Genomic DNA, 115,343 nt, shown 5'->3' with positions numbered 1-115,343 from the left:
GAAAGGATAAAAGCCTGGAATGATGAGAATGTAGAAAATATTCCAATTTATGAACCCGGATTATCGGCAGTGGTTGAAGAAGCTCGTGGTAGAAATTTATTTTTTTCTACCGATGTAGATGCAGGGATTGATGAAGCTGATATGATATTTATTTCGGTTAACACTCCCACTAAAACCTATGGTATAGGAAAAGGTATGGCTGCCGACCTTAAATTTATAGAACTTTGCGCGAGACAAATCGCGAGGGTGTCTAAAGATGATAAAATTGTAGTAGAGAAATCTACTTTACCGGTTCGTACCGCGGAAGCATTAAAGAATATTCTGGATAATACAGGAAATGGAGTTAATTATCAAATTCTTTCAAATCCTGAATTTTTAGCTGAAGGAACTGCGGTTGATGACCTTATGAATCCGGACAGGGTGCTTATAGGTGGAGACATTGATACTCCTGAAGGCAAGGAAGCCGTAGAAGCTTTAGTTGATGTTTATGCGCATTGGGTACCTCGCGAACGATTATTAACTACCAACGTGTGGTCATCAGAACTTTCAAAATTAACAGCCAACGCCTTTTTAGCTCAACGGGTTTCCAGTATCAATGCGATGAGTGAATTATGCGAAAAAACAGGGGCAGATGTGAATGAGGTTTCGAAAGCTGTGGGTATGGATTCCAGGATTGGGTCAAAATTCCTCAAATCTTCAGTAGGTTTTGGGGGTTCTTGTTTTCAGAAAGATATTTTAAACCTGGTCTATATTTCCAAATCTTTCGGCTTACACGAAGTCGCCGATTACTGGGAACAGGTAATACTAATGAATGATCATCAAAAAAGAAGGTTTGCTGCGAAAATAGTACAAACCCTTTTTAATACAGTTTCAGGAAAGAAAATTGCTTTACTAGGTTGGGCTTTTAAAAAGGATACCAACGATACCCGCGAATCTGCAGCCATATATGTAGCCGATTATTTACTCAACGAACAGGCAGAAATTGTAGTTTACGACCCTAAGGTTAAAACTGAACAAATTTATGCCGATCTTGATTATTTAAATACCCGATCTACAGAAGAAAACCGTGCCAGGGTGCAAATAGTGAACTCACCTTATGAAGCTACAAAAGAGTCTCACGCAGTAGCAGTTTTGACAGAATGGGATGAGTTTAAAGAGTTAGACTGGCAAAAAGTATACGATGAAATGCTTAAGCCTGCTTTTCTTTTTGATGGTAGAAGGTTATTGGAGAGAGCAACAAAAGAAAAGATTGGTTTTGAATTTTATGCAATAGGAAGTTAAAAACATAACTATGAGAATTTTAATAACCGGGGCAGCAGGCTTTATTGGCTTTCATCTATCTGAAAAATTAGTTAAGATAGGGCATACCGTTGTAGGGTTGGATAATATTAATGATTATTATGATCCCCGGTTAAAGTACGATAGGTTAAAGGAACTAGGGATATCAGAGAAGTTTGCTGTAAAATTCAATAAAAGTTGTAAAAGCAGTAAATTTGAAAACTTTGAATTCATAAGATTAAAGCTTGAAGATCGGGAAAATCTTTCTAAACTTTTTGCCCACTATCAGTTTGAAAAAGTGGTAAACCTTGCGGCACAGGCAGGAGTGCGTTATAGTATAGAGAACCCACAAGTATATATTGATAGTAATTTAGTAGGCTTTGCAAATTTATTGGAATGCTGCAGGCGCCACTTCATAAAGCATTTAATCTTTGCCAGTAGTTCCAGTGTTTATGGACAGAATAAAAAGGTGCCATTTTCTACAGAAGATAATGTAGATCATCCTATTAGCCTATATGCTGCAACTAAAAAAAGTAATGAATTAATGGCTCATACCTATAGTCATTTGTACGGATTTCCAACTACAGGTTTGAGATTCTTTACAGTCTATGGTCCTTGGGGAAGACCCGATATGGCGATGTTTCTATTTACAAATGCCATAATGAATGATAAACCTATTAAGGTGTTTAATAATGGTAATCAGGAAAGGGATTTCACTTATATAGACGATATTGTTGCCGGAGTAGTGAAAATCATAGATGCGCAGAATAATGAAGGATATTCCCTATATAACATTGGGAATAGTAAACCGGTAAGCTTACTAGCATTTATTGAAGAAATAGAACAGCAACTAGGGAAATCAGCACAAAAGGAAATGTTGCCTATGCAACCCGGAGATGTTGAAAGAACCTGGGCAGATGTGGAATCTTTAAAAAGGGATTTTGAATATAAACCAAATACCAATATATCGCAGGGGATAGAGAAGTTTGTAAGCTGGTATAAAAGTTATTATACGAAATCATAGTATTTAAATAATTTGAATTAAATGAATAATATACTGGAATTAATTGGAAGAAGTAAGCCTCTTTTTCTAGAGGATATCGCTCAAAATGATGATAAACTTAAATCCATAGTTTCAAATTCGAGGTTCTTAGTTTTAGGGGGAGCTGGTTCCATTGGACAGGCTGTAACTAAAGAAATTTTTAAGAGGAATCCTAAAAAGCTCCATGTAGTGGATCTTAGTGAGAATAATCTTGTCGAGTTAGTAAGAGATATAAGAAGTTCTTTTGGATATATTGATGGAGACTTTAAAACATTTGCATTAGATATTGGTTCTATAGAATATGATGCATTTATAAAAAATAGTGATGGTTATGATTATGTATTGAACCTTTCAGCTCTCAAACATGTAAGAAGTGAAAAAGATCCTTTTACCCTAATGAGAATGATTGAGGTAAATATTTTCAATACCGATAAAACTTTACAACAAGCTATTCAAGGTGGAGCTGGAAAATATTTTTGTGTATCTACAGATAAAGCAGCTAATCCCGTAAATATGATGGGAGCCTCCAAGAGAATTATGGAAATGTTTTTGATGAGAAGAAGTGAAGAAATAGATATTTCTACAGCGAGGTTTGCTAATGTTGCTTTTTCTGATGGATCATTACTTCACGGTTTTAACCAGCGTATACAGAAAAAGCAGCCTATTGTAGCACCAAATGATGTAAAAAGGTATTTTGTCACCCCTCAGGAATCCGGGGAGCTTTGTCTTATGTCCTGTATTTTTGGAGAAAACAGAGATATTTTTTTTCCAAAATTAAGTGAGAAACTGGATCTGATTTCTTTTGCAGATATTGCGGTGAAATATTTAAAACAAATTGGCTATGAACCCTATATATGTAGCTCAGAAGAAGAGGCCAGATCATTGATAGATACCCTGTCTTTAGAAAATAAGTGGCCATGTTTGTTTACTAAAAGTGATACCACCGGAGAAAAGGATTTTGAAGAATTTTTTACGGATAATGAAATTTTGGATCTGAATAGATTCCGAAATCTAGGAATTATTAAGAATGAATTGGAGAACGAAATTGACAAAATTGAATATTTCGAAAAATCGATTAAAGAAAAAAGAACTTCCTTAGACTGGAATAAAAAAGAGGTAGTTGATTTATTCTTTGAAATGATCCCAGGTTTTGGTCATCAGGAGAAAGGTAAATATTTAGATTCAAAAATGTAATATAAAATATTTGAGTGATAGACCTTCTATAGTGTTAATTGGAGGGGGTGGCCATTGCCATTCCGTTCTGGATGTAATTGAGCAGGAGAATCGATTCCATATTTTAGGAATTATTGATGATAACCTCCCTTTGGACCATAAGATTCTAGGTTATAGTGTAATTGGTGCTGATGCTGATATTCCTAAATTCAATGGAGAATCGGTTTATTTTTTAATTACTGTAGGACATATAAAATCATATTCAATAAGATTAAAACTTGCAAAGCTATTGGAGAAACATAAATATAAGTTAGCTTCTGTAATTTCTCCGAGAGCCTATGTTTCATCGCATGCTCGAATAGGGAGGGGGACCGTGGTAATGCATAATGCATTTGTTAATGCAAATGTTGAAATTGGAGATCATTGTATAATTAATACTCATGCAGGGATTGAACATGATGCCGTAATAGGTGATTTTTGTCACATATCTACCGGAGCTATTGTGAATGGAAACTGTATTATTGAGAAAGGATGTTTTTTAGGTAGCAATTCTACGATATCAAATGGAAAAAATATAGTAAGAGATTCTATTATAGGAGCTGGTACTTTTTATAAATAAAACAATTTTAAATGGATTATAACATACCATTATTCGATCTAAATTACGACGAACAGGAAGAAAAAGCTGTAGTTGATGTTCTTCAGTCAAAATGGATTTCCACGGGACCTAGGTCCAGCGAGCTGGAGGATATGTTTTGTGATTACTTCAATGTGGGACACGCGGTAAGTTTGACTAATTGCACTGTTGCTTTACATCTTGCCATGGAAGTTTTAAATATCCAGAAAGGAAATGAGGTAATTTGTCCCTCATTAACTTTTGTGGCAACTGCAAATGCAATTAAATATGTTGGAGCTATACCAGTCTTTGCTGATGTGAAAGGTGAGGATGATTTAACAATAGACCCGGAACAAATAAGAAAACTTATTACCGAAAATACTAAGGCAATAATTGTAATGCATTATGCCGGATTTTCTTGTGAGATGGATGAAATCTTAGCTATTGCCGAGGAACATAATCTTAAGGTTATAGAAGATGCATGTCATGGTCCACTTTCGGAATATAAAGGTAAAAAACTTGGAACTATTGGGGACGTAGGTTGTTTCAGTTTTTTTAGCAACAAAAATTTAAGTACGGGAGAAGGAGGAATGCTTCTAACAAATAATCCGGATTTAGCAGAGAAAGCTAAATTATTGCGTTCACACGGGATGACTACCATGTCTTATAATCGGGCAAAAGGGCATTCTACTTCCTACGATGTAGTGGCTTTAGGTTATAATTACAGAATGGATGATATAAGAGCGAGTCTTGGAATAGTTCAGTTAAAGAAACTTAGGGCAGATCTGGAAAAAAGAAAAAAAGTAAGATTTGCTTACGAACGCGAATTGAAGTCTGTGAAAAATATTACTGTACCTTTTAAAAATCATCCCTATTTTAGTTCAAACTATATATTTCCGGTTATTCTTACTAAAGAGGTTGAAAAAAATAGAGACGAAATCAGGAACTTGCTTCATAAATCAGGAATACAGACTAGTATTCATTATCCTCCTGTTCATTTATTCGATATTTATTATGATGAAAAAGACGAGGGATTAAGCAAAACTGAATCTGTTTATAACAGGTTAATTACCTTACCAATGTATGGTAATTTGTCAGAAGAACAGGTGGAGTATATTTGTAAGAAACTGAAAGAATATGCAGTCTAAAGCAGTTATTTTGATTGGTGGTTTTCACGAGATTATTGAGCAGGTCCAATCTATAGGTCTTGAATTGACGGGTATAATTGATAATAATAAAAAGGGGGAATATTATGGCATCCCGGTTTATGGTGGCGATAGGGAAGCTGAAGCTATCCTTGAACGTTTTCCTGAAAGTAAGTTGATAATCACTCCTGACTCAGGAAGTATCAGAAAAATACTTTTTGAAAAATATTCCTGTTTTAACAATAATTTCTTTACGTTGATTTCAAAGTATTCGATTATTTCCAAGTTTTCTGAAATTGAAGATGGTTGTATCATTAGTCAAAATGTCCACGTATCTTCCGGTGTGAAAATTGGAAGATTCTGCAAACTAAATGTAGGGGCGAATATTATGCATGATTGTAGAATTGGGGATTTCTCTACAATTGCTCCTAATGCTGTTATTTTGGGTAATGTTGAAATCGGATCGAATTGTTATATAGGTGCCAATAGTACCATATTACCAAATGTGAAAATAGGAGATGATGTAACAGTAGGTGCAGGTGCGGTAGTTACTAAAGATGTTATGAACATGAAAATAGTTAAGGGAATACCCGCAAAGTAATATTATATGGAGAATTGGAAAAAGTTAATAATAGCACCTAAGAAGGATATAAGATCTGCTATGCAGCTCATGGATGAAGTTAGATCAAAACTACTTTTTGTTTGCAAGAACGATAAATTCATATCAGTCTTGAGTATTGGTGATATTCAAAGAGCAATACTTGCTAATCATAACTTAAATGAGGAAATCAGTTCAATTTTAAGGGATAATATTATTATAGCCTCAAAAAAGGATAGTGATGAAGAAATAAGAAATCTTATGTTGCAACATCGTATTGAAGCTATGCCGATAATCGATGATGAGAAAAACATTGTAGATGTTATTTTCTGGAATCAGATTTTTCAGGAAAGCGAAACTTTTTCCAATAGTATTATCGATGTACCGGTAATTATCATGGCGGGGGGGAAAGGAACACGACTTAAACCTATAACTAATATTATTCCAAAACCATTAATACCTTTGGGAGAAAAGCCAATCGTGGAATGGATTATTAATTCATTTAATAAAATAGGAGTTGAGGATTTCTATCTAACAGTTAATTATAAGCAGGAAATGATTCGTAGTTATTTTGATAATTTACCGGAAAAAGCATATAATTTAAATTATTTTGAAGAAGATAAACCTCTAGGCACTGCAGGAAGTCTTCATTTACTAAAAAAAGAAATTGACTCGACTTTCTTTGTTACTAATTGCGACATTTTAATAAAAGATGATTATTCTGCCATGCTGAAGTATCATAGAGAAAATGGAAATGAACTTACAGCTATTTGTGCGGTTAAACATTTTGAAGTGCCATATGGAACTATGGAGTTTAAAGAAAATGGTGTTTTAACCCAATTAAAAGAAAAACCAAATTTTAATATGTTCATCAATGCCGGGATGTATATTCTTGAACCGCATTTATTAGAGGAAATTCCGGAAAACGAATTCTTTCACATCACCACGCTTATGGAAAAAATCTTGAACAGAAATGGTAAAGTTGGTGTATTTCCGGTAAGTGAGGGATCCTGGATGGATATAGGTCAATGGGATGAATATAACAAAACCTCTAAGCAGTTAGGTTTTGAAGGAATTAATCTGTAGATATTTTGAATAAAAAAAATGTACTTGTAACTGGTATTGGTCAGGCTAATTATATTTTACAATTATATGGCGAAATTTCACCGAAGTTAGAGAAATTTTCTTTCAATATATTAAATATTAAGCATTTTGGAGATGATGAAATAGTAGATAAAGCTGCTTCTGTTTTTAGTAATACATATGAATCAAAACCTAATTTAAAAAGGTTTCAAACTATACTTCAAGCTTTTTTACCTGTAGTTTTTAATCGTTATTTCTGGAAAGATCTTGGAGTTTATATAGTTGATAAAGGAAACCTAATTTCCAATGGAGGGTTAAGATTGTTTTTAAGACATGTTAATGCCTATTACTATGCTAAATTTATAGAAGACAAAACAAATACTCATGTTATACATTTACATTTTCCAAAACATATTTTCGCGCTTTTCACAAAGTATTTAAAGAAGGATTATGAGATGATATGGACTTATTGGGGGTCTGATATCTTTAGAATTAATTCTTGGAGAGACCATGAAATTCAAAATTCAGGATTACACAATGTGAATGTAGTTACTGCGGCAACTCCTGAAATGGAATTTGCTATACTTACGCGCTTCGGTTTTCAGCACAGTTATAAGATAAAAAGAGCTCGTTTTATACATGATCGCGCTTTTTATGATATTGCAAACACGCTGATAGCTGATCGAAGTTGGGAAATGGAATTTAAAAATTCATTCTCAATTCCTGATAATAAAATTATTATTATGATGGGACATAATGGGCATTTTGAAAATAATCATTATAAATTTATAAAAACAATTAAGTCTCTTCCAAATAATGTTTTAAATGATTTTCATTTGATCTTCCCTTTTTCCTATGGAAATAATAAGGAGGGTTATTTAGAAAAATTACACGACTTATTAAAAGATATGCCATGTTCTTTTCAATTTGTACAAAATTTTTTAGACTGGAAAGACCTTGCAAAGCTTAAAATTGTATCAGATGTGTATGTTCATTGTCCTACGACTGATGGATTAAGTGCCTTTCTAACCGAATTTTTATATACTGGTAATCTGGCTATTGTTGGGGAATGGCTTCCCTATAAAACCTTTAAAAATTTTGGGATTTATTATTCCACTTTCCAGGATTTTGGAGAATTAAAGGATATATTATCAAATTTAAAAGCTCAACTTGAAGATTCGCAGGATTCGCGGATAAAAAACAGGGATATCGTTGCCCGAAATTTTGATATAAGCAAAATAACTAATGAATGGGTGAAAATTTTTAAAGAATTAGAAGAAGACAATTATCATGAAAGTTCAAGCATTTAATGAGTACAAGTAAAACAATTTTTTCTGGTATTTTTTGGACTTCTCTTCAGGCTATTGTTCAAAGATCCTTTCGTTTTATAATAAAATTATTTCTCGCCAGATTACTTTTCCCTGAAGATTTTGGAGTCGTTGGTATGGCAGTAGTATTTACTAGTTTTATACAGGTTTTTAGCGATTTAGGCTTTGGACAAGCCCTCATTCAAAGGAAAACAGAAAAGTTAACTGATAGTTATTTTAATACTGCTTTTTGGACCAATGTAGGTTGGTCTATATTAATATATTTAATCATCGCATTCGTAATTGCTCCATTTTCTAGTTGGTTTTATGGAGAAGAAATTTTAATAAAAATTATACCAGTATTGGGAATAAGTGTGTTGATTAATCCTCTAATTTTAGTTCATCGTGCTCAGCTAACCAAAGAAATGGACTTTAAAAAGCTGGCAGTTATTAATAACACAAGTAGTATTGGTTCTGGGATTTTGGCATTAATGCTAGCATATGGAGGGTTTGGAGTGTGGGCATTAGTTTTTAATTCTATAGCACAATTTATAATTGCAGTCCCACAATATTTTTTTGCCACAGGCTGGAAACCTAAATTTATATGGAAAAAAGAACATTTTAAGGATTTGTTGGGATTTGGTGCTTTTACATCTTTTTCAGCACTAGTGGCCAGATTCGCAAACCAAGGAGATTATCTATTGATAGGTAAGTTTATTGGAAAATTTGAATTAGGACTTTATTCTTTCGCGTTTATTATAACAGACGCGATAAGATCCCAAATTAAAACTGTTATCAATTCTGTTTTATATCCGATCTATTCCAAATATCAGGATGAAAAAACTAAACAATTTAAATTATACACAAAAAGCATATTTTTTAATTCCCTTATAATAGTTCCTCTAATGAGTGTCCTGTTTTTTGATCCTAATTTCTTATTGGTATTCTTCGGAGATAAATGGGAAGGTAGTTTAATTATTATAAAAATAATTGCTGTTTCTTCGGTGATTGAGATCATCACCACGTCATTCCCCAGTTTATTGAGAGCTAATAATTTACCGAGATTGGAATTTAAAATAGAGGTGATTAAAATTATGATCTTTTATTTACCATTAATTTTGATCGGTGTTATATATTATGGTATAATTGGTGCGGCGATTGGAGTTTTAATTTCTAGAATTCTAGGAGCAATTATTAATTTAATAGTAATGGAAAAATGGTTAAAATTATCTTCAGTTATTGTATTGAAAGAATTTTTTAAAGGCTTTCTCCCTTCCTTCCTTTCGATCCTTATTTGTTATTTGATTTTTTCATTCATTAAAATGAACTTTCTATACGAGTCCTTTGTGAAGGTTTTCTTCTTGATTTCTTTAATTGCCGGTTTAACCTTTTTAATCAACCAAAAAGAATTAAAAAGAGTATATATTATTTATAGAAATAGAAATAATAGTTTGTAGGATAAACTGACCAATAATTATGAAAAATTTTGGCTTCTTACCACCAGTATACAATGTATTTATAAATTAAATCTATCATTTAAAGAAAACAACAATTTAAGGTAACTATTTTATGATTTCGATAGTAATAGCAACATATAATTCCGGGAAAACTATTTTAAGGACAATAGAATCTGTACTAAAACAAACGAATGAATGTTGGGAATTAGTTATAATTGATGATGGAAGTATCGATAATACTGAGAAAATCATAAGAGAGATTAAAGATGCTAGAATAAAATATTATTATCAAGCCAACAATGGAGTAAGTTCTGCTCGTAATTTTGGAGTTAATAAAACTTTTGGGGAGTATATTCTTTTTTTAGATGCAGATGATGAATTGATAGACTCAGCAATTGATAGTTTTACAAAAGAACTCCAAAGCAAAAATATTGGTATTTTATCCGGTGCCTATATTGATATTTTTGAAAGAACTAATTATCCGAGAGATAAAGGATATTTTTTTAATAATCATTTAATCAATAATCTCTCTGGAGCCTATATTCTTAAAAAGGAAGTTTTTGAATCGGTTGGTGGGTATGATATTAACCTATCACAATCTGAAAATTGGGAGCTTTTCATTAGGGTGATAAGGGAATGTGAAAAGAGGGATTTAAAAATTGAATCAAAAAAATTTTTAACCTTTAGATATAACAGTGACCACAGTACGGAAAAAAATTTGAAGAGAAATATTAATGCATATAACTCATATTCTTATCTTACTAAGAAGTATGAGAAGGAACCTATGCTTCGATTTTTCTGCGCACAAATTGCAGCCTCTAATGCATATAGAATTGGAAGTAAAAATCATGCCTTAAAGTGGCAATTTGTTGCAATTAAAGTAAAACCTTTTAATGTGAAAGCTTATTTGAGATTTTTTAAATTTCTTATCGGTTATTTAATTTTTTAAATTTTTATGATTTTACAAACTCAAGATTTAATTACCATTATAACTCCAACTTACAACCGTGCACATATTATTTCCAGAGCTATAGAAAGTGTACTTAGCCAAACTTATGAAAACTGGGAATATATAATAGTTGATGATGCTTCCAGTGATAATACTAAAGAAGTCGTAGAATCATTTAAGGATAATAGAATAAAATATATTGCATGCAAAGAAAATGGAGGGAATGCGGTAGCGAGAAATGTTGGCGTGAATGCAGCTAAGGGTAAATATATTGCGTTCTTAGATAGTGATGATGAATATTTACCGGTTTATTTAGAAAAAGCTTTGAGTAAACTAAGTAGTAATGATGAGGCTGATTTTCTCTGGTCTGGTACAAGAACCGTGGCTATAGATAGAAGCTATTCGGAATCTATATGGATACCTAAGTCTAAACGTCAGCCAGATCAATTCCTTTATGAATTACATGTGGGAATTGGGAGGGGTTTCCTAATTAATAGGAAATGTTTTTCCGATTTAAATTTTGATGAGCGATTGAGAACGGCAGTAGATACAGATTTTTTAATCAGGCTCCGGATGAAATTTCAATATACTATATTAGAAGAGATATTACTTTACATACATACTCAACCTGGAAGTGTTAGATCAGACTTTTCAGAAAAGAAAAAATCTTATGCTATTATTATTGATAAACATAAAAAGCTTATAGAAGCGGATAAATACCTCAGATTTAAGTGGTACTATAAATTATTTTGGTTGTCCTTATATGATGGAGATTTCCATCTTGGAAAGAAGGCATATTTAAAAATCAAGTATATCGGTTTAAAACCAAGCTTTTTATGGGCCATTTTTAAGATTTTTCCAAAAAAAACAGCAATCAAATTGCATAAAAAATTATCTAACTAAAACTTGAAAATTTGAATTCTAAACCCGTAGTTTTATTTATAATTGACTCTTTGGAAGTCGGTGGTGCCGAAAAGAGTTTACTCGATATTACCCATAGATTTAGAAGATATACTCCTGTATTTTTAACACTTTATAAAGGGAATTATTTAAAACCCGCATTTTCACAAAAAGATATTAAAGTACATTCCCTTAATCAAGAAAAAAGTATTAATGACAGGATTTTAATTAATCTTATAGAAGAGAAAATTAAAATTATAGATCCCTCAATTATTCATGCTACTCTACTGAAATCTTGTTTAATTTCCAGAAAACTCGATCTAAAAATTAAATCCATTATACTAATTAATAGTTTAGTAAATAATACATATAGTTTACAAAGATATAAAACACTTAATCCTGTGAGAGCTCTGAAACTCTTTAAGACTCAATTACGAGATGCTATTAGTGCTTTTAAAGTTGATTGTTTTTTCTCGAATTCACAAACTATCAAAAATACTACCTCCAAAGCTGTGGGTATCAATAAGAAAAAGATCAAAGTTATATATAGAGGACGGGATGCTGAAAAGTTTAATATTATCGGAAACCAGGTCTTGAGAAGAGATATTTTTAAAGATGCGGATAAAGTGTTTCTGAATGTTGGACGATTAATTCCACAAAAAGGTCAAAAGGATGCTTTATTAGCTTTTGCTGAGTATTTAAATAGAGTGAAAACACGGGATGTATTAGCTATAGCTGGCGCTGGGCCTAATTTAGCATCTCTAACAGTACTTGCATCCAGCCTTGGACTTCAGGATAGAGTAATATTTTTAGGAAGAAGGAATGATATACCAGAATTACTGGCTATTTCAGATTTTTTTGTGTTTCCTTCTTATTATGAAGGTTTGCCAGGATCTTTAATCGAAGCAATATTTTCGAAAACTCCAATAATAACATCTGATATTCCTGAAAACTTAGAATGTGTTAATAAGAGTACCGCTCTAATATATAAAAGCGGAAAAATTAAAGATCTTACTGACAAGTTAATATACGCTCGCAATAATCCTCACCAAATGAACTCAATGATAGAAAAAGGTTATGAATACGCCATGAAAAATTTTAGAATTCAGGAAATTGCTGAAATTTATGAAAATCATTACGATTTACTTTTAGATTGAAAAATGAAAATCCTCCAATTAGTTACTAGAAGGCAATATAGAGGCGCAGAAGTATTCGCTGCTAATCTCAGTTCCGAATTGATAGGATTTGGACATGAAATTATTTTTGCTGGGCTTTATAAGAATGATACTGATATTTTGAGTGTAGAGGGAGCAAAGAATATAGATTTGGTTAATAATAAATCAGGGGTACTTTCTGTAAATCTAATATATTCTATCGTTCAATTGATTAAAAGCGAAAATCCAGATGTAGTACAATGTAATGGTTCAGATACTTTAAAATATATAATAGCAGCTTCATTTTTCACTAAAAATATTCCTATTACCTATAGAAATATCAGCACAATCAGCGAATGGATCGATAGTCCTTTTAAGCTTTCTATTTATAAATTCTTATTTAAAAGAGTAGCCCATGTAACCTCTGTGGGCTCTGAATCTATTGAAGACCTAATAAAAACTTTTAATTATCCTAGAATACAAACTTCGGTAATTAGACGCGGAATTCCTATTAAAACTGTATCCCCACTGAACCCGGATGATACCCTTAGAAAAAAATTTAATTTAAAGGATAATGATAAAATTGTCATGCACGTAGGGAATTTTAGTCCTGAAAAGAATCATGAATTTTTATTAGATATTTTTGGGGTACTCAAGACATCTCATCCTAATATTAAACTTATATTAGTGGGCACCGGAATTACATATAAAAAAGTAATATGTAAAATCCAGGAAATGGACTTGATGAATACCGTTTTTCCTCTTGGTTTTCGTAAAGATATTCCAGAATTGTTATTTCAAGCAAATTGTTTTGCTTTAGTTAGCAAAATTGAAGGTGTTCCCGGCGTAATTCTCGAAGCAGCAAGCCAAAAAGTTCCTAGTGTGGCAACAAATGTTGGAGGTGTCCAGGAGGTTTTAATTAATGGTAAAACCGGTTTTATAATTGACAACTTTGATAAAAAGGACTATTCGGAAAAACTAACACGATTGGTTAATAATCCTCTGTTAAATCAAGAAATGGGAGAAAATGCTTATCGGCTTGTATTACAGGAATTTAATCCTGTAAAAAATGCGAGGAGATTTGAAAATCTTTATTCTCATTTATCCGGTAAAAGCGGTAGGAAGAATAAAAAGCTAAGGATACTTCAAATTATTCAGAAAAAGCAATTCCGGGGCGCAGAGGTTTTTGCCTCACAGTTAAGTACTCACCTACAAAATTCGGGACATGTAGTAAAGGTAGTGAGTATTTATGAAGGAGAAGCCAGGCTTCCCTTTTCAGGAGAAATTGAATCGCTTAAACGGACTAAACTTAGAAGGACTTTTGATCTTTACGGATGGAGAAAACTTTCAGCTATCATCCAATCTTTCCAACCGGACATAGTCCAGGCAAATGCTTCCGATACTCTAAAGTATGCGGTAATGTCTAAACATATATTCAGGTGGAAAGTTCCTTTAATTTACAGAAATGCCAGTACCCCTAGTTTTTATATGAAAACTGTATTGACCAGGAATATAAACGCATTTTTATTAAAAAATGTTGATTTAGTGATATCTGTATCAAAAGCTTCCTTAACAGATCTTAATTCCCTATTTTCTTTCACTAAAAATAAAAGTATAGTAATACCAGTAGGAATAGAAGAAAAACCTAAAATAGATCGAACGATTTCTAATTCCCCTTTCAAAAATAAAGAAATATTTAACCTAATTCATATTGGTTCATTTACTAAAGAGAAAAATCATATTGGCTTATTAAGAATATTTAAAAAAATTTTATGTCAAGACAGGAATGTTCACTTAAATTTAGTCGGTGGTGGCCCAATGCTGCCTAATATTAAAAATACGGTTGATAGAATGGGGATTAAAAACAATATAGATTTTTGGGGAGATATTGAAGATCCTCAAATTTATCTGAGTCATGCAGATGCTTTACTATTACCGAGTAAGATTGAGGGGTTACCCGGGGTTATTTTAGAAGCCATGTATAACCAAACTCCTGTGATCGCCTATAATGTAGGTGGGGTCTCTGAAATAATTGAAAATAATATTACGGGCAAGCTCGTTAGCTTTGGTGATGAGGATAGTTTTTCTAATGCTGTTAGAGAGATTAAGAATAACCCATATCTCACAAATTTGATGGTGAAGAATGCCTTAAAAAAAGTGAGTGAAAATTATAAAAATACTGATATTAAGGAGCTATTTTTAAAAAGTTATAGAGAGATAATATAGTCTATTAGGTTTTAGCGCTCTTCTTTTAGGTTCATTTGAATATGAAATTTCTAAAATTAAAAATTTTATATGGGAATATATAAATTTTATGAATATTCTTTTGGAAGCCGTAATTATAAAAAATTTGTAATTATTGCCGCACCCAGAACAGGGTCTAACTGGTTAGTTAGCCTTTTAAATTCTCATCCAGAGATTACCTGCGAAGGGGAGAAGTATAAAAATATAAAAGGCCAGAGTACCTTGAAGATTTGGAACAAAATCTTCTCCCGAAGAAGTAAAAGAAATAAATATGTTGGTTTCAAATTATTATATAATCAACCCCCGGACCATCAGGATAAAAGTATTTGGGAGATTATAAAAAATGATCAGGATATCTTTATTATTCATTTAAAACGAAATAATTTGCTGGCATCATACGTCTCCTTACAAATAGGTTATAAAACTGGGATTTGGAAAGAGAATGAGGGCACGAAAACTTTGGAAGAGAAAAAGCATACTAAAGTGATTAATATAGATCCAGAAGATTGTGAATCATATTTTTCCTTAGTTACTGATTACTGGAAAGAGGTTTCCGAAAGTTACGAGGAGCATCCATATATTGAAATTTTTTATGAAGATTTGGTTAAAGATAAACAGGGAACGATTAATGAAGTTTTTAATGCTATGCATTTAGATGCTCATAATGTCTCGTCTGATATGGAGAAGCAGAACAAAGAATCTCTGGAAGATTTGATAGAGTATTATGAAGAATTAAAAAGATATTTTAAGGAAACCAAATGGCATTATTTATTTCAAAATTCCCAACCCCAAAAAAGTAATAATTGAAAATGAAAAAAACTAAAATTCTTCATATTATAAAATCTCTGGGTAGGGGCGGTGCCGAAATGCTTTTACCAGAAACCCTTAAGCTTCATGATAAAGAAAAGTTTGAATTCCATTATATTTATTTTCTACCCTGGAAGGATCAAATGGTAGAGACTTTACAATTTGCCGGAGGTAAGGTCACTTGTTTAGAAGCAAAAGATAACATCCGTTTAATGCTTCAGTATAAAAAAATTATTTCATATTGTAAAAAACATGATATTAAGCTTATCCATTGCCATCTTCCCTGGGCTGGTTTTGTAGGAAGATTGGTTTATAAAAAAACAGGTATCCCTGTATTATATACTGAACATAATATGCAGGAAAGATATCATATAGCTACAAAAATTATCAATAAATTCAGTTTTAATTCTCAGAGTATGGCATTCGGCGTCTCTAATGATGTGACTGCTTCTATCCAGAAAAATATTAATCCTACTATTCCTGTCCAAACGCTATTAAACGGCGTAAATACAGATTCATTTAAACCAGGACAGGAATCTTCGGTAAGGAAAGATTTTGGTATTCCGGAAGATGCTGTGGTAATAGGAAATGTAGCGGTATTTCGTTTTCAAAAACGTCTTGTAGAGTGGTTAAGGGTAATTTATGAATTGAGACAGAAAAATGAAAATATCTATGGAATTATCGTTGGAGCGGGCCCATTAGAAGAAGAAATAAAAAAAGAGTGGAAAAGTTTAGGATTGGAAGGAGTGGTATTCTTCCCGGGTTTACAAACAAATGTAAAGCCTTACTTTGAAGCCTTCGATATTTTTATGATGTCTTCTTCCTTTGAGGGTTTACCTATAGCCCTGTTAGAAGCAATGAGTATGGAATGTGCGGTGGTTTCTACCGATGCCGGGGGAATTAAAGAAGTTATTAGAGATATTGAAGATGGATTGATTTGTCCGGTAGATAAATGGGAGGAGCTTTCTTATTTAAGTCAGCGTCTCATAGACCAACCAAAAGAGCTGACTAAATATAAACTTGCGGCCAGAAAAAGAGTGGTTGAAGCCTTTAGCTTAAAAAGAATGGTTGATGAATTGGAAGCTTATTATTCTGAAACAGTAGATGTTTAAGTGGTTTGATTTAGTAGAGTAATCTACCCTGAAAACTAACTTTATATTTGATGATTGAGATTTAAATGATCTTGGGCTTGCTCGAAATCAAGATATATTTTCCAATAATGCTTCTCGGGGCTTGACCCGGGGTATTTTACTTGCTAACAGGTAAGAAAGATTTTTGTTCAAATGCAAGACTTAATAAATCAAAGAAAGAGAGTAGGAGTGGTGATCCTAACCTTTAACCGAATTACACTTTTAAAAATTGCAATTTGCAAAATTTTAAATCAATCTGTTTTAGCAGATGAAATATTGGTAGTAGATAATGCATCCAATGACGGAACTTCAGATTTTTTGAGCAGTAATAAAAACATTACAAATTTACGATTAGAAGAGAATTCAGGACCTGCCGGGGGCTTCTATTATGGGATTAAATATTTTGCAACGAAGAAAAATATTGATTATTTATGGTTAATGGATGATGATTTCTTTCCTGCATACACTTGTCTAGAGACCTTATTAGCGAAAGGTTCAAAACAGACCGTGGTTTACCCTTACGTTAGGGATAAGGACTTTAAAACAAGATTGGATCCGGCCTGGTCTGGCTTGTTAATTCCAATTAACATAGTAAATCAAGTGGGGCTTCCAAAAAAAGAGTTATTTTTTTGGGGTGAGGATACCGAGTATTTAAAACATCGCATTAATGAAGTTCATAAATTTCAATCTAGCTGGATTGCAGCAGCCAAAGGAGTGCATTTTGCTTCTAGAGGAAAAAATTCCCGGGCTCCATGGCGATATTATTATGAATCCCGAAATAATATTTATATCAGATTATATGTAAGAAGAACTTATTTGAATTTAGTTCAAAGAGTATATAAAGCTTTTAAATTTTGGCTTTTACTTTTAGGTGGGATTCTTCTCCAAGAGGATAATAAATTAGAAAAAACAAAGCTTTTTATGCTGGGAACTTTTCATGGAGTTTTTAAAAAACTTGGAAAAACAATAGAACCGGGACCAACTGTTAAATAATCTTGATTTTTAATTTCCGTTATCTACAAATAATCTTAATATATTTTAAAATTCTTGCTAACAGCATAGAATGGCTTAACTTTGCCAGTTCTTTTGCAACTCTGGATATTGAACTGCGTGAGATTACCTTAGAAGTGAGAAGAAGAAAATAAAGAAAATTAAGAATTTGGTGAATATGAAAATAAGGGAAGCTAATCACTCAGATATACCGGAGATTTTAGAAGTTTTAAAAGCCAGTTTGGGAGAAACTTCTTCAAAAAAAAACCAGGATATTTGGAGATTTAAGCATGTTGAAAACCCATTTGGAGAATCACTGGTTTTGTTAGCTGAAGAAAAGGATAATATAATTGGAGTCCGTGCCTTTATGCGATGGCGGTGGCAACAGGGGGAGAATATTTTTTCAGCATTTAGAGCGGTAGATACCGCTACTCACCCTGCACACCAGGGGAAGGGAATTTTCAAAAAGCTTACCTTAAAAGCTTTAGAACTGGGAAAAGAAAGAGGGGATCATTTTGTGTTTAACACACCTAATCAGCAAAGTAAGCCTGGTTATCTTAAGATGGGATGGAAAGAAATTGATAAATTAAATACGCAAATTATTCCTATAATCCCTTTTTTTTGGAATTCAATTTGTGTTCAGCATTATCCTAAACAAACTACAGATCTTAGTTTGAAATTGTTAAGCGTGTGGAATAGTAAGTTAGAAGATTCTTCAAATTTATATACTCCAAAAACAAATGATTATCTTGAATGGCGTTATATAAATAATCCATTACAAGAGTATAGAATAGAAACGACTGAAAATTATTTTATAGCTGCTTATGTAAAACAGCATAAAAAAATTAAAGAATTGCGTATTTCAGAATTAATACTTGTTGATCCCCAATATAAAAAAACCTGTAAATCCTTAATTAAAAAGTGGGCTAAAGAATATGGAGTGCATTTTATTAGTTTAAATTATCCGCTGGGCCCAAGCATTTTTAAATTAAAAGTTTCCGGTAAATTTGGACCGGTTTTAACTTTTAAAAATTTAGAGAGTTCTAGCATTGACCCTAAGGTTTATAGAATAGAGAATTGGGGTTACAGTTTAGGAGATCTTGAATTGTTTTAGATGATAGGAGCATTAGTTTTAATATTATTTTTATTTGCTATAAATCAGGGATTATTTAACTCTTTTTCAAAGAAACATAAATGGTTTTCAAAGAAATTGATGAATTCACTTTTTCTATATCATTTATTTTTCTTTGGAGTTTACTATACCTATGCTGCTTTTAATCCTTCTGATTCCAAAGCCTACTATGGGAGACCTCAAATGAATGATGACTGGTTCTTTTATTTTGGTACGAGTACTACCTTTATTGATTTCATTTCCTGGCCATTTATCAATTTTCTTGGTTTTTCTTATGAGATGATGATGGTACTTTTTGCCTGGCTGGGATATTTGGGATTTGTTTACGCCTATATGTTCTTTAGGGAAAATATACCAATTAAGATTAAGGTTTTTAAAAATTTTGATCTTCTAGTACTAACACTTTTTTTGCCTAATATGCACTTTTGGACGGCGTCGTTAGGTAAGGGTGCTCCAATATTTTTAGGCTTGATGATGTTTGCGTATGCTCTAAAGAATCCAAAGTCCAGGCTTGTAACCCTCATATTAGGATCAGTAATAATCTATTTTATTAGGCCTCACGTATTCCTGTTTGTAGCAGCCGGAACAGTTTTAGGATATATGACGGGAAAAGAGAAAATTTCCTTCGGGAAGAAACTACTTATTTATGTAGGAATGATTGGTGGATTAATTCTGGTTCAGGACCAAATTCTAGGAATGGCGGGCCTGGAAGAATCGGAAAATCTTGTGTCAGACTTTGAAGATTTTTCTGAAGATCGTTCGCAGGGTCTTAGTGAATCGGGTTCTGGAGTAGCCATATCAGATTATCCGTTACCCCTAAAGCTTTTTACATTTTGGTTTAGACCCTTATTTTTTGATGCACCGGGAGTTTTAGGCTTAATTGTCTCGGTTGAGAATCTCCTTTATTTATTGCTTTTTATCAAAATTCTTAAAAAAGATTTTATTTCCTTTTTAAAGAACTCACCTATGTCGGTAAAGATGAGTTTAGTTGTATTCTTTCTTTCTTCTTTTGCCTTAACTTTTGTGATGTCAAACCTCGGGATTATAATGAGACAGAAGTCCATGGTTATGTATTTCCTATTTTTTGTAATTTATTATTATTTAGCACAAAAAAAATATGATAGACTTATTAAGTTGAAAAAAAGAAGAAAAGCTATGTTAAGAAGAAAATTGGAGTTTGACGCTGTTGTAAATACTTAATGAACCATACTAATATCGAGGATATGATCGTCTTCTGTGGTTGTAAAATTATTAATTTGTGATTTGGATTTTTAAATATTAAGAAGTTATGGAAAATGGATCTTTAGTGATTTCTTTAGATTTTGAATTGTTGTGGGGAGTTTTTGATAAGGTGGATTACAATGAAAAAATAGATTATTTTGAAAATACCCGGCAACTAATTCCTTCCCTGCTTCAGCTTTTTGATAAGTATGATGTTCACTCTACCTGGGCTACGGTAGGAATGCTTTTTAATAATAATTGGGACGAATGGAATGCAAATATCCCAGAGTACCTACCTAACTATAATAATGAAAACCTATCTGCATATAGATTTGGAAAATCAATTCAATCAAAGAAGACAGAAAAGCTTTGTTTTGCACCCGATTTAATCAAGAGTATCAAAAACACCAAAGGCCAGGAAATTGGCACCCATACTTACTCACATTATTACTGCCTTGAGCTTGGGCAGGATTCTTTGGCTTTCAAAGCAGATTTAGAGAAAGCTACCAAATTGGCTTCTAATCTGGAAATTGAATTAAAATCGTTGGTATTTCCTAGAAACCAGTATAATTCAGCGTATCTCGAAATTTGCGAAAAATCAGGACTAAATGTTGTTAGAACGAATCCTGACAATTGGTACTGGCAGAATACTCAGAAGGACAGTCTAATTCAAAAAATTTTCAGAACTGGAGATGCTTATTTTGGTCTTCAGGATAAAACTTATAAGTCTTCCGAAATTCACAGGTTTTCTTCCCAGATTACTGGGCAAAAAGCAAGTAGATTGTTGAGGCCATATTCTGGTAAAAAGTTTCTTGACAGCTTAAAATTACAAAGAATTTATAGGGAAATGGAATATGCTGCTCAACATGAAGAACATTATCACTTGTGGTGGCACCCTCATAATTTTGGGGATAGTCCTGCTAAGAATATAAGAGAACTGGAGGGTATACTTGGTTTTTATAAGAAACTAAAAGATAAATATAATATGCAATCTTTAAATATGAACGAATTAAAGCCAAAGGGTTTTTAGGTAAAAGCTTAAAAATTTCAAAAGCTCAGTAATTCTTCTTCGTTCAATATAGTAATTAAGCACCATTTTTGCATAATTATTGGCCCGGGAATTAAAATATGCAGTTAGTTCTTTATTCTTTTTACGCTTATAATATTTTGATAAGTAGCTATAGGTGTTAAATTTGGATTTCAGTTGAAATGGTTTTTCTATCGTGCTCCACATTGCTCGCGAGTGTATTCTGTAGAGACTGGGCTTTATATCTGAAAGATATTTTCCGTCGCCATAATTTCCTAATAAACTTACCCAAAAATTATCTCCATTAAAGGTTTTAGTAAACTCCAGAGGTATGTTTTTTATTAAGTTTCTAAAACACCACGTAGATATAGGAGGCTGAATAAGTGCGCGTTCTAATTCAGCAGATGTAAAATCCCTTTCACTTATTTCTATATCTTTTTTCTTGGGAATATATTGGCCATTTTCATCTATTAATTTCACTTCATGGTAAGTAAAACTGGTTTTAGAATTAGCAAGTAAATAATTAACCTGCTTTTGAAGTTTATATTCATCGGTCCAAACATCATCCCCATCACAATAAGCTATGAATTTCCCTCTACTGGAAAAAAGGTTATATAATGAATTAAAAATTCCTGTGGGCTTAGAAGCAATATTAATATTATTCTCTCTGTGGTGTAAAAATAATCTAATTTTTTCAGGATATTTTTCAGCATAGGCAATGCATATTTCCCTTGTCCCATCTGATGAATCATCATCACCAAGTAGCAGCTCATATTTAAAATGAGTTTTCTGGCAAAGAATAGCATCTAGGCTTTTTTCTATGAAAGAGGCCTGGTTATAAGTTTGGATGCAGATACTCACTAATGGAGATTGCTGGATTTTATTGGGATATTCAGAAACTTCTTTTTTTTCAAAGAGATTCTTAAATTGAGAAAAGTTCATTAAACTATTTATTCGTAATAAACTAAATTTATCAGCAAGTAAAGATAGTATAAAATTATACCTTTGTTTGAACAATTTCACATTAGTATGCTGTTTAAGCAATTTTTCAGAAAACAATTTAGCTACCTACTATTTTTTTATTCTTATCTTAAATGGAGAGTATTTTTAAGTTTTTTTTTAAGTTTTTTGACTGGTGTCTTAGATGGATTAGGGCTTGCCCTTTTTATTCCTCTGTTGCAAATAGTATTTAGTGAAAAGGAAGAAACTGAAATACCTGGAAGCCATTTCTTAGATAAATTATTTTTTGATTGGTTAGGTTTAGAGCCAAAACTCTTAATTGTATTTATAATTATTTTTTTATTATTCAGTTTAAAAGGAATGGTAAAGTTTTTGGATGCATACCTCGGAGTACTATGGCAGCAAAAGATGATGCGAAAAATAAGGTTTAATAGCATCTCTCTTTTTAGTAATTATAGATATCCGTCTTTTGTAAGTCTTGATACAGGGAGGGTGCAAAATACCCTTGGAAGCGATGTTGCCAGGATAAGCGTGGCTTATAAATTTTATTTTAAAACCATCAATTTCTTTGTTTTAGTCCTGGCCTATTTCTTTTTATCGATGGGTGTTGATTGGAAATTTACCCTATTGGTTGTGTTAGGAGGTCTGTTTATAAGTCTTTTTTCCAAATTTCTATATAGGCGCACCAAATATTTTTCTAAAAAACTTGTTTTGGAAACTAGTTACTACCATAAGTTATTAATAGAAAATATAAATCTGTTTAAATATTTAAAAGCCACTGGATTAATTAACTCATATGTGGATAAATTAAAGTTGAGTATTGTAAAAATGGAAAAGGTTCAAAAACGATTAGGGGCGGTAGATGCAGTTCTTATGGGAATAAAAGAACCTTTGATAATACTCGTGATTTTTGGTGCCATTCTCTTATACATTCAATTCTTTAATCAGGAAATTACAAGTGTATTACTAAACTTAATTTTGATTTACAGAGCTTTTTCTTTTTTTATGGCTTCCCAGCAACAGTGGAATTTATTTTTAGGAAATTCAGGTAGTCTTGAGAACTTACAAAGCTTTGATAAAATATTGCAAAAAGATCAGGAAAATTATGGGGGCGATAAAATAATTAAAAAATTGAAGCATGGTTTAACCTTAAAAAATGTTAGTTTTAGTTATAAAATTAACCAGGACCAAACTTTAAAGAATATTTCCATTAATATAGAAAAGAATAGTAGTGTTGCTATAGTAGGATCCAGTGGTTCTGGCAAAACCACATTAATGAATATTTTGACCGGATTATTGATTCCTCTTAAAGGTGATTTCTATGTGGATGATATTAATTTTAAAGAAATTGATCATAGATCTTATAGAAACTTATTAGGGTATATAGTTCAAGATGCTACAATTTTTAATGATACTCTATTTAATAATGTAAGTTTTTGGGAAGAGAAAAATGAATCGAATCTTATTAGGTTTTATAAAGCAGTGAAACAGGCTAATATATATGATTTTATTTCCAGTTTACCTAAAAAAGAAGAAACGCTATTGGGAGTGAATGGGGTAAACATTAGTGGGGGGCAAAAGCAAAGAATATCTATTGCCCGGGAACTTTATAAAAACGCTGAAATCTTATTAATGGATGAAGCCACCTCTTCTCTTGATACACAAACAGAATTTGAAATTCAAAAGAATATTGAGGATTTAAAAGGAAACTATACATTTATTACAATAGCGCATCGCTTAACTACCGTAAAAAAAGCCGATATGATCATTTTGTTAGAAGATGGTGAAATTCAAGCTACAGGAAGCTACGATGAGTTATTAAAATCTTCAAAGTCATTTAGGAAAATGGTTGAATTACAGGAATTATAAAATGACAAAACAATCAACTAATAAGCTAGCAATTCTGGATTGTACCCTGCGGGATGGAGGCTATTATACTAATTGGGATTTTGATGAAAATCTTGTAGATAATTATCTTTCTGCGATGAACGAATTGCCAATAGATATTATTGAAATAGGGTATAAATCACCAGCAAAAGACAACTATGCAGGTGGGCATTTTTACCTGCCAAATTTTGTAATTGAAAGAATAAAAAATCAGACTAAAAAAGATCTTGCAATAATTTTAAATGAAAAGGATGTTCTGGCACATGAAGCTGAAGTTCTTTTAACACCCTGCATAGATAAAATTAAACTAATTCGGCTAGCCGTGGCTCCCCAGAACTTTCTACGCGGCATAGAATTGGCAGAAGAGGTGAAAAAACTTGGTTTTCGGGTCGCCTTTAATTTAATGTATGCCAGTAAATGGGATGCTAACTTTCCAGACCAACAGCAACTTGAATTACTGAATAGAAACTGTAATTATTTTTATGTTGTTGATTCCTATGGAGCACTGTTCCCCCAGGATATAAAAAATATTTTTAAGTATCTAAAATCAGAACTCACTATTCCTCTTGGTTTTCATAGTCATAATAATCTTGAAATGGCACTTGCTAACACATTAGAAGCTATTAATTGTGGGGTGAATATAATTGATACTACTATAGATGGAATGGGTAGGGGAGCCGGTAATTTGAAGACAGAATTGCTCCTAACTGTTTTGTACCAACGAGGTATAATGGAAATAGATTTTGATATTTTAAATAAAACAGTAGATGCCTTTCTTAGAATAAAATCAAAGTACAATTGGGGCACCAACCTGGCATATATGGTTTCCGGCAGTTTCTCGCTTCCTCAGAATAAGGTAATAGAACAGGTTAATAAAAGATATTTTTCATTAAATGATATCGTGCGGGAAGTGATAGAAGATGCTGGTCAATTAAGTAGAAAGTCTTCGATGGAGGTTTTTAATCCAGACACCTCTTGTTCTCAGGTTTTAATAATTGGAGGGGGGAAGTCGGCAGAAGTTCATAAGACCGCTATTCATAATTTTCTTAAAAACAAATCAGAAATTCCTATAATTTTCGCCAGTTCAAAAAATACCAGAATATTCAGGGACTTTAAAAATCCACAGATTCATTTAATTCCTGGAAAAGAACTACAACGGCTCAAAGATTATTTATCACTAAAAGAAATAAAAAATCGTATTCTGATAGGGCCACCATCTTTGGAGTCTTTAGAAGATACAGAAAACCTGAAAATTTTTAATTTATCTTCAGAAGGAAAATATCGTTTTCCTGGCTCAGTAACCGAGTATTGCTTGAAAGTAGCAAAAGCTTTCAAAGCTGAGAGAATTTACCTAATTGGTTATGATGGTTATGGTAATTTCTTTAATAAGGCTCAACAAGAATTATTCGAAGAAAATAAGACAGTCTTTAATCATTATCAGAAAGAAAATTTTCAGATTACTGCGATAACCCCTTCTGATTATGATGTTAAGAAATCTTCTATCTATTCCTTTTTTCAATGAAGTATTCAATTTTTATACCAGTAAGAAGTGGGAGCGAGAGAATTATTAATAAAAATACTCGCGATTTTGCAGGAGATAGAGGTGGATTGTTGAATTTTAAATTAAATCAAATGCTAAATTTATCGCAGGATTTCGAAGTAGTGGTTTCCACCAATGATGAGGAGTGTTATAAAGTTAGTAATAGTTATAAAGAAAAAATCCAAAACTTGAAAATAATCGATAGACCTAATGCATTGGCACGGTCTAATACTCCATTAAAGGAACTCATTAGTTACGCGGGAGGGGTATGCGCTGGAGAGTCAATTTTATGGACCCATGTAACTTCACCATTCTGTGGTGAAAATGAGTATCAAGAAGCGATTAAATTATATGAACAAGGCCGGAAAACAAACTATGATTCGCTAATATCTGGAAGGGATTACAAAGAGTTTCTGTTGGAGAAAGCAACGGGTAAAATTATAAATAATAATACGAAATTGACCTGGCCAAGAACTCAAGATTTGTCTGACTTGTTTGAAATAAACAATGCCATATTCTTAACCACCCGGGAAAATTATAAAAACGGAAATAGAACTGGATCAAAACCAATTTTATACACCCAAAATAAAATGGTTTCCCTGGATATAGATTATGAAGAAGATTTTATGATAGCAGAAGCAATATATGATAGATTTTATAGATAAATCGGTAATATTATGGGACTTCGACGGGGTGATTTTAGACTCGATGCCCACAAGGGGATACGGTTTTAAGAAAGTTCTCGAGGATTATCCAGATAATGAGGTTGAGAAACTTTTGATTTTTCATAAAGAAAATGGCGGATTATCACGTTATGTGAAATTTCGATATTTCTTTGAAGAAGTTAGAGATGAATCATTAAGCGAAGAAGAATTGAGTAGACTTGCAAATAGTTATTCTGAAATAATGAGGGAGAAACTATGTGAAAGCGAAAATTTGATTTCAGAAACTGTAAATTACATTAAGAAAAACCAGTATAGTTTTACCATGCATATTGTTTCTGGGTCAGATGGAAACGAGTTAAGGTATTTATGTGATCAATTAAATATCTCTCAGTATTTTAAAACCATAGAGGGATCTCCAACCCCAAAAATTAAACTGATAGGAAATTTGATTCAAAAATTTAATTATACTCCAAAAGAGCTTTGCTTAATTGGAGATTCTAAAAATGATTTGGAGGCCGCTGAAGCAAATAAAATTGATTTCTTTGGTTATAATAATAGGTCTCTAAAAGGTAAAGGAAAAAATTATATAATTTCATTTTCTTGAAGCTACTAAATTCTTTTTACGCAGTTATTTTAATGTTATTATCCATAAGGGTTTTTAGCATTAAAAAGAATTTTAAGAATAAACGTATTGCCATAGTGGGAGCTGCTGATTCAGTTTTTGATGAAAAAAATGGCGATTTTATTGATTCCTATGATATTGTAATTAGAATAAATAAAGCAGCACTGCTTTGGGATAAAGAAAAGTCAGATTATTTAGGCTCTAAATTCACCTATTTATATCATAGTTTTTATGAAAATAGTTATAGCGGAGGAGGCCCAATAAATTTTGGAGAATTTGAAGATTTGGGGGTGCAAAAAATAATACATCCAAATTCAGATTTTAAAGGTTTAAGAACACATCTTAATTTTTATAAGAGACATTTGAAGCTTAAGAAAACATATGTATTTCCACCTGTATTATATAAGAAAATAACAAAAGATTTGGTAGGCTTTCAACCCACCGTGGGATTTTCGGCTATTTATAGTGTGCTAAATTCAGACTTTAAAGAATTATATTTAACTGGTTTTACCTTTTTTAAAAGTCCTTATGTACCAGGATATCGTGATGAATTTAGAGATAAAAAAGCAAACGAAGAACATATTAAAAAACAAGGGATTCACCATCCTGACAAAGAATTTGAAGTTTTTAAGATGTTGTTACAAAGATCTAAAAATCGTAGAATAATTCTGGATTCTCGATTGCAAAAACTTATAGAATAATTATGCGCATACTTTTTTATACAACATCATATTTTGCAAAACATGGTGGTAGCATTCAATCTATAGAATTGCATAAACATTTAAAGAAGATTACTGCTGTTGAAGCTATTGAGATATTTCCGGAAAAAAATGAGAGAATGGCCGTTGACGGGAATATGAAAATTACTTTTAGAGAGCGTTTAAGATCTTTAGGTATTTTTCAAACTTTGTCATTTTTTCGAAGAAACCGATTTTATTTAAATTCTTTAACCAAAAAAATTGAAGTTTTTAAACCTGATGTGGTGTTAATACGAATTGATTCCAACTTTCTCCAGATAGGTTACTTAAAAAAAAAATTCCCCAATCTTATTATCTGTGCTCAGATTAATGGATCCCCTTTTGATGAAAGTTATAAAAATATTGCTTTTAAAAGATATTTTCTTCAACTTCAACACAAAGCTTATCAAAAAAGTGATCTTAATATTTTTATTTCTGATTATTCAAGAAAAAATATAATGGGACCAGATCATAGCCGAGATAAAAATTTGGTTATCCATAACGGAACGAATGTTGCAAAATTTTATCCCATTTCTAATAGACAAGAATTACGTGCAAAATTAGGTTATCCTGAAGATGCCTTTATTTTTGGATATATAGGTACTCTGGATTACCATAAAAAAATGGAAATTCTAATGAATTCTTTCTATGACTTACAAAAAAAATATCAAAATATATTCCTAATTATAATTGGGGATGGACCTGCATTTCAAAAAATAAGGCAAAGTATAGATCAGTTGGGATTAAAGGATAAAGTTAGTATGTCGGGTTGGTTGGATCATAAGGATATTAATGAGCATATTAATTGTTTTGATGTAGCCGTTCATCATTATGCAAATCCTTATATGAATCCTTTAAAAATTTTTGAATATCTCTCTGCCGGTTTACCTGTAATTGCGCCTAACATTCCATCTATTCGTAATTCCTTTAAAGATGGTAAAGATTTATTAATTACTATGGCTAAAGAAGATTCTCTAAAATCAAAAATGGAGGAGATGATGAGTAATAAAGCCTTGAGAATTCGTTTAAGTAATAAACAGGACTTAATAAAAAAAGTCGAGAATAATTTTACCTGGCATAAATATGCAGAAAGAATTTTTAACAGCATACAGGGAATTCAAAAAGGCAATTAATTATTAGAGTTTTAATAAATAGTAAATATTACTTTTGCATTTCCAAAAACTAAATTTATGCCCAAAAAACTCATCCGTATAACCACAATCCCTCTTTCCCTGGAAAAGCTCCTTGAAGGTCAGCTCACTTATATGAACCAATATTATGAGGTAACCGCGGTTGCAGCTGAAAAAGAACGTCTGGAAAAGTATGGAGAAAAAAATAAAGTAAATACTTTCTGGGTGGAAATGACCAGGGCCATTACCCCAATACAAGATCTTAGAGCCGTTTGGAAGCTTTATAAATTTTTTAAAAAGGAAAAGCCGGAAATTGTTCATACGCACACTCCAAAAGCGGGGATTGTCGGAATGTTGGCCGCTACATTAGCTGGTGTTCCTTTGCGCTTACACACGGTAGCAGGACTACCGCTTATGGAAACTACCGGCACAAAACGAAAAATATTAGACCAGGTTGAGAAATTCACCTATAAATTAGCGACGAAAGTTTATCCAAATTCAAGGGGCTTAAAAGATATTATTTTAAAAGAAGGTTTTGCTATAGAAAATAAACTAAAAGTGCTGGGAAAAGGAAGTTCCAACGGAATTGACACCTGGTATTTTGATCCGTTTCAATTTGATGCAACCCAGAAAAAAAATAAAAGAGAATCCTTAGGTATCCCTCAAGATGATTTCATCTTTATTTTTATTGGGAGATTGGTTAGTGAAAAAGGTATAAATGAACTTGTGGAGGCTTTTAATAGGTTACAAAGGGAAAATGAGAATATTTCCCTGCTTTTGGTGGGGCCTTTTGAAAAAGAACTGGATCCTTTAAAAGAAGAAACTTTCAAAACTATTCAAAAACACGAAAAGATATTCACTACGGGTTACCAGGAAGATGTTCGACCTTATTTAGCTGTCTCAAACGCATTGACATTTCCCAGTTATCGGGAAGGGTTTCCTAATGTGGTAATGCAGGCTGGAGCTATGAACCTTCCGGCAATAGTTAGTAATATTAATGGTTGTAACGAAATTATTGTTGAAGGAATTAACGGAGTGATTATTGCTGTTAAAGATACATCAGCCTTAATTACTGCTATGAAGTTATTTGTAGAAAATAAAAATTATACCGAAAGATTATCTTCAAATGCCCGTGATGAAATTTGTAAATATTATGAGCGAGAGGAATTTTGGCAAATACTGTTAAAGGAATACAAAAGCTTAGAACGGGAGTATATAAAATCTTAATTTTGGCCAGGCCAATTTTTGCAGTATAAATTCCTAAATACACCTATGTATAGGCACTTTTTTAAAAATTTACTTGATTTTTTAATTGCTTTTACGGCATTATTAGTGCTTAGTCCGTTATTAATTCCAATTATAGTTTTATTAGCTTTGGCGAATCGTGGAAAACCTTTCTTTTTTCAAAAAAGACCTGGTAAAGATGAACGTATTTTCAGCATTATTAAGTTTAAAACCATGACAGATGAAAAGGATAGGAATGGAAATCTGTTGCCCGATGATAAAAGATTAACCGGCGTAGGTAAATTTGTAAGAAAAACATCTATAGATGAAATTCCACAGTTAATTAATGTCTTAAAGGGAGATATGAGTTTAATTGGTCCCCGGCCGTTATTGCCTCAGTATTTGCCATTATATTCCGAAAGGCAAAGAAAACGTCACGAGGTAAAACCCGGAATCACTGGTTGGGCCCAGGTTAATGGTAGAAATGCAATAAGCTGGACTAAAAAGTTTGAATATGATGTGTGGTATGTAGAAAACTTATCTTTTGGTTTAGATGTTAGCATTATCTTTAAAACAATTAAGAAAGTAATTATTTCTGAAGGAATAAATACCGCCAATATGGCGACTACGGAAGCTTTTAACGGAAAAAATTAAAATGAATATTTACGGAGCCAGCGGTCACGGAAAAGTTGTTTTTGATATCCTAAGTAGTAGGAATATTCAGGTTGATTCAGTTTTTGATGACAATACAGAAATTACAGAATTTCTCGGTTTTAAAGTGACACATGAGCCTAGTGAACATCAGCTAAAAACTTCTTCAGTTTTGGCTATTGGTAATAATATAATTAGAAAACAAGTTGCCCGTAGATATAGAGGTTTAATAGCTGAAGCGGTAAGTCATTCTTCAGCCATAATTTCTAAAATTATCGAGCTGGGTAAGGGCACTGTTGTCATGCCGGGAGCTATAATTAATGCAGGTACAAAAATTGGCGAACATTGCATTATCAACTCTGGTGCGGTTGTTGAACACGACGTGCACCTGGAGAACTTTGTACATATAGCTCCAAATGCGGTATTAACTGGAAATGTTAGTGTGGGAGAAGGAACACAGGTAGGAACTGGTGCCTCAATTATTCCGGGTGTGAGAATAGGAAAATGGGCATCTATTGGTGCCGGAGCAGTAATCATTGAGGACGTGCCAGACTTTGCTGTGGTTGTTGGCAATCCTGGAAAAATAATAAAATACTTAAATGAATAAAGATAAAATTTGGTTATCATCTCCACACATGGGCGGAAATGAGCAAAAATTCGTCAATGAAGCTTTTGAACAAAATTGGGTAGCACCTTTAGGCCCCAATGTAAATGGTTTTGAAGAGGATATAAAGAATTACCTTTTTAAAGAATCTGGGAAAGAAGGTGCCGTGGCCGCTTTAAGTTCTGGAACAGCGGCATTACATCTTGCTTTAATTATGATAGGCGTCAAAGCCGGAGACGAAGTGCTTTGCCAGAGCATGACATTTGCTGCTTCCGCTAATCCTATTGCATATTTGGGAGCTACTCCCATCTTTATTGATAGTGAAGAAGAAACTTTAAACCTTTGTCCAAATCAACTTAGAATAGCTATTGAGGATAGAATTTCAAAAGGAAAAAAACCAAAAGCAATAATTGCCGTACATTTATACGGAATGCCTTATCAAGTTGAAAAAATAAATGAAATAGCACGGGAATTTGATATTACTGTAATAGAAGATGCTGCTGAAGCTTTGGGCAGCACCTATAAGGGTGGGAAATGTGGAACGTTTGCAGAATGTGCAATTCTTTCATTTAATGGAAATAAAATTATCACTACTTCCGGTGGTGGAGCCCTGATTACGAAATCTCAAACTGCTAAGGAGAAAGCGGTATTTTTAGCCACCCAGGCTAGAGATGCTGCACCACATTATCAGCATAGTGAAATTGGATATAATTATAGGTTGAGTAATATTTCTGCGGGAATAGGTCGTGGCCAAATGCAGGTTATAGATAGCCGGGTAAGTGCACGGAGACAAATGCACGATTTTTATGTAGATTTGTTTTCTGAAATAGAGGGAGTTAAGGTTTTTGAGGCTCCTAATAAAGATTATTTCGCCAATCATTGGCTAAGTGTGATCACTATTGATGAAAATAAGTCGGGTGGAATAAGTAGGGAAGATTTGCGTTTACACCTCGAAAAACTAAATATTGAAAGCAGACCTCTCTGGAAACCAATGCATATGCAACCGGTATTTGAAGATGCTGCTTTTTATGGAACAGGGGTTGCAGAGCAATTATTTAAAGACGGACTCTGTTTACCATCGGGTTCCAATTTAACCGAGGAAGAACGAAACCGAATTAAATCTGGAATTTTATCCTGTTTTAGTAACAGAAGTTAATAGAATTATGGGCAATAAAATTAATAAGGCACTAAGAAATATTTTATCGGGTACCGATAATGCCCTGGATTTAAGAAATATTAAATACCTGCCAAGATGGGCAGTATATTTAATAGATCTTTCCTTAGTTGCTATTTCTACATTGTTTACTGTTTTAATTATAGTAGATCTTACTCCAAATTACTATACAATGCTTAGTTTTTATGATAAAGCATTTATCGTAATTGGTGTCCATACTTTCTATTTTTATGTATTTAAGACGTATGCGGGAATTATTAGGTATTCTTCCAATATAGATGCACTAAAATTACTATTAGCCACAATTAGTTCGTTTATCACGTTATTGATTATTAATTACGTTACTTTTTTCATCGTCGGTCAGAAGGTGTTTTTAGTTGGAGGCTTATTAATTAATTTATGTATTTCATTCTCTTTGCTTTTCCTTTTTAGATTGGGGGTAAAACAGATCTATGAATATTTTAAATTGGTGAGCCGGGATGAGGATATATTGAATGCCGTGATCCTCGGGGCCGATGAAAATGCAATTTCCATTGCCGGAGCCCTGGATATTGAAATTCCGAGAAGATTTAAAATAGTTGGTTTTTTAACTAACGAAAAGCATAATAAAAGCATTAGGCTACTTGATAAACCGGTAATTAACTATTCAGCTAAAATTCATAAAGCAGTAGAATCGGTTAATGCAGATGCTATAATTCTTTCTGAAAATAGTTTTACGGCTGAAGAAAAATTCAATTTTGTAGAAGATTGTTTAGAGCACAATATTAAAGTCTTTAATGCGCCAATTGTTTCTACCTGGGGGGAAGATAACCAACCAATCGCGAAAAAAGTGAAATCTTTACAAATTGAAGATCTTTTAGAGCGGGAACCCATAAGACTTAATCCGGAAAATAAAATTGAGCAATTAACCGGTAAAACAATTTTGGTAACCGGGGGAGCTGGTTCTATAGGAAGTGAAATTGTAAGGCAGGTTGCAAAATATAACCCTAAGAAATTAATAATTCTAGACCAGGCTGAAACGCCCTTACATTCCTTAAGTCTCGAAATTCAGGCGAAATTTCCTAAGCTTAAATGCAAATTTATTATTTGTGATGTAGGCAATTTTAAACGCCTTGAATTAATGTTTCAAAACCAGGGAATAGATGTAGTTTATCATGCGGCGGCGTATAAGCATGTTCCGTTGATGGAGGAGAATCCTCACGAGGCAGTTTTTGTAAACATACAGGGAACAAAAAATCTTGCCGATCTTTCTTTAAAATATCAGGTTTCTCATTTTGTAATGGTTTCAACGGATAAAGCCGTGAATCCGAGTAATGTTATGGGAGCATCTAAAAGAGCTGCTGAAATGTACGTGCAATCGCTTTATCACTCCCGAATAAAAGGAAATCCTGGCACAACAAAATTTATTACCACTCGTTTCGGAAATGTTTTAGGTTCCAATGGTTCAGTAGTTCCATTATTTAAAAAACAAATTGAAAAAGGTGGCCCGGTAACTATAACCCATCCAGATATTATAAGATATTTTATGACCATTCCCGAGGCCTGTCAATTGGTTTTAGAAGCAGGTGCTATGGGAAAAGGAGGAGAGATCTTTATTTTTGATATGGGAGAACCGGTAAAAATTATGGATTTAGCCATAAAAATGATTAAACTTGCGGGTTATGATCCTAATAAAAATATTAAAGTTAAGATTACCGGTTTAAGGCCGGGGGAGAAACTTTATGAAGAATTGCTGAACGATGAATGCAAGACACTTCCCACACATCATAAAAAGATTATGATAGGGCAGGAAGTTGTAAGGGATTATGAACACATTAGTGAAAGAATTGAAAGCATTATTAAATCGGCCAATACCTTAAAAGCTGATAAAATGGTAAAGAAATTAAAAACTCTTATACCGGAGTTTAAGAGCAACAATTCTATGTTTGAAAGCCTGGATAATAAAGAAGAAGTAATAAGTAAATAAATATAATTGAATGTTTAAATCAATTAGGAAACTTGGATTGTTTCTTATTTCGAGTATTATAATTTCAAGTTGTGCCACTAAAGATGACGTGGTGTATTTTCATGGATCAGAAAGTCTCGAGGGTAAAGAAAACCTGTTGGATTACGAACCACGAATTGAAGCAAACGATGTTTTACGTATCAATGTTTCTTCATCTTCTGTGAATGAAGAGATAGTAGAACCGTTTCGTATGAATCAGCAAGGACAAGGCAGCGGCGGTGGTGGCGGTGGCCAAAATCTCTCTTTAACGGGTTATTTAGTTAGCCCGCAAGGAACTATTAATTTTCCTGTCCTCGGAACCGTAGAAGTAGAAGGCTTAACCCGAACAGCAATTCAGCAGAAATTGGAAGATCAGATTTCAGAATATGTAAGGGATCCCGTCGTAGATGTTAGAATCGTCAATTTTAGTGTAACAGTGTTAGGAGAAGTTGGTTCTCCCGGCAGAGTCCAAATTACCGATGGACGTATTACTATGCCCGAACTGATTGCCATGAGCGGGGATATTACCTATAACGGTAGGCGAGAGAATATTAAGATTATTCGCGAAGTAAATGGTATTAAAACTGTTGGACATATTGATATGACGGAATCTGATTTGTTTGATAGTCCATTCTTTTATCTTAAACAGAACGACCTGGTGTATGTAGAACCAACTTATAGAGCTGTTAAATCAGCTGGATTTTTTACCAGCTACCAGGGTATAATTTCAGTAGGAACTACTATTATTAGTCTTTATCTTTTAATCAATAATCTGTAAATGGAAGAACTAAACGACTTCACCGAAGAGAAGGAAGAATCGAGTTTTGATCTAAAAGCAGAGATTTATAAGTATTTAACTTATTGGAAATGGATTCTTTTAGGTTTTCTGATTGGTGGATTATTGGCCTATTTATATAATAGATATACAATCCCAAAATATAGTACCCAGGCTACGATGATGATCGTAGACGATCAGGAAAAAAATGCAATGAATGCTACCCCGTCTGGTGGTGGGGCTATTTTTTCTTTAGAAGATGACGGAATTCAAAATCATATTGAAAAACTTAAGTCTAAACAACTTGTAGAAAGCGTAGTTGAGGAATTAGGTCATAACATCAGCTATTTTATAGAGGGAAATGTAATCACTGTAGAAGCTTATAAATCCAGCCCTGTTCTTATAGAATTTATTACACCAGATACACTTGTACACTCAGCATCCAGAAATCTGGTGGTGACACCCAATTCAGATACCTCTTTTACCCTAGAAGAAGAGTCCACTGGATATTCTGAAAATCACAATATTGGAGAAGTTATTAAATTAGATGATCTGGAATTTACAATTCTTCCCAAATCAGGTGAAGAAGAAGGTACTTTTAGAAAAACGAGTTCTGTAAATATTAGAATTCAACCTTTGCGCTCAGTAGCTGCAGATTATATTTCCAAACTTCAAATTGCTCAAAAAGGTCAGGCCAAAGATATTTTAGCTTTAGGTATGGTGCAGGCATCATCAGAGAAATCGGAAGATTTTTTGAATAAATTGATGGAGCGTTTTAATGAAGAAGGAGTAAAGGATAAACAAGAGGTTGCAGAAAATACTACCAAATTTATTCAGGATAGGCTTGAAATGATCACTACCGAATTGGACTCGGTAGAAGTAGGCATAGCTGAATTTAAGCGTGAGAATCGGTTGATGGATATCTCTAGTGGAGCTTCAGAATTCCAATCAAAATTTTCTGCAGCAGAGCAGGAAATTTTTGCTTTGGAAACGGAATTATCCCTGCTAGAATCTATAGAAGAGGTTTTACGAAATCAAGGAAATTATGAGTTATTACCGGAAGTAGGGATAAGTGAAGGTGGTGTTGCTGGACTAATAAACTCATACAACACGCTTGTGATGGAGCGTAATATGTATTTAAAAGCCGGAACTGAAAAAAATCCTATTGTAGAAACTATAACCGAGCAACTTGATAGTTTACGAGAAAATCTATATGAGAATATAGCAAGCACAAGGCGTTCGATTAATGTCAGGCTGAGGGAACTTAATCAACGGGAAAATGTCGCCCAGGGCCAGTTTAGCACCTTCCCCGGTTTGGAAAAAGGGATGCGAAGTATAGAACGGCAACAGCAAATTAAAGAACAGCTCTATTTATTTCTTTTACAAAGAAGGGAAGAAGCCGCTATCTCCTTTGCAGCTACCGCTTCTGTTGCAAGAGTAATTGATGAGGCATTTACGAATAACTCACCGGTAGATCCGAAACCCTGGTTGATTTTGGTAGGTGGATTTCTAATTGGATTAATTATTCCTATTCTTATCATTTTCCTTAAGAATATGTTAGATACTAAAGTTCACCATAAAGGAGAATTGCAAAGTCTAACTAAACATGTGCCATTTATTGGGGAAGTACCTCGAATAGCCAGTGATCAAAGTGAGCAGATTGAACTTAATGATAGATCTCCCCTGGCAGAATCCTTTAGAATTTTAAGAACCAACCTGGCGTATCTAATTCAGAATAAAAATAAAGATCGAGGTGAGGTGATTTTTGTTACTTCTACTATTAAAGGAGAAGGAAAAACATTTGTTTCGTATAATATGGCCCGAACTTTACGTAGTACTGGAAAAAAAGTTCTTTTAATTGGAGCCGATATTAGAAATCCTAAATTGCATCGTTATGCCGATATTACTGTAGGAGAGAAAGGGCTTTCAGATTATTTATATGATTTTGACGTGACTGAAGATCAAATAATTTCTAAAGACCAGGATAGCAGTATAAAAATGGATATGGTGCTTTCAGGACTGATACCTCCAAACCCTGCAGAATTACTAATGAACGACCGTATGGAGGAGCTTATAAATTATGCGGCGAAGCTTTATGATTATGTTCTGGTTGATACTGCACCAACAATGATCGTTACAGATACCTTATTGATTAGTCCATTAGCTGACACTACGCTTTATGTGGTGCGTGCAGATCTAACTGATAAGAAAATGCTTGATTTTCCGAAAGAACTCAAGCAACAGGGAAAAATTAAAAGTCCGGCGATAATTCTGAATGATGTAGATTATTCTAAATTCTCTTATGGAGCGAAATACGGTTATTCTTATGGCTATGGTTACGGCTATGGTGTAGATAAAGAATCCCGTTGGCAGCGAATAAAAAATAGAATGTTCGGTAAGAAATAATCACCACTAAATTTGGTGGGGAAATAAAATAAAATCCAAAGCTTTATTTAATTAAATAAAGCTTTGGATTTTTTAATTACCGGCTCAATTAACTTTACCTGATTTTTCTTCAGTTTGATATTTTTTATTTTCTCAAGATGTTCCATACGGTGAGCATCGCTACTAATAAAATCTATCATTCCGTTTTCAAGTAGTTGTAATGCTTTTTTGTGGATACCCGTCCCGTAGTGAGTGCTTAAAGAAAGCATATTAAGTTGAAACTTACAGCCTCTTGCTTTTAAATCTTCATATTTATTGAGGCTGTTTCCATGGTAAAACGCATACCGCTCTGGATGCGCTAAAATTGGTTTCAGATTTTTATTTTGAATTTTAAAAAGGATTTCAGCTAAATTAATTGGCGCCTGGAAATAAGACATTTCAACTAAAACATAGTTATCTACTACATTTAATACGTTTTCCTTTTCTAACTGATCTATTAAAAATTGATCCATCATATACTCTCCAGCAGCTCTTATTGAGTTTCCTTTAGGTAAATTAGTTTTTATCTTTTCCAGGGCTGGAAGTATTATCTCTGGTGTATTTGGATAGAACTCTCCCATTACGTGGGGGCTGGCTACGAAATCGGTTATTCCAAATTCGTTAAATTTTTGGATCATACTCAAAGAATCTTCAACTTCTTTAGCACCATCGTCTATTCCAGGTAACAAATGGTTATGGAAATCGGTAAAACCTTCCATTAAATCGGCTAAGAATATTTTTTTCTGAAAAATGGATAGCATTTCTAAGTTTTAGAAGCATAAAATTACATATTTTTAAATCAAATTAAGCATATTTAAAATGTCTTAAAACCTACTTATGAAACACTTTTATCTTACATTTTTATTTTCGCTCTTATTTTTATCGGTTAATGCCCAGCAAATAGATTTTAAGGGCCATGTAAATGCTACCGGCTTACTTTTTAGTGAAGACAATTCTCCTTTTTGGTTACATACCAACCAACGCGGCAGAATAGATGAACTTACTAATTTTTCTGGATTAGCCAATGTTTCAGGGATTTATAGATTTTCTGAAAATGCTAGTTTAGAAGGAGGTTTGGGAATGCTTTATCAAGATGGTTTTACTGATAAATTACAATTAGACGAGTCTTACCTTGCCTTTAACAATTCCTGGTTGGAAATTGTTGCAGGAAGAAAACAACGTACAGAATTGTATAGAGGACTAAGCGCTACAAATCAAAGTATTCTATGGTCTTTTAATGCTAGACCATTACCCGGAATAAGATTTTTTACCAAACGCCCAATCTTTTTTAAAGACAATCGTGGGCTCGGTTTTGAAGCTTCCCTGGAAGAATATTTTATGGATGACGAGCGCTATGTTGAAGATACAAGACTTCATCATAAAAGCTTTCATTTAGTTTATAAATCTTCACCGCAATTCCAAATTTCAGCCGGGTTAAGGCATTTTGTTCAGTGGGGTGGCACCCATCCCGAATTTGGCGATTTACCTTCAGATTTTAAGGCTTATACAAGAGCCGTTACGGGTAGAGGAGTGGGAGATGATACCGGCGATGGAATTTCTGAACAGGAAATTAATGGCCTGGGAAATCATTTGGGAAGCTACGAGGTTAATATTAAAACTATTTTGGCCAATTATAATGTTGAAATTATTTACAACCATTTATTTGAAGATGGCTCTGGAAGTTTACTTAGAAATACACCAGATGGCCGCTATGGGGTTTTTATTGAAGATCCTACAGCAGCTATAGATTCCTGGATTCAGGCGGTGATGTACGAATTTTATTATACTAAAAACCAAAGTAAGAACACCCCAACAACAGATGGTCAGGATAATTATTTTAATAATAACCTGTATCGCTCTGGATGGACCTATGAGAATAGAGTTTTAGGTCTGCCGTTTATCACCCTGGGTCCAGATAGGTTTAGAATAACTAATAATAAAGTACTTGTTCACCATATTGGTTTAAGCGGAATGGCTTTCAGTAAAATTCCTTACAAATTCCTAGGGAGTTTTAGAAAGAATTATGGAGGTAAAGGAAGCGCTAACACAAACGGGCAACATATAGTTTCAACTTATCTTGACTTAAATTTGTTACAAAATATAGTTAATCTAAATCTTCAATTGGGAGCTGATTTTGATGAAATTGAAGGTTCTAATTTTGGCGCAGGAATTTCTGTTTCCAAATCATTTTTATAACAGCGCCGGTAACTTTAAGCTCCCCCAATGAAGAAATGCACCACGCCTGTATTAAAAATAAATGAAGCGTATAAGATTTTAACCTGGAATTCTTCTGCGGAAATTTTTGTAAGAGAAAATTTAAATAAACGCTTAGCAACTCAACTTGGTATTGCAAAAGTTTTTTCTTCAGAAATATCTAAAAAATTTAAAAATGATTTTTCTTCAGGCGATGGTATTTTTCATAAGCTATATTCATTTTCAGAAACAAAGAATTTAAAAATACTGTGTAGTCCCTGTTTAAACGAAAATGGTGATGTTGAAGCTTTTTCTATATGTTTAAAATTAGTCGATAAAAATGATGCTGTCTCACCCGAGAATATAATTCAGGCAAAAAATGTAGTAGAAAACTCTTCATTAGCAATTTTCCTTTCAGATCCTAACGGGCCGGTTATAGAGGTTAATAAAGCTGCTTGTAGGATGTTCGGTTATACTTTTGAAGAATTTAAGCGGCTAAGCAGGGAAGACATTATACTTAAAAACGAAAATTTAAAGAATGCGCTTAACCAAAGAAATTTGGTGGGGGAATTAAGACATGAATTAACAGGAAAAAAGAAAAATGGAGAGAATTTTCCGTGCGAAGTACACTCGGTTATCTATACAAATCATAATGGAGAACAGAGAACCAGTACTGCAATTATAGATATTTCAGACAGGAAAAATCAGGAAATAATTGCAGAAAACAGTATGCAGGCCTTTCAATCTTTATTCGATTATAATCCCGATGCAGTATATTCCTTTGATCTTATGGGGAATTTTATCGATTTTAATGAAACTGCATTAGAATTTATTGAAGGAACAAAAGAAAATGCGAAAGCGGCGAATTTTTTGCCTTTAATAGCTCCGGAAGATAAAGAGCGCGTGTTGAATATTTCTCTTAAAGCCGCTTCAGGAGAGATTCAGCGTTATCACACTAATTTTATTGGTCTTAAAGGGACTAGAAGAGTTCTGGATGTCACGAATTTTCCCATATATGTTAACCGAAAAATCACTGGTGTATATGGTATTGCCAAAGATATTACCCGGCAGGTTGAAATTGAACAGAAATTAAGGGAAGAGCGTAATATGTTCCGGGCAATTATAGATTATATTCCAGACCATATATTTGTGGTGAATCAAAATCACGAAATAATTTTAACCAACTATGCTTTTTACAATAATTATTTAGGTGCTGAAACTGAGGAAAACAGTTTAGGGCTAACTCCCAAAGATTTTTTTCCAGAAAAAGAAGTTTTAGAAATAATAGATGATAATACGTGGGTGATGAATTCGGGCGTCCCTATTATAAATCGTGAAGATATTATTAGAGATTTTAATGATAAAATTGATTATACGCTTTTAACTAAAGTGCCCTTTAAGTTTGGAGATAATAAAAAAGGATTGGTGGGAATTTCCAGGAATATTACTGAAATAAAACAAAAAGAAGAAGCCTTAGAATTATTAAACCGTGAGTTAAAAAAACATACGGAAGAGCTTGCACTCTCTAATAAAGAACTCGAGCAGTTTGCTTATATCGCATCACACGATCTTCAGGAGCCGCTTAGAATGGTAACCAGTTTTCTTACACAACTTAAGAAAAAGTACAGCGATCAACTGGATGAGAAGGCCCAGCAATATATTCATTTTGCGCACGATGGTGCTACCAGAATGCGACAAATAATATTAGATCTACTTGAATATTCAAGGGTTGGGAGAGGAGAGTATCAAGTTGTTGAAGTAAATACTAAAAATTTGGTTTCTGAAGTTTTATTGCTTCAAAAAAGATGTATTGAAGCGCAAAATGCAGAAATTAAATTAGGAGAACTACCAGATTTAAAAGTTGAAGAACTTCCTTTAAAACAGTTATTTTCTAATTTAATAGGAAATGCCTTAAAATATCATTCTAAAGATCGGCGGCCAGTTATAGAAATTTCAGCTGAAGAAAAAGATGTTTACTGGGGATTTAAAATAAGCGATAATGGTATAGGAATTGAGGAAGCATTTAAAGAAAAGATATTTGTGATTTTTCAGCGTTTACATCATCGTGATGAATATGAAGGCACTGGAATAGGATTAGCAATTTGTAAGAAAATTGTAGACCACTTTGGAGGTGAAATTTGGGTAGAATCAGCGTATGGTAAGGGTAGTAGTTTTTATTTTACAATCCCAAAACAATTTTAGTATATTTACTAATCCATGTAATTTAAATTCCTATTGTTTAGTCCGGGTTACCTTGTCTTTTCAATTTATAAGCTGAAAAATTTTTCAGAAGTTAGCTATTAAATTACTGAGGTTTAAAATTATTTTAAATGACGAAAAATTCCGGGGAATTAAAAATCTTGGTTATTGAAGATAACCCAGGTGATTTTATGCTTATTGAAGATTACCTGTCTGAAGAACACCATGCCCTGGAAATACAGCGTGCCGAGAACTTTAAAATTGCTAAAACGATTCTTCAGAAAACTTCAGATTTTGATACTGTTTTACTCGATTTATCGCTTCCAGATATTAATAATACTGAATTACTTGTAAAAGATATTCTTGCATTTTCTAACGGAACGCCCGTAGTTGTACTTACCGGTTATACCAATAAAGATTATGGCGTAAAAACACTTTCCTGGGGAGTTTCAGACTATTTGCTGAAAGACGAAATAAATGCCTCCATTTTATCTAAAAGTATCCATTACAGCATGGAACGGAGGAAAGTACAGCACCAACTCTATGAATCTGAAGAAAAATACCGAACTCTCTTCGATTCAAGTCCGCTGCCAATGTGGGTTTTAGATAGGAATACTCTGGAGTTTTTAAGTGTAAACCAGGCTGCTATAAATTTATACGAATATACCCGCGAAGAATTTATGCAGATGTCTGTAAGGGATTTATGGGCCGATGATGAAGCGAGAATTGAAGAAACTGTAGAAGAAAATTTTCACGATTTTTTTACTTTAAAAGTCAAGCATTATACAAAAAGTAGAAACCTGCTTTATATAGATGTGCAGAGCAATCCTATTCTATTTGGTGGGCGCGAAGCCAGGGTTACTCAGGCGCATAATATCACTGAAAAGTTAAAAGCCGAAGAAAAATTAAGGCACAGCCAGGAGCGTTTTAAAGCCCTGGTTCAGGATGGTAGCGATCTTATAAGTATTATAGATCAAAATTTTCATTATGCTTATGTAAGCCCCAGCGTAAAGAATATTTTAGGAGTAGATCCCGAAAAAATTGAAGGTAGAAATGTATTTGACTTTATACATAGGGAAGACCGTGATAAAATTGAAGGCAAAATCCAGTATTTAGGCAGCAGAAAATCCTATCAGTTACCTTCCTATAGATATAAAGATGGGAAGGGGGAGTGGCGTTGGTTTGAAACCATAATTAGTGATTTAAGAGATGATCCTGCTGTAAAAGGATTAATTGCAAACTCCAGGGATATTACTAAAGCTAAAGTACAGGAACAGCAATTAAGGGAAAGCCTGGAGCGGTACGATATCGTTGCTAAAGCCACCAGTGACCTTATTACCGATTTTGATGTTGAAAAAAATGAATTTCAGTATAGCAATGCCATATACGATATTTTTGGTTACTCCCAGGAAGAATTAGAAACCTCAAAAGAATGGTGGCAGGATAGAATTCACCCTGAAGATAAACCACGCGTTATTGAAGCTGCTAAAGGAATATACGAGCGCGGGCAAAAGATTCTTGGCATAGAATACCGTTTTAAATGTGCAAACGGAGAATACAAATACATTCTTGATCGTAGCTATGTAATTACCGATGCTACCGGTAAACCCTCGCGTATAATTGGTTCTATGCAAGATATTACCGAAAGAAGAAAATACATTAATGCTATAGAGCGCAGTAACGAAAGGCTTCGAGAAATAGCATGGACACAATCTCACGTAGTGCGGGCGCCATTAGCCAGAATTATGGGGTTAATAGAATTACTGAAAAATCAGAGAAATAATCTTGATAATATTGAGGAAATTATAGATAATATCTTAAATTCGTCTGAAGAGCTTGATAAAGTGATTAGAAAGATCACCATTAAAACTGAAGAAGAATTCTAAGCTCTAGCCCTAAATTTCTTATAATGCTTGAAGTACTTATCGTAGATGACGATCAAATTGTGGTATTTATTCAGAAGAAGATGATAAGCAACCACGAGATCGCCCAAAACCCTATAAGCTTTAGTCAGGCGGCAGATGCTTTAAATTATATTATAGAAGATCAAAATCACACCAGGCAAAAGGATTTTCTTATTCTTTTAGACATTAATATGCCTAATATGAATGGTTGGGATTTTTTAAAGCGTTTAGAAGCTCATCCGCAAAAATCCAGATATCACGTTATTATGGTAACTTCTTCTATAGATGCAAAAGACAAAGAAAAAGCTAATAATTATAGCACAGTACGTTCTTTTATAGAAAAACCAATCTCTGCTGCAGATTGTGAGAAAATCAAAGAAATCTCAGAAATAAGTCATTTTTTCGAAACCGCTTAAACACCGTTTTCCCTGGGTTCTGCATCATCAATTTTCTCCTGTGCCCATTCTTTTTCCTCTTCATCAGGTTCAGGTTTTTCCTGTTCTTCTTCGGCTGGACGTTCAAAATTTAAATTAATATACATAGGAAAGTGATCTGATCCCATAGGTTTTTCTCGCGCAATTTCTATTAAAGTAAAATCGTTGCTATGAAAAACGTGATCTAACGGCCATCTAAAAAAGCGATAACCGGCGTGAAAAGTATTAAAAAAGCCTCTCCCTATCCTGGGGTCTAATAACCCGCTCATTTGTTGAAATAATCTTGTGGTGCGAGACCAGGCAACATCATTTAAATCTCCAAAAACCAAAACGCTATCATCCTGTTCTCTAACATCCCTTCCCAACATCAATAATTCGGCATCGCGGTTGGTAGAAGTATCAGCTTCAGAAGGGCTTGGAGGTCTTGGGTGCATACAGTGAATTCTAACTTTAGTATTATCGTCTAAACGTACAAAGCCGTGTATAGAGGGAATATCATCTTTTACTAAATATCTAACTTCGGTTTCTTCTAATTTTAGTTTAGAATATAGATGCATTCCGTAGAGATTATCCATAGGCACTTTTACGGTGTATTTATACTCTTCTTCTATATCTTTAAGTGCTTCTTCCCACTTTTTATCAGATTCCAGCGTAAGAAGAATATCGGGTTGCCGCCGGTGTACAATTTCAAGAAGTTTGTGATACTGGGTATTGGGAGTGAGTACATTACTTACCAGAATAGAAATATTATCGCTGGGGTCGCCGTCCTCAAATTTCATTACTTCTTTTTTTGCGAACCAGGTGTATGGAAAAATCTTATGAAGTTGATAAATAAGACTTAGAATAATTAAAGCAATAGCTATAAAATGAATAGTTTCAGAAAAATCAAAAACCATAATAGAGATAATTATAACCGTGCTAATTAGAATTGAAATTTGAATACGAGGAAAATCGAAAGCACGAATCCACCATTGGTCAAATCGTGTGGCAGACGCCAGACTTGGAATTAGAAATATTCCGCACAATATAAGCATTATAATTTCTGAAACCTCCATAGAGTTTGCTCGATAACCGAGTTTTAAATGCTTCGAGGCTTGCCTCGAAAATTAAACAATAGTCTTACTTAGAACTTATAAGAAAGCGCAAGGCCTTTAGTGTTGATTCCCGTGCCGTTAATATTAAAATTAGCGGTAGGATAAAGATCAATATTTTCTTTGCCTTTTTTATGCAATTCAGGAATTAATATTCCGCTAACGGCACCTACTACGGCACCTGCAATATTATCTGTAAGAAAATGTTTCCCGGCTTTTGTTCTTAAATATCCCATTAAAACCGAAACTCCTGTGGCTCCACCCCAAACAAAAGGAACGGCCTTAGAATCAGGATGAAAATCATTAAAAATTTTGGCGGCAAAAAAGCTGCCGGCAGCAGCAACTGCAGTGTGCCCTGCAATAAACGAGCGTTGTGCACCACCCTCGGCACGTTCGTCCAACGGAAGATTTTCATTATAAACAAGAGGTCGGCTTTTATCTATTAAACCGGCAGTCATAGTATAAAAGACGCCCGTAGTAGCCATGGTTTCTACAAATAAAACACTTATTTGTCCAAAATTATTTCGTTCTGCTTCACCGGGCAGTAAAGCAAGCGGAGCGGCCAGGGCTGCATAAAAGGGTATATAGCTTAAAGCATCAGCTTCTTCAGAATAATTTCCTGCTGCCCAACGATCTATTCCCCAAATATCATTTTTATTTAAATCTGCAACTTCAGCTTCAGTAAGTGCATCTTTATTTTGGATAAAAGTGAAACCTAATACATTTAATCCAACGGTACCGGCAATATAGGCACCATCTGTCCAGGCATCGGTTTTATAGGGGGAACCCTGGGAAAAACTAGTATAGCTAAGAACAAAACAAAAACTGAGTAAAAGCAAATTTTTCATTAATCTCTTATTGTGGTTTTAATTATATTCAAATCTCTTAACTACATCGTAAACACTGAAGTTTTTAAGAAAAGAATAACAATATTAGCCTTCTAAACATAATATAAGTAATTTTTAGATTAACATAAGTTTAATTCCTGTTGCAGCTAAAGATTTTCCAATTCTATATAAAATACCGTAATTTTAGAATATGAAGAAGAAAGATTATAGACAGGGAAGCGGATTTGTTTTTAATAAGTTTGAGGAGCCTGAAAAGTCACCGTTTGACAGGCTTTTTGAAGTTTTTAAAGAATTAATTACTCATACTTCAGGAGATTTAGATGAAGCCCTGGATTGGCTGAAACAGTTAGACGACGAATACAAATTAACCACGGAAGATTACACCCTGGATGATTTTGTAGAAGACCTTAAAAAGAAAGGTTACATAAAAGAGGAAACGGAAGACGAGGGTGGTGGTATGGCGATTACAGCCAAAACCGAACGAGCTATTAGAAAACAGGCTTTAGACCAGATCTTCGGAAAACTGAAGAAAAGTGCGTCGGGAAGTCATAGAACCAATCACGTAGGTAGGGGAGACGAACATACGGGTGATTTCAGGAATTTTCAATTTGGAGATTCGCCTGATAAGATTTCGGTAACCGAAAGTTTAAGAAATGCCCAAATTAATCACGGTATCGGGAATTTTAATATGACTGAAGAGGATTTGGTGGTGGAGGAAACCCATTACAAATCCAGAATGAGTACTGTGCTTATGATAGATCTTAGTCATAGTATGATTTTATATGGCGAAGATCGTATTACTCCGGCGAAAAAAGTAGCGATGGCTTTGGCCGAATTGATTACTACCAGATATCCCAAAGACAGTTTGGATATTATTGTTTTTGGAGATGATGCCTGGCCGGTTTCTATAGCCGATCTTCCTTATCTTAAAGTAGGACCATACCATACCAATACCGTGGCGGGTTTAAAACTGGCTATGGATATTCTTAGAAGAAAAAGGAGCACAAACCGTCAAATCTTTATGATAACCGATGGAAAGCCGAGTTGCCTGCGAGAACGCGACGGCTCTTATTATAAAAACAGTATGGGTCTTGATCCTTATATTTTAGGCAAATGTTATACAATGGCTCGCCAGGCAAGAAAACTACATATTCCTATTACTACATTTATGATCGCGCAAGATCCTTATTTAATGCAGTTTGTAAGGGAGTTTACCTATGCCAACCAGGGGAAAGCTTTTTACACCGGCTTAAAAGGCCTTGGTGAAATGATTTTTGAAGATTATGAAACCAATAGGAAAAAGAGAATAAGGGGGAATTAGTAAAATTATTTTACCGTCTTCCTGAACTTGTTTCGGGATCTAAGATGTTAGAAATCATAATGTAATAGAAGCTGAAACAAGTTTAGCTTGACGTATATAGTTAGAAAAATCATTCCGAATTTTAGATCAGAAATAAAATAACAAATATGAAAATAGAAAATATAAATACACTGGGAGAACTTAAAAAATCTGGATATAAAAGTCGCGGAATTAAAGAAGAACTCAGGGCAAATTTAATTGAAAAAATAAAGAAGAACGAACCTACTTTCCCCGGAATTCACGGTTATGAGGATAGTGTAATTCCTGAAATGGAACGCGCAATTTTGTCCCGGCATAATATTAACCTACTTGGGTTAAGAGGCCAGGCAAAAACCCGTCTCGCACGTTTAATGGTGAATTTACTGGATGAATACATGCCGGTGATTCAGGGTTCAGAAATTAACGACGATCCCCTAAATCCAATTTCCCGTTATGCTACAGAATTAGTAAAAGAAAAAGGAGATGAAACTCCAATTAGCTGGGTACATAGAGAGGAACGATTTTTTGAAAAACTCGCTACACCAGATGTAACCGTGGCCGATCTTATTGGGGATGTAGACCCAATTAAAGCTGCAAATTTAAAATTAAGCTATGCCGATGATCGTGTAATCCACTTCGGAATGATTCCGCGGGCCAATCGTAGTATTTTTGTAATCAACGAGTTACCCGATTTGCAGGCGCGAATCCAGGTAGCTTTGTTTAACATTCTTCAGGAAGGCGATATTCAAATTCGCGGCTTTAAATTAAGATTACCGCTAGACCTTCAGTTTGTATTTACCGCTAACCCTGAAGATTATACCAACCGTGGTAGTATTGTAACTCCTTTAAAAGATAGAATTGGCTCCCAAATATTAACGCATTATCCAGATAGTATTAAGATTGCTAAAACAATTACCGCACAGGAAGCAAAACTGGATAAAAGACAAAGCGAATTGGTTCATGTACCGGAACTCGCTAAAGATCTTTTGGAACAAATTAGTTTCGAAGCTCGTGAAAGTGAATTTATAGATGAAAAAAGCGGAATTAGTGCCAGGCTTAGTATCACGGCTTATGAAAACCTACTAAGTACAGCAGAAAGACGTTCATTGAAATCTGGAGACGATAAAACCTTGTTGAGGTTTGGAGACTTTCTGGGTGTAGTTCCTTCCATTACGGGAAAAGTAGAACTGGTTTATGAAGGGGAAGAAGAAGGAGCGGCAAGTGTTGCCCTTCAGCTAATTGGAGATTCAGTAAAAACTTTATTTCTACAGTATTTTCCTAAGATAGAAAAGTTACAAAAGCCTGATGAAACCACGCCTTACGACGATTTAGTAGAATGGTTTTTTGAACAAAGCGGTTTTGAGTTACCCGATGATCTTTCTGATGCAGAATACAAAGAAAAACTGGATTCTGTAGAACCATTAAATGAACTGATTAAAAAGTATCAACCGGAAATTTCAGAGAAAGATTCTTACTTTTTAAAAGAATTTTTGCTTTGGGCATTAGTAGAATACAAGAAACTAAGCAAGCATCGTTTCGCCACCGGTGTTCAGTTTAAAGATCTCTACGGAAGTTATATAAGTGATCTTTAAGTAATTATTAAAATAAAACGAAAAAATACCCGGTTAAATTATTAATCGGGTATTTTTTTTATTGAATAAAATGAAATTCATAATTCTGCCGGTAAATTGTCATTTTTGTTTTTATTACACTTAAAAATATATACTTTTATCACCAGAATAAGGTCAAAAATGAAGATAACAGAAAGCATAAATTTCGGCACTTCAAGAAGCGTTTTTAACGTGGGCATTTCTGGCATGACGATTATTCGTATTACCCCTTTTGGGGTATAATTCTACATAGCACTTCCGTACACGCCTGTTTTTTTTAAACACAATCATTCTAATTTAACTAATTTGACTTATGAAAGTCCTAAAATTCGGAGGTACCTCTTTGGCCTCTCCAGAACGAATAAAACTCGTAGCTAAAACTGTTCAAAAACATTTAAAAGAAGATAAAACCCTGGTAGTTTTTTCCGCTTTTGGCGGTGTTACCAACGATTTGCTGGAAATGGCAGATCTCGCTTCTCGTGAAGATCTTGCTTACAAAGATATTCTTATAAAAAATGAAAAAAGACATCTTGAAGCAGTTCGTGAGTTAATTCCGGTAAACGCACAAAGCAGTATTTTAAGTAAAGTAAAAACCGAACTTAATCGCCTGGAAACTTTGTATGAAGGTGTTTATTTACTCAACGAACTTTCTAATAAAACCCGCCACGTAGTTGCTGGTTTTGGGGAAGTTTTATCTTCTCTAATTATTGCTGAATATTTCAAAAATCTTGGCGTAAACTCTCAATATATAGATTCTCGTGAGCTAATTGTTTGTAAAAACACCAATGAAAAAGTTCAGGTAAATTATGCGCAAACCAATGCGAATATTGAAAAATATTTTGAAGCAAAAGATGCTTCTTTATATATCGCACCAGGTTTTGTTTCCAGGAACGAACAAGGTGTTCCCAGTACGCTTGGCCGTGGTGGCTCAGATTTTACGGCGGCCCTTTACGGTGCTGCTTTAGATGTAAAAGAAGTGCTGATCTATACCGATGTAAATGGGATGTACACCGCCAATCCGCAAATTGTGCCCCACGCTTATCCGCTAAAGGATATTTCCTACCAGGAAGCTATGGAATTATCGCATTTTGGTGCAAAAGTGCTTTATCCGCCAACGCTTCAACCCTTACTGGATAAACAAATAAATATCTTAATAAAAAATACTTTTAAACCCGATGAAACGGGCACGCTTATTTCAAAATCTTCAGAGAAGAATTTCCGTTGGGTTACCGGGATAACGCATATTGATTCTATAAAACTTCTGAATATTGAAGGTAGCGGGATGGTTGGTATTCCGGGCTTTTCCAAAAGATTTTTTGAAGTGCTTTTTCAAGAAAATATAAACGTTGTTTTAATTACCCAGGCATCTTCAGAACATAGTATCTGTATCGCAGTGAAGGATGATGAAGCTGAACTTGCTAAAGAAGCTTTAGATGAAGCTTTTGAGGTTGAAATTCAGTATAAAAAAATCAAACCGGTAGAGATTGAAGAGAATGTGGCCATTGTAGCGCTTGTAGGGGATAGAATGAAGAGTCACCACGGATTAAGCGGGAAAATGTTTAGTGCCCTGGGTAACAATAATATCAATATTCGGGCAATTGCCCAGGGATCTTCAGAACGAAATATTTCTGCTGTTATTTCTAAAAAAGATGTAAAAAAAGCGCTTAATACCTTACACGAACAATTCTTTGAAGTGCCTTCTAAAGAGCTCAACTTGTTTATCACCGGTGTTGGAAATGTGGGGAGTAAACTACTAAACCAATTGAAGAAGCAGGAAAAATTCTTATTGGAAAAACTTCGATTAAAGGTTAGGGTTCATGGCTTATCTAATTCCCGAAAAATGCTTTTTGATGAAAATGGGATTGATTTAGAAAACTGGGAAAAAGCTCTTGAAAAAGGAGAAAAAGCCGATAAGGCTGAATTCTTTAAAAAAGTGGACGAATTTAATTTACGAAACAGCATTTTTGTAGATAATACGGCAAGTCCCGATATATCAGCCTGGTATAAAGAATATTTAGCAAATTCGGTTTCGGTGGTAACCTGTAATAAAATTGCCTGTGCAGATAGTTTTGAAAACTATCAGGAATTACAAAACCTGGCCCGGGAATATGGTGCTTCATTTTTATACGAAACCAACGTGGGAGCCGGTTTGCCTATTATAGATACGCTAAAAAACCTGGTTGCTTCGGGAGATAGGGTTACTAAAATCCAGGCCGTGCTTTCTGGTAGTCTAAACTTTGTATTCAATACCTATAAAGCTGAAGATCCTTTCTATAAAACTGTAGAAATGGCAATGAAAGAAGGTTATACAGAACCAGATCCTAAAATTGATTTAAGTGGTGTAGACGTTGCACGTAAAATTTTGATCCTTGCCCGTGAAAGTGGATACGAAATGGAGCTTGAAGATATTGAAAGTGAAGATTTCTTATCTAAAGAAAGTTTGGCAACCACTAATAATGAAGATTTTTTCGAGTTGCTGAAAAAAGATGAACCAAAATTTCAGGAAATCTATAGATCGGCAGAAGAAAAAGGAGAACAATTAAAATACGTGGCGCAACTGGAAGATGGAAAAGCTGTGGTAGGTCTACAATCGGTAGATTCTCAGCATCCATTTTATAATTTGAGCGGTAGCGATAACATCGTGTTATTCTTCACAGAGCGTTATCCTGAACAACCATTAATTGTAAAAGGAGCCGGTGCAGGAGCCGAGGTTACTGCTTCAGGAATATTTGCCGATGTAATAAGAATAGGAAAGAAATAGGTTATGGATAAAATAAAACTATTTGCACCGGCAACGGTGGCTAACCTTTCTTGCGGATTTGACGTGTTAGGCTGTTGTTTAGACGGCGTTGGTGACGAGATGATTATTTCGAAAAATTCAGCACAAAAACTAAGAATCACTAAAATCACCGGCCAGGATTTACCTTTAGAGGTTGAAGAAAACGTGGCCGGGGTTGCGGCAAATGCTATGCTTTCCGAATTAAATGAAAAACAGGGTTTTGATATTGAAATAAAGAAAAATATTAAAGCTGGGAGTGGAATTGGAAGTAGCGCAGCTAGCGCTGCAGGCGCCGTTTTCGGAATTAATAAATTGCTGGGTGAACCTTTTTCAGCAAATCAATTAATAAAATTTGCGATGGAAGGGGAACGTCTTGCAAGTGGAAATGCTCACGCCGATAATGTAGCCCCGGCACTCCTGGGCGGTTTTACCCTGGTGAAAAGCTACGAACCTCTGGAGATAATTAGCTTACCTGGTTTACCTGAATTAAGAATGTTGATATTGCATCCGTTAATCGAATTAAAAACCCGTGATTCAAGGTCGGTAATTAGGCAAAATGTAGAACTAAAAAAAGCAATTAGCCAATGGGGGAATTTAGCAGCACTTGTAAGTGCGCTTTATACCCAGGATTATGAACTTTTAGGCCGAAGTTTAAAAGATGAGATTATAGAACCGGTGCGGTCTATTTTAATTCCGTATTTCGATGAACTTAAAAATTTGGCTGCAGCAAATGGAGCCCTTGGTTTTGGAATTTCTGGTTCGGGACCTTCAGTTTTTGCTATGTGCAAAGGTGATACGGTAGCCGAAAAAGTAAAAGCCGAATTCCAGGAATTTTATCAGGATAAAAATATAGATTTCGATCTGCATTTATCTAAAATTAATCCCGAAGGCATAAAAATACTATCATAATGAAACCAGTATGATGCTGGACCCTGAAATTAGCACTAATAGGAGCATTATAATTAGCTCTTGCCAAAACTTAAATGGGGATAAAATTTATACAGATGAAATACATTAGTTTAAACGATAAAAATCATAAAGTTTCCTTTGAAGATGCAGTTGTTCGAGGACTTGCACCGGGAAAAGCACTCTATTTTCCTGAAAAAATTCCTAATTTATCTAAAGATTTTTTTCAGAATTTAGGAGAACTATCCAAAGAGGAAATTGCTTTTGAAGCCATAAAACCTTTTGTAGGTGAAGAAATTGATAAAAACGGTCTTCAGGAAATTCTAAAGAAAACTTTAAACTTTGAATTTCCGGTAGTTCCAATTTCAGAAAACACAGGAACGCTTGAATTATTTCATGGGCCAACGCTGGCATTTAAAGATGTGGGTGCAGGCTTTATGGCGGGTTGCCTGGGGCATTTTGTAAAGAAAGGAAATCTTGGGAAAATTACAGTTTTAGTAGCTACGTCGGGAGATACCGGGGGCGCGGTGGCTAATGGATTTTTAGGTGTTGAAGGAATAGATGTAGTAATTCTATACCCTAAAGGGAAAGTGAGTGAAATCCAGGAAAAACAACTTACCACCCTTGGCCAGAATATCACCGCATTAGAAGTAAATGGAAATTTTGACGATTGCCAGGATATGGTTAAAAAAGCTTTTTCTGATGCTGAAATAAGTGAAAAACGCCAACTAACTTCAGCTAATTCCATTAATGTTGCGCGCTGGTTACCACAAATGTTTTATTACTTTTTTGCCTATAAACAATTGACTGAAAAACAGGAAAAACTGGTTTTTTCAGTTCCCAGTGGAAATTTTGGAAATATTTGTGCGGGAATGTTAGCTAAAAAAATGGGGCTTCCCATAGACCGTTTTATCGCCTCCAATAACGAAAATAATGTAGTGACACGTTATTTGCAATCGCAAGAATATAGTCCGAAACCCAGCGTACAGACTATCTCTAACGCGATGGATGTTGGAAATCCCAGTAATTTTGTAAGAATCCTGGAATTGTTCAATAATGAATTTGAACCGCTATCAAAACAACTTTCTTCTTTTAGTTATTCTGATGAAGAAACCAGAAAGGCCATAAAACAAGTAAAGGAAAAGTATAACTATGTAATGGACCCACATGGGGCAGTTGGTTATCTTGGGCTTCAGGAATTTTTAGCCGAAAACCCCGACTATTACGGTACATTTTTAGAAACTGCACATCCGGTAAAATTCCTGGAAACTGTAGAGGAAGTCATTGGAGAAAAAGTGGAAATTCCGGTTTCCATTAAAGAAGCGATGAATAAAGAGAAAAAAGCTTTCAATATCTCAGATTATGATGAATTGAAAGCTTATTTGATGCAATAGTTTATAAAATTGTTTGGGAAGCTACTTTTTTTTAACGTCATTCTGAACTGGTTTCAGGGTCTAACATATTAGATTCTGAAACCAGTTCAGAATGACGGAATTGTTGAAAAAAGCTTCCCAAACTATTTATTGCAATTAATACTTGGCAGGAGCGCCTTCTTTTGGAAGACTGTTTTCTATAAATTCCCGAATATCTTCATTGGCATTTTTAAGGTCCTCTGCTCGCAGATACATCATATGGCCGCTTTCGTAGCCTTTAAAACTAAGGCGGTCTTTCATTTTTCCGCTTGGGTCTAATTGCCACATCGTGTATTTGGCATTAAAATAGGTAGTAGCGCCATCAAAGTAACCCGATTGAATCATTACATCCAAATTAGGATTTTGCGCCATTGCCTGTCTCAAATTCTCACCGCTATTATCACCACTGCGATCCCAGGGATGTACAGGGCCAAACATATAATATTTCAAATCTGTTTTAAAATTAAGATCCTGTCTCAGATAATGATTTATGGCGGGAGTAAACGAGTGTAACCAGGAAGTTAGCTCAGCATTATAATCGGGGGAATCTCCGGCTTCTTTGGCGTCTATTCCAAGATATCTGGAATCCAGTCTACCAACGGTTACGCCATCTTTTCGCTTTAATTCTTTCCAGAAAAAACGATAATCTACATCAAGATTATTCTGAAGAATTACTTCTTTAGAAATTCCTGAATAATAAGCCATTTTCTCGGCTGCTTCCTCTTTTTTGGCAGTTTCAGTAAAACCGCCTTTTACCAATACCGGCGTTAATTCATTTATAGTATATTCTTCAACTTCTTCCAGCAAATCTTCCAATTCTTTATTCTGAAGTTCTGCCGGTAAAGCATCATGGTACCAGGCTGCAGCTGCAAAATATGGTAGTCTGTTAGCTATGCCCACCGGGCCATCGCGATCTATACCAATTTCGGTTGGAGATACTAAAATTACCCCGTTAAGGTACATCCACTGGCTGTTTTGCAATTCTAGAGCTAAACCTGAAACGCGGGTAGTTCCATAGCTTTCACCAATAAGATATTTTGGAGATAACCAGCGTTCGTTTCTGCTTACAAAAGTATTTAACCATTCGGCTAAATATTTAATATCGGCTTGAACACCAAAGAACTTTTCTCTATCTACTTTTCCATCTTCATCTGGAATAGGGCGGGAGTAGCCGGTGTTCACCGGGTTCACGTAAACAATATCTGCAACATCTAAAATTGAATGAGGATTTTCCTTAATTCCGTAAGGCTGAATTGGATATCCTTCATCGTCAATCTTTAAAACTCGTGGGCCTGTATAGGCAACGTGCATCCAAACAGAAGCAGAGCCCGGCCCGCCATTAAACGAAATAACCAAGGGCCTGTTTTCGGTATTTTTTACATCGCTTCTTTTATAATAGGTATAAAATAAACTGGCAATTGGTTCACCATCATTATTCCAAAGTGGCTGCATGCCCGTAGTGGCCGTATAATCTATATTTTTTGAATTAATAGTCACCGAATGATTTGTAGTGACCGTAGTATCTACCGGAATTTCAACTTTCTGGCTCCAGGCCGTAGTTATAAAAACAAGTAAAAAAAGAGGGGTAAAGATGTTTTTCATGTGGTTCTAATTTTTAGAACCGAAAAATACACTGAAATACACAATTCCCCAAACAGGCTAATCTTTATTATTGAGATTTTCGTCCCGAAAAATAATGATATAACTAAGAATAATGCCTCCAACTGCTGCGAGTAAGAAGAAAATCATAGCAAGACCTGGGTAACCAAAAATTGTAAAATCTGAAGGAACCTGCATAAGCATTGAAGCACCAATAATCATTGCTGCTATAATTAGGCCCAGGGTGATACGATTGGCTACTTTTTGAAAACCATCGGTAACCCGTTGTTCATCTATGGCATCAATCTTAATTTTAAATTCATTTTCAGATAAATTCTTTGAGATCGTATTTAAACGATCGGGTAAGTATTCCAGAAATTTCTTTGAAGCTAATACCGAAGAGAAAAAGTTTTCAGGCTTTAATTCTTCATACATTTTATCTCGCATTATCTTGGTAGAATGTCTTTTAATGGCATCTCTAAGATCAAATTCTGGATCTAAGACCGCGATTATCTGATCCATATTTAAAAGAATTTTTCCAAGAATATTTACTTCTACAGGGAGGTGAATTCCGCTTTCGGCTGCAAGCCTGTTTAATTGAATAAGAAGCCGACCGGTTTGCATATCTTTAGCCGTACTATGCTCGCTATCCATAATAATATCAGAAATGGTCTTTTTGAAGAATTTAAGGTTGGCATCTTCTGTAACCTCACTCATACTTAATAGAACACGAGCGGTTTCTTCTCCATTATTATTACTAATAGCTAATAAAAGTTCTAAAATATATTGTTTAATTCCCGGGCTAAACTTGGCAACCATCCCAAGATCTATCAGGGCAATTTTATCATCTTTTGTAAATTGAATATTCCCGGGGTGTGGATCGGCGTGAACAAACCCATCATTAATTACTTGTTGCAAATAGGCTTTAACCAGTTCATCTACAAGGGGCGAATAATCTACTTCAATTTGTTTAAGTGGAGATATTGAAGTGATCTTTCTGCCTTCAATATATTCCATGGTAAGGACTTTAGCCGCAGAATAGTCCTGAATAGGTTGCGGTACAATTAAATATTTAAAATCCTTTAAATTGTCTCCAAGGGTAATTAAATTCTGTGCTTCACGATGGTAATCTAACTCCTGGAGTAGAATACGCCTAAGTTCAGTTAAAACATCATCAAAGGCATATTTTTGGGCGGTTGTACTGTGTTTTACAGCCAGCTCTGCCAGTTCTTTTAAAGTATCTAAATCTGAAAGGAATTGTTTTTTAATTCCCGGTCTTTGAATTTTTACCGCCACTGGTTTTCCCGATCTTAAAGTAGCCCTATGTACCTGCCCTATGGAAGCACTGGCCAAAGGTTCTTCATCAAAACTATCAAAAGCTTTAGAAATCCTGGTGCCTATTTCTTCTTCCACAATGCGATGAACTTCTTCGTAAGGAATAGGAGGAACATCATCCTGTAAAGTGGCTAAAGCCTTTAAATAAGCATCTGGAAGAAGGTCTGGACGGGTAGAAAGCAGCTGGCCCATTTTAATATAGGTAGGCCCCATATTTTTTAGATCTTCTACCAGTTCATCTGGGCTTTGATCGTATGAATTCTGTGAATTATCTGAATCTGATTTTTCATCCATTGCCTGCGACGCGGTATTGGCAAATAGATCGCTGTTCCAGTATTTTAGCATAAAGCCTATAAATTTCTGGTAACGCAAAAGATCGTCGGGAAGTACAGACATAAGATTATTGGTTGTTATGTTATTTAGTTTTTTAAAGATATCTATTTAAAATTATAACACCAATATGTACCGAAAAGCAGTCCGTTTTTTTGGTGTTATTTAAGAAACCTTTTGAATGTTTTACAGAAATTAGTTGGTTAACCACTAAATTTCCTATTTTCAGCATTTAATTTTAATCTTTTTTCATACTTAAAATTAATGGGAAAAAATGGCAATTTTAATTTCAGGGAAAAGGTAGATCAGGCTGCTTTAAGCAAACCCTTATTCTCCCGAATGGATAAAGATATTCCTTCCAGTATTGTAGTGTTTCTTGTAGCCCTTCCTTTGTGCCTTGGAATAGCACTTGCAAGCGGTGCCCCTTTGGTTTCCGGATTAATATCGGGAATTATTGGTGGAATTGTAATAGGAAGCGTAAGCCATTCATCGGTAAGTGTTAGTGGTCCTGCTGCCAGTTTAACTGCGGTGGTTTTAGCTTCTATAGCTTCTCTTGGGAGTTTTGATGTGTTCTTAATGGCGGTTGTTCTTGGTGGAATTTTTCAGTTTATCCTGGGAATTCTTAAAGCCGGACTTATAGCCGATTATATGCCTTCCAATATTATTAAAGGCCTACTTGCAGCGATTGGAATTATTTTAATCATCGCTCAGCTTCCTTATGCCGTTGGATTCATTCAAGATTCAGGAGCAAATTTTGGAGCACGAGATAACCTTCTGGAACAGGCTATTGCTATGTTTAAAAACTTTTTTTACTCTCTGCACCCCGGCGCAGTAGTTTTGTCTATAATTTCACTAGCAATCATTATTTTCTGGGAGAAAAGTCCGCTTAAGAATTTTAAACTTTTGCCGCCTTCCTTAATTGTGGTAATTCTTGGCGTATTTTTAAATTTACTTTTCAAGTATATAGCTCCCGTACTCCATTTAAGTGAAAAATACCTGGTGAATATTCCAAAAATAGATCGTGTAAGCGAACTTGTAACTTTCCCAGATTTCAATTCTATCACTAACCCTGAAGTTTGGGGTGTTGCAATTACAATAACACTTATCGCCTCTATAGCCAGTTTATTGGCCATTGAAGCTGCAGATGAAATAGATCCGCATAAGCGGAAAACGCCTCCAAACCGGGAATTGGTAGCCCAGGGAATTGGAAATACAATAGCCGGATTAGTAGGAGGTATTCCGTTAACATCAGTAATTGTGCGAAGCTCGGTAAATATTAATGCCGGGGCCGAAACCAAGCTTTCCACAATTTTACACGGAATTTTCCTGCTTTTAAGCGTTTTGTTTTTAAGTTCCATTTTAAACCTTATTCCGCTCTCCAGCCTTGCGGTAATTTTATTGGTAGTGGGTTATAAACTGGCCTCCTGGGATGTAATTAGCACGATGTATAAAAAGGGATGGAACCAATTTATTCCTTTTGTTGTGACCGTTGTGGCTATTATTTTAACCGATTTATTAATCGGGATTTTTATTGGGTCCCTGGTGAGTATTTTCTTTTTACTGCGCAGTAATTATCACAACGCATTTTTTATTGAAAATACTAAAATATTTAAAGGAGAAACCATAAGATTAGAGCTTTCTAACGAAGTTTCATTTTTTAATAAAGCTTCAATTAAAAACAGTTTATGGAATGTGCCGCAGAATTCTAACGTGATTATTGATGCTACTTTTTCCAGTTATATAGATCACGATATACTGGAGATCTTTGAAGATTTTAAAACCACTTTTGCAGAAGAAAATAATATTAACGTAAGTATTATTGGCCTTAAAGATAAATATTCTGCAGGGAAAGAATTAGATTTTGTTCGGGAGGATATTGAAGAATCTAAAGAAAGATCTACACCGCAGGAAATCCTGGATTATTTAAAGGAGGGAAATTCAAGATACGTAGATGGAAAATTGGTTTCCAGACGACTTCGGAATAAAGAATTAATGGATTTTATCAATTCGCCGCCACTTGCTACTGTAGTAAACTGCATAGATTTAAGGGAGCCTTTAAATGTTATGATGAATACCGGGATTGGAGATTTAATTCCCATTAGAGCCGCCGGTAATCTTGTAGATAGTCATATTATTAAGAGTATTGAAATTGCCTGTAAACAGCAGGGCTCACGTTTTATACTTCTTATGGGAAATTCGTCGAATAAAATTTACCTGGAAGCTTTAAATGAATATATGAAAAACGGATATCAAAATCCCGATTCCCTTATAGCTGAAGCATTAAAAGCGAAACAAATCCCGGCTAAATTTGAAGAAAAAGATTTATATACTTATGCCGATCTTATCACACGCTGGAGTGTAAAAGAATCACAAAAGCGTATTATAAAAGAAAATCCATATTTAAGGGAACGAATATTACAGGGTAAATTAGGACTCGCCACTGCATTCTTTAACCGGGAAAACGGAAAAATTGAATTCTCTGAATTATATGATTCTGCAACAGTTTCCTAATATGAAAGCGCTTCGTTTAGCCTGTTAATATTTAACGGATTTCCAAAAATATATAATAAGTCTCCTTGTTTAATTTTAGTGTCCGGGAGAATTTCAGTAATGTATTGAGTATCTCTTTTTATGGCCAGTACAGTAACTCTAAAGTTCTTACCAATTCCGGAAGTTTGAATACTTTTTCCAACAATATCCCTGTTATTCTGCTGCACACTTAAGGTTACAATTTCCCGGTTTGGAATATGTAAATGCTGTAACGAAGGTTTATGCGGCCTTCCTTTTACTGAAGTTAACATCTCATAATCTGACGAACGAATACTGGCAGTAAAATCCATTATCTCGTTATAAGGCACCAGGTATTTTTTAAGCACCCGGTTAAAGATTTCTATAGAAGTCTCAAATTCTTCTGGAATTACTTCATCGGCTCCCAGTTTAATATTTTCTTCAATCTCCCTAACATAACGAGTTCTTACAATAATAAAAGCTGTTTTAGAATATAAACGTACGTTACTAATAATCTTTTTTGTAGCTCCCGGGTCAGAAATTGCAATAACAATAACCCTTGCTTCCTGGACGTGAAGATGTTTTAGAATTAAGGAGTTGGTTGCATCTCCAAAAATAATAGGTTCATTATTATTTTTCGCCTTTTTAAAAGTTACAGGATCGGTATCTAAGATAACATAAGGAATTTCAGCGTTTCGGGCGGCTTTCGCAATATTTTCACCATTAATTCCGTAGCCAATAATAATTAAATGATCGTCCAGTTTCTTAGGTTCATCGGTTTCTTCAGTAGTCTTAAGTTTATTTAAACTTTCCAGTCTATGCCTTACGGATGAAGGCACCCTGGCCTTAAGTATTGAATAAGTAATCTTTGGCGCCGCCGCAATTAGAAAAGGGGTAAGCCCCATAGTAATTATTGAAATCGCTAAAAAATATTGATAAACACTATTTGGTATAATATTATTATCTAAACCAACTCCAGAAAGCAATAAGGAGAATTCACCTACCTGAAATAAACTGAATAAACTTAATAAAACTGTTCTTGGCGGATATTTCAGCAATAAAACCGTAGCACCAACTACCAGCATTTTTAAAAATACAACTCCAATAACCAATAGAAGAATCATCAAAATATTATTGATAAAAAATTCTAAATTCAGGAGAGAACCAACCGAGATAAAAAAGAAACTGATAAAAATCTCTCTAAATGGCAAAACGTTTACTGTAGCCTGGTGGCTGTATTCAGATTCAGAAATAATAAGTCCTGCGAAAAAGGCACCTAAAGCAAGAGATAGGCCTACAGAAGAGGTGAGCCAGGCAATGGCAAAACAAAAAACTACAGTGGTTAATATAAAAAGCTCTTTGCTTTTTGTTTTAACCACCATACTAAAAATTCTGGGTACAATATATCGCGCCAGTAAATAAATAACCACGCCAACACCAACAATTTTAAGAATAAGAATTAAGAGGGTAGTAAGGAGATCGCCGCCATCACCGGCTAATATTGGGGTGAGCAACATCATGGGAACTACAATTATATCCTGGAAAATTAAAATTCCAAGCGCAACCCGGCCGTGCGGTGCGGTAATTTCTCCACGTTCCTGGATGAGTTTTAAAACTATTGCGGTACTACTTAAAGAGAACAAAAAACCTAGAAAAACTGCCGAATTTAAAGGTAAACCGAAAAAATAAGCAACGATTGTAGTGAATAGAATTGTGCCACCTACCTGGAGCCCGCCGCCAATTAAGACGGTGTTTTTCATAGAAATAAGCTCTTTTATAGAGAGCTCAATTCCAATAACAAAAAGCAGGAAAATAATACCAATTTCTGATAGTAATTCTACCTCGTGAGAAGAACTTATAAGGTTAAAGGCATGTGGACCTGCAATTATACCAGCGAGAAGAAACCCCAGGATTGATGGCACTTTTATCTTTTGAAATAAAAGAATTATCAAAATTGAGAGTCCCAGGATAATAACAATATCCTGTAAAATAGGAATTTCCATAAATTAATCTTCAAGTTGGTTAGGTCTTCCAATTTAAAAGATAAAACCCGATTATGGAAATAAAAAAGCGGCGGGAATTCCCGCCGCTGAAAATACTTAAATTAAAATCTATTAACCTTTTAACCAAGCATTTCTAAGTTTTACTTCTTTGCTACTTTCAGGCAGATCTTTTTCGGTTATTGTAGTATCGGTATCAGTGGGTTGGGCAGTAGTAGCTGTAAGTTCTACCTCTTCGCCGTCTCGCATTACTACAAAACTCACTTCTTCACCTTCTTCCCAGGATTCAGCTTTCATAATTAGATTATAAACATTCTGAATATTATATTCTTCGCCGTTTACCGTTTTGATTATATCGCCACCTTTTACACCAAGTTCCTGTAAAAACGAGTTGAACTGAATATTTTCTCTGAAAAACAATTCACCTTTAGCGGGATCACCATCTATATAAGGGGTTTGCCCTTTAATAAAATAGCCGGTATTAATTTCGGTTTCACTTTCTTCAAGTCCTACTTTGGTAAAAAAATCGTTGTAGGGAATTGGTGTTGTTCCGCTAACATAGGTTTCCAGGAAAGTTCTAATTTCAGGATAAGTAAGTTCAACAATATCATCAAATAATTCTTCATCTTCAAAAGGCTTGTCCATTCCATATCTATCGCTAAGGGCTTTCATAAGATCCAGAATTCCCATTTCGCCATCGCTTAATTCCCTTAACCGAATATCTAAAGCCATTCCAATTAAGGCTCCTTTTTGATATACGTTGTAATAACTGTCTTTATAAGGATCTTCCAGAATGTTTTGGCTCATTTCGGTAAATGGCATTGTGTCGTCAAACTGTTGCGCCGATTTTATTTTATCTGAAATTCTATCGTAAAAATCCTGTTTCTCTATAAGCTCCTGGTTTATTTGGAAAAGGTTCGCAAAATATTCGGTTACCCCTTCATACATCCATAAATGCTGAGACATTTTAGGATCGTTATAATCAAAATAATGAACTTCTTTTGAATGAACATTTAAGGGAGTAAGTATGTGGAAAAATTCGTGAGAAACCACATCGGTCATTGTTTTTTGTAATTGTTCAGGCTGCATAGCTTCGGGAAGTACAACTACCGTAGAAGTGTGATGTTCTAAAGCACCAAAACCACGTGCATCTTGTTTTTCGCTATCTGAAAGATATAACAGAATTGCATACTTGCCGGTGTTATCTACTTCTCCTAAAAAGCGTTTTTGTGCGCTAATCATCTCTTCAATTCCCGGTTTTATACTTTCTGAAGTATATTTTTCATTTGGAGAATATACATTAATGAGCACCTCCATACCTTCTACCATAAAACTAGTGGTATCTGGTTTAGCATACATAATTGGGTTGTCTATAACTTCAAAATATCGGCCCAGAGAATAAATATCTTCTTTAAATGCCATATCTTCTGAGGCAGCAACCGTTTTGCTTAAAGCTGTACCGGGAATTAAACCTTGTGGTCTTTTAATTAGAAGCCGGTAAGGTTCTTCCTGTTTATTTTCAAAATAACCTACAAATCCGTGGAGGTTAAGCATAAAATTTTCACCTGCTTCAATATTGGTTCCCGAGGGCGAGAAAACACCTTCTTCGTCTTCAATATCATAAGTATCGTTAACCTGATAGCTTACTTTGTCTAAATTTCCAGCGTTTGGAATATTCCAGGAATTATCGTCAATTTTTTCAAATTCCAGTTCATTTCCATCGTAATCCAGCGCTTTAAAATTTTCGATAAATTTTCCGTAATTATCTGTAGAGTAGGTGCCGGGCACCGTTTTAGGAATATAAAAAGTAGTATTGTCACTAGTAAACCTATCGGGATCAACGCTCACCGAAACTTTGTCTTCTTCAACATTTACAAGATCTATGCTTGCAATTACGGGTTGATTTTCTTTTGAGGTTTGCGTGGTTTTACAACTATATAGGGCGCCAATAAAGGCCAGAGTGTAAATAGCTTTTTTCATTGATAAACGTTTCTTTTTTTATAAGACTCAAGAAGTGCGTAAAAGTTACATTTATAAAAGAAAAAATTTTGTTTTTATAAAAATTGAGCATAAAAAAACCGCTGAATTTCTCAGCGGTTTTAAAGCTTATTTTAGAGAAAAAACTACTCTCTAATATGGCCTTCTCCTAATACATAGTATTTATTAGTAACCAATTGTTTTAAACCAAGTGGCCCACGGTGGTGAAGTTTATCGGTACTAATAGCGAGCTCTGCACCAACTCCCATTTGGCCACCATCTGTAAATCTAGTAGAAGCGTTGTGGTACACAGCGGCACTGTCTACCTGCTCCATAAAGTTGGCGGCTTCTTTCTTATCATCAGTGATAATCACAGCTGAATGTCCTCCTGAATATTTATTGATTTTATCCATTGCGGCCTCGTTACCATCAATAGCACCAAGTACAATTCTCATGGCCAGGAATTCTTCATACCAGGTATCTTCAGATGGTATTTTTTCTTCATTTGGAAGTATCTTAGCGATATCATCGTCTACCTGAATATGTACTTTATTCTCTGTGAACATATCATACAATTCTTTTACTCTTTTTTCAAAGTCTGGTAGGTTTTTATCAACTAATACCTTATCTAATGCATTACATCCTGAAATCTTATCGATTTTAGCATTTAACATTACTTTTTTAGCGGTATCAAAATTGGCATTCTTAGAAACATAAAGGAAATTATTTCCTCGTCCGCTAACTAAAACTGCACCTGTAGAATGTTCTTTTACAAAAGCAATAAGCTTTTCTCCACCTCTTGGAACTACTAAATCTATATGTTGTGGCGGATTTTTAAGGAACTCCTGGGTTTCGGTTCTATTCATTTGTAATAGCTCGATCCAGTCTTTTTCCAAACCGTTTTCCTGAAGCGCTTCGTGCCAGCATTCCTCAAGAATTCTATTAGAATGGTTTGCTTCTTTTCCACCTTTTAAATAGATCTTGTTATTTGCTTTAAAAGCAAGTACAGCGGCTTCAATTGTAACATCGGGACGGGATTCATAGATAATCATGATCGTTCCGAATGGTGCGGTTTTGTTGGTAATATCTAAACCGGTATCCAATCTTCTATGCTCTATAGTTTGGCCTACAGGATCTTCCTGGTCCATAACTTCTTTTACAGAGCGTATCATATCGTTTACCTTGGCATTGTTTACTACCAATCTATCACGCATAGCCTGGTCTCCTTCGCCAAAAGCGTCAAGATCTTTTTTATTTGCGGCTACTATTTCCTCACGTCTTTTATCCAAAATATTAATCATGGATTGCAAAACGTTATTTTTGGTTTTAGAATCTAATAATTTCATTATTCGATTTATTTTTAGTTTGATTAAACTTCAATTTTTATTTTTCTATGCGGTAAACTTTGTACCTACCGGTTTACCTGCTACGATATCCAGAATTACATTTTTCTGTTTACCGTTTGCGATATAAGTGGTAATGTTTTTAGCAGCGGTACCTTTGGCAATCTTAATTTTAGACTCCATACCACCACGGCCTTCACCTTCGCCTTTTCCAGATTCCTGTACGTATTTTTCTACGTTTTCATCAACCGTAACTTTGTTAAGTTTTTCTGATTCATCGTCCTCTGGATGGCCGGTATATAATCCATCTGTATCACTTAAAATAATTAAGGCATCAGCATTAATTAATTCAGCAACAAGGCTTGCAAGTTCATCATTATCAGAGAACATAGACATTGTTACCGATACTGCATCATCTTCATTAGCAATAGGGATAATTCCTTCAGATAATAAAGATTCGTAACAGTTAATCATATTTTCGCGGTGAATACCCGGGCTAAAATCTCTTTTAGTTGCCAGTACCTGTGCACAGCGCATTCCAAAATCGTGGAAGATACTATAGTAGTGACGCATCATACGTGGTTGGCCCACTGCAGAAAATACCTGTCTTCTTTTTGAGGCATCTTCAATATCTACATCTCCAAGAACTTCTTTTCCGGCAATTGCCGATCCTGAAGAAACGAGAACTACCATTACATCCTCTTCATATAGTGTAGCTATTTGTTCTACAAGATGTTTTAGTACAGGGCCTAAAATCCTGTTATCTTTATTGGTCATTACATTGGTCCCGACCTTAACTACGATTCTCTTTTTTTCCATTTTATAAAGTTATATTTAAACTTCCTTTTTTAGATTTAGATTACTCTTTTCCCAGTTCTACAGCTCTGTCAAATGCCGCGTAAGCCGCATCTTTAATTAATTCTTCAACGTTATTATCGTCCATAGAATCTAAAGCTGCACGGGTTGTCCCTCCCTTAGAAGCAACGCGCTCCATCCAGGTGCTGGCCGACAGATCTGATTCGTTAAAAAGTTTTACGGCACCTTCAAATGTTTGGCTGACCAAAACCTTAGAGTCGTTCTTGGAAAAGCCCATTTTTAATGCTGCTTCCATCATAGAATTCATAAAATAGAATACATAAGCCGGCCCGCTTCCTGAAATTCCTGTAGAAGCATCTATAAATTTTTCTGTTTCTACATGAATTGAAGCTCCCGTGGTGTCTAATAAATTTCTAACCATAAGAAGTTCTACCCGAGAGATTTCTTTTGCTTCGGTAAACGAGGTAACTCCTTTTCCTACCTGTGCAGGAAGGTTAGGCATTGAACGCACAACTTTTTTCACGTTTAAACCTTGTTGTATTTTATCTATAGTAACGCCGGCCATTAAAGAGACAAATATTTGCTGGTCGTTTACTAAAGGTTTTATTTCCTCAAATAAATCATCACAGTGATAGGGTTTTACAGCAAGGAATACGATGTCTGCCTTTGGTAAGCATTCTTCAATATCATCGTATACATCAAAATGGTCTACTTTGCTAAGTGTAGTTATTATTTCAGCCGATTTATCAAAAATCATTAGATTTCGGTGATTAAGTAAACTAGACTTCGCCATTCCTTCGGCGTAAGTAAGTCCCATATTTCCTGCTCCAATTACTAATACTTTCATTCTTTATTTTTTGGTTAATTAATTTATTTCAACTTTTAGACTTTCAAGTCTGGGCCATTAAGAACAAAGACCATGCAATGTTTCCCAATAAAACCGTACTTGCCTGCCAAAAGCAAGGATTAAATTAATTTATTTTGACCGTAACTAAATAAAATATTAGGTTAAACTAATCTAAAAACAGCTGTTTTCAGAGGTTTTTAAATAAACTTGGATGGTGCTTAAGCCTTATAATTAGGTAGATCGAAGACCTTTTATTATTAGCTTTTGAGATAATAAAGATTATGAAAAACGTTAAGAATTATTGAATTTAGGAAGTTTTACTTATGCCTTTAGCTGAAAATGGAATAAAACCTAAATTTTTATTTAAATTTTATTCCATTAAAAAACTGCCATTTTTACTGCCATTATTGCAGAAAAAAGGTGCTAAATTGAACGAAAAGGTTTTCGTTGAGTTTTTGTGAATTTATAGCTGTAGCGTTACAACATCGTTAAAGGCGGGAATGCTCACTGCATAATTATAACGATCTTTTATTTTTACTCTTAATGAGTCTAAAGCGGTGGGCTCGCCGTGGATTAAAAATATCTTTTCAGGAATATTTTTTATTTCTGACATCCAATCCAATAGTTCCTTTTGATCGGCGTGAGCAGAGAGACTTTCCATCTTTAAAATTTTTGCTTTTACCGGGCAATATTTCCCAAAGATTTTTACTTCTGAAGCTCCGTTTTCCAGCTGCCTGCCTCTGGTGCCTTCGGCCTGGTAACCTGCTAATAGCACTGTGGTTTCCGGTTTGTCTATTAAATAACGAAGATAGGTGAGTACACGGCCGCCGGTTACCATTCCGCTGCCGGCTATTACAATCTTAGACCTGTTTTCATCTATAGTTTTCCAGGTATCGCGGTATGAAGTGATGATATTAAAATAGGATAGCATTTTTCTAAATTCATCTTGCTCAATTTTATGCCACTTGCTAAAACCTTCAAATAAACCAAGAACTTCATTACCCATTGGGCTATCTATGTAAATAGGAATTTTTGGGATTTTATTCTTTTTGATTAAAAGGTATAACTTGTACATAATTCCCTGCAAACGTTCTACTGCAAAACTTGGTATAATAAGATTTCCTTTTTTGTTTACGGTTTCCTTAATTGCTTCAATAAAAATTTCGTCTGAATCATCTTCGGGATGAAGTCTATCACCGTAGGTACTTTCTAAAAATAAGTAATCTGCCCATTCCGGCTTATTGGGTGCTTCTAAAAGTAAATCTTTCTCCCGCCCAATATCGCCTGAAAATACAAAGCGCTTTTCAAAAATCTCAATTTCAATAAACGTTGAACCTAAGATATGGCCATTGGTCTGGTAGCGATATTTTATATTTTCTGAAATTCTATGCCACTCATTCAGCTTTATACTTTTAAATAAACCTATAGTTTTTTCGGCATCACTCATGGTATATAAAGGCAAAGCGGGATGGTGTTTGCTATATTCTTCCTTATTGGCTCTTTCTGCATCTTCTTCCTGGATCTTTGCACTGTCTTTTAAAATAACCGCTGCAATTCCTAAAGTTGGTAGGGTGCCAAGAATAGGATTTTTATATCCCTGTTTTACCAATTTTGGGAGATATCCTGTATGGTCCAGGTGGGCGTGGGTAAGCAATATGAGATCTATATTATTAGGATCAAACGGAAAATCTTTCCAATTGAGTTCCCGCAAACTTTTAATCCCCTGGAAGAGTCCGCAGTCTATTAGGAAATTCAATTCGGGGGTTTCTACGAGAAATTTTGATCCCGTTACTGTTCCCGAACCTCCCAGAAAATGAATTTTTATTTGATTTTCCATAATTTTAATGTTTACAAAGATCTCTCATTTCTTCAAGTATTCTCTTTTTGCGAGGATTGCTGATGCCTAAATGATCCAGGTAAAAGGTATCGTTTATAAGTTCCTGGCACAAAACCACATCCCGACTTAACAAAAAGTTTTTTTCTCTTTCTGAAAGTAGGGTAGAAACAGTTATAGGGTATAAACCTAACTGGTCTATTCTATCTTTAAGTCCTTCGCCTTTTGGATAATCCCAGCTTAATAATTTAAGATTGGCACATTTGGCATATTTTACTGCATCGGATGTAAACCGTGTGTTGGTAACCACCCAACCTTCTTCAAAAGTTAATTTATTCTCTCTATTACTTCTAAAATTTTTTATATCCCGAAACCTGGAATCTATATAAAGCGGAATTTTTACATCACAATTTCTACCTGCATTGTGAAATTTACATTCTATTAAAATTAGTTTTGAATCTGTTTTGGCCTCCACGTCTATCTCGTGGGTAACACATTTTCCCTGGTATATTTTCCCGGTTTGGGTTTTATAACCACTATAACTTAAAAGCGCGGCAATAAATTTTTCAAAAGGAAATCCGGTTGGGCCCAATTCGTAAATAGCGGTTTTTAATTTATATTTTGAAGCACTGGTTTTATTATCTTCTTTGAGCAAATTAAAAGCACGATTGTAAATTTCTTTGGTGGTGATACCTTCGTACAGTTCGGTTTTGAGCTTTTCCAGGGTTTTTTGAATAAGTTCTTCATTGGCGCCAGACCTCCTTAAAGATTCTGCAACCCTGTCTATAGAAAATTTAGCTTTTTCACCAGAGGCTTTTATGATTTTTAGATTGGAAATATTCATTTTTGCAGGTTTTTCAAGAATTAATTTTGTAAAAAATTATAGATCTGAAGGCATAAAAAGCATAGGAATTTGGGGTTTTTTCCCTAATTCTTTTAGTAGAGATTTTGAAAATAAATTTTGAAAAAAGCCTCTTTTTTTATGGTTCAAAACCAACACATCACTATTTCTACTTTGAATAAAACTGTGAATTCCTTTGGTAACTTCAATATTGGTTAGGGTGTGAAAACTATGGGAAACATCTTTAAAATAGTTGTGTAGCTCTTCTTTTGTATTCAGCTGTTCTTCAGATAAATTTTCGGTATCCTGAATATAAAGAATCCTAATACAGGCCTTAAATTTCTTAGCCATATCTATTAAAAAACTTATCTCATAATCTGAAAATGATTTATCAAACCGGGTTGCCAATACCAGTTCTTTTTTTACTTCGGGTACATACACACAATTTTCTGGTATAAGTAAAACCGGCATATGGTCTACGGTTTCAATTACATTCATGCTATTTGTGCCAAAAATCCTGTCGTCTGCTTCGGTTTCTCCTTTTGTTCCCATTACTATAAGATCAAAAATTATTTCATTTTGAATTTCAACAACCGCATCGTTTAACCAGGATTCTATAATTATAGACTTAAACCTATGGTTTTGATTCTTATTAATTATAGCTACTTCTTTCAGCAACTTATTCATCAGGACTTTATTTTCGCTTTTTGCCTGGGCTAAACTAGCGCCATTAATATCTGGAGTATAGAATTCGGGTTTGCAGGCATTTAAAAAATAAAAATTACACAGCTCATTTTGAAATAAACTAAAGGCGTAGACGGTAGCTTTCCAGGCGTTAGCCGAAAAATCTGTGGGGATGAGTATATTTTTCATAACTAGTTGAATTTTCCTGATTGAATGACCATAAAGGGTACTTTAATATGAAAACCTATTTTATTAACTACCGGTCTAAAAAGAAGATTTTCAAAAAAGCTACGCTTGTTATTGACCATAAAAAGTAAATCTACCTCGTGCTGTTCCTGGTATTTTTTTATAGCTTTTGGTACGCTTTTGTCTTCAATTGTATAAAATTGGTGCGAAGTATCTTCCAGGATTTTGCTGAGGTTCTTCTTATTTTTTTCCTGATTTTGGTCTAGGTCTTTTCCAAAATAAACGTGCAAAATATTAAGCTTTGAGGTATGCTCTTCGGCTAAATTTAAAATTGGTTCCAGTTGCGCAGTGCTAAAATTCAATTCAAAATCTGTGGGAAATAGAATATTTACCGGAGGTTGATATTGATATCCCGAAGGGATCATTAAAAATGGCGTTCTTAGCTTATTAATTGCGTGCACACTATTGGTACCTATTAAGATTTCTTCAGCCCCGGTTGCACCCTGAGTTCCCATTACTACCAGGTCTATTTCTTTAGATTTCACCTGTTCTTTCATCTCATCAATAAGGAGATTGAAAGCTGAAATTTTTTCGAAATTATGCTTTGGATTATTAAAATCACGATAAATCTTCCGTTCAACTTTTCGCAATCCTGTGAGGGAGTTTTTTTTATAAGCTTCAGCGAGATTAGGTTGTGTACTGTTGTATAAAATATATTCAGAATCATACAAAACCGGGGTATATGTATTTAGAAGATAAAAAGTACATTCTACATCTTTAAATGCTTTAATGGCATAAGAAATCGCGTTATAAGCGTTTTCTGAAAAATCTGTGGGTAAAAGTATTTTTTTCATGATTTCTAAATTTTAAATGCATTCCCTATTAAAATTTTGTAATACCAGTAGTGGAACTTTAGGATGGAGACCCACTTTATCTATGGTAGAAGTAAGGAGCATATCTTCTAAGTAAGTGTGACGGGAATTCACCATCACCAAAAGATCTATATTATTTTTTACTATAAATTCTTCTATTGCTTTTTCCTTTTGCAACTCTTCACTTTGGTGTTTTTCTAAGCGAATATTATAGAATTGCTCGTGCAAGAATTCCAGGTTATCCTTTTGTCTTGCTGAAGTTGCCTTATGTTTAGATAAATACAGAAAATGAATAACAGACTTAAAATCGCGAGCAATTTCTCCCACAACTTTCAATTCACGTTTTTGATACGGAATTAAAAAATTGGTTGGAAATAAGATATTTTTTGGCTCCTGATAGCTAAAATTTTCTGGAATGGCCAAAACCGGGCATTGCACATATTTTAAAACAAGTAAAGTATTACTCCCAAAACCAAGTTTCCTATCGTTTGTAGCCCCACGAGTACCCATAATAACAAGATCGGCATTTTCTGAATTTACCAGGCTGTTTACCTCGTCTACCAGATCACCAAATGCAGCTACATATTTAACTTTATGTCTGGGATTGCAAAATTCGTCGTGAACCTTAGTGCTAATTTCATTTAAAGCCATTTCGGCCTTTGTTTTGCTAACCGCTTTAAGCTCATCTATCAATTCTTTACTTAACAGATTTTCATCGGTATACACCTTATCGGCGTAAGTGTTTAAAAGAATTATTTCACTCTTTTCATATTTAAAAAGCTGGCAGGCAAATCGCAATGCGTTATAGGCATTTTCTGAAAAATCGGTGGGTAAGATTATCTTTCTCATCTTCTTGGACTTTGAATAATAAAGTTAAGAGAACACCTAAGTTTAAACTATGAGGAAAATCAGTTTGTAATTTAATTTTAAGCTTTTACAGGAGAAGAAAGTTTTAGCTTAGTATGACGTGTATCATATTTATTATCAATGTTTTGAAATACATTTAATGGTAATTTTAAAACTTTTGAAGATGAAAAATTTAATATTAGGAATCTTAATAAGTATTCCGTTTGTGTTATTTGCGCAAGAACCGAAAGAATTTGATTTTGTTTCCAATCTGGAAGATGGTTTTAGTACGGTAAGATTAGGCGATAATTGGGGTTTTATAGATACGAGTGGCGAGGTGCTGTTTGAACTTAGAAACGATCTCGTTATGAATAAGAACCCTAAAAATAATAGAATTGGCGTTGCGGGAATTGAATATCCTCAACTAAAAGAAGAAAGGGCTATTATTAGTAAAAAGAAAGATGGCGTTAACTATTATGGTTTTATAAATGCTGAAGGAAAAACAGTAATTGAACCTGAATTTCTAAATGTAAGCAACTTTTCTAACGGGAAAGCCTTGGCATTAAAGCTAGAAGAAGAGAGACTTGGTGAGAACCAGCTTTTGGGTAAGAATGTGCTGTCTTATAAATATGATGTAGTTCTTATTGATAAGGATGGGGAAGTACTAAAATATTTAGAAGGGCCTTTTCCAGTAGCTGTTTCTAAACAAAAACTACGAGAGGCACCAGAGATTAATGCAAAATGGTTGGGCGAGAATTTGCTAAGTGTAAAAGGTCCCAATAAAAAATGGCGAATTCATAAGTTTTAAAAAGTTCCTTTTATAGTTGCTTAAATTTAATTGTAAATAGGATAGAAAGAAAGCTCTAAAAACAGAAACAGGAGACCATTGCCTCCTGTTTCTTAAGAAGATATTAAGTTTATTCTTTAACACTGGTTTGATATCAGTGATCTTACACGAAATAAAATTTGTATATCAGGTTAAAAAATACCTTTGATATCTTCTAATTTGATTTCCAACTCTGCGAGTTTAGGAAAAACAAATTTTTGAATATATATAGATAAATTTCCTGTTTTAAAAATAGACGAAAACATACTTAAAAAAAATGACAAATGTCAGAAAATCAGTATTTAACAAAAAATTAGGACTATGTGATTTCCTGTAGTTTATCTGGTTTCAGGATGTTTATTTTTTTACCTTTTATTGCAATGATTCCTTCTTTTTTTAAGCTGGAAAGGCTTCGAATAAAACTTTCGGTAGAAATACCGGCTATACTGGCCAAATCGGTTCTCGAAATATTAAGTCCTTTAAATTCTGGGTTTTGCATTTCTTCTGCAAACTGAAGAATAGTATTAGAAGTTTTTTTTAATACCGACGCATAAGCCATTTCTAAAAGTTGTGATTTTAATTCTAAAACCGTATCGGTTAAATATTGGGCTAAATCCAGGCTTAACTCCTGGTTTTGCTGTAGTATTTCCCTAAATTCAGTATATAAGATCCTGTAAAATTGAGAAGCTTCTAAGGTGGTTGCCATTTCAGTTGCAACGGGATGCTTATGAAATCCGTAAAGTCCCAATAAGTCATTTTTCCGGTAAATACCAGTAATTAATTCTTTTCCCAATTGGTCCATCCTGGAGGTTTTAACCAAACCTTGTTTAATTAAATAGATAAAACTGGAATGCCGGTTTTCGTGAAATAATATTTTATGTTTATCCAGGCTTATTAACTCACCCTTTTTTTCCATATAACTTTTTAAAGCTTCAATATTTGGAACTAAAGATTTGTCTGGCTTTTTAGATGCTCTAAAATTTTCCATTTTAGCATTGGTGAGAAATAAAATTTTCTTCTTTAGCTCCTGTTTCGAAGAATTCTCTGCTAAAAAGCGATGTTTTTTATGAAGGGGTTTTTGGGTGCCGGTTTCAGCAATAATAGAAAGTATAGGAAGCTTTAAAATCCCGGGATTTCTATGAATTACTTTAGGTGGAATAGGGTTTTTTACTGCCCAAATAAGCAAATCTGGTTTATTTTTTATTAATAAACTTTCTAAGCTTGTTGGGGAATTTGAGTATATAAATTTATAATCGAGGTTCATCGCCAATTCATCTGGAATTAGATGACTGGAAGTTTTATCTAAAATATATAGAATACGCTTCATCCCTGCAGAGCTTAAATATTAAGAATACGTTGATTGGGGATTGTTTCGCATTCCAGGCGGGGGGAAGTTGGGGAAATGCTTTAAACAACACCTAAATATACAAAGTTATTTTTAAAACGTAGATAGCGGAGAAATTATTTAAACAGCCGAAATTCAGATGTTTAATTATTATTGCTATTCTTTAGAAAAAGAATACCTCCGCATAAAAACTGATTTTTATCATTTTCAGCTAAGTTTCTGAGACTTATCTTTAAAGAGCGAATTATTTCGAGAAAATCGCGTAGCATTAACTCTCGCTAAGCGAGTAAAATTTTTATTATGGAACTATCGAAAAAACAAGTCTTCACCGAAGAATTTTATCAGAATATCGGGATGCTTTTTTACGCCATTGCGGCTTCTGATAAAGTAGTGCAAGCCGAAGAGATTAAAACGCTTAACAATCTGGTGCAAAAGAAATGGGTGCCAATAGATAATAAAACTGACGAATATGGAACCGATGAAGCCTATAAGATTGAAATGGTCTTTGATTGGCTTGAAGAAAATTCTCCTGAAGCAACATGGGCATTTAAGGAGTTTAGACAATACAAAAAGGAAAATGAAGGCTTGTTTACTTTGCCAATTAAACAGTTAATTTGGGAAACAGCAGATGCTATTGCAGCTTCGTTTGCAGGAAAAAATAAATCTGAGCTTATTATGCTTTCAAAATTAAAAATGCTGCTTTCTAAATGATTAAAATTGAACGTATTATATTAATTTTTCTTCGTATATTTTAATAAAATTAGCTGATGAAAACCTTAATTTGCCAAAGTTGTGGCTGGCCATTTACAAAAGCCACTGTAGGTACAAATCGCGATAAATCAGAAAATCCCGATTATTGTCGTGACTGTTACGAGGATGGCGCTTTTACTGATAAATCGCTTAATCTACATCAATTAGAAGTGAAATTATTAGAAATGGCAGAAATGCACGAAGATATTAGTCTGGAAGAAGCCCGGCAACTTATAAAAAAGCTACCCGAGCTTAAACGGTGGCGAATGGAACATATTTAATTCTTCCTTTCCAGAAGCATATTTCGTTTTAAAAAGAAAATTTCTGTAGAAGATTAATTATTAATTTTCTTTTTCGGCTCGCGCTTTTTGGCGTTCCAGTTTTCTAAAATATCCACGGAATAGAATATTATGCTTTAAAGCTTCCATATTCTCGTTAAAGCGCTGGGTAGCTTCTTCAATATTTTCCATACTTTGATCTAAATGATTCACAAAACTGCTGTCTTTTAGCACATAATTAAGCGCTCCTTTTTCTGAATTAAGATTGTTAGAAAATTCACCCAGATCTACGCTAATCCCCTTTATTTGCGAAGATGTTTTTTCCAAATCTTTAATAATTGTGCTGAAACTTTTTTGTGCACTGGTGTCGCTAAGAAGCAAACCCGCCACAGAATTTTCGTAATCTACATTATTTAAAATTCCATTTAGTTTTGCCAATCCCAACCTGGCAGATTTGGTTGTTTCATTTAAGTTTTCAACACTTTCCTGTACATTTTTAGCCAGGGTTTTGTCTTTGAGTAAATCTCCTAAAACGCCTTCTCCAGAGTTTATACTATTGGTAATTTTTAATAAATCCTGGGTTAATAATGCTGCATTTTCATTGGTTTTATTCAAGGTGTTTAGCATATCGGCAGTTGCCACCTGGCTAATTGAAGCAAGTGTGTCGCCTTCCTTGATGGTGGGAGAAGGTGCCTGGCTTGAGGGTAAAATATTTAAAACCATACTTCCAACTAGTCCGTCTGAATTTATGGTAGCCAGTGCATTGTTTTTAATTAAATTTCCGGCTTCCCTATTAATAAGCATATCTACACAAATTGCCGTATCATTTAAAAATTTGATTTCTTTTACCGTACCAACGTTCACACCAGAATAACGAACATTATTCCCCGATTGCAATCCGTTGACGTTTTTAAAAACAGAACTTACCAGAATGGAATCTCCAAACAGGTTTTGCTTGTTTCCAATAAAGAAAACTCCAAGGGTGAAAATAATAAGCCCCGAAATAATGAGAACCCCAAGTTTTATATTTTGTGCAGAATTTGATTTCATAGCTTTTTATTTAAAAAATGCTTTAATTTTTGGATCACCAGATGCTGCCAGTTCGTTAAAAGTTCCTTCAGCATAATTTTTTCCGTCAAGTAATAAGATCATTCGGTTAGAAATTACCCTTGCACAATCCACATCGTGAGTAATTATTATAGATGAGGTTGCATATTTTTTCTGAATATTCATCATCAATAAAATAATTTCTTTTGCGGTAATTGGGTCTAAACCCGTTGTGGGTTCGTCGTAGATTATAATCTTTGGTTTAAGAATAAGTGCTCTTGCTAAAGCAATTCTACGTTGCATCCCTCCCGAAAGTTCTGCGGGCATTAGGTCTATAGTTTGTTGCAAGCCTACATTTTCCAGCGCCTCTTTTACCAGTTCTTCAGTTTTTCTTTCAGAGTTTTTTCTATGTCTTCTTAGCGGAAATTCTAAATTTTCCCTAACCGTCATAGAATCGTATAAAGCACTGCCCTGAAACAAAAAACCTATATCGGTTCTTATTTCATCCAGCTCGTTTTGTTTCATTTTAGAAATATCTTTCCCTAAAACTTTAATACTGCCCCTGTCAAAATCCATTAAACCTACCAGGCATTTTATCATCACCGATTTCCCTGAACCCGATTTTCCCATTAGAACAAGGTTTTCACCTTCAAATAAATTTAAATTGAAATCCTTTAAAACTTCAACATCGCCAAAGCTTTTGTACAGTTCTTTTATTTCTATTACGGCTTTATTTTCCATTTTTAGTTATAAAAAATATCAGTGATAAAAACGGCGATAAAATCCAGTACAAACAGTAGCATAGAAGTAAAAACCACGGCAGAATTGGAGGCTTTCCCAACCCCCGCGGTGCCTTTTTTGCTATTGTATCCTTTAAAACAACCTACCAGGCCAATGGCAAACCCAAAGAAAAAAGTTTTTACCGTTGCCGGAAGAAGATCTGTAAATTCCAGCGCGGCAAATACCTGGTTAAAATATAGTGTAAAAGAAACGTCACCTTTTATGTTCTCTATAATTGCAGAACCAATTAAGGCCACAAAATCTCCAACTATTACTAAAATGGGTAGCATAAAGGTAGCGGCCAATATCCTGGTTACTACCAGAAATTTAAACGGATTTGTTCCTGAAACTTCCATAGCATCTATTTGCTCGGTAACCCGCATAGAACCTAGTTCGGCTCCAATACTTGAACCAATTCTTCCGGCACAAATAAGGGCGATAATCACCGGGCCAATTTCTCTAACTATAGAAATACTTATCATAGACGGCATCCACGAAACCGCACCAAATTCCATTAGGGTAGGGCGGGATTGTAGGGTAAACACAAGGCCTAAAATAAATCCTGTCACACTAACTAAAAGCAAAGATTTATTGCCCATTTGGTAGCATTGTTTCAGGAATTCCCTGAACTCAAACGGCCTACTAAAAAGTTCTCTAAAATACCTGCCGGTAAACTTCCCCATTTCCCCGATCTCCAGGAAAAACGAACTTAAACCCGATTGATATGAGGATAGTATTTTCATCTTAGATTATTTCAGTAGAGAACCAGGTATTTATTTTTATTCAAATAAATTGAATACAGAACTGCTTGAATACCAGGTAAATTTAGTTCTAAACGCTTTTAATAGAAATGATATAAATCAGCTTATTAAAGCTTATAAGGGAAAAATTTAGATAGAGTTGGAAGTTACCGGAACGAACTAAAATATTTTTTTAACATTTTAATTTTAAAAAACTTGTTAATTTTAGCTTTTTAAAAAATTAAATTTTGATACTGTGAAGTGGTGCAATCCGCAGTTTTAAGGCGATTTTGTTAATATAAATGGCAAATGGGTTCACATTTCTCTGACTTAACATATATTTTTGGTGTTTGCCTTTTTAATTATACAAGACTGACTTAATCATTTCTAAATGACAAAAGTAAATAACTATCTTTCTAAATCGGAGTTAGAAACTAAGCTTAAAATTGACGAACCGCGTGTTATTGCTGTAGGTGCAAGTGCCGGGGGGCTGGAAGCGCTTAAAGCTTTTTTCAAAGACATACCCGAAACCGATAAGAATGCTTATGTAGTTATTCAGCATCTTTCTCCAGATTATAAAAGTATGATGGGAGAACTTCTTAAAAAGAGCACCAACCTGCCTATTCGGGAGATTAAGAATAAAATGAAGCTGAAGCAGGGACATATTTATTTAATTCCGCCGGCCAATAATTTATCTTTTGAAAAGAATAAACTTCACCTGGTAGAAAAACCTAAAGATCAAAGTTTAAATCTGCCAATAGATATGTTCTTTGAAGCACTTTCTAAAGAGCGTAAAGAAAAAGCTATAGGAATAATTTTAAGTGGCACCGGTAGTGATGGTACCCGTGGGGTAAGGGCAATAAAAGAACGCGACGGAATGATTATGGTGCAGGATCCCGAAGAATCTAAGTTTGACGGGATGCCACAAAGTGCTATAAATACTGGGTTAGTAGATTATGTTCTCCCTATTTCAAAAATGGCGCAGGAACTCAAGAATTTTATAGATTCTCCCGCGGTTTTTCATTTTAAAGACGGTGATTACAATTACAATGAAAGCGAATTAATGAAAATTCTTCGCTTTATAGATGAGAAAACCGGACTTGACTTCAGGGAATATAAACACGCCACGCTTGCCCGTAGAATTGCCAGAAGGGTGAATGTCTGTAAATGTAATAGCCTTTCAGATTATTACCAGTTTCTATTAAATAACGATGAAGAAGTAGAAATTCTGCATCGGGAGTTTTTAATTGGGGTAACTAAATTTTTTAGAGATTCAAAGGTTTGGAAAGTGCTTAGAGAAGAAGTGATTCCTCAACTGGTAGAAAAGAAGAAGGATGGAGAGGTTATAAAGCTTTGGGATGTTGCCTGTAGCAGTGGAGAAGAAGCTTATTCTTTTGCCATGCTAATTAATGAAGAAATTGAAAAGCAACGAAAAAGTATAGATATAAAGATTTTTGCCACAGATATTTCGCAAAAACACCTGGATATTGGAGGAGAAGCCTTCTACCCCGAAAGCATTGTTGCCGATATTGATTCAGATTTATTACTGAAATATTTTATAAGCGAGCCTAATGGTTATAAGGTTATTGATAAAATGCGCCGAATGGTGGTTTTTTCAAGGCATAATATCATTAAAAATCCGCCTTTCAGCAATATGGATATGGTGGCTTGCAGAAACCTATTAATCTATTTCCAACCCGGAATTCAGAATAAAGCTTTAAACTTTTTGCAATATGCTTTAAAAGTTGGCGGTTATTTGGTTTTGGGCACTTCAGAAAATGTTTCGTCCCAAAAAAATAACTTTAAAGTGATAAATCGTTCGGCTAAAATTTATCAAAACGAAAATGCTGATAAACGTCTAAATTCAAATATATCGGCAGCAACTGCTCAAAGCAGGTCACTTTCTAATACAAAAAAAATTCAAAGGCCAAATTATAGAAAAACATCAAATCCAGTTAAAAATAAACTCGCCGAAGAACTTAATGAAACTATCCTTGAGACTTTTGGCGGTGCCAGTGTTTTTATAGATAACGATTTTAATATTTTACAGGCAGTAGGGGAGTTTAGAAAATATGCAAACTTACCGGTAAATGGCTTTTCGGTGAATCTTTTAGATATGCTGGGCGTAGATTTAAAGTATATTATACAAAGCACGGTAAAAAAGGCTAAAAAGAATAACGAGAAATTAAGGTATCAGGATGCCGCTTTTGACCATAATGGTGAAAAGAAATCGGTAGATATTATAATAAAGCCTTACCAACTACAATTTGAAGATTCTAACGCGAGTTTTGTAATTACTTTTGTTGAAAAAGAATTAAACCTTAATGAGGTTAAAACTCTCGATAAACTTACACTTACCAATCGCACCAAAGAATTTGTTGCAAATCTTGAAGAGGAGCTCAAAGAGACTAAAGAAGAACTGCAAACCTCCATGGAGGAAATTGAAACCAGTAACGAAGAGTTACAGGCAGCAAATGAAGAACTCCTGGCTTCTAATGAAGAATTACAGAGTACCAATGAGGAACTGCAGAGCGTAAATGAAGAAATAAATACGGTTAATGCTGAAAATCTACAGAAAGTAGAAGATTTAGCAGCTCTCAATGCCGATATGAACAATTTGCTGGAAAGCACTGAAATTGGTGTGATTTTTCTTGATACAGATTTAAGAATTAGGAAATTTACCCCTGCAATTCAAAGGCATTTTAATTTAATTGATTCCGATGAAGGTCGCCCTATTGAGCATTTTACTTCCAGTATGGGGAAAAACAACCTTATTACCCGTTGTAAGCGCGTACTTAGAACAGGTAAAATCCTTGAAAAGCAGGTAATGACCAAGGATAACTCCCATTATCTACGAAGAATTTCACCGTATATAAATTCTAATGACGAAATAAGTGGAGTGGTAGTTACTTTTATAGATGTTGGCTTATTGCAAAGATCAAAGGAAAAATTAATTGCCAGTGAAAAACGCTTCAAGTCTTTTTATGAAGAGGATCCTGTAATTCATATTAGTGTAGACCCGCAAACACAGCTTATTGTTCAATGCAATGAAATGGCGGTTACAAAGTTGGGTTATGAAAGTAAAGAAGACTTAATAGATAAACCTGTTTATGATCTTTATAATGAAGAGTCTCAGCTTAGAGCTTTAAAATCTAATAAAGAATTTAAAGATTCTGGCGTTATTGTAAATATGGAGCAGGAAATGCTAACTGCTACAGGAGATTTACTTCCGGTAATATTAAATGCTACTGCAGAAAGGGATATTGATGGCAGGATAATGACTATTAGGTATACCTGTGTGGATATTGCAGCCTTAAAGAAAGCCGAATCTAAATTAAAGCAACAACACGAAGACCTTGAACGCGCCAATAAAGATTTGGAACAATTTGTCTCTATCTGTTCCCATGATCTCCAGGAGCCACTTTCTACCATTAAATTTGGTAGTGATGTTTTGGGTAAAATGTACTCTTCGCAATTAGACCAAAAAGGAAAAGATTATGTGAAGTATATAAAAGATGCTTCTACAAGACTCTCAGAACAAATTAAAGCTTTACTGGAACACTCCAGAATTGGTCGAAATGGAGAAAAAAGCCTGGTAAACATTAAAGAAGTTGTTGAGGTTGTGAAATATGATCTCGGTAAAAGAATAAAAGATACCAATGCCAGAGTAAATGCTGGTACGCTTCCAAAAATTATGGGTTACGAAGTAGAATTACGCCTGTTATTTCAAAACCTAATAAGTAATGCCATAAAATATACTCCAAAAGAACGTAACCCCGATATTCGTATTGCAGCTTATCGTGAGGGTAAATTCTGGGTTTTCTCGGTGATGGATAATGGCTACGGGATTTCAGAAGAAGATAAAAAGAATATTTTCACCATTTTTAACCGTGTAAAAGAAACCAACGGCAATGATGGTACCGGAGTTGGCCTGGCACACGTAGAAAAAATTGTACAACTGCATGAAGGTACCATTTGGGTAGATAGCCAGGTAGGTGTGGGAAGTACATTCTATTTTAAATTAAAAGCATAGCCGTGTATGAGCTCAGAGCAGCTTTCCTATCCCGAAAAGGTAGATATTCGAAATTGTGAAAAAGAACCAATTCATTTAATTGGAAAAGCTCAGGCTCACGGTGTAATTCTTGCCGTAAATCCTAAAACTTTTAAAATTATTCAGGCCAGTGAAAATACCTTAAAGTATTTCGGAATTTCACATAAAACTCTTTTGGGAGACGGTCTCGAAAGCCTTATTGGTAAAGCTGCATTTGAAAAGATTACTACCGCAATAGATCAAAAAACTGGATTTAAAGCCGAAGAGCTAAAAATTGGTAATAAGCATTTTATAGCCTTACCACATTTTTCAGAAGAACATCTTATTGTAGATTTTGAAGTACTGGGCGAGTATTGGGAACCAATGGTTTTTCAGCGGCAATTAACCGGTATTATTAATGGGTTAGATGCAGATGAATCTATTCCTAATCTCTGCAATACTGCTGCCAAGTTGATGAAAAACATCTTCGGTTACGATCGTGTTATGGTTTACCGGTTTGACGAAGAATGGAATGGTGAAGTAGTTGCTGAAGAAAAAGAAGAGCATTTAGAAAGTTGGCTGGATCTACATTATCCTGCCAGCGATATCCCTTCGCAATCCCGAAATTTATTTTTAAAACATAAAGTGAGAATAATTTCAGATGTGAATTATGAACCTGTTCTTATTTCTCCTGAACGTTCTCCAATTACCGAAAAACCTTTAGATCTTTCCAAATCTACATTACGTGGCGTTTCGCCTATTCATATTGAATATTTGCAGAACATGAAGGTGGGAGCTTCTTTAACGGCCGCCATTATTGTTCACGGCAAACTCTGGGGTCTTATAGCCTGTCATCACTATTCAGCAAAATTTATTAATTATTTTCAGCGGGAAACCTGTAAATTTTTAGCGCAGGTTTTTTCTAATAATATAGCTTCCATACAAACCGGTATTTTCAATAAGAAATTCAGTGAAAATTCTGAATTAAGAGCTAAGATTTTAGCCGATCTAAAGATTGAAAATACATTAGGCGAGGGACTCGAGAATGCCAAAATTTCGTTTACTTCACTAATGGAAAGTGGCGGAGGTGCAGTGGTTTTAAATGATGAAATTAAACTTTTTGGCAATACACCAACTGAAGCTGAGGTTATAGATTTAAGTAATTTTCTTGCAGAAAATGAAGAAATTATATTCTACACTAAACAGCTTAAAAATCATTTTTCGGCAGCCGAAAATTATAAAAAATCGGCTTCAGGAATTTTAAGTATTAGGCTGGGACGTGCAAAAAATCATTTTATTATCTGGTTTAGGCCCGAAGTGCCCGAAACGGTAAGTTGGGGCGGAAATCCCAATAAAAAACTTACTTATAATGAAGAAAAACAGCGTTTAAGTCCGCGAAAATCTTTTGAAAAATGGACAGAAAAGCTGGACGGGATTTCTAACTCCTGGCAGGATTATGAAGTTGAAATTGCTAAGGCTTTCCGGGAAAATTTAAATCAGTTTATTTTAAAAAAGCAAAAAGAAGAGATTAGTAGATTAAATCAAAATCTTGAAGAAGCTAATAAAGATTTAGAACTTTTTAGCTACGGAATTTCCCACGATTTACGCAGTCCGTTGCGTGGTATTACCGGTTATACCCAAATTTTAAAGGAAGATTTTAATGAAAATTTACCCGCAGAAGCTTTAGAAACTATAGAGACAATTTTAAAGTCTTCTAACCGTATGGAAGGAATTATAGACGATATTCTTTCTTTTTCAAAAATTACCGGTGGCGAACTTCAGAAGAAAAATTTTAGTACTAAAAAATTACTGCAAGAGCTTTTAGTGAGTTTCAACATTAAAACAAATTACCCGAATTTTAATATTGAAATTGCTGCAAATCTTCCCAACACCTATGGAGACCGCCCAATGATATCGCAACTTTGGAGTAACCTATTGGGAAATGCTTTAAAATATACCCAACAAGCGCCTTATTCGCAGATTGAAATTGGAAGTTTTTCACAGGAAAATAAAGATGTTTTCTATATAAAAGATAACGGGATTGGAATTCCTGAACACCAAAAGGATCAAATCTTTAAAATGTTTTCCAGGTTTGCAAAAAAAGATTTTAAGGGTACCGGTATTGGTCTGGCCATTGTAGCGCGGATTTTAGAAAAGCATAACGGAAAAATTTGGGTAGAAAGTGAACCAGAAAAAGGCAGTACGTTTTTCTTCCACCTTTAATTAGAACTTACAGTAACAAGTTTAGTATTTTTGTAAAAATTTAGAAGTAATGATTAAAACCCCGTTGCGCATAATTCTGGTGGAAGATGAGGAAACCGATGCAGTTTTAATAAAAAGACAAATTGCTAAAATTGTAGAAAAACCCCAGATAAAAGTGGTTAAAGATTTACCGGGTTTTGAAGGAATATTTACCAGCTTTTTGCCCGATGTGATAATTTCAGATTATAACCTTCCCACCGGCACAGGTCTTGATATTATGCAGTTAGCAAAATCTATAGATGAAACTATTCCGCTAATTTTTGTTACCGGAGCCTTAGACGATGATGAACTTGCGGCCGATACTATTCTTTCTGGAGCTTCAGGTTTTATTTTGAAAAAGCATATGAGTGTTCTTGCCGAAAAATTAGAGCCTTTATTAAAACAGGCGATCTATAATATGGTACAGCACGACGAATTAAGGGAAAGAATTAGAAAAAATAAAATAGCCGTTCACCAAATTTATAGTTATCTGGACAGTATGAAAGCCGATGATAAAGAACAGCGGGAAAATATTGCAAAAATAAGGAAGAACCTTGATAAATTTAGTGTAGATGATGCTGAATAACCTTAGAAATGCTACCCAGAAATTACACGAAGAACTGGAAAAAGAAAATCTTGCTCGGAAGATTATTTCGCACGAAATAAGCCTGGAGGATTATAAACTTTTATTACTGCAGAATTATATTGCCTATAAAATTACCGAAGCTGAAATTTCTAAATTTATCCCAGCCTACAAAACAGATAAAAGCGATCAGCTTGCAAAAGATCTTGAAAATTTGAATGTTGATACCTCAATTTCTGAAGAATTTCAGGGTAAATTTAGCATCACATCGGGTGAAGAAGGCGTGGGAGCGGCTTACGTAGTTTTAGGTTCTGCCTTAGGCGGAATTTATATTTCCAAAGAAATTCCTAATTGCCCTAATTTAGCTCAGATATCTAAGCCATATTTTTTTAATGGCGATCGTGATGGAGTGAAATCCTGGAATAAATTTGTAAAAGAACTTAAAGCTGAAGATTTTAATGAAGCTCAAATTGCGATAGCTTCTAAAAAAGCTCAGGAGACTTTTGAATTTTTTGGGCTTGTTTTTAGGGAAACTTCAGTTATTCCCCAAAATACTTAATTTCTTATATTTTATTTTTTGGTCTTGTTTTCTGCCACCTTTTTCTTTAGGTTTACCCAATAATGGAATTTAAATTTCCTTGTTCTATTCGATTTTATACTACATATATCGAAATATATAAGATTCTATAACCCAAGCTTCCAAAATATATGAAACATAAGTTTAAACCTTTGTTTTTCCTTTTTCTGGCGTTCAGTTTTAATTTTTTAAGTGTAGCACAATCTGGCCGCACGCCTGTAAGGGCAGAAAATGGAATGGTTGTTACCAGTCATTATCTTGCTTCAGAAGTGGGGCGAGATATTTTAGCCCAAGGAGGTAATGCCATAGACGCCGGTGTAGCAACGGCTTTTGCACTCGCTGTTACTCTGCCTTCCGCAGGAAATCTTGGTGGAGGTGGTTTTTTGGTTTATCACGGGAGTAACGGTGATAAAACTTCTTTTAATTTTCGTGAAAAAGCACCTTTATCGTCTACTCCAAATATGTTTTTAGGAAAAGATGGAAAGATTAAGGACAATTCTAATCACGAAGGTTTACTTTCCGTTGGAGTGCCAGGCACAGTTGCGGGACTTTATGATGCGCATCAGAAAATGGGAAGTTTGCCCTGGCAAGAACTTTTACAGCCTGCCATAGAACTTGCTGAGAACGGTTTTGAATCTACCTATAATATGAACTGGTTTCTAAATTGGGTAAAGGATAAAAAAGATGATGCTTTGTATGCGGCCACCGCTAAAGCTTTTCTTAAAAATGGAGAGGAAGTTTATAAGCCTGGAGAAACCTGGAAGCAACCTGACCTTGCTAAAACTTTAAAGCGAATTCAGAAAAATGGAGCGGAAGGTTTTTATAAAGGAAAAACAGCAAAATTGATCGCTGATTTTATGAAAAAACACGGCGGACTTATCACTGAAGAGGATCTTGCAAAATATAAAGCTGAAGAGCTGGAACCTGTTACTGGTACTTACCGTGGTCACGAAATAGTTGCTATGCCTCCGCCAAGTTCAGGGGGAGTAGCTCTTATAGAAATGCTGAATATTCTGGAAGGTTTCAATTTAGAAGAAGCTGGACATAATTCTGCGGCTTCCCTGCATTTACTTACCGAAGCCATGCGCAGAGCATATGCCGACAGGGCCCTCTATTTAGGAGATCCTAATTTTAATCCTGAAATGCCTATAGAAAAAATAATCTCTAAGAAATATGCTGCTGAGTTGCGGGATGGTATTGAAATTAAAAAAGCTTCTATAAGTGATTCTGCCAATTTTAATAATGCACATTTACAATATGAAAGTCCGCAAACCACCCATATTTCAGTAGTAGATAATGAGGGAAATGCGGTTTCGTTAACCTATACTCTAGAACGAAGTTACGGCTCTAAAATCGTGGTAGAGGGCGCAGGTTTTCTGCTGAATAACGAAATGGGCGATTTTAATCCAATTCCCGGACATACAGATACTCGCGGACTAATTGGAACAGAACCTAATTTAGTTGCTCCCGAAAAACGTATGCTTTCCAGTATGACGCCTACCATTGTAGCAAAAGACGGTAAACCACTTTTGGTAATAGGTAGTCCCGGCGGAAGAACTATTATTAATACTGTGCTACAGGTAATTGTAAATACCATAGATCATAAAATGAATGTAGCTGAAGCTATTGAATCTCCTAGAATTCATCACCAATGGCTCCCCAACCGTACGCGGTTTGAAGATTGGGGGATTTCTCCCGATACAAAACGTATTTATGAAGAAATGGGACACGAAATTTATGAAGCAGGAAACCAGGGACAGGCAATGGGTATTTATATAGATTGGGAAAATAATTTAATTTATGGCGCTGCAGATTCCCGTAGCTATGATGGTAAAGCCTCCGGATTTTAATTCAATTTTATAATAACCTTAGAACTATTCGCTTTATTTTGTTTTATATTTATCTGAAAAGATTAATCAATTTTAAAAGATAAATTATGAGTCAACCAAAAGTAGCAGTGATATTTTATAGTGCCACTGGCACAAATCACCAATTAGCACAATGGGCCGGGGAAGCGGCAAAACAAGCGGGAGCAGCAGAAGTTAGGGTAAAAAAAATTCAGGAAACGGCGCCAAAGGAAGCGATAAACCAGAATGAATCCTGGAAAAAATATGCCGAAGAAAATAAAGACTTTCCCACCGCAGAATTAGACGATCTTGAATGGGCAGATGCTATTATTTTTAGCACCCCAACGCGTTATGGAAACTTACCATCACAATTACAGGCATTTTTTGATACTACCGGCGGACTTTGGTCTAGCGGAAAATTAGCCAATAAAATTGTGAGCGGAATGACGAGTGCTGCAAACCCACACGGAGGCCAGGAAGCCACTTTGCTTTCTCTTTATAAAACTGTAATGCACTGGGGATCTATAATTGTAGCTCCGGGTTATACAGATCCTTGCTTATTCGAAGCCGGAGGAAACCCTTACGGAATTAGTGTAACTGCAGATGGGAATGCTCCCGGCGACAATATTAAAAAAGCAGTAAATCACCAGGTAAAAAGAACGGTAGAAATGGCCGCAAAGTTTAAGAGCTAGAAAATAAATCTTAAAGAGGGATTATTTGAAAATGTTGAGTCGTCAAGCTGAACTTGTTTCAGCTTCTAGTTTGATAACTACTTAGATCCTGAAACAAGTTCAGGATGACAATTTTAAGTCTTCAAATAATCTCTTTTTTATAAAACAAGTTCGGTAAAAAGCCTATTTAAAGTTTTATCAAGATCACTGGTCATTCCAGGATGTGGTCGTGAAGTTTGAATTATAGAGCTGCGCACCGCGGTAAGCCATCTAAACCTGGAAGCTAAATCTAGCTGCGCAATGGGGCCGCCATTTTTACTTCCTTCGCAAATCTTTTTAAAAGAATCAAGATTATTGCAAAGTTCATCTTTATCCAGATCTTTGCCAAAAACAGCCAATCGCTTTTCATCCACTTCAAATAAAGCTTTTAAATATTTAGACTGTTTGCTAAACAAGATAATCCCCACGTTTAGAAATTCTTCGCGTTCAACCTTAGGCACCAGCCTAATTACAGCATATTCATATAAGTGCTTTTCTTGCATTTTCTGCTTCTTTTATAAAAATTTCTGAATGTGCGAGTCTAGTTGTTAAGAACTGCGTATAAACATTTTTAATTTCTTCTTCCGTTTCATCGGTATCTTCCCATTGTAGCCATTCTGAAGGCAGTAAGGATACAATTTCTTTTATTTTTTCGGGAGTAATTAATTTCCTGCAATACTCATCGGCTTCCTGCAACTTATTGGCTCTTGGAAGTAACACGTGATCTTTAATAAAGCTGAAGGGCGTTTTTGCTTTTTCCTGAACATTAGTCCACGAGTGGTGAAAATAAAATGAGGCTCCGTGATCTATAAGCCATAATTCTTTGTGCCATATTAGCATGTTGGTATTCCTATAGGTGCGATCTACATTGGTAATAAAAGCATCAAGCCAAACTATTTTTGAAGCTTCAAATTCATCAACTTCGGTCACCACGGGATCAAAATTTATGGCACCAGATAAAAAATGGAGCGCCAGGTTTAATCCCTGGCTGGCTTGTAATAGATCCTGAATTTCTTCATCGCCTTCTGTTCTTCCAAAAGCTTCATCTAAATTAGCATAAACGAGTTCTGGCACCTTAAAGCCCAACGCGCGGGCAATTTCGCTCCCTAGAAGTTCAGCGATTAAAGCTTTTACTCCGTGGCCTGCACCTTTAAATTTCAGCACATATTTAAAATCATCGTCAGCTTCGGTGAGTGCCGGCAACGAGCCACCTTCCCTTAGTGGAGTGATATAGCGGGTTACCGTAACCGTTCTTAATTCTGCTTTTTGCATAAATTGTTATAAAGCGTCAAAGTTAAGGTTTATGGCTCAATTTGAGATAATGGACAATTGGTTAATAAAGTAATATTTAAAGAGAAAATTCTGAAAGTTCTATAACTTCCCCGGCATCCATCCCTTCAAGTTTTTCGTTTCCAATCCTTACGCGCACCAATCTTAAGGTAGGAAAACCAACAGCGGCAGTCATTTTTTTCACCTGGCGGAATTTACCTTCTGTGAGTGTTATGGAAATCCAGCTGGTAGGGCCATGGCGCTCATCCCTAATTTTCTTTGCTCTTTCGGGGAAAGTGGGTCTTTCTTCCAGGATAAATGCTTTGCAGGGAAGCGTTTCATAGCTTTTACCGTTAATGCTTATTTCTACCCCGTTTTTTAGTTGTTCAATAGCTTCAGAAGTAATTTGTCCATCTACCTGAACGTAATATTCTTTTTCAATTTTGTTCCCGTTCACTTTGGCGCTTACTTTGCCACTGGTGGTAAGAAAAAGCAAACCCTCTGAATCCTGATCCAGCCGGCCAACCGACATTGTTTCCGCAGGGAAATTACCTAAATCTCCCAAAAGTTTCTTTTTCTTCCTGGGACGTTCATTAGTGATAAACTGACTTAAATAACCGTAGGGTTTATAGATTTTGAAATGGCGGTGCACGGGGATAATTTTATCGTAAAACCAGTTTTTTAATCAGGTCTTTTCCTAATTCCCGGTTTAGCATATTGATTATTTTTTCTTTACCATAACTAAGTTCTTCCCTTAAAACCGAAGAGCTTAATTGCACGAAAAGTGTTTCGTTTTGAAGTTTTATGGCTGTAGTATATTTTTCTATTGCAGGACCCATTTCACGGTACCAGACATCTTTAACGCTAACTTTATCAAGACCACCCTGAAGTTTGTTATGGTCTACAAATTCTTTTAAAACTTCGCTTAAACTTTGATTTTCACTATTTCTCTTCTTCATTTTCATCTAATAAGGAGGTGAATTTTGTGTAATGGTAAATTTTCCCGTCCCGGTTTAGTACACTAAACTTATCTTCTTCAGCAGAAATTACGGTCTCGGTCCATTCGTCAAATGGAGTTTTATAATGTAAACGCAAACTGTCGTTTTCTATTTGTGCTGAAATTTCTTCTATATCTTCACTAGTCTTATAACTGCCATCAAATTGCGGCTTAACCTTTTTGCGAAAGCCTTCTTCGCCATCAAATTCAATATAATCTACCGTGGCATTCACCTTGTAGTTAATTACTGAATCTTCTGTAATCTCTACGCGATCAATTTCCCAGTAACCGGTAAGGTGTTCTAACTGTTCTTCAGGGTTGTTTTTCGCGCATCCTAAAAGTACGATTCCGAAGAGGAAAAAAAGAATTTTTTTATTCACAATTTAAAGAGTTTATAAGATTGATTACTGCTTTTAACCACAGCTTCTGTACGGTCTGCGTGAGTGTCACTAATAAAAATTTGACCCAATTGATCTGTGGCCACCAAAGCTACAATATGTGCCACACGTTGCTCGTCTAATTTATCGAAAATATCATCGAGCAGTAAAATTGGATTTACTTTACTTATAGCTTTAATAAAATCGAATTGCGCCAACTTTAAGGCTACCAAAAAAGATTTTTGTTGCCCCTGGGAGCCGAATTTTTTTATAGGATGACCTTCAATTTCAAAACTTAGATCGTCTTTATGTGTGCCAACGCTGGTATATTGTAAGGCCATATCCTTTTGAAGGTTTGCTTCAAGTAAAGAAGCTAAAACACTATCAAACAGCTGACTTTTATAACTAATATCTACCTGTTCCTTGTTTTTTGTAATATCAGCATAGCGTTTATTAAAAATAGGAATGAATTCTTCTAAAAAGGCTTTCCTTTTTTCGAATATATACTGGCCAAGCTCACTAAGCTGAAGATTATAAACTTCTAAAGTATCACGATCAAAACTATGATTTGCGGCAAAGTATTTTAGCAAAGAATTACGCTGTGCATTTATCTTTCCGTAATGAATAAGTTTATTGAGATAAACATTATCACTCTGGGAGATCACACCATCCATAAATTTTCGGCGGGTTTCGCTTCCTTCTATTATAAGGTCACGATCGGCCGGGGAAATAATTACCGTAGGAATAAAGCCAATATGATCAATGAATTTTTCATAGGGCTTATTGTTCCGCTTTATAACTTTCTTTTGTCCGCGTTTAGCGCTTACTAATATTTGTTCCTCTTTTTGTGATTTTTCAAACTGCCCTTCAACCACAAAAAAATCGGCATCGTGATTAATGTTTTGGCTGGTAATTGGGTTAAAATAGCTTTTTCCAAAAGCCAAATGATAAATACTGTCTAAAACGTTGGTTTTACCAACGCCATTATTGCCTACAAAACAATTTATTTTCGTGTCAAACTCGAAAGAAGCTGAATCCAGGTTTTTGTAATTAACTAAAGAGAGTTGTTTTAAAAACATAAAATGCTGTTGTTCAGCTTTTTGATATTTGTATAATAGATTTCTGAAAGTAAAGCGAATGACCCGAAAATATTAAAAAAATACAAATAATTTCCCTTTTAATTTTGAATAAAAATCATATTTTTGCCACGCATTAAACAGTTTTTATGGCAACTTACAAGAAAAAAGGATATAAACCATCTAATAAGGAAGAACAGCAGAAACAGGTAGAAGACGAATCTACAACTGCTGAAGTATTTAACACTCTTGACGAAGGTGCTGGCAGGACCGAAACCTGGGTAGCAGAAAATCAAAAGTATATTTATATCATTGTTGGAGTAGCAATCGTAGCCGTTTTAGGTTACCTTGGTTACGAACGTTTTGTAAGTGAACCAAAACAGGAAGAAGCGGCCAATGAAATGGCTCAGGCTCAAAACTATTTTGCTTCGGCTTTAAACGCATCTGGCGCTGAGCGCGATTCACTTTTCACGATGTCTTTAAATGGTGGTGAAGGGAAATACGGTTTTCTTGATATTATAGATAATTATGGAAGTACCGATGCAGCAAACCTTGCAACTTACAATGCCGGTTTTGCTTATTTGAATACAGGAAACTACCAGGAAGCTATCAATTATCTTGAAGATTTTAATAGTGAAGACGAAGTATTGGCAGCTTTAGCTACAGGAGGAATTGGAGATGCTTTTATGCAACTGGAACAGCCGGAAGAAGCTTTAGATTATTATGAAAAAGCCGCTTCTATGCGTTCTAACGAGTTTACAACACCAAAATTTTTACTTAAAGCAGCAATTACCGCTTTAGAAGTAGGGCAACCAGCTGAAGCTGAAGAACACCTTCAGAAAATAAAGGATGAGTATCCAGAAGCTCCAGAAGCTGAGCAGGTGCCAATCTATATGGGGCAGGCTCGCGCTGCAAAACAATAATTATGGCTACAGAAGGAAATAACCTTTCAGATTACGATAAAGACCAACTTCCCGATGCGAGTGATTTTCGCATCGGGATTGTTGTTTCAGAATGGAACGATAAAATTACCGAAGGCCTTTATGAAGGCGCTTTTAACGCGCTTATAGAGAATAAGGTGCAGGAAAAGAGAATTGTTCGGTGGAATGTACCCGGCAGTTTTGAACTTATTTACGGTTGCAAAAAAATGCAGGAAAGTTATGATATGCTTGATGCGATTATTGCCATTGGAAGCGTAATTGAGGGAGAGACAAAACATTTTGATTTTGTTTGTGAAGGCGTTACCCAGGGTATAAAAGACTTGAATGTACAAAACGATACTCCAATTATCTTTTGTGTTTTAACCGATCAAAATATGCAACAGGCCATTGATAGAAGTGGCGGCAAGCACGGTAATAAAGGTACTGAAGCTGCCATAGCTGCTATTAAAATGGCTAAATTACGCCAGGACGCCAGATTTTAAATAAAAATATACATCGGCATTATTATTGTTGATTTCTTTTTAAGCTCGTTCGCTTCGGTTTTTTGAAGCAATTTGAGTAAATTTGAACTACCACAGAAAATCAACATATTTTGAAAATCAAAATTCATAAACCCAGAAAGAATGCCCGGTATAATTACACCCCACGTTATTATAAGGGGAAGGATACGGGTAATATTTATAGTTTTGATTCAAAATTTAGTAAGTATAAAGAAACTACAAATGCCATAGATTTTGGCTCTCAATGGGCTGAAGTGCGTAAATCAAGTAGAACCCGGGGAAACCGGGAGATCAATAAGCGATTGCTCATTATTATTATGGTGCTGGTTCTTATTTTTCTATGGATAATTGACTTTGATCTGTCCATCTTTTCCAATCAACCCTAAATGACAGATATAATTCAACTTTTACCAGACCATGTAGCGAACCAGATTGCTGCCGGGGAAGTGGTGCAACGCCCTGCTTCGGTGGTTAAAGAATTGGTTGAAAATGCTATTGATGCTGGTTCTGGAAATATCCAGGTGGTAATTAAAGATGCGGGAAAAACCCTTATCCAGGTGGTTGATGATGGGAAGGGAATGAGCCTTACCGATGCCAGGATGTGTTTTGAACGTCACGCTACGTCAAAAATTAAAGCTGCTGAAGATCTTTTTAGTTTGCAAACCAAAGGCTTTAGGGGAGAAGCCCTGGCTTCTATTGCTGCGATTGCCCACGTAGAATTAAAGACTAAACCTGAAGATGATGAAGTTGGAACACAAATTAAAGTTGAAGGCAGTAAAGTTGCCAATCAGGATGTTTGTGTTTGCCCAAAAGGAACTTCGGTAAGTGTAAAAAACCTGTTTTATAATATTCCGGCAAGAAGAAATTTCCTGAAATCTGACGCGGTAGAAACACGGCATATTATAGACGAATTTCAAAGGGTGGCTTTGGCGCATCCACAAATTGCTTTTTCGTTATTTCATAACGGGAGTGAACTTTTTCAACTTCCGGAGACTAATCACAGGCAGCGAATTACTAATATTTTTGGAGGAAAAACCAACGAAAAATTGGTGCCGGTAACCGAGGAGACTGAGATTGTTGAAATTTCGGGATTTGTAGGGAAACCTGAGTTTGCCAAAAAATCACGGGGAGAACAATTCTTTTTTGTAAATAATAGGTTTATAAAAAGTCCTTACTTAAATCACGCCGTAGTAGCCGCTTTTGAAGGTTTATTAAAAGATAAATCTTATCCCAGTTATTTTCTTTTCTTAAAGGTTGATCCAAAAAGTATAGATATCAATATTCATCCTACTAAAACTGAAATAAAGTTTGACGATGAACACGCGCTTTATGCAATTTTAAGAAGCGCGATCAAACATAGTTTGGGGCAATTTAATGTAGCTCCTGTCCTGGATTTTGATCGCGATGCAAACCTGGACACGCCTTATGATTATAAAAACAGATCTGCTGAAGTACCGCAGGTAGAAGTAGATCGTAATTTTAATCCATTTCGGGAAGAAAATACAAGGACCCATAGAACGGGTTCAAACTCCTTTTCTTCAAACTTTAAAAAAGAGCGGAAAGAAAGTTGGGAAAGTTTATACACCGGTTTGCAAACCGAAGACACCCCTAAGCCGGATGCAGATTTTAGGGAAATAGAATTTGAAAGTGAAGAAGTAACAGGAAATTTATTCCAGCCTTCTGAAGATAAAGAAGAAAAATCTACCTTTCAGCTTCATAAAAAATATATTGTAAGTACGCTGAAGAGCGGGATTTTAGTAATAGATCAACACCGGGCCCACACCAGGATATTATATGAAGAGATGCTGAAAAATATTACCGTTTCAGCCGCGGTGAGCCAACAGTTGTTGTTTCCGTTAAACCTTCAGTTTAATACTCACGAAATTGAGATATTAAAACAATTACAGGATTCTCTGGAACAAACAGGATTTGTATTTTCTGAAGTAAAAAGTGATTCCGTAGAAATTGTAGGAATTCCAACGCTTATTTCAGAAAGTGAAGTAGAAATATTACTGGAACAACTTATTGCCGATTTTGAAAACGATGTTCCCGATAATGGTTTTTCTCAAACCGATTTACTGGCAAAGTCGCTCGCAAAGGGAATGGCGGTAAAATCTGGCACCTTATTAAACAATACCGAGCAGCAGCATATCGTTAACAGGTTGTTTGCTTGTAAAGAACCCGGGTTAAGCCCGTCTAACAGATCGGTTTTCGTTACTTTAACTGTAGACGAACTGGACAAAAAATTTATGTAAATGGGAAGAATTACCGAAACTGTAAAAGTACTTTTAATAATCAACATCATCTTTTTTGTTGGTAGCCAGTTTCTGGGCGATTATGCCTACCAGTTATTTGCACTTTGGTTCTTTGAGAACGATAATTTTATGGCGTGGCAGTTTGTTACCCATATGTTTATGCACGGCGGCCTTATGCATATTGTTTTTAATATGTATGCACTTTGGGCGTTTGGTGGCCCTATAGAACAAATGCTGGGGCAAAAGAAGTTTATTTTCTTCTACTTTTCGGCAGGGCTTGGAGCTGCATTTTTACATACACTGGTAAATTATATTGAATTTAAAACCGGTTATAATGCGCTCTTAGATGCAGGAATGAGTATGGGAAGTATAGAACAATTGCTTAAAACGGGAGAATATTCTACCGCAATACTTGAGTCTGTACCCCGGGAAACGCTTCAGGGATTATATCAAAGCGTGAATACACCTGCGGTTGGTGCATCGGGTGCTATCTATGGAATTCTTGTTGCTTTTGGAATGATGTTTCCCAATGTAGAATTATTCCTTTTATTTGTACCGGTTCCTATTAAGGCAAAATTCTTTATTCCTGCACTTATTTTACTTGATTTATTTTCAGGATTAACCGGATATTCGTTATTTGGAGGAGGTATTGCTCACTTTGCCCACATCGGTGGAGCCCTGTTCGGCTTTATTATGATGTGGTACTGGAAGAAAAACCAGTTTAACCAAAATCGCTGGGATTGATGAAAGGATCTGATAAATTTAAATACAAACTACAAACCGCCACGGTAGTTGAAAAACTAATCGCAATTAATGTGTTGGTTTTTATCTTGTTTTATCTTTTTAGAACCTTAACCTTTCTATTTCAGTTACCATCAGATTTTTTACTGGAGTGGTTTTCTTTTCCGAAGGAATTAGGAGAGTTTATTTTTAAGCCCTGGTCTATTATTACCTATTCTTTTTTACACGGCGGGATTTGGCATATTCTTTCTAATATGCTCATTTTATACTTTTCCGGAATTTATTTTTTAAACTATTTTTCGCCAAAAAGATTGCTTAATTATTTCTTTTTAGGAGTGATTATGGGCGCTTTGGTTTATATGCTTAGTTATAATTTATTTCCCGCATTTGAAGCGACCGGAAGATCTTATTTAATAGGAGCCTCTGCCGGGGTGATGGCAGTTTTAGTGGGTATTGCTACTTATATTCCAAATATGCGGGTAAGACTTCTCTTAATAGGAAGTATCAAATTCTGGTATATCGCCGCTTTTTTAGTGGCCCTGGATGTTATTCAGATTCCAATGGGGAATGCCGGGGGGCATTTAGCTCACCTCGGTGGAGCGGCTTTAGGCTATACTTATACTAAACAATTACAAAAAGGGAATGATATTGGTTCCTGGTTTGAGAAAATAATGGACAGCTTTGCGGCTATGTTTCAACCTACCGAGCGCAAAGCCAAAATGAAAACGGTGTACCGAAAAACTTCAGATAAAAAATCTGGCTCGGGACCTCGTAAATCTTCTTCTTCTAAAAAGCTGGATAAAGATGAAAAACAAAAGCAAATTGATGCCATTTTAGATAAAATAAGCAAAAGCGGTTACGATAGTTTGAGCAAAAGCGAGAAAGATTTTCTATTTAAAGCCGGTAAAGAAGATTAAATGAAGAATCTTGGACTCATAGATAAGATCATTTTTATCTTTAATTCCCTTGCTGCTACGGCGCTTTTATTATCTTATTTGCTTGCTTTTATTCCTCCAAAATCTTTTCCATTACTTTCTGTTTTAAGTCTTGGGGTACCGGTTTTAATCTTAATAAACCTGGTTTTTATGGTTTATTGGATTATAAGGTTGAAAAGGCAATTTCTGTTATCTTTTATCATTTTACTGATAGGTTATAATTATGTGACCAATCTTTACCAGTTTAGCGGTGATACACTAACCTCTGATGATGAGCTGAGTATTATGAGCTATAATGTTAGAATGTTTAATTCTTATGGATGGACTGATGAAAAAAACATTCCAGAGAAAATTACCAATTTTGTAAAAGATAAAAATCCGGATATTTTACTCACGCAGGAGCATACCGTAGACGAAACCGGATTCAAGGAAATATACCCTTATAAATTTGTACATAAAAAAGGAAGGAATTCTGAGTTTGGGATGGCCATTTTCTCTAAATATCCAATAATTGAACAATCTTCTATAGATTTTCCGCATAATGGGAATAATAATTCTATCTATACCGATGTGGTAGTGAAAAAAGATACATTGCGTATTTTTAATGTTCATTTTCAATCGCTGAATATTAAACCCGAAATTGAAGATTTACGTAAAGCAGATTCTAAGAAATTGCTTGGTAGAATAGGGCAGGGTTTTAGTTTACAACAGGAGCAGGCTGAAATGATGATGGAAAAAGTGAACAAAACTCCTTATAAAACAATTATCGCCGGAGACTTTAACAATACTGCTTTCTCTTATGTGTATGAAATGTTAAATAAAGATGACAGGTTTACCGATGCTTTTTTGCATTCTGGTGAAGGTTTTGGACAAACATTTAAATTAAATTATTTCCCTTTAAGAATAGATTTTATCTGGATAGATAATAACATTCAAATAAACGATTATGCCCGTTTTAAAAATGAACTTTCAGATCACTATCCAATATTAACCAGAATTAAAATTTAAGTTCCTGTGCTTCCAGATAATTGGTGGTATTTGGCCCTTCATTAAAAAGAAGATCCAGAATACTTAAATTAGATAAAAACCCGTGTTTTTCTTTAAAAACCTGGGTGTATTCTTCCTGCTGAAATTTCAATTTTCCCTTAGCATTAATCAATGTTCTTAGGTCTTTTTTATCTTCTGGATAAAGAATGAATTCTGAAGTTTTCTCAAAATCTAAATCTAGTTGAAGCGAATCTGTTACAAATTCCAGACAAGCATAATTGAAATCCATTAAGTAATTAAATTTCTTATGATAAAGCGGATAAATTTCATCCTCATAAAATTCAAAAAATGGCGAAGTTTGGTAAGAAGCTTTTAAAGCTCTCCAATGCTGCTTTTGCCATTCAAAATCATTTTCAATTTTTACTTCTTTATATAACTGGTGTTTCCCTGATTCTTTCGGCTCCCCAGTTAGGGCTGAGCGATGTTTAATAGGAATATTCAGCAATAATTTACCATTGGAGTCATAGATATACATCCGGTTTCTATAGGTTTGTTTCTGGTAATTGTCTTCATTTTCAAAAAAGACTTTATTAGCTTTTACCAGCGCAACAAACTGAGAAACCGGCCCAAAATAGGCCGGATGTATTAAAATTTTTTCCATTTAAGCGTTTTTCCTGCGTTTTTTGAAGTAATTAAAAGCGATAAGTATTACTACAATTATTAGGAAATAGGGTAGGTATGAGGTGGGTGTAGCGTCACCTTTAACGGTGGTAAAAACGCGATCCCATCTAATTTTATTAAAGAAGCCCTGGGCATTGGCATCCCAACTCATCCATACAAATACAGGTTTTCCCACCACATGATTTTCTGGAACAAATCCCCACGTACGGCTGTCTTCACTGTTATGGCGATTGTCACCCATCATCCAGTAATAATTTTGCTTAAAGGTGTAAGAATTTACGGGTTGGCCGTTTAATAAAACCTGGGTCCCATTAAGACTGAGTTTATTGTTAATTCCCATCTCACTGCCTTCGTAAGTTTCTATAATTCGCTTATAAAAAGGCATTGATTCTGCAGTAAGATCTATCGTCACCCCTTCTTCAGGAATGTAAATTGGCCCCATATAATCGTTATTCCAATTCAGTTTTCCATTATTCGGAAAAATGCTTCGATCTTTTGAGCCTAATGAGTCAGAATATCTTTCAATACTGGTAACGTTGGGATGATTTTTAATTCGGTTATATGCGTCTTCGGTTAAGGCTTTTATATAAAATTGATTGGTATTAGGGTTGTGGTAATAACCATCGGTAATATCATATTCTTCATATAAATACCTGGGATTGAAACCCTGCCCGTTGGTAGTACCAATATAAGTGAACTGAGTTTTTGCACGTCCCGGAAGCTGAAGCGGCTCGTTATTTACCACAACTTTTCCTGCACGAACCTCCAGCGAATCCCCCGGAATTCCTACCGCACGTTTTACGTAATTAGATTTTTTATCTATGGGTTTGTAATAATATTTCCCATCACCATATTGCTGAAAAGCATTTACAGTATCTACCGGCCAGTTAAAGACTACAATATCATTGCGCTCTATTTCTTCAAATCCCGGTAATCTCAAATATGGAATTTGAGGTTTTGTTAAATAAGATTTTACACCCAATACAGGTATAGTATCGTGCACCATGGGAAACGCCACCGCCGTTCTTGGCAGGCGTGCTCCATAATGAAACTTACTTACAAAAAGGAAATCACCTACTAATAAAGTTTTTTCTAAAGAGGCCGTTGGGATGGTAAAAGGTTGCATTACATAAGTATGCACTATGGTGGCGGCAATTACTGCAAATAGTATAGAGCTTATCCATTCGCCGGCGGCAGTCCTGGGTTTTAAGCTTCTATCTTCAATATATTTTACATCAGTTGCATAATTTATATAGTAGATGTAGAAACCGAGTGTTATAATAGCTAAAATGGTATCGGTAGTGCTATGCCGGCCATAACTTCTTATGGTTTCTACCCAAATTACCGGGAACATAATAAGGTTTACAATAGGAATAAAAAGAAGAATTACCCACCACCAAGGGCGGTTTATAATTTTCATTAAAATTACTGCATTATAAATAGGAATTGCGGCTTCCCAGGCTTGTCTTCCCGCTTTTTGATAAAGTTTCCAGGTACCTGCAAAGTGAATAATCTGAACCAGGAGAAAAAACAGAAACCATTGTGTAAACGTCATATTTTTATTCTTTGCTTATTAGTAACAAAATCCAGTGTTTGTTACTATTTTTTGTTTAAAATTGGCTGGAAAGTACATCTTGCATAGTGAAAACTCCTTGCTTATCCTTAAGCCATTCTGCAGCAATTACTGCTCCTAAGGCAAATCCCTCTCGTGAATTTGCGGTATGCATAATTTCTATAGAATCTATTTTAGATTTGTAAGAAACGGTGTGAGTGCCCGGCACATCTTCAATTCTTTTAGCTTTAATAGCGATTTCATCGGCAGCGGCGTGATCCAGTTGCCAGTTGTTCTTTTTATCGTTTTCAGCAATTACTTGTTGCGCAAGACTTATAGCCGTACCACTTGGGGCATCTTGTTTCTGGGTATGATGAATTTCTTCAATTTCTACGGCATAATCATCCATACCATTCATCATTTTGGCCAGTTTTTTATTCAGCTCAAAAAATAGATTTACACCTACGCTAAAGTTAGAAGCATAAATAAAAGCGCTGTCTTCTTTTTTGCAAATATCTACTGCTTTCTCATAATCATCTAACCAACCGGTTGTACCACAAACCACCGGGATATTATTTTCAAAACAGGTGGTAATATTTTTAAACGCTGCTTTTGGAACACTAAAATCTATAGCAACATCAATTTCCATTTTATTGATCTCGTAAGTATCAATATCTTCTTCAATTTTAAGAACAATTTCGTGACCACGGTTTAAAGCAATCTCTTCAATTGTCTTTCCCATTTTTCCGTATCCTAAAAGTGCTATTTTCATCTCTATAAAATTTTGATATTCTAATTAATTGGTAGTAATAAAAGCTTCCTAAAACTTATAATTTAAAGATAAACCGTAACGGGATTTCCCGGTAAAATTATCAAGCCCCATATTAGGTTGTAGCGTTAGGTCTTCACTAACATTAAATTGCTGTAAATGTGCGTCTACGTTGGCATCTATAATATTCAAGACATAAAATCCTGCGATTACCAATATCGAGATTTCTTTATTTCTGCGATAAAATTCCTGGGCTCTTATTAGACCATCATCAGATATTCTTTCTTCCCCATTTACAGTAAATTCATCTTTTCTACCTGCAAGCCGATTTTTATAAGCATCTCTATACCGGTTCCATTCTTTATTATTGTTTATATAAAAATAAACTCCGGTACCAATTCCTGCATATACCAAAGGGATTTTCCAATACCTGTCGTTATATGCCTGTCCCAGACCCGGTAATATAGCCGAGTAAAATGCAGCTTTAGCGGGTGCGAGGGCATTGTAAGGTTTATAATCTTTTTCTTTTGAAGTATCTGGCACTTCAGGAGTTTCAACCATTAAAGAATCTTCCTGGGCCGTAAGTGTAAAAACAAACAACAGAAAAAATACAGATAATAAAGCCCGATTATTCTTCACCCTGAATAAGTTTTTTTAACCTATTAAAATCTTCTTCGGAAGAAAAAGGAATACTAAGTTTTCCCGAACCTTTTTTAGTGACTTTTACATCTACTTTGGTTCCCAGGTATTCTGAAAATTCTTTAATTCCTTTTTTATAAGTAGTAGGAACTGCAGCCGTTTTCTTGGAAGTTTTTGAAACTTTTGAACCTTCGTTTACTTCACGCACCAATTGTTCAGTTTCTCTTACTGACAATGATTTTTGAAGTATTTTCTCATAAATATCCAGTTGCTTTTGCGGATCGCTAACATTAATAAGTGCGCGCCCGTGACCCATACTCATAAAGCCATCTCGCATTCCTGTTTGAATTATGGGATCCAGTTTTAAAAGACGTAAGTAATTAGCAATAGTAGAACGATTTTTACCAATGCGTTCACTTAACTGTTCCTGGGTAAGGTTTATTTCATCTATTAAACGTTGATAGGAAAGCGAAATCTCTATAGGATCCAGATCCTGGCGCTGAATGTTTTCTACCAAAGCCATTTCTAAAGATTCCTGGTCGTTGGCAATCCTTATATAAGCCGGAATAGTTTCTAAACCTACCAATTTTGAAGCACGATAACGGCGTTCTCCCGAAACCAGCTGGTATTTATCAAAATCCAGTTTTCTTACGGTAATTGGTTGAATTACTCCAAGTTCTCGTATTGAAGAGGCAAGTTCTTTAAGATTGTCTTCATTAAAACTTGTCCTTGGTTGGAAAGGATTTACTTCAATAGATTCTAAATCCAGTTCAACAATATGTCCAACCAGTTTATCGGCATTTTTATCTTCTGCAGATTGTATATCGTTTTGCGGATCTTTCAATAAAGCTGAAAGTCCACGTCCTAATGCTTGTTTTTTGGTCGCCTTCGCCATCTTCTACGAGTTTTTCTTTATAATTTCATGTGCCAGGCTCAAATAATTGCTGGCTCCTTTGCTGCCTGCATCATAGTTAATAATGCTTTCCCCATAACTTGGGGCTTCACTTAAACGCACATTTCTTTGAATGATTGTATCAAAAACCATCTCGCCAAAATGCTTCTGAACTTCTTCTACCACCTGGTTAGAAAGCCTTAAACGCGAATCGTACATAGTTAGCAATAAACCTTCTATGTCTAATTTATTATTATGAATTTTTTGAACGCTTTTTATAGTGTTAAGCAGTTTTCCTAAACCTTCGAGTGCAAAATATTCACATTGAATTGGAATTACCACAGAATCTGATGCTGTTAAGGCATTTAAAGTTAATAAACCCAGGGAGGGAGCACAATCAATCAAAATAAAATCATACCGGTCTTTTAAAGGAGTGATTGCTTTTTTAAGCATAGATTCCCTTTGATCCTGGTCTACCAGTTCAATTTCTATAGCAACCAGGTCAATATGAGCCGGTATGATATCTAAATTGGGAGAACTTGTTTTTTGAATGCAGTCTTCAGGAGCTATTGAGTCTTCAAAAAGCTGGTAAGTGCCTAATTCAACCTCTTCAACGTCAATTCCCAGGCCCGATGTAGCATTGGCCTGTGGGTCTGCATCTATTAACAATACTTTCTTTTCAAGTACTCCAAGCGAAGCGGCCAGGTTTACCGAGGTAGTGGTTTTACCAACTCCTCCTTTTTGGTTTGCAATAGCAATGATTTTACCCATTAAGTCTCTGTGATTTTTGAAGGGTAAAAATACAATTTATTACAGGTTTATAAAATGATTTTGTTAACAGCTTATACATAAAAAACCGATTGTTGCCGTAAATAGGTAACAATCGGTTTGATTCTGAAAAATTTGAATTGAAATAACTTCTATTTTAGACAGTTCTAGCTGCCTTTCTTAGATTTAATCATCGCTTCTAATTGATCCCACATTTCCTCCGGAATAGCTTCTAAGAGGTTAAACTGGCCTGCACCTTTAAGCCATTCTCCACCATCTATGGTAATTACTTCGCCGTTTACATAAGCTGAAAAGTCTGAAACTAAATAGGCGGCAAGGTTTGCCAATTCCTGGTGTTCACCAACTCTTTTTAGTGGTACTTTTTTAGCAAGATCAAATTTGTCTTTTAAATCTCCTGGTAATAATCTGTCCCAGGCACCTTTAGTAGGGAAAGGGCCGGGTGCAATTGCGTTGAACCTAATTCCGTATTTTGCCCATTCTACCGCTAAAGAGCGCGTCATAGCCAAAACTCCTGCTTTCGCAGTAGCACTTGGTACTACATAAGCAGAGCCTGTCCACGCATAGGTGGTCACAATATTAAGTACAGTTTTATCTTTTTGTTTTGTATCTATCCAATGTTTTCCAAGCGCCATGGTGCAGTTTTTACTTCCTTTAAGTACAATATCAATGATTGTATCAAAAGCGTTAGCGCTTAATCTTTCAGTTGGAGAAATAAAGTTTCCTGCAGCATTGTTTAATAAAACATCTATGCTTCCAAATTCTTTTAGAACTTCATCACGCATGTTTTCTACCTGATCGTAATGCCTTACATCGCATTGAACCGCAAAACATTTACCTCCGGTTTCATCTTCCAGCTCTTTGGCGGTGTTTTGAAGTTTTTCCAGGTTTCTGGAAGTAATGGCTACATTAGCGCCAAGCTCCATAAAGTATTTGGTCATTGCTTTCCCAAGGCCACTTCCTCCGCCGGTTACGATAATGGTTTTGCCTTTTAAAGCATCGTCACGAAGCATTTTTTTAGTAAAATCCATAATATATTTTTTAGTTGGTTAGTTTACTCACTAAGTGAGATTTAATATTTTAAGTCTTTTAATAAGTTATAAAACCTTCAAGGTTATTTTTATGAGTTTAAACTTCTTCCTCTATCAAAATTTCTAAAAGCTGAATAGCGGCATCGCTTATTTTAGTTCCCGGTCCAAAAACCGCCACAGCACCGGCATCAAATAAATATTGATAATCCTGCGACGGTATTACCCCGCCTACAATTACCATTATATCTTCACGTCCAAGTTTTTCTAATTCTTCAAGGACCTGCGGAACCAAAGTTTTATGGCCTGCTGCTAAAGAGGAAACTCCTAAAATATGTACATCGTTCTCTACAGCTTGTTTTGCAGCTTCTTTTGGGGTTTGGAAAAGCGGACCAATATCTACATCAAAACCAAGATCGGCATAACCGGTGGCTACCACCTTTGCACCACGATCGTGACCATCCTGACCCATTTTTGCGATCATAATTCGGGGTCTTCTTCCGTCCTGTTCGGCAAATATATCGGCCAGTTCCCTGGCTTTTTTAAACGAAGTGTTCTCTTTCATTTCTTTAGAATATACACCGCTAAAGGTTTGTACTTTAGCTTTATGCCTGCCGTAAACTTCTTCCAGCGCATCGCTAATTTCACCTAATGTTGCGCGATGTCTTGCCGCCTCAACAGCTAAACTAAGCAAATTCCCGTTTTCCTTTTCGGCGCATTCGGTAAGAGCTTTTAGCGCTTTTTCAACTTTTCCGGTATTTCTTTCGGCTTTTATTTTCTCTAGGCGTTCTACCTGTTGTTTTCTTACTGTCTGGTTATCTACTTCTAAAGTAACCAGCTCATCTTCTTTTTCGAGTCGGTATTTGTTAGTGCCTACAATAATATCGGTTTCACTATCTATCCTGGCCTGTTTTTTAGCTGCGGCTTCTTCAATTCGCATCTTCGGAATTCCTTCTTCAATGGCTTTGGTCATTCCGCCTAATTCTTCAACTTCTTCTATAAGTTTCCAGGCTTTTTCAGCAATTTCGTCGGTAAGTTTTTCAACATAAAAACTGCCGGCCCAGGGATCTACCGTTTTGGTGATCATTGTTTCCTGTTGAAGGTGCAACTGCGTGTTTCTCGCTATTCTTGCTGAAAAATCTGTAGGTAGTGCAATGGCTTCGTCCAAAGCATTTGTGTGTAAACTTTGCGTTCCACCAAAGGCTGCCGCTGCCGCTTCTATACAGGTTCGAGCTACGTTATTAAATGGATCCTGCTCGGTTAAACTCCAACCGCTAGTTTGCGAATGTGTTCTAAGCGAAAGTGATTTCGCATTTTTTGGGTTGAATTGCTTTACGAGTTTTGCCCAAAGCATTCTGGCGGCTCGCATTTTGGCGATTTCCATAAAATGATTCATCCCAATTCCCCAGAAAAATGAAAGTCGGGGAGCAAAACTATCTATATCCATCCCGGCTTCAAGGCCTTTTCTAATATATTCCAATCCGTCGGCTAAGGTGTAAGCCAGTTCAATATCGCAGGTAGCACCGGCTTCCTGCATATGATAGCCCGAAATACTTATGCTATTGAATTTGGGCATATTTTGAGAGGAATATTCAAAAATATCTGAAATAATCTTCATTGAAGGAGTAGGTGGATAGATGTAGGTATTACGTACCATAAACTCCTTTAAAATATCGTTTTGAATAGTTCCTGAAAGTTGTTCCGGTTTAACGCCCTGTTCTTCGGCAGCAACGATATAGAATGCCAAAACCGGTAAAACCGCACCGTTCATCGTCATAGAAACCGACATTTTATCGAGCGGAATCTGGTCAAAAAGGATCTTCATATCTTCGACCGAATCTATCGCAACACCGGCTTTTCCCACATCGCCAACCACACGTTCATGATCGCTGTCGTAACCGCGATGGGTGGGAAGATCAAAAGCAACCGAAAGCCCTTTTTGCCCGGCAGCAAGATTTCTTCGGTAAAAAGCATTGCTTTCTTCAGCAGTAGAAAATCCAGCATACTGGCGAATCGTCCACGGCCGACTAACATACATTGTACTATAAGGACCCCGTAAATAGGGAGGAATTCCAGCCGCAAAATTTAAGTGTTTTAGATCTTTGATATCTTCTTTTGAATAAGAAGGCTGCAAGTTGATTTCTTCCGGGGTTTTATAGGTGTTGTTTTCACCCTCTTTTTGCCGCTTGCCAATTGCTGGTTCTTTTAATTCTATATGTTGAAGATCTTTTCTTTGCATTGCTCTTTTTTTTAATTATTCGACCTTTTCCTGCTTTATTCTTTCCTGCTCAATTTGTTCACTTATACGTCTTTCCAGGATAGGTTCTATTAGAGTTTTACGCGGATTTTGCTTTAAAAATGGATACAATTCCAGTTCATCTTTCATTTTGTCCTGCGGATTTTCGAATTTATTAGTACCTATTAATACCAATTCTCCACTATCAAATTGTTCCTGTTCCTTTTTAGCGCTTTCCTTTATTTTTCGCTGAATAGCTCCTTCTTTTAATTGCTTTAAAAAGCCACCACCTTTCTCTATTTCTTTAAAAATATCTAGGGCCATTTCCGCAAATTGTTTGGTAAGGCTTTCAATATAATAAGCACCTTCGGCAGCATTGGCAACCTTGTCAAGGTATGCCTCGTGTTTCATCACTAGCAATTGATTACGGGCAATCCTGTCTCCAAACTCATTGTTTTTATGATAGATAGCATCATAAGGCATATTATAAACCGTATCGGCACCGCCTAAAACAGCGCTCATACTTTCAGTGGTTGTTCGAAGAAGATTTACGTTGAAATCGTAAAGTGTTTTATTTCTTTTGGTGGGTTGCGCCAGGATATGGCAGGTTTCCGGGATGTTGTATTCTGAAGCTAAAGTAGCGTATAGCCATCTTAGAGCTTTAATTTTTGCTATTTCGAAGAAATAATTTGGTCCGGAAGCAATTAGAAATTGTGGTTGTAATTTCTCGAAATTCGGGCTTTCCTGAAAATGGTTAAGATATTCGTTAACGTGCGCCAGGGCATAAGCCAATTGCTGTGGAATATTTGCACCGGCATTTTGATATAAAGCGGTATCTATACTGATTACCGATTTAAAATCTTTGGAATTAGTGAAAATACTGTTCAGGATTTCGTGGTCTTTTTGAAGATTATGGAACCAGTTTCCGGAACGGGCAAGGTTTCCTACAATATCAAATTGAAGAAAAACCTGATGCTGTTTTCCTTTAAAATACTCCCGAAAACGTTTGAAATAATTTTCAGAAAAAAAGCTGAAACTAAAGTAAATTATGGTTTTATCCAGTACTATTCCCTCCAGTAAATTTTCAATAGAAATTTCTTCATTTGGAATGATAAACCAAAGGCTTTCGGTTCCTTTGTTAAGAATTTCATTTGCACGCTTATTACTTTTTTCAACAGAAACTACGTATAATCTTTCGCAAATGTTCCAGTTTTTTGGAGAAGGTGTTTTTATACTTTCTTCAACATCTTCACCACTATAAAAAGGTTTTATATTAATTCCGTCCAGGGACTTATAAACGAGTTTCTCGTTATAATCGGCTCCTTTTAGATCAAATTGTATTTTTTGTTTCCATTCTTTTGCAGAAACTTCTTCAAATTCCTGAAATAATGATTCTTTCATTGTGTGGTTTTTCTGAAAAATTAATCCTGAATTGTATCGTATTCAATGATGAATATTTCTTCATTGGGACGTTTCATATAATATTGCTGGCGCGCAAATTTTTCCATCTCTACCGAATCCTGAAGCTGTTGTATGGTTGCTTTATCTTTGGAGATTTCATTTTTGTAATACTGCCTATTTTCTTCAAGCTCCTCTACTTCCTGGTTGAGTTCATTATGGACTAACCAGGAATTACTATCTAAAAATAGCATCCAGCCTCCAAAAATAATTATTAGCAGCACATATTTGTTGCTAATAATTTTAAACCATTTTTTGTTTCTTAATTCCTTTAATTTCACACCTTCTAACTTCAGTAACTAATTAAGATTGTTTTGGTTAAACCGTAAAACTTAAATTTTTCTCGGCTATTTGGATTAAAGATACAAAATTAGGTCAAGCGGTCTTTGATTATGGTTTGCACAATATCAACAGCAACGGTGTTATAACGGTTGGTAGGAATAATGATATCGGCAAATTCTTTGGTAGGTTCTATAAACTGCTGGTGCATTGGTTTCAGCGTAGTTTGATATCGCCATAAAACTTCATCTAAATCGCGCCCACGTTCAGAAATATCTCTCTTAAGTCGGCGAATTAGACGTTCGTCACTATCGGCGTGAACGTAGATTTTAATATCAAACATCTCCCTAATATCAGGATGGGCGAAGATTAGAATGCCTTCTACAATCACCACTTTCCTGGGTTGGGTTTCCAGGGTTTGTTTGGTGCGGTTATGTTCTGTAAATGAATATACAGGCTGCTGAATGGTATTGCCTGCTTTAAGCTCTTTTAAATGTTCAACTAAAAGATCAAAATCTATAGATTTTGGATGGTCAAAATTGGATTTAACCCGCTCTTCTTTAGCTAAATGACTTAGGTCTTTATAGTAGGAATCCTGGGAAATTACATCTACCTCTTCATTTTTTAATTCGTCTATAATTTGCCTTACTACCGTAGTTTTTCCACTACCGGTTCCACCTGTAATTCCTATAATGAGCATCTAAAAAAATTTGGGGCAAATTTAAACATTTGCCCCAAATTAGAAATAAATATGATGTTTTAATTCCTAAGCTTCGATCTTAGGATTATAAATTATTCAGCTTCCTCCAGGGGTAGCAATTTTACTATACCCGTTCCTTCAACAGCAGCGTAGATAAATCCGTCAGGGCCTTGTTGAACATCTCTTAATCTTCCAAGACCTTCCAATAATTTCTCACGTGTAGTTACTTCTCCATTTTCTATGGCTAAATGTTCTAAATATTGAAATTTAAGGGCACCCACTAAAAAGTTTCCTTTAAGCTCTGGATATTTATCTGAAGTTACTTTTTCAAATCCGCTTGGTGCGATTGATGGTAACCAGTAGGTAAGTGGGTTCTGAAATTCAGGTCCCGTTCTATCTTCAGTAATAGTAGTGCCATCATAATTTTCACCATAAGTTACTACCGGCCAACCGTAATTTTTTCCAGCTTTTACAACATTAATTTCATCACCACCTTTTGGGCCGTGTTCATTAACCCAAACTTCTCCGGTTTCTTCGTTGAAAATCATCCCCTGCGGATTTCTGTGTCCGTAAGAATAAATAGCTTCTATAGCGTTTTCTTCACCTACAAAAGGATTGTCTGAAGGTACGCTTCCGTCTAAGTTAAGTCGGTATACTTTCCCACCATCTCTTGTAATATCCTGCGGATTCACATCTCTATTTCCTCTATCTCCAATAGTAAAAAATAAATGACCTTCTCCATCAAAAACAATTCGTGATCCAAAATGTTGTCCTCTGGTAGAGTTAGGAGTGGCTTTGTATAAATCTTCGCGACTGGTTAGTTGATTGTTTTCCAGTTTGGCTCGCATTAAGGCAGTATTTCCCCCTTCGCTTTCACCTTCATCTGATGAATAGGTGATATAAACCCAATTATTGTTCTCAAAATCGGGATGAAGGGCGATATCCAGTAATCCACCCTGCCCCTGATTGTAAATTTCGGGACCTCCGGTAATAGCTACACGTTTACCATTTTTAAAATGATAAATATCGCCACCTTTTTCGGTTGCAAGGATGCTACCATCGGGAAGAAAATCAAATCCCCATGGAATTGTCATATTCTCTGCAACAACCTCGTGTTTATATTCATTTTCGGGAGAAACAGCTTCCGGCATTTCTTTTGGTACCGGGTTATCAGAATCCTGAGCATTTGTTTCTGTTGGTTCTTCCACCTCGGCTTTTTTATCAGATTTTTGATTATCTCCGCAGGCGGAAAAGGTAAAAATCAACCCCAATAATAATAAAATTCGCTTCATAATAATTTTTTTTGTGATTAGCTTATCCTGCATTGCCAGCAAGATTCAACTAAGATATAAAAAATCTAAAGTTTTTCTTGTAGACTGATAAGTTTTCTTATATTTGCACCCGCTTTGGGGGATATTAATTCACTCAAGTTGAAATTTTGAAGTTTAACAATAGTTTTTACTATTATAAACTTAAGTTATCGTGCCGAGCGCGATTAAAAAATTACTCGGGGTGTAGCGTAGCCCGGTTATCGCGCCTGCTTTGGGAGCAGGAGGCCGCAGGTTCGAATCCTGCCACCCCGACTTTTTGAGTATCAAAATAGCTCAAAAACCACCTAAATAAATGATTTTCAGTGCTTTTAGCAAAACTGGGAATCATTTTTTTTTGTTTGATATCAAATAAAATGTGACCTATTCGGTTACCTAATCGGTCACCTATTTTTTCTTACCTTTCAGTTGCCTTAGGGCTTTAGCGTGATTTGACTTCGACAATTATGTTAAATCGGTTACCTAAATGAAAGGCAATGAAAACAAAACCCACTTTTCGCATTCTCTTTTGGCTGAATTTGGCCAAGAAAAAAGATACTCTTGCACCTATTTATGCAAGGGTAACTGTCAATGGCCGTCGGGCAGAAATTAGTTTAAGACGACAATGTGACCCGGAATCCTGGGATGATCGCGCCCACAGGTTAAAAGGAAGAAACCTTGAAGCTACAGTTTTAAATAATTATCTGGACGCCAAGTATTCAAAATTATTGCAGTGTTATGAAGACCTGCTAAAAGAAGATAGAATTATAACAGCCAAGGCTGTCAAAGCCCGTTTTCTTGGGGCTGATGCGAATTTTAAATCCCTCCAGGAAATTCTTGAATATCATAAAACCACTATGGTTGATGTACTTAAACCAGGAACGCTAAAAAATTACGGGGCTACAGAAAAGTATTTGAGTGATTACCTTTCCTGCGAGCATAGAATCAAAGATATCTATCTTAAAAATATAGATTATCAATTCGTTACCAGTTTCGACAAGTTTCTAAGAAGAAAAAATGGGAAAAATGGCAAAAAGCAATTGAGTAATAACGGAATAATGAAACATATGGAGCGATTTAAGAAGCTCACCAATTTAGCCATTAAACTTGGTTGGCTGGATAAGGATCCATTCCGGGACTATAAAATGAAGTTTGAGAAATTTGATCGTGCTTATTTGAGCCAAAGAGAACTAGATTATATTGAGGAGACCCGATTCAGAAGAGTAACACTGGAGACCACCAAGGATATTTTTGTTTTTTCCTGCTATACTGGTATGTGTTATGGAGAGTTAAAAAACCTTACCCGGGATAATTTAATAAAAGGTGTAAATGGGAAAGATTGGATTTATAGCAGGCGGGAGAAAAGCAATGAACCTATAAAGGTCCCGCTTCTAGAAAAAGCCCGCAGTATTTTGTATAAATATGAAAACCCAACTTCAGAATTTCTATTACCGGTGTATAGCAACCAAAAAACAAATACTTACTTGAAGGAAATTGCAGACCAGTGTAAAATTCCTAAAAAGCTTAGTTTTCACGTTGCAAGGCATACTTTTGCTACAACGGTGACACTATCCAATGGGGTGCCCATAGAAACCGTTTCAAAGCTCCTGGGGCACACTAAATTATCAACTACGCAAATCTATGCCAGAGTAGTCGATCAAAAATTAGGAGATGATATGGATCAATTGCAATCTAAACTCTCTTAAATAAAAAACGATGAAACGATGCAGAAGTGATGCGGGTCCTAAGCTCAATGTTATTAAGGCTTTCGGGAAGATTTGCATCAAAGCAACAAATTCTGAATACAACAAAGGAGAAAAGCCTCCGATAATTTCTTCTTTTTTTGATGAATCGATGCCAGAGATAAATAAGACCAGTAATACTGGGGATTTTCAGCCGCATCATTTCCGCATCACTTTGTCATCAAAAATAAAACGATGCTGAATTTTGTATAGATTTTGCAGGTTTTGATATAAAATAAGCTAGTTAAAAAAGAAAAAATATGGTCCCAAATCTACCATAACTTACAGCGCTGGATCCTATGCTGTTTTTATAGCGTACGGGAAGTTAAGTGAAAAGTAAAAACAGCATAGGGCGCAAAACCTATTTTGTTTTTGTAATACCAGTAAATTTTAACCTATTTTCAGGGTGTTCCAGTCCATTTACTGGTAATCTCGCGTTCATTTCACTACTCCGGTATAAAAATACTGTCTAATTCAAATTAGTTTCACTGCAAATTTCAACGGTTTTATTGGGGCTTTCAGGCTATTTGAGGTAAGTTTTTTATTTTAAAACCTTTGCAACCATCGGGCGCAAAGCAAGATTGTCATTACAATGACACATCTTGCTTTCCTTTTCTTTAATGCATTTGGAAATCGAGCTACTAATTCAGTTTAATAATTACGATGTTTTACTCAAAGAAAAATTTTAACTGCCTAAGTTCGCCATCACTGAGATAATAAGATTTACTTTTTTCATCTTGAGCATTTTCCTTTTGCCGGCGAAAAGAAGAAATCTTGTAGATCAGGATGAACTGGTTTATTCCGCTTTCTTTATTTACTTCTTCCAGAACCGTCGCATTACCTTTTGTTGCCATTCATCTTCAAGCTTTTAAATTATAAAGGAGTTATAAAAGCATAGCGGTTATGCACTCCGGTTAATTTTAAAGCTTGTTTTTTAGCAGCAAAAGGTAAGGTGAAGCAAGAAGGTATAAAAAAACTCTGAAATCCTGATCGGTGAATTTTAGTTACCGCCCAGGCGGACTTGAGTCAAAAAGCTTTTCGACATTATTTTTTCAGTTTTTTAATATTCTAAGCTTTTTGACTCGTGTCCAAGACAATTAGTAATGAACCTCTTTTGCTGAAATGAAGCTTTTGCGAAGTGGAAGTAAAAGTGGTGAGTGGCATTTGATTTTATCAAAATGGGTACTATTTTAATACTAACTGGCTATAGCCCTCGTGATTTTACAGCTTCTTCCAGTGGGGTATATCCACTGAGGTGGATATATTTCGAGTTTTTCATTATTTAATATGCTTATAATCAGAATTTTAAATATTAGGGGAGTCAAATGACATCGCTCTGCGTGTCATCCTCTTGCTTACTCCCCCTTATTTTAATATGAACTAAACAAAAAAAAATTAGGTTGTATTCTTACTGAAATTTTAGGAGTTAGAATACAGTATAAGAATCAACTAATTAATTTAACAGTATGTTTGTTAACAATTTGACGCAACCAATCGAGAAAAAATGCATCTATTAAATAGAGTCATTAATTATAAGCCTCAATGCTACAATAAATACTCATGCTCCCGTTAATCAATAGTTTTATGAAAAAAATACTACTCATAGCATTTTTACTACTTCAAATTAGCGTTTATTCTCAAAATAATACCCAATGGAGTTTCGGTCTTGAATTTTCTACAGATAATTTATCATTTTCACGTGACGGTGACAGAACCGATTATATTGTAACTGACGGAAATATCAATGGATATGCAGTTGAATTTGATAAAAATAACTACAGTTTTGGAATTACCGCTGATTACTTTATTCAACAAAGTTTAGGGCTGTCCTCTGGAATTTTATATGCGAATAAAGATCTAATGGGAACTTACAATTGTGCAACTTGCGATAAATTTTATTCTTTTCCAATATCCGTGTCACAAACGTTAAAACAAAGATTTTTAACTATTCCCATATCAATCAATTATAATTTTTCAAAAGGAAAATTAAAACCAATTGTTGAAGGTGGATTAAATAACAATTTTGAAATAGAAAATGACTTAGATACAATAAGTAAAGGATATTTTTTAGAAGTATTTATTGGTGCTTCAATCTATTATGAATTTATTGAAAATTTGGAAGCAGGAATGGGCTATAATTATCAAGCTGCAATCAGTGATTTATATAAAACTGATGAATTTAATCTAAGAACAAATAGTTTCTCTTTTAGAATAAATTATCTCTTTAATTAAGTTTAATGCGAACTGAATTTTCATCTATACCTTCTTTCAAATTGACAAACTTTTTATTTCAAAGTGATATGAAAAAAATAATTCTCGTAATAATTACAGTTACAATTTTTATGGGCTGTTCGAAAAATGATGATGAAGAAGAAATTGACTGTTCACTTTATGATCCAATATTTCCTTCTTTATATGTCAGAATAGTTGATAGCACAGGGGCAAACCTAATCGATAACGGAACTATTGACCCAAATAATATTAGTGTAGAAGGCGATTTTCCCGGTGCTGGATTTCAATTTGTTCCTGAAAATGAATTGCTTAATTCTGATGCTGACCTAAGAGAGTTAGATAACTCACTTAGGTTATTTAATCCAAATGAATCGACATTTCAATACACTATTAATTTGGATGATATTGATAAAACTATTAAAATAAATTTTACCGCAGAACTAACAAGAATTCCTTGCGACATAACTTTTTTTAAACCTATTGAAGGTGTCTATAAAAACCAAGCTTTGGAATTACGCGAAGTTCGTTCACTTCAATTTGTTGGAGATCTAAAGATATAAACCCCTTGTAATAATTGTATGTTTTAAAATTCCTTATCTTTGATTAATTATTTAAATCATTCTCAAAGTTACCCATTCGGTTACCTGGAGGAAAGGAAATAAAGAAAAGTACTGCATTTACGGGTATTAAGGGAGCGGCAAATTCACCCTGCCACCCCGACTTAATATAAAGAGGCTGTCTGAAAAGGCAGCCTTTCTTGTTGGATTATTTTGAGGTTTTTATTATTTTATTGAATGAAAGCCAAAGCAGTATTTAAGACCTATGACCAGTCGCAGTTAAGTCTTTT

Annotated in this window: 100 protein-coding genes and 1 tRNA gene (1 of these 101 running past the window's edge); 62 read left to right on the top strand and 39 right to left on the bottom strand. The window is 35.0% G+C overall.

What is annotated here, in order from left to right; translation table 11 throughout:
* From B4F31_RS08895 to B4F31_RS08805, 19 genes are all read left to right on the top strand, one after another.
* Positions 1-1,281: the 3' portion of a UDP-glucose 6-dehydrogenase gene (locus tag B4F31_RS08895; RefSeq protein ID WP_286761135.1), read on the top strand. 114 nt of this gene lie to the left of the window's left edge; only the last 1,281 of its 1,395 coding nucleotides appear in the window; the start codon falls outside the window, past its left edge; its stop codon occupies positions 1,279-1,281.
* Between the two features lie 10 nt (positions 1,282-1,291).
* Complete coding sequence (locus tag B4F31_RS08890; RefSeq protein WP_286761134.1) at positions 1,292-2,302, top strand: NAD-dependent epimerase; 1,011 nt, start codon at positions 1,292-1,294, stop codon at positions 2,300-2,302.
* A gap of 21 nt (positions 2,303-2,323) precedes the next feature.
* A complete protein-coding gene (locus B4F31_RS08885) occupies positions 2,324-3,514 on the top strand; it encodes a UDP-N-acetylglucosamine 4,6-dehydratase (RefSeq protein WP_286761133.1) in 1,191 nt (396 codons plus the stop codon).
* A gap of 10 nt (positions 3,515-3,524) precedes the next feature.
* On the top strand, positions 3,525-4,112 hold the full coding sequence (locus B4F31_RS08880) for an acetyltransferase (RefSeq protein ID WP_286761132.1): 588 nt from the start codon (positions 3,525-3,527) through the stop codon (positions 4,110-4,112).
* Positions 4,113-4,123: 11 nt separating this feature from the next.
* Positions 4,124-5,257: a DegT/DnrJ/EryC1/StrS family aminotransferase gene (locus tag B4F31_RS08875; RefSeq protein ID WP_286761131.1), complete on the top strand. Its 1,134-nt coding sequence runs from the start codon at positions 4,124-4,126 to the stop codon at positions 5,255-5,257.
* Entirely contained in the window at positions 5,247-5,855 is a 609-nt protein-coding gene (locus B4F31_RS08870; protein WP_286761130.1) for an acetyltransferase, read from the top strand. Before B4F31_RS08875 ends, B4F31_RS08870 begins: the two co-directional genes overlap by 11 nt.
* A 6-nt stretch (positions 5,856-5,861) precedes the next feature.
* Positions 5,862-6,938, top strand: coding sequence for a nucleotidyltransferase family protein (locus B4F31_RS08865; RefSeq protein ID WP_286761129.1), 1,077 nt, complete (start codon positions 5,862-5,864; stop codon positions 6,936-6,938).
* 5 nt (positions 6,939-6,943) lie between these two features.
* Complete coding sequence (locus B4F31_RS08860) at positions 6,944-8,245, top strand: hypothetical protein (protein ID WP_286761128.1); 1,302 nt, start codon at positions 6,944-6,946, stop codon at positions 8,243-8,245.
* Positions 8,245-9,699, top strand: coding sequence for a lipopolysaccharide biosynthesis protein (locus B4F31_RS08855; protein ID WP_286761127.1), 1,455 nt, complete (start codon positions 8,245-8,247; stop codon positions 9,697-9,699). The genes B4F31_RS08860 and B4F31_RS08855 overlap by 1 nt, the downstream gene beginning before the upstream one ends.
* Before the next feature lie 112 nt (positions 9,700-9,811).
* The gene (locus B4F31_RS08850) at positions 9,812-10,648 is read left to right on the top strand and encodes a glycosyltransferase family 2 protein (protein ID WP_286761126.1); all 837 of its coding nucleotides are present in this window, start codon (positions 9,812-9,814) and stop codon (positions 10,646-10,648) included.
* A 6-nt stretch (positions 10,649-10,654) separates the two neighbouring features.
* Positions 10,655-11,551, top strand: coding sequence for a glycosyltransferase family 2 protein (locus B4F31_RS08845; protein ID WP_286761125.1), 897 nt, complete (start codon positions 10,655-10,657; stop codon positions 11,549-11,551).
* 11 nt (positions 11,552-11,562) lie between these two features.
* Entirely contained in the window at positions 11,563-12,705 is a 1,143-nt protein-coding gene (locus B4F31_RS08840) for a glycosyltransferase (RefSeq protein WP_286761124.1), read from the top strand.
* 3 nt (positions 12,706-12,708) lie between these two features.
* Positions 12,709-14,928 carry a glycosyltransferase family 4 protein gene (locus B4F31_RS08835; protein ID WP_286761123.1) on the top strand — a complete coding sequence of 740 codons (2,220 nt, stop codon included), beginning with the start codon at positions 12,709-12,711 and terminating at the stop codon, positions 14,926-14,928.
* Positions 14,929-14,997: 69 nt separating this feature from the next.
* On the top strand, positions 14,998-15,753 hold the full coding sequence (locus tag B4F31_RS08830; protein WP_286761122.1) for a Stf0 family sulfotransferase: 756 nt from the start codon (positions 14,998-15,000) through the stop codon (positions 15,751-15,753).
* 2 nt (positions 15,754-15,755) lie between these two features.
* The gene (locus tag B4F31_RS08825; protein WP_286761121.1) at positions 15,756-16,865 is read left to right on the top strand and encodes a glycosyltransferase; all 1,110 of its coding nucleotides are present in this window, start codon (positions 15,756-15,758) and stop codon (positions 16,863-16,865) included.
* A 171-nt stretch (positions 16,866-17,036) separates the two neighbouring features.
* Positions 17,037-17,876, top strand: coding sequence for a glycosyltransferase family 2 protein (locus B4F31_RS08820; RefSeq protein ID WP_286761120.1), 840 nt, complete (start codon positions 17,037-17,039; stop codon positions 17,874-17,876).
* 175 nt (positions 17,877-18,051) lie between these two features.
* Complete coding sequence (locus tag B4F31_RS08815) at positions 18,052-18,987, top strand: GNAT family N-acetyltransferase (RefSeq protein ID WP_286761119.1); 936 nt, start codon at positions 18,052-18,054, stop codon at positions 18,985-18,987.
* 99 nt (positions 18,988-19,086) lie between these two features.
* Entirely contained in the window at positions 19,087-20,205 is a 1,119-nt protein-coding gene (locus tag B4F31_RS08810) for a hypothetical protein (protein WP_286761118.1), read from the top strand.
* An 88-nt stretch (positions 20,206-20,293) separates the two neighbouring features.
* Complete coding sequence (locus tag B4F31_RS08805; protein WP_286761117.1) at positions 20,294-21,256, top strand: polysaccharide deacetylase family protein; 963 nt, start codon at positions 20,294-20,296, stop codon at positions 21,254-21,256.
* Here B4F31_RS08805 and B4F31_RS08800 read toward each other — a convergent pair.
* Entirely contained in the window at positions 21,236-22,195 is a 960-nt protein-coding gene (locus B4F31_RS08800; RefSeq protein WP_286761116.1) for a glycosyltransferase, read from the bottom strand. The two genes, B4F31_RS08805 and B4F31_RS08800, sit on opposite strands and share 21 nt — an antisense overlap.
* Before the next feature lie 87 nt (positions 22,196-22,282).
* Here B4F31_RS08800 and B4F31_RS08795 point away from each other — a divergent pair, with 87 nt between their 5' ends.
* The 13 genes from B4F31_RS08795 to B4F31_RS08735 are packed head-to-tail and all read left to right on the top strand — an operon-like array spanning position 22,283 to position 37,612.
* Positions 22,283-24,082, top strand: coding sequence for an ABC transporter ATP-binding protein (locus B4F31_RS08795; protein ID WP_286761160.1), 1,800 nt, complete (start codon positions 22,283-22,285; stop codon positions 24,080-24,082).
* A gap of 1 nt (position 24,083) precedes the next feature.
* Positions 24,084-25,622, top strand: coding sequence for a hypothetical protein (locus tag B4F31_RS08790; protein WP_286761115.1), 1,539 nt, complete (start codon positions 24,084-24,086; stop codon positions 25,620-25,622).
* The gene (locus B4F31_RS08785) at positions 25,619-26,305 is read left to right on the top strand and encodes a cytidylyltransferase domain-containing protein (protein ID WP_286761114.1); all 687 of its coding nucleotides are present in this window, start codon (positions 25,619-25,621) and stop codon (positions 26,303-26,305) included. The genes B4F31_RS08790 and B4F31_RS08785 overlap by 4 nt, the downstream gene beginning before the upstream one ends.
* Positions 26,286-26,909 (top strand): HAD family hydrolase, encoded by a 624-nt coding sequence (locus tag B4F31_RS08780; RefSeq protein WP_286761113.1) that lies wholly within the window; start codon positions 26,286-26,288, stop codon positions 26,907-26,909. Before B4F31_RS08785 ends, B4F31_RS08780 begins: the two co-directional genes overlap by 20 nt.
* Positions 26,910-26,941: 32 nt before the next feature.
* Positions 26,942-27,628 (top strand): glycosyltransferase family 29 protein, encoded by a 687-nt coding sequence (locus tag B4F31_RS08775; RefSeq protein ID WP_286761112.1) that lies wholly within the window; start codon positions 26,942-26,944, stop codon positions 27,626-27,628.
* Positions 27,629-27,630: 2 nt separating this feature from the next.
* Positions 27,631-28,797: a glycosyltransferase family 4 protein gene (locus tag B4F31_RS08770; RefSeq protein WP_286761111.1), complete on the top strand. Its 1,167-nt coding sequence runs from the start codon at positions 27,631-27,633 to the stop codon at positions 28,795-28,797.
* 57 nt (positions 28,798-28,854) lie between these two features.
* Positions 28,855-30,021, top strand: coding sequence for a glycosyltransferase family 4 protein (locus tag B4F31_RS08765; protein ID WP_286761110.1), 1,167 nt, complete (start codon positions 28,855-28,857; stop codon positions 30,019-30,021).
* Between the two features lie 45 nt (positions 30,022-30,066).
* Positions 30,067-30,672: a sugar transferase gene (locus B4F31_RS08760; protein ID WP_286761109.1), complete on the top strand. Its 606-nt coding sequence runs from the start codon at positions 30,067-30,069 to the stop codon at positions 30,670-30,672.
* Position 30,673: 1 nt separating this feature from the next.
* Positions 30,674-31,276 carry an acetyltransferase gene (locus B4F31_RS08755; RefSeq protein ID WP_286761108.1) on the top strand — a complete coding sequence of 201 codons (603 nt, stop codon included), beginning with the start codon at positions 30,674-30,676 and terminating at the stop codon, positions 31,274-31,276.
* Positions 31,269-32,429 carry a DegT/DnrJ/EryC1/StrS family aminotransferase gene (locus tag B4F31_RS08750; RefSeq protein ID WP_075326575.1) on the top strand — a complete coding sequence of 387 codons (1,161 nt, stop codon included), beginning with the start codon at positions 31,269-31,271 and terminating at the stop codon, positions 32,427-32,429. Before B4F31_RS08755 ends, B4F31_RS08750 begins: the two co-directional genes overlap by 8 nt.
* A gap of 7 nt (positions 32,430-32,436) precedes the next feature.
* Complete coding sequence (locus tag B4F31_RS08745) at positions 32,437-34,413, top strand: polysaccharide biosynthesis protein (protein ID WP_286761107.1); 1,977 nt, start codon at positions 32,437-32,439, stop codon at positions 34,411-34,413.
* A 10-nt stretch (positions 34,414-34,423) separates the two neighbouring features.
* Positions 34,424-35,209, top strand: coding sequence for a polysaccharide biosynthesis/export family protein (locus tag B4F31_RS08740; protein ID WP_075326577.1), 786 nt, complete (start codon positions 34,424-34,426; stop codon positions 35,207-35,209).
* On the top strand, positions 35,210-37,612 hold the full coding sequence (locus B4F31_RS08735; protein ID WP_286761106.1) for a GumC family protein: 2,403 nt from the start codon (positions 35,210-35,212) through the stop codon (positions 37,610-37,612).
* 47 nt (positions 37,613-37,659) lie between these two features.
* Here B4F31_RS08735 and B4F31_RS08730 read toward each other — a convergent pair whose 3' ends face one another.
* Complete coding sequence (locus B4F31_RS08730) at positions 37,660-38,391, bottom strand: tyrosine-protein phosphatase (RefSeq protein WP_286761105.1); 732 nt, start codon at positions 38,389-38,391, stop codon at positions 37,660-37,662.
* 76 nt (positions 38,392-38,467) lie between these two features.
* On the opposite strand from B4F31_RS08730, the gene B4F31_RS08725 reads away from it, so the two are divergent.
* The 4 genes from B4F31_RS08725 to B4F31_RS08710 all read left to right on the top strand — a co-directional run bounded on the left by B4F31_RS08725 (position 38,468) and on the right by B4F31_RS08710 (position 44,342).
* Entirely contained in the window at positions 38,468-39,826 is a 1,359-nt protein-coding gene (locus B4F31_RS08725; protein ID WP_286761104.1) for a capsule assembly Wzi family protein, read from the top strand.
* A gap of 27 nt (positions 39,827-39,853) precedes the next feature.
* Positions 39,854-42,025: a PAS domain-containing sensor histidine kinase gene (locus tag B4F31_RS08720; protein ID WP_286761103.1), complete on the top strand. Its 2,172-nt coding sequence runs from the start codon at positions 39,854-39,856 to the stop codon at positions 42,023-42,025.
* Between the two features lie 128 nt (positions 42,026-42,153).
* Entirely contained in the window at positions 42,154-43,908 is a 1,755-nt protein-coding gene (locus tag B4F31_RS08715; protein WP_093302364.1) for a PAS domain S-box protein, read from the top strand.
* Positions 43,909-43,931: 23 nt separating this feature from the next.
* A complete protein-coding gene (locus B4F31_RS08710; protein WP_083634169.1) occupies positions 43,932-44,342 on the top strand; it encodes a response regulator in 411 nt (136 codons plus the stop codon).
* Here the strand turns inward: B4F31_RS08710 and B4F31_RS08705 are convergent.
* Together B4F31_RS08705 and B4F31_RS08700 are read right to left on the bottom strand one after the other, a co-directional pair.
* Positions 44,339-45,415, bottom strand: a complete 1,077-nt coding sequence (locus tag B4F31_RS08705; protein ID WP_075326584.1) for an endonuclease/exonuclease/phosphatase family protein — start codon at positions 45,413-45,415, stop codon at positions 44,339-44,341. The genes B4F31_RS08710 and B4F31_RS08705 overlap by 4 nt on opposite strands.
* A 68-nt stretch (positions 45,416-45,483) precedes the next feature.
* A complete protein-coding gene (locus B4F31_RS08700) occupies positions 45,484-46,299 on the bottom strand; it encodes a phosphatase PAP2 family protein (RefSeq protein WP_286761102.1) in 816 nt (271 codons plus the stop codon).
* A 190-nt stretch (positions 46,300-46,489) separates the two neighbouring features.
* Between B4F31_RS08700 and B4F31_RS08695 the strand changes: the two genes are divergently transcribed.
* From B4F31_RS08695 to thrC, 5 genes are all read left to right on the top strand, one after another.
* Positions 46,490-47,620 carry a vWA domain-containing protein gene (locus B4F31_RS08695; RefSeq protein WP_093302367.1) on the top strand — a complete coding sequence of 377 codons (1,131 nt, stop codon included), beginning with the start codon at positions 46,490-46,492 and terminating at the stop codon, positions 47,618-47,620.
* 146 nt (positions 47,621-47,766) lie between these two features.
* Positions 47,767-49,230 carry a magnesium chelatase gene (locus tag B4F31_RS08690; protein WP_286761101.1) on the top strand — a complete coding sequence of 488 codons (1,464 nt, stop codon included), beginning with the start codon at positions 47,767-47,769 and terminating at the stop codon, positions 49,228-49,230.
* A 331-nt stretch (positions 49,231-49,561) separates the two neighbouring features.
* On the top strand, positions 49,562-52,009 hold the full coding sequence (thrA, locus tag B4F31_RS08685) for a bifunctional aspartate kinase/homoserine dehydrogenase I (RefSeq protein WP_093302370.1): 2,448 nt from the start codon (positions 49,562-49,564) through the stop codon (positions 52,007-52,009).
* A gap of 3 nt (positions 52,010-52,012) precedes the next feature.
* Positions 52,013-52,936, top strand: a complete 924-nt coding sequence (locus B4F31_RS08680; RefSeq protein WP_075326589.1) for a homoserine kinase — start codon at positions 52,013-52,015, stop codon at positions 52,934-52,936.
* Between the two features lie 95 nt (positions 52,937-53,031).
* Positions 53,032-54,327 carry a threonine synthase gene (gene thrC / locus B4F31_RS08675; protein ID WP_286761100.1) on the top strand — a complete coding sequence of 432 codons (1,296 nt, stop codon included), beginning with the start codon at positions 53,032-53,034 and terminating at the stop codon, positions 54,325-54,327.
* A 135-nt stretch (positions 54,328-54,462) separates the two neighbouring features.
* Here thrC and B4F31_RS08670 read toward each other — a convergent pair whose 3' ends face one another.
* Both B4F31_RS08670 and B4F31_RS08665 read right to left on the bottom strand, forming a co-directional pair.
* Complete coding sequence (locus tag B4F31_RS08670) at positions 54,463-55,947, bottom strand: S10 family peptidase (protein ID WP_093302373.1); 1,485 nt, start codon at positions 55,945-55,947, stop codon at positions 54,463-54,465.
* 57 nt (positions 55,948-56,004) lie between these two features.
* Complete coding sequence (locus B4F31_RS08665) at positions 56,005-57,675, bottom strand: ABC1 kinase family protein (RefSeq protein ID WP_075326591.1); 1,671 nt, start codon at positions 57,673-57,675, stop codon at positions 56,005-56,007.
* A gap of 198 nt (positions 57,676-57,873) precedes the next feature.
* Between B4F31_RS08665 and B4F31_RS08660 the strand changes: the two genes are divergently transcribed.
* Complete coding sequence (locus B4F31_RS08660) at positions 57,874-60,120, top strand: bifunctional SulP family inorganic anion transporter/carbonic anhydrase (protein ID WP_286761099.1); 2,247 nt, start codon at positions 57,874-57,876, stop codon at positions 60,118-60,120.
* Here the strand turns inward: B4F31_RS08660 and B4F31_RS08655 are convergent.
* The 10 genes from B4F31_RS08655 to B4F31_RS08610 form a co-directional block, all read right to left on the bottom strand.
* Positions 60,117-62,120 (bottom strand): monovalent cation:proton antiporter family protein, encoded by a 2,004-nt coding sequence (locus B4F31_RS08655; protein ID WP_093302375.1) that lies wholly within the window; start codon positions 62,118-62,120, stop codon positions 60,117-60,119. The two genes, B4F31_RS08660 and B4F31_RS08655, sit on opposite strands and share 4 nt — an antisense overlap.
* Before the next feature lie 111 nt (positions 62,121-62,231).
* Positions 62,232-64,097: a peptidase M61 gene (locus tag B4F31_RS08650; RefSeq protein ID WP_286761098.1), complete on the bottom strand. Its 1,866-nt coding sequence runs from the start codon at positions 64,095-64,097 to the stop codon at positions 62,232-62,234.
* Between the two features lie 143 nt (positions 64,098-64,240).
* A complete protein-coding gene (locus B4F31_RS08645) occupies positions 64,241-65,440 on the bottom strand; it encodes a glutamate-5-semialdehyde dehydrogenase (protein ID WP_286761097.1) in 1,200 nt (399 codons plus the stop codon).
* Between the two features lie 45 nt (positions 65,441-65,485).
* Positions 65,486-66,256 carry a glutamate 5-kinase gene (gene proB, locus B4F31_RS08640; RefSeq protein ID WP_075326595.1) on the bottom strand — a complete coding sequence of 257 codons (771 nt, stop codon included), beginning with the start codon at positions 66,254-66,256 and terminating at the stop codon, positions 65,486-65,488.
* Between the two features lie 40 nt (positions 66,257-66,296).
* On the bottom strand, positions 66,297-67,100 hold the full coding sequence (gene proC, locus B4F31_RS08635) for a pyrroline-5-carboxylate reductase (RefSeq protein WP_075326596.1): 804 nt from the start codon (positions 67,098-67,100) through the stop codon (positions 66,297-66,299).
* A gap of 463 nt (positions 67,101-67,563) precedes the next feature.
* The gene (locus B4F31_RS08630; RefSeq protein WP_075326597.1) at positions 67,564-68,937 is read right to left on the bottom strand and encodes an MBL fold metallo-hydrolase RNA specificity domain-containing protein; all 1,374 of its coding nucleotides are present in this window, start codon (positions 68,935-68,937) and stop codon (positions 67,564-67,566) included.
* Positions 68,938-68,941: 4 nt separating this feature from the next.
* Complete coding sequence (locus B4F31_RS08625) at positions 68,942-69,778, bottom strand: restriction endonuclease (protein WP_286761096.1); 837 nt, start codon at positions 69,776-69,778, stop codon at positions 68,942-68,944.
* A gap of 36 nt (positions 69,779-69,814) precedes the next feature.
* Positions 69,815-70,648, bottom strand: a complete 834-nt coding sequence (locus B4F31_RS08620; RefSeq protein WP_075326599.1) for a universal stress protein — start codon at positions 70,646-70,648, stop codon at positions 69,815-69,817.
* A 2-nt stretch (positions 70,649-70,650) separates the two neighbouring features.
* Positions 70,651-71,499 carry a universal stress protein gene (locus B4F31_RS08615; protein WP_075326600.1) on the bottom strand — a complete coding sequence of 283 codons (849 nt, stop codon included), beginning with the start codon at positions 71,497-71,499 and terminating at the stop codon, positions 70,651-70,653.
* Between the two features lie 12 nt (positions 71,500-71,511).
* Positions 71,512-72,366 carry a universal stress protein gene (locus tag B4F31_RS08610; RefSeq protein ID WP_286761095.1) on the bottom strand — a complete coding sequence of 285 codons (855 nt, stop codon included), beginning with the start codon at positions 72,364-72,366 and terminating at the stop codon, positions 71,512-71,514.
* A 181-nt stretch (positions 72,367-72,547) separates the two neighbouring features.
* Between B4F31_RS08610 and B4F31_RS08605 the strand changes: the two genes are divergently transcribed.
* On the top strand, positions 72,548-73,171 hold the full coding sequence (locus tag B4F31_RS08605) for a WG repeat-containing protein (protein WP_286761094.1): 624 nt from the start codon (positions 72,548-72,550) through the stop codon (positions 73,169-73,171).
* A gap of 337 nt (positions 73,172-73,508) precedes the next feature.
* Here the strand turns inward: B4F31_RS08605 and B4F31_RS08600 are convergent, their stop codons facing one another.
* Positions 73,509-74,516 (bottom strand): Crp/Fnr family transcriptional regulator, encoded by a 1,008-nt coding sequence (locus B4F31_RS08600; protein WP_093302383.1) that lies wholly within the window; start codon positions 74,514-74,516, stop codon positions 73,509-73,511.
* Between the two features lie 318 nt (positions 74,517-74,834).
* Between B4F31_RS08600 and B4F31_RS08595 the strand changes: the two genes are divergently transcribed.
* On the top strand, positions 74,835-75,245 hold the full coding sequence (locus tag B4F31_RS08595) for a hypothetical protein (RefSeq protein WP_093302386.1): 411 nt from the start codon (positions 74,835-74,837) through the stop codon (positions 75,243-75,245).
* A 56-nt stretch (positions 75,246-75,301) separates the two neighbouring features.
* Positions 75,302-75,565 carry a zinc ribbon domain-containing protein gene (locus B4F31_RS08590; RefSeq protein ID WP_075326605.1) on the top strand — a complete coding sequence of 88 codons (264 nt, stop codon included), beginning with the start codon at positions 75,302-75,304 and terminating at the stop codon, positions 75,563-75,565.
* A 60-nt stretch (positions 75,566-75,625) separates the two neighbouring features.
* On the opposite strand, the gene B4F31_RS08585 is transcribed toward B4F31_RS08590, so the two are convergent.
* Genes B4F31_RS08585 through B4F31_RS08575 form a run of 3 tightly spaced genes read right to left on the bottom strand, consistent with a single transcriptional unit; the run spans position 75,626 to position 78,132 of the window.
* The gene (locus B4F31_RS08585; RefSeq protein WP_286761093.1) at positions 75,626-76,612 is read right to left on the bottom strand and encodes an MlaD family protein; all 987 of its coding nucleotides are present in this window, start codon (positions 76,610-76,612) and stop codon (positions 75,626-75,628) included.
* Between the two features lie 6 nt (positions 76,613-76,618).
* A complete protein-coding gene (locus B4F31_RS08580) occupies positions 76,619-77,350 on the bottom strand; it encodes an ABC transporter ATP-binding protein (protein WP_075326607.1) in 732 nt (243 codons plus the stop codon).
* 2 nt (positions 77,351-77,352) lie between these two features.
* Entirely contained in the window at positions 77,353-78,132 is a 780-nt protein-coding gene (locus tag B4F31_RS08575; RefSeq protein WP_286761092.1) for an MlaE family ABC transporter permease, read from the bottom strand.
* Positions 78,133-78,520: 388 nt separating this feature from the next.
* On the opposite strand from B4F31_RS08575, the gene B4F31_RS08570 reads away from it, so the two are divergent.
* The 6 genes from B4F31_RS08570 (at position 78,521) to wrbA (ending at position 88,099) form a co-directional block, all read left to right on the top strand.
* On the top strand, positions 78,521-82,162 hold the full coding sequence (locus B4F31_RS08570) for a chemotaxis protein CheB (RefSeq protein ID WP_286761091.1): 3,642 nt from the start codon (positions 78,521-78,523) through the stop codon (positions 82,160-82,162).
* Positions 82,163-82,168: 6 nt separating this feature from the next.
* Positions 82,169-84,382, top strand: coding sequence for an ATP-binding protein (locus B4F31_RS08565; RefSeq protein ID WP_286761090.1), 2,214 nt, complete (start codon positions 82,169-82,171; stop codon positions 84,380-84,382).
* Between the two features lie 49 nt (positions 84,383-84,431).
* The gene (locus B4F31_RS08560; protein ID WP_286761089.1) at positions 84,432-84,986 is read left to right on the top strand and encodes a response regulator; all 555 of its coding nucleotides are present in this window, start codon (positions 84,432-84,434) and stop codon (positions 84,984-84,986) included.
* Entirely contained in the window at positions 84,973-85,542 is a 570-nt protein-coding gene (locus B4F31_RS08555; RefSeq protein WP_286761088.1) for a biliverdin-producing heme oxygenase, read from the top strand. Before B4F31_RS08560 ends, B4F31_RS08555 begins: the two co-directional genes overlap by 14 nt.
* Before the next feature lie 149 nt (positions 85,543-85,691).
* On the top strand, positions 85,692-87,410 hold the full coding sequence (ggt, locus tag B4F31_RS08550) for a gamma-glutamyltransferase (RefSeq protein WP_286761087.1): 1,719 nt from the start codon (positions 85,692-85,694) through the stop codon (positions 87,408-87,410).
* 86 nt (positions 87,411-87,496) lie between these two features.
* Positions 87,497-88,099 carry an NAD(P)H:quinone oxidoreductase gene (wrbA, locus tag B4F31_RS08545; protein WP_286761086.1) on the top strand — a complete coding sequence of 201 codons (603 nt, stop codon included), beginning with the start codon at positions 87,497-87,499 and terminating at the stop codon, positions 88,097-88,099.
* 137 nt (positions 88,100-88,236) lie between these two features.
* Here wrbA and B4F31_RS08540 read toward each other — a convergent pair whose 3' ends face one another.
* From B4F31_RS08540 to recF, 6 genes are all read right to left on the bottom strand, one after another.
* Complete coding sequence (locus tag B4F31_RS08540) at positions 88,237-88,620, bottom strand: DUF3037 domain-containing protein (RefSeq protein ID WP_286761085.1); 384 nt, start codon at positions 88,618-88,620, stop codon at positions 88,237-88,239.
* Positions 88,598-89,389, bottom strand: a complete 792-nt coding sequence (locus tag B4F31_RS08535) for a HipA family kinase (RefSeq protein ID WP_286761084.1) — start codon at positions 89,387-89,389, stop codon at positions 88,598-88,600. Before B4F31_RS08535 ends, B4F31_RS08540 begins: the two co-directional genes overlap by 23 nt.
* Positions 89,390-89,465: 76 nt before the next feature.
* A complete protein-coding gene (locus B4F31_RS08530) occupies positions 89,466-90,038 on the bottom strand; it encodes a pseudouridine synthase (protein ID WP_286761083.1) in 573 nt (190 codons plus the stop codon).
* Between the two features lie 10 nt (positions 90,039-90,048).
* Positions 90,049-90,345 (bottom strand): DUF721 domain-containing protein, encoded by a 297-nt coding sequence (locus B4F31_RS08525; protein ID WP_075327954.1) that lies wholly within the window; start codon positions 90,343-90,345, stop codon positions 90,049-90,051.
* Complete coding sequence (locus B4F31_RS08520) at positions 90,329-90,763, bottom strand: lipocalin family protein (RefSeq protein WP_083634172.1); 435 nt, start codon at positions 90,761-90,763, stop codon at positions 90,329-90,331. The genes B4F31_RS08525 and B4F31_RS08520 overlap by 17 nt, the downstream gene beginning before the upstream one ends.
* Positions 90,760-91,839 (bottom strand): DNA replication/repair protein RecF, encoded by a 1,080-nt coding sequence (recF, locus tag B4F31_RS08515; protein ID WP_286761082.1) that lies wholly within the window; start codon positions 91,837-91,839, stop codon positions 90,760-90,762. Before recF ends, B4F31_RS08520 begins: the two co-directional genes overlap by 4 nt.
* A 146-nt stretch (positions 91,840-91,985) precedes the next feature.
* On the opposite strand from recF, the gene B4F31_RS08510 reads away from it, so the two are divergent.
* From B4F31_RS08510 to B4F31_RS08480, 7 genes are all read left to right on the top strand, one after another.
* Positions 91,986-92,759, top strand: a complete 774-nt coding sequence (locus tag B4F31_RS08510) for a tetratricopeptide repeat protein (RefSeq protein ID WP_286761081.1) — start codon at positions 91,986-91,988, stop codon at positions 92,757-92,759.
* A 2-nt stretch (positions 92,760-92,761) separates the two neighbouring features.
* Positions 92,762-93,259, top strand: coding sequence for a 6,7-dimethyl-8-ribityllumazine synthase (ribH, locus tag B4F31_RS08505; RefSeq protein WP_075326620.1), 498 nt, complete (start codon positions 92,762-92,764; stop codon positions 93,257-93,259).
* A gap of 110 nt (positions 93,260-93,369) precedes the next feature.
* Entirely contained in the window at positions 93,370-93,663 is a 294-nt protein-coding gene (locus tag B4F31_RS08500; RefSeq protein WP_093302413.1) for a hypothetical protein, read from the top strand.
* A complete protein-coding gene (gene mutL / locus B4F31_RS08495) occupies positions 93,664-95,532 on the top strand; it encodes a DNA mismatch repair endonuclease MutL (RefSeq protein ID WP_286761080.1) in 1,869 nt (622 codons plus the stop codon). It begins immediately after the preceding gene.
* Positions 95,533-96,276, top strand: coding sequence for a rhomboid family intramembrane serine protease (locus tag B4F31_RS08490; RefSeq protein ID WP_075326622.1), 744 nt, complete (start codon positions 95,533-95,535; stop codon positions 96,274-96,276).
* Positions 96,276-97,190 (top strand): rhomboid family intramembrane serine protease, encoded by a 915-nt coding sequence (locus B4F31_RS08485; protein ID WP_075326623.1) that lies wholly within the window; start codon positions 96,276-96,278, stop codon positions 97,188-97,190. Before B4F31_RS08490 ends, B4F31_RS08485 begins: the two co-directional genes overlap by 1 nt.
* The gene (locus B4F31_RS08480; protein WP_286761079.1) at positions 97,191-98,216 is read left to right on the top strand and encodes an endonuclease/exonuclease/phosphatase family protein; all 1,026 of its coding nucleotides are present in this window, start codon (positions 97,191-97,193) and stop codon (positions 98,214-98,216) included.
* Here B4F31_RS08480 and B4F31_RS08475 read toward each other — a convergent pair.
* From B4F31_RS08475 to B4F31_RS08420, 12 genes are all read right to left on the bottom strand, one after another.
* Positions 98,206-98,856, bottom strand: coding sequence for a WbqC family protein (locus B4F31_RS08475; RefSeq protein WP_093302419.1), 651 nt, complete (start codon positions 98,854-98,856; stop codon positions 98,206-98,208). The two genes, B4F31_RS08480 and B4F31_RS08475, sit on opposite strands and share 11 nt — an antisense overlap.
* Positions 98,857-100,431: a signal peptidase I gene (gene lepB, locus B4F31_RS08470; RefSeq protein ID WP_093302421.1), complete on the bottom strand. Its 1,575-nt coding sequence runs from the start codon at positions 100,429-100,431 to the stop codon at positions 98,857-98,859. It lies immediately after the preceding gene.
* A 55-nt stretch (positions 100,432-100,486) separates the two neighbouring features.
* Positions 100,487-101,200 (bottom strand): 4-hydroxy-tetrahydrodipicolinate reductase, encoded by a 714-nt coding sequence (gene dapB / locus B4F31_RS08465; protein WP_286761078.1) that lies wholly within the window; start codon positions 101,198-101,200, stop codon positions 100,487-100,489.
* A 48-nt stretch (positions 101,201-101,248) separates the two neighbouring features.
* The gene (locus B4F31_RS08460; protein WP_286761077.1) at positions 101,249-101,836 is read right to left on the bottom strand and encodes a DUF5683 domain-containing protein; all 588 of its coding nucleotides are present in this window, start codon (positions 101,834-101,836) and stop codon (positions 101,249-101,251) included.
* Positions 101,826-102,731, bottom strand: coding sequence for a ParB/RepB/Spo0J family partition protein (locus tag B4F31_RS08455; protein WP_093302428.1), 906 nt, complete (start codon positions 102,729-102,731; stop codon positions 101,826-101,828). Before B4F31_RS08455 ends, B4F31_RS08460 begins: the two co-directional genes overlap by 11 nt.
* 3 nt (positions 102,732-102,734) lie before the next feature.
* Entirely contained in the window at positions 102,735-103,499 is a 765-nt protein-coding gene (locus tag B4F31_RS08450; protein ID WP_075326630.1) for a ParA family protein, read from the bottom strand.
* Between the two features lie 164 nt (positions 103,500-103,663).
* Positions 103,664-104,545 carry an SDR family oxidoreductase gene (locus tag B4F31_RS08445; RefSeq protein WP_075326631.1) on the bottom strand — a complete coding sequence of 294 codons (882 nt, stop codon included), beginning with the start codon at positions 104,543-104,545 and terminating at the stop codon, positions 103,664-103,666.
* Between the two features lie 97 nt (positions 104,546-104,642).
* Positions 104,643-106,781 carry a methylmalonyl-CoA mutase gene (gene scpA / locus B4F31_RS08440; protein ID WP_286761076.1) on the bottom strand — a complete coding sequence of 713 codons (2,139 nt, stop codon included), beginning with the start codon at positions 106,779-106,781 and terminating at the stop codon, positions 104,643-104,645.
* Between the two features lie 15 nt (positions 106,782-106,796).
* Positions 106,797-108,179, bottom strand: coding sequence for a methylmalonyl-CoA mutase subunit beta (locus B4F31_RS08435; protein WP_286761075.1), 1,383 nt, complete (start codon positions 108,177-108,179; stop codon positions 106,797-106,799).
* 20 nt (positions 108,180-108,199) lie between these two features.
* Positions 108,200-108,517, bottom strand: coding sequence for an FtsB family cell division protein (locus B4F31_RS08430; RefSeq protein ID WP_075326634.1), 318 nt, complete (start codon positions 108,515-108,517; stop codon positions 108,200-108,202).
* Positions 108,518-108,606: 89 nt separating this feature from the next.
* Positions 108,607-109,215, bottom strand: coding sequence for a uridine kinase (udk, locus tag B4F31_RS08425; RefSeq protein WP_093302436.1), 609 nt, complete (start codon positions 109,213-109,215; stop codon positions 108,607-108,609).
* Positions 109,216-109,307: 92 nt separating this feature from the next.
* Positions 109,308-110,507 (bottom strand): PQQ-dependent sugar dehydrogenase, encoded by a 1,200-nt coding sequence (locus B4F31_RS08420; protein WP_093302488.1) that lies wholly within the window; start codon positions 110,505-110,507, stop codon positions 109,308-109,310.
* Positions 110,508-110,723: 216 nt separating this feature from the next.
* On the opposite strand from B4F31_RS08420, the gene B4F31_RS08415 reads away from it, so the two are divergent.
* Positions 110,724-110,798, top strand: a tRNA-Pro gene (locus B4F31_RS08415).
* A gap of 221 nt (positions 110,799-111,019) precedes the next feature.
* Entirely contained in the window at positions 111,020-112,228 is a 1,209-nt protein-coding gene (locus B4F31_RS08410) for a site-specific integrase (protein WP_286761074.1), read from the top strand.
* Between the two features lie 704 nt (positions 112,229-112,932).
* Here B4F31_RS08410 and B4F31_RS08405 read toward each other — a convergent pair.
* On the bottom strand, positions 112,933-113,118 hold the full coding sequence (locus tag B4F31_RS08405) for a hypothetical protein (protein WP_286761073.1): 186 nt from the start codon (positions 113,116-113,118) through the stop codon (positions 112,933-112,935).
* A gap of 730 nt (positions 113,119-113,848) precedes the next feature.
* Between B4F31_RS08405 and B4F31_RS08400 the strand changes: the two genes are divergently transcribed.
* Positions 113,849-114,496, top strand: coding sequence for an outer membrane beta-barrel protein (locus B4F31_RS08400; protein WP_286761072.1), 648 nt, complete (start codon positions 113,849-113,851; stop codon positions 114,494-114,496).
* 68 nt (positions 114,497-114,564) lie between these two features.
* Positions 114,565-115,056: a hypothetical protein gene (locus tag B4F31_RS08395; protein ID WP_286761071.1), complete on the top strand. Its 492-nt coding sequence runs from the start codon at positions 114,565-114,567 to the stop codon at positions 115,054-115,056.
* Positions 115,057-115,343: the final 287 nt, after the last annotated feature.

This window comes from Salegentibacter sp. UBA1130 (assembly GCF_002311535.1).
GTDB lineage: Bacteria > Bacteroidota > Bacteroidia > Flavobacteriales > Flavobacteriaceae > Salegentibacter > Salegentibacter agarivorans.
The sequence above is the reverse complement of the archived record's forward strand: the minus strand, read 5'-3'. Positions and strand labels throughout refer to the sequence as shown.

Bases quoted from the DNA above. Each gene is read 5' to 3' on its own strand.
- B4F31_RS08585 (WP_286761093.1), bottom strand. From the start codon at position 76,612: ATGAAATCAAATTCTGCACAAAATATAAAACTTGGGGTTCTCATTATT.
- udk (WP_093302436.1), bottom strand. From the start codon at position 109,215: ATGCTCATTATAGGAATTACAGGTGGAACCGGTAGTGGAAAAACTACG.
- B4F31_RS08410 (WP_286761074.1), top strand. From the start codon at position 111,020: ATGAAAACAAAACCCACTTTTCGCATTCTCTTTTGGCTGAATTTGGCC.
- B4F31_RS08780 (WP_286761113.1), top strand. From the start codon at position 26,286: ATGATAGATTTTATAGATAAATCGGTAATATTATGGGACTTCGACGGG.
- B4F31_RS08790 (WP_286761115.1), top strand. From the start codon at position 24,084: ATGACAAAACAATCAACTAATAAGCTAGCAATTCTGGATTGTACCCTG.
- thrA (WP_093302370.1), top strand. From the start codon at position 49,562: ATGAAAGTCCTAAAATTCGGAGGTACCTCTTTGGCCTCTCCAGAACGA.
- B4F31_RS08850 (WP_286761126.1), top strand. From the start codon at position 9,812: ATGATTTCGATAGTAATAGCAACATATAATTCCGGGAAAACTATTTTA.
- B4F31_RS08580 (WP_075326607.1), bottom strand. From the start codon at position 77,350: ATGGAAAATAAAGCCGTAATAGAAATAAAAGAACTGTACAAAAGCTTT.
- ribH (WP_075326620.1), top strand. From the start codon at position 92,762: ATGGCTACAGAAGGAAATAACCTTTCAGATTACGATAAAGACCAACTT.
- B4F31_RS08820 (WP_286761120.1), top strand. From the start codon at position 17,037: ATGCAAGACTTAATAAATCAAAGAAAGAGAGTAGGAGTGGTGATCCTA.
- B4F31_RS08490 (WP_075326622.1), top strand. From the start codon at position 95,533: ATGGGAAGAATTACCGAAACTGTAAAAGTACTTTTAATAATCAACATC.
- B4F31_RS08405 (WP_286761073.1), bottom strand. From the start codon at position 113,118: ATGGCAACAAAAGGTAATGCGACGGTTCTGGAAGAAGTAAATAAAGAA.
- B4F31_RS08800 (WP_286761116.1), bottom strand. From the start codon at position 22,195: ATGAACTTTTCTCAATTTAAGAATCTCTTTGAAAAAAAAGAAGTTTCT.
- B4F31_RS08695 (WP_093302367.1), top strand. From the start codon at position 46,490: ATGAAGAAGAAAGATTATAGACAGGGAAGCGGATTTGTTTTTAATAAG.
- B4F31_RS08555 (WP_286761088.1), top strand. From the start codon at position 84,973: ATGATGCTGAATAACCTTAGAAATGCTACCCAGAAATTACACGAAGAA.
- B4F31_RS08885 (WP_286761133.1), top strand. From the start codon at position 2,324: ATGAATAATATACTGGAATTAATTGGAAGAAGTAAGCCTCTTTTTCTA.
- B4F31_RS08630 (WP_075326597.1), bottom strand. From the start codon at position 68,937: ATGGAAAATCAAATAAAAATTCATTTTCTGGGAGGTTCGGGAACAGTA.
- proB (WP_075326595.1), bottom strand. From the start codon at position 66,256: ATGGAAAAAAAGAGAATCGTAGTTAAGGTCGGGACCAATGTAATGACC.
- dapB (WP_286761078.1), bottom strand. From the start codon at position 101,200: ATGAAAATAGCACTTTTAGGATACGGAAAAATGGGAAAGACAATTGAA.
- proC (WP_075326596.1), bottom strand. From the start codon at position 67,100: ATGAAAGTATTAGTAATTGGAGCAGGAAATATGGGACTTACTTACGCC.
- B4F31_RS08645 (WP_286761097.1), bottom strand. From the start codon at position 65,440: ATGAAATTATTAGATTCTAAAACCAAAAATAACGTTTTGCAATCCATG.
- B4F31_RS08755 (WP_286761108.1), top strand. From the start codon at position 30,674: ATGAATATTTACGGAGCCAGCGGTCACGGAAAAGTTGTTTTTGATATC.
- B4F31_RS08805 (WP_286761117.1), top strand. From the start codon at position 20,294: ATGGAAAATGGATCTTTAGTGATTTCTTTAGATTTTGAATTGTTGTGG.
- B4F31_RS08830 (WP_286761122.1), top strand. From the start codon at position 14,998: ATGGGAATATATAAATTTTATGAATATTCTTTTGGAAGCCGTAATTAT.
- B4F31_RS08855 (WP_286761127.1), top strand. From the start codon at position 8,245: ATGAGTACAAGTAAAACAATTTTTTCTGGTATTTTTTGGACTTCTCTT.
- mutL (WP_286761080.1), top strand. From the start codon at position 93,664: ATGACAGATATAATTCAACTTTTACCAGACCATGTAGCGAACCAGATT.
- B4F31_RS08700 (WP_286761102.1), bottom strand. From the start codon at position 46,299: ATGAAAAATTTGCTTTTACTCAGTTTTTGTTTTGTTCTTAGCTATACT.
- B4F31_RS08890 (WP_286761134.1), top strand. From the start codon at position 1,292: ATGAGAATTTTAATAACCGGGGCAGCAGGCTTTATTGGCTTTCATCTA.
- B4F31_RS08825 (WP_286761121.1), top strand. From the start codon at position 15,756: ATGAAAAAAACTAAAATTCTTCATATTATAAAATCTCTGGGTAGGGGC.
- B4F31_RS08810 (WP_286761118.1), top strand. From the start codon at position 19,087: ATGAATTCACTTTTTCTATATCATTTATTTTTCTTTGGAGTTTACTAT.
- B4F31_RS08710 (WP_083634169.1), top strand. From the start codon at position 43,932: ATGCTTGAAGTACTTATCGTAGATGACGATCAAATTGTGGTATTTATT.
- B4F31_RS08540 (WP_286761085.1), bottom strand. From the start codon at position 88,620: ATGCAAGAAAAGCACTTATATGAATATGCTGTAATTAGGCTGGTGCCT.
- B4F31_RS08680 (WP_075326589.1), top strand. From the start codon at position 52,013: ATGGATAAAATAAAACTATTTGCACCGGCAACGGTGGCTAACCTTTCT.
- B4F31_RS08690 (WP_286761101.1), top strand. From the start codon at position 47,767: ATGAAAATAGAAAATATAAATACACTGGGAGAACTTAAAAAATCTGGA.
- B4F31_RS08565 (WP_286761090.1), top strand. From the start codon at position 82,169: ATGAGCTCAGAGCAGCTTTCCTATCCCGAAAAGGTAGATATTCGAAAT.
- ggt (WP_286761087.1), top strand. From the start codon at position 85,692: ATGAAACATAAGTTTAAACCTTTGTTTTTCCTTTTTCTGGCGTTCAGT.
- B4F31_RS08845 (WP_286761125.1), top strand. From the start codon at position 10,655: ATGATTTTACAAACTCAAGATTTAATTACCATTATAACTCCAACTTAC.
- B4F31_RS08435 (WP_286761075.1), bottom strand. From the start codon at position 108,179: ATGAAAGAATCATTATTTCAGGAATTTGAAGAAGTTTCTGCAAAAGAA.
- B4F31_RS08665 (WP_075326591.1), bottom strand. From the start codon at position 57,675: ATGTCTGTACTTCCCGACGATCTTTTGCGTTACCAGAAATTTATAGGC.
- B4F31_RS08795 (WP_286761160.1), top strand. From the start codon at position 22,283: ATGCTGTTTAAGCAATTTTTCAGAAAACAATTTAGCTACCTACTATTT.
- B4F31_RS08615 (WP_075326600.1), bottom strand. From the start codon at position 71,499: ATGAAAAAAATACTTTTACCCACAGATTTTTCAGAAAACGCTTATAAC.
- B4F31_RS08775 (WP_286761112.1), top strand. From the start codon at position 26,942: ATGTTATTATCCATAAGGGTTTTTAGCATTAAAAAGAATTTTAAGAAT.
- B4F31_RS08525 (WP_075327954.1), bottom strand. From the start codon at position 90,345: ATGAAGAAGAGAAATAGTGAAAATCAAAGTTTAAGCGAAGTTTTAAAA.
- thrC (WP_286761100.1), top strand. From the start codon at position 53,032: ATGAAATACATTAGTTTAAACGATAAAAATCATAAAGTTTCCTTTGAA.
- B4F31_RS08835 (WP_286761123.1), top strand. From the start codon at position 12,709: ATGAAAATCCTCCAATTAGTTACTAGAAGGCAATATAGAGGCGCAGAA.
- B4F31_RS08595 (WP_093302386.1), top strand. From the start codon at position 74,835: ATGGAACTATCGAAAAAACAAGTCTTCACCGAAGAATTTTATCAGAAT.
- B4F31_RS08400 (WP_286761072.1), top strand. From the start codon at position 113,849: ATGAAAAAAATACTACTCATAGCATTTTTACTACTTCAAATTAGCGTT.
- B4F31_RS08455 (WP_093302428.1), bottom strand. From the start codon at position 102,731: ATGGCGAAGGCGACCAAAAAACAAGCATTAGGACGTGGACTTTCAGCT.
- B4F31_RS08655 (WP_093302375.1), bottom strand. From the start codon at position 62,120: ATGGAAATTCCTATTTTACAGGATATTGTTATTATCCTGGGACTCTCA.
- B4F31_RS08745 (WP_286761107.1), top strand. From the start codon at position 32,437: ATGGGCAATAAAATTAATAAGGCACTAAGAAATATTTTATCGGGTACC.
- B4F31_RS08475 (WP_093302419.1), bottom strand. From the start codon at position 98,856: ATGGAAAAAATTTTAATACATCCGGCCTATTTTGGGCCGGTTTCTCAG.
- B4F31_RS08535 (WP_286761084.1), bottom strand. From the start codon at position 89,389: ATGCAAAAAGCAGAATTAAGAACGGTTACGGTAACCCGCTATATCACT.
- B4F31_RS08725 (WP_286761104.1), top strand. From the start codon at position 38,468: ATGAAACACTTTTATCTTACATTTTTATTTTCGCTCTTATTTTTATCG.
- B4F31_RS08660 (WP_286761099.1), top strand. From the start codon at position 57,874: ATGGGAAAAAATGGCAATTTTAATTTCAGGGAAAAGGTAGATCAGGCT.
- B4F31_RS08600 (WP_093302383.1), bottom strand. From the start codon at position 74,516: ATGAAGCGTATTCTATATATTTTAGATAAAACTTCCAGTCATCTAATT.
- B4F31_RS08750 (WP_075326575.1), top strand. From the start codon at position 31,269: ATGAATAAAGATAAAATTTGGTTATCATCTCCACACATGGGCGGAAAT.
- scpA (WP_286761076.1), bottom strand. From the start codon at position 106,781: ATGCAAAGAAAAGATCTTCAACATATAGAATTAAAAGAACCAGCAATT.
- recF (WP_286761082.1), bottom strand. From the start codon at position 91,839: ATGTTTTTAAAACAACTCTCTTTAGTTAATTACAAAAACCTGGATTCA.
- B4F31_RS08735 (WP_286761106.1), top strand. From the start codon at position 35,210: ATGGAAGAACTAAACGACTTCACCGAAGAGAAGGAAGAATCGAGTTTT.
- B4F31_RS08705 (WP_075326584.1), bottom strand. From the start codon at position 45,415: ATGGAGGTTTCAGAAATTATAATGCTTATATTGTGCGGAATATTTCTA.
- lepB (WP_093302421.1), bottom strand. From the start codon at position 100,431: ATGACGTTTACACAATGGTTTCTGTTTTTTCTCCTGGTTCAGATTATT.
- B4F31_RS08815 (WP_286761119.1), top strand. From the start codon at position 18,052: ATGAAAATAAGGGAAGCTAATCACTCAGATATACCGGAGATTTTAGAA.
- B4F31_RS08870 (WP_286761130.1), top strand. From the start codon at position 5,247: ATGCAGTCTAAAGCAGTTATTTTGATTGGTGGTTTTCACGAGATTATT.
- B4F31_RS08510 (WP_286761081.1), top strand. From the start codon at position 91,986: ATGGCAACTTACAAGAAAAAAGGATATAAACCATCTAATAAGGAAGAA.
- B4F31_RS08625 (WP_286761096.1), bottom strand. From the start codon at position 69,778: ATGAATATTTCCAATCTAAAAATCATAAAAGCCTCTGGTGAAAAAGCT.
- wrbA (WP_286761086.1), top strand. From the start codon at position 87,497: ATGAGTCAACCAAAAGTAGCAGTGATATTTTATAGTGCCACTGGCACA.
- B4F31_RS08445 (WP_075326631.1), bottom strand. From the start codon at position 104,545: ATGGATTTTACTAAAAAAATGCTTCGTGACGATGCTTTAAAAGGCAAA.
- B4F31_RS08650 (WP_286761098.1), bottom strand. From the start codon at position 64,097: ATGAAAAAAGCTATTTACACTCTGGCCTTTATTGGCGCCCTATATAGT.
- B4F31_RS08715 (WP_093302364.1), top strand. From the start codon at position 42,154: ATGACGAAAAATTCCGGGGAATTAAAAATCTTGGTTATTGAAGATAAC.
- B4F31_RS08765 (WP_286761110.1), top strand. From the start codon at position 28,855: ATGCCCAAAAAACTCATCCGTATAACCACAATCCCTCTTTCCCTGGAA.
- B4F31_RS08720 (WP_286761103.1), top strand. From the start codon at position 39,854: ATGAAGAAATGCACCACGCCTGTATTAAAAATAAATGAAGCGTATAAG.
- B4F31_RS08610 (WP_286761095.1), bottom strand. From the start codon at position 72,366: ATGAGAAAGATAATCTTACCCACCGATTTTTCAGAAAATGCCTATAAC.
- B4F31_RS08740 (WP_075326577.1), top strand. From the start codon at position 34,424: ATGTTTAAATCAATTAGGAAACTTGGATTGTTTCTTATTTCGAGTATT.
- B4F31_RS08875 (WP_286761131.1), top strand. From the start codon at position 4,124: ATGGATTATAACATACCATTATTCGATCTAAATTACGACGAACAGGAA.
- B4F31_RS08670 (WP_093302373.1), bottom strand. From the start codon at position 55,947: ATGAAAAACATCTTTACCCCTCTTTTTTTACTTGTTTTTATAACTACG.
- B4F31_RS08605 (WP_286761094.1), top strand. From the start codon at position 72,548: ATGAAAAATTTAATATTAGGAATCTTAATAAGTATTCCGTTTGTGTTA.
- B4F31_RS08570 (WP_286761091.1), top strand. From the start codon at position 78,521: ATGACAAAAGTAAATAACTATCTTTCTAAATCGGAGTTAGAAACTAAG.
- B4F31_RS08450 (WP_075326630.1), bottom strand. From the start codon at position 103,499: ATGGGTAAAATCATTGCTATTGCAAACCAAAAAGGAGGAGTTGGTAAA.
- B4F31_RS08785 (WP_286761114.1), top strand. From the start codon at position 25,619: ATGAAGTATTCAATTTTTATACCAGTAAGAAGTGGGAGCGAGAGAATT.
- B4F31_RS08560 (WP_286761089.1), top strand. From the start codon at position 84,432: ATGATTAAAACCCCGTTGCGCATAATTCTGGTGGAAGATGAGGAAACC.
- B4F31_RS08730 (WP_286761105.1), bottom strand. From the start codon at position 38,391: ATGCTATCCATTTTTCAGAAAAAAATATTCTTAGCCGATTTAATGGAA.
- B4F31_RS08865 (WP_286761129.1), top strand. From the start codon at position 5,862: ATGGAGAATTGGAAAAAGTTAATAATAGCACCTAAGAAGGATATAAGA.
- B4F31_RS08590 (WP_075326605.1), top strand. From the start codon at position 75,302: ATGAAAACCTTAATTTGCCAAAGTTGTGGCTGGCCATTTACAAAAGCC.
- B4F31_RS08575 (WP_286761092.1), bottom strand. From the start codon at position 78,132: ATGAAAATACTATCCTCATATCAATCGGGTTTAAGTTCGTTTTTCCTG.
- B4F31_RS08760 (WP_286761109.1), top strand. From the start codon at position 30,067: ATGTATAGGCACTTTTTTAAAAATTTACTTGATTTTTTAATTGCTTTT.
- B4F31_RS08395 (WP_286761071.1), top strand. From the start codon at position 114,565: ATGAAAAAAATAATTCTCGTAATAATTACAGTTACAATTTTTATGGGC.
- B4F31_RS08480 (WP_286761079.1), top strand. From the start codon at position 97,191: ATGAAGAATCTTGGACTCATAGATAAGATCATTTTTATCTTTAATTCC.
- B4F31_RS08770 (WP_286761111.1), top strand. From the start codon at position 27,631: ATGCGCATACTTTTTTATACAACATCATATTTTGCAAAACATGGTGGT.
- B4F31_RS08485 (WP_075326623.1), top strand. From the start codon at position 96,276: ATGAAAGGATCTGATAAATTTAAATACAAACTACAAACCGCCACGGTA.
- B4F31_RS08420 (WP_093302488.1), bottom strand. From the start codon at position 110,507: ATGAAGCGAATTTTATTATTATTGGGGTTGATTTTTACCTTTTCCGCC.
- B4F31_RS08620 (WP_075326599.1), bottom strand. From the start codon at position 70,648: ATGAAAAATATACTCATCCCCACAGATTTTTCGGCTAACGCCTGGAAA.